This window comes from Streptomyces sp. NPDC036984 (assembly GCF_055607665.1).
Genome location: NZ_JBVJRL010000001.1, coordinates 679,417 through 790,864 on the forward strand (window position 1 = coordinate 679,417; position 111,448 = coordinate 790,864).

Annotated in this window: 106 protein-coding genes, 2 pseudogenes and 1 riboswitch (2 of these 109 running past the window's edge); of the genes and pseudogenes, 40 read left to right on the forward strand and 68 right to left on the reverse strand. The window is 71.5% G+C overall.

Translation table 11 applies throughout. From position 1 onward, the window contains the following. Positions 1–666: the 3' portion of a 2-oxoacid:ferredoxin oxidoreductase subunit beta gene (locus ACZ7DL_RS03145; protein ID WP_470770956.1), read on the forward strand. 396 nt of this gene lie to the left of the window's left edge; the window shows 666 of its 1,062 coding nt (coding positions 397–1,062); its start codon lies beyond the left edge, outside the window; it ends in the stop codon at positions 664–666. 13 nt (positions 667–679) lie between these two features. On the opposite strand, the gene ACZ7DL_RS03150 is transcribed toward ACZ7DL_RS03145, so the two are convergent. Next, positions 680–1,087, reverse strand: a complete 408-nt coding sequence (locus tag ACZ7DL_RS03150; protein WP_470770959.1) for a winged helix-turn-helix transcriptional regulator — start codon at positions 1,085–1,087, stop codon at positions 680–682. A gap of 91 nt (positions 1,088–1,178) precedes the next feature. On the opposite strand from ACZ7DL_RS03150, the gene ACZ7DL_RS03155 reads away from it, so the two are divergent. The 3 genes from ACZ7DL_RS03155 to ACZ7DL_RS03165 all read left to right on the forward strand — a co-directional run bounded on the left by ACZ7DL_RS03155 (position 1,179) and on the right by ACZ7DL_RS03165 (position 3,754). Then, the gene (locus ACZ7DL_RS03155) at positions 1,179–2,033 is read left to right on the forward strand and encodes an SDR family oxidoreductase (RefSeq protein WP_470770961.1); all 855 of its coding nucleotides are present in this window, start codon (positions 1,179–1,181) and stop codon (positions 2,031–2,033) included. A 245-nt stretch (positions 2,034–2,278) separates the two neighbouring features. Beyond that, entirely contained in the window at positions 2,279–3,235 is a 957-nt protein-coding gene (rarD, locus tag ACZ7DL_RS03160; RefSeq protein WP_470770963.1) for an EamA family transporter RarD, read from the forward strand. A 51-nt stretch (positions 3,236–3,286) separates the two neighbouring features. Next, positions 3,287–3,754, forward strand: coding sequence for a VOC family protein (locus ACZ7DL_RS03165; protein WP_470770965.1), 468 nt, complete (start codon positions 3,287–3,289; stop codon positions 3,752–3,754). A 30-nt stretch (positions 3,755–3,784) separates the two neighbouring features. Here the strand turns inward: ACZ7DL_RS03165 and ACZ7DL_RS03170 are convergent, their stop codons facing one another. Further along, on the reverse strand, positions 3,785–4,984 hold the full coding sequence (locus tag ACZ7DL_RS03170) for a hypothetical protein (protein ID WP_470770966.1): 1,200 nt from the start codon (positions 4,982–4,984) through the stop codon (positions 3,785–3,787). Between the two features lie 191 nt (positions 4,985–5,175). On the opposite strand from ACZ7DL_RS03170, the gene ACZ7DL_RS03175 reads away from it, so the two are divergent. Further along, entirely contained in the window at positions 5,176–5,787 is a 612-nt protein-coding gene (locus ACZ7DL_RS03175) for a flavodoxin family protein (protein ID WP_470770968.1), read from the forward strand. On the opposite strand, the gene ACZ7DL_RS03180 is transcribed toward ACZ7DL_RS03175, so the two are convergent. The 4 genes from ACZ7DL_RS03180 to ACZ7DL_RS03195 form a co-directional block, all read right to left on the reverse strand. Continuing rightward, positions 5,784–6,668: an ABC transporter permease gene (locus tag ACZ7DL_RS03180; RefSeq protein WP_470770970.1), complete on the reverse strand. Its 885-nt coding sequence runs from the start codon at positions 6,666–6,668 to the stop codon at positions 5,784–5,786. The genes ACZ7DL_RS03175 and ACZ7DL_RS03180 overlap by 4 nt on opposite strands. Then, positions 6,655–7,752 (reverse strand): ABC transporter ATP-binding protein, encoded by a 1,098-nt coding sequence (locus ACZ7DL_RS03185; protein ID WP_470770971.1) that lies wholly within the window; start codon positions 7,750–7,752, stop codon positions 6,655–6,657. Before ACZ7DL_RS03185 ends, ACZ7DL_RS03180 begins: the two co-directional genes overlap by 14 nt. A 70-nt stretch (positions 7,753–7,822) precedes the next feature. Continuing rightward, on the reverse strand, positions 7,823–9,022 hold the full coding sequence (locus ACZ7DL_RS03190; protein ID WP_470770973.1) for a LolA family protein: 1,200 nt from the start codon (positions 9,020–9,022) through the stop codon (positions 7,823–7,825). A 246-nt stretch (positions 9,023–9,268) separates the two neighbouring features. Then, on the reverse strand, positions 9,269–10,279 hold the full coding sequence (locus ACZ7DL_RS03195) for a polyprenyl synthetase family protein (RefSeq protein ID WP_470770975.1): 1,011 nt from the start codon (positions 10,277–10,279) through the stop codon (positions 9,269–9,271). Between the two features lie 589 nt (positions 10,280–10,868). Then, positions 10,869–11,049: riboswitch (cyclic di-AMP (ydaO/yuaA leader) on the forward strand. A 3-nt stretch (positions 11,050–11,052) separates the two neighbouring features. Between ACZ7DL_RS03195 and ACZ7DL_RS03200 the strand changes: the two genes are divergently transcribed. Beyond that, entirely contained in the window at positions 11,053–11,538 is a 486-nt protein-coding gene (locus ACZ7DL_RS03200) for a transglycosylase SLT domain-containing protein (RefSeq protein WP_470770977.1), read from the forward strand. Between the two features lie 56 nt (positions 11,539–11,594). Here ACZ7DL_RS03200 and ACZ7DL_RS03205 read toward each other — a convergent pair whose 3' ends face one another. Further along, entirely contained in the window at positions 11,595–12,407 is an 813-nt protein-coding gene (locus ACZ7DL_RS03205) for an HAD family hydrolase (RefSeq protein WP_470770978.1), read from the reverse strand. Between the two features lie 561 nt (positions 12,408–12,968). Between ACZ7DL_RS03205 and fahA the strand changes: the two genes are divergently transcribed. The 8 genes from fahA to ACZ7DL_RS03245 all read left to right on the forward strand — a co-directional run bounded on the left by fahA (position 12,969) and on the right by ACZ7DL_RS03245 (position 22,503). Beyond that, complete coding sequence (fahA, locus tag ACZ7DL_RS03210; RefSeq protein WP_470770980.1) at positions 12,969–14,186, forward strand: fumarylacetoacetase; 1,218 nt, start codon at positions 12,969–12,971, stop codon at positions 14,184–14,186. Positions 14,187–14,565: 379 nt separating this feature from the next. Beyond that, positions 14,566–15,504, forward strand: a complete 939-nt coding sequence (locus tag ACZ7DL_RS03215; protein ID WP_470770982.1) for a M56 family metallopeptidase — start codon at positions 14,566–14,568, stop codon at positions 15,502–15,504. Between the two features lie 132 nt (positions 15,505–15,636). Then, a complete protein-coding gene (locus ACZ7DL_RS03220; protein ID WP_470770984.1) occupies positions 15,637–16,425 on the forward strand; it encodes a GntR family transcriptional regulator in 789 nt (262 codons plus the stop codon). 32 nt (positions 16,426–16,457) lie between these two features. Continuing rightward, positions 16,458–16,685 (forward strand): 4Fe-4S dicluster domain-containing protein, encoded by a 228-nt coding sequence (locus tag ACZ7DL_RS03225; protein ID WP_003992261.1) that lies wholly within the window; start codon positions 16,458–16,460, stop codon positions 16,683–16,685. Between the two features lie 14 nt (positions 16,686–16,699). Further along, entirely contained in the window at positions 16,700–18,043 is a 1,344-nt protein-coding gene (locus ACZ7DL_RS03230; RefSeq protein WP_470770987.1) for an ABC transporter substrate-binding protein, read from the forward strand. Continuing rightward, entirely contained in the window at positions 18,040–18,954 is a 915-nt protein-coding gene (locus ACZ7DL_RS03235) for an ABC transporter permease (RefSeq protein ID WP_470770988.1), read from the forward strand. The genes ACZ7DL_RS03230 and ACZ7DL_RS03235 overlap by 4 nt, the downstream gene beginning before the upstream one ends. After that, the gene (locus ACZ7DL_RS03240) at positions 18,938–19,726 is read left to right on the forward strand and encodes an ABC transporter ATP-binding protein (RefSeq protein ID WP_470770989.1); all 789 of its coding nucleotides are present in this window, start codon (positions 18,938–18,940) and stop codon (positions 19,724–19,726) included. Before ACZ7DL_RS03235 ends, ACZ7DL_RS03240 begins: the two co-directional genes overlap by 17 nt. Before the next feature lie 11 nt (positions 19,727–19,737). Further along, the gene (locus ACZ7DL_RS03245; RefSeq protein WP_470770991.1) at positions 19,738–22,503 is read left to right on the forward strand and encodes a fumarate reductase/succinate dehydrogenase flavoprotein subunit; all 2,766 of its coding nucleotides are present in this window, start codon (positions 19,738–19,740) and stop codon (positions 22,501–22,503) included. A 43-nt stretch (positions 22,504–22,546) separates the two neighbouring features. Here ACZ7DL_RS03245 and recQ read toward each other — a convergent pair whose 3' ends face one another. From recQ to ACZ7DL_RS03320, 15 genes are all read right to left on the reverse strand, one after another. Continuing rightward, positions 22,547–24,547 (reverse strand): DNA helicase RecQ, encoded by a 2,001-nt coding sequence (recQ, locus tag ACZ7DL_RS03250; protein ID WP_470770992.1) that lies wholly within the window; start codon positions 24,545–24,547, stop codon positions 22,547–22,549. A 246-nt stretch (positions 24,548–24,793) separates the two neighbouring features. Continuing rightward, positions 24,794–26,443, reverse strand: a complete 1,650-nt coding sequence (nuoN, locus tag ACZ7DL_RS03255) for an NADH-quinone oxidoreductase subunit NuoN (RefSeq protein ID WP_470770993.1) — start codon at positions 26,441–26,443, stop codon at positions 24,794–24,796. Further along, a complete protein-coding gene (locus ACZ7DL_RS03260; protein ID WP_470770995.1) occupies positions 26,440–28,011 on the reverse strand; it encodes an NADH-quinone oxidoreductase subunit M in 1,572 nt (523 codons plus the stop codon). The genes nuoN and ACZ7DL_RS03260 overlap by 4 nt, the downstream gene beginning before the upstream one ends. Positions 28,012–28,016: 5 nt before the next feature. Beyond that, on the reverse strand, positions 28,017–29,963 hold the full coding sequence (gene nuoL, locus ACZ7DL_RS03265) for an NADH-quinone oxidoreductase subunit L (protein WP_470770996.1): 1,947 nt from the start codon (positions 29,961–29,963) through the stop codon (positions 28,017–28,019). Positions 29,964–29,978: 15 nt separating this feature from the next. After that, positions 29,979–30,278 (reverse strand): NADH-quinone oxidoreductase subunit NuoK, encoded by a 300-nt coding sequence (gene nuoK, locus ACZ7DL_RS03270; protein WP_023547474.1) that lies wholly within the window; start codon positions 30,276–30,278, stop codon positions 29,979–29,981. Continuing rightward, entirely contained in the window at positions 30,275–31,120 is an 846-nt protein-coding gene (locus ACZ7DL_RS03275) for an NADH-quinone oxidoreductase subunit J (protein WP_470770997.1), read from the reverse strand. The genes nuoK and ACZ7DL_RS03275 overlap by 4 nt, the downstream gene beginning before the upstream one ends. Further along, entirely contained in the window at positions 31,117–31,758 is a 642-nt protein-coding gene (gene nuoI / locus ACZ7DL_RS03280; RefSeq protein WP_470770999.1) for an NADH-quinone oxidoreductase subunit NuoI, read from the reverse strand. The genes ACZ7DL_RS03275 and nuoI overlap by 4 nt, the downstream gene beginning before the upstream one ends. Further along, positions 31,751–33,115: an NADH-quinone oxidoreductase subunit NuoH gene (gene nuoH, locus ACZ7DL_RS03285; RefSeq protein WP_470771001.1), complete on the reverse strand. Its 1,365-nt coding sequence runs from the start codon at positions 33,113–33,115 to the stop codon at positions 31,751–31,753. Before nuoH ends, nuoI begins: the two co-directional genes overlap by 8 nt. Next, complete coding sequence (locus tag ACZ7DL_RS03290; RefSeq protein WP_470771003.1) at positions 33,112–35,616, reverse strand: NADH-quinone oxidoreductase subunit G; 2,505 nt, start codon at positions 35,614–35,616, stop codon at positions 33,112–33,114. The genes nuoH and ACZ7DL_RS03290 overlap by 4 nt, the downstream gene beginning before the upstream one ends. Continuing rightward, on the reverse strand, positions 35,613–36,959 hold the full coding sequence (gene nuoF / locus ACZ7DL_RS03295) for an NADH-quinone oxidoreductase subunit NuoF (RefSeq protein WP_470771005.1): 1,347 nt from the start codon (positions 36,957–36,959) through the stop codon (positions 35,613–35,615). Before nuoF ends, ACZ7DL_RS03290 begins: the two co-directional genes overlap by 4 nt. After that, positions 36,959–37,825, reverse strand: coding sequence for an NADH-quinone oxidoreductase subunit NuoE (gene nuoE / locus ACZ7DL_RS03300; RefSeq protein WP_470771007.1), 867 nt, complete (start codon positions 37,823–37,825; stop codon positions 36,959–36,961). The genes nuoF and nuoE overlap by 1 nt, the downstream gene beginning before the upstream one ends. Beyond that, a complete protein-coding gene (locus tag ACZ7DL_RS03305; RefSeq protein ID WP_470771008.1) occupies positions 37,822–39,162 on the reverse strand; it encodes an NADH-quinone oxidoreductase subunit D in 1,341 nt (446 codons plus the stop codon). Before ACZ7DL_RS03305 ends, nuoE begins: the two co-directional genes overlap by 4 nt. Further along, on the reverse strand, positions 39,159–39,929 hold the full coding sequence (locus ACZ7DL_RS03310; protein WP_470771009.1) for an NADH-quinone oxidoreductase subunit C: 771 nt from the start codon (positions 39,927–39,929) through the stop codon (positions 39,159–39,161). The genes ACZ7DL_RS03305 and ACZ7DL_RS03310 overlap by 4 nt, the downstream gene beginning before the upstream one ends. Further along, positions 39,926–40,480 (reverse strand): NuoB/complex I 20 kDa subunit family protein, encoded by a 555-nt coding sequence (locus ACZ7DL_RS03315; RefSeq protein WP_007383964.1) that lies wholly within the window; start codon positions 40,478–40,480, stop codon positions 39,926–39,928. The genes ACZ7DL_RS03310 and ACZ7DL_RS03315 overlap by 4 nt, the downstream gene beginning before the upstream one ends. A gap of 15 nt (positions 40,481–40,495) precedes the next feature. Next, the gene (locus ACZ7DL_RS03320; protein ID WP_003992243.1) at positions 40,496–40,855 is read right to left on the reverse strand and encodes an NADH-quinone oxidoreductase subunit A; all 360 of its coding nucleotides are present in this window, start codon (positions 40,853–40,855) and stop codon (positions 40,496–40,498) included. Between the two features lie 743 nt (positions 40,856–41,598). On the opposite strand from ACZ7DL_RS03320, the gene ACZ7DL_RS03325 reads away from it, so the two are divergent. Beyond that, a complete protein-coding gene (locus tag ACZ7DL_RS03325; RefSeq protein WP_470771010.1) occupies positions 41,599–42,429 on the forward strand; it encodes a C40 family peptidase in 831 nt (276 codons plus the stop codon). Positions 42,430–42,904: 475 nt separating this feature from the next. Here ACZ7DL_RS03325 and ACZ7DL_RS03330 read toward each other — a convergent pair whose 3' ends face one another. Continuing rightward, positions 42,905–44,239, reverse strand: a complete 1,335-nt coding sequence (locus ACZ7DL_RS03330; protein WP_470771011.1) for a geranylgeranyl reductase family protein — start codon at positions 44,237–44,239, stop codon at positions 42,905–42,907. 47 nt (positions 44,240–44,286) lie between these two features. Between ACZ7DL_RS03330 and ACZ7DL_RS03335 the strand changes: the two genes are divergently transcribed. Continuing rightward, on the forward strand, positions 44,287–44,805 hold the full coding sequence (locus ACZ7DL_RS03335; protein ID WP_470771013.1) for a GNAT family N-acetyltransferase: 519 nt from the start codon (positions 44,287–44,289) through the stop codon (positions 44,803–44,805). A 109-nt stretch (positions 44,806–44,914) separates the two neighbouring features. Continuing rightward, positions 44,915–45,232, forward strand: coding sequence for a PASTA domain-containing protein (locus tag ACZ7DL_RS03340; protein WP_470771014.1), 318 nt, complete (start codon positions 44,915–44,917; stop codon positions 45,230–45,232). Here ACZ7DL_RS03340 and ACZ7DL_RS03345 read toward each other — a convergent pair. Then, on the reverse strand, positions 45,219–45,914 hold the full coding sequence (locus tag ACZ7DL_RS03345) for a demethylmenaquinone methyltransferase (RefSeq protein WP_470771015.1): 696 nt from the start codon (positions 45,912–45,914) through the stop codon (positions 45,219–45,221). The genes ACZ7DL_RS03340 and ACZ7DL_RS03345 overlap by 14 nt on opposite strands. A 23-nt stretch (positions 45,915–45,937) precedes the next feature. Next, positions 45,938–46,297 (reverse strand): annotated as a pseudogene (locus ACZ7DL_RS03350) (acyltransferase family protein); the annotation flags it as partial. 47 nt (positions 46,298–46,344) lie between these two features. On the opposite strand from ACZ7DL_RS03350, the gene ACZ7DL_RS03355 reads away from it, so the two are divergent. After that, on the forward strand, positions 46,345–47,349 hold the full coding sequence (locus ACZ7DL_RS03355) for a chitinase (protein ID WP_470771017.1): 1,005 nt from the start codon (positions 46,345–46,347) through the stop codon (positions 47,347–47,349). A 131-nt stretch (positions 47,350–47,480) separates the two neighbouring features. On the opposite strand, the gene ACZ7DL_RS03360 is transcribed toward ACZ7DL_RS03355, so the two are convergent. The 6 genes from ACZ7DL_RS03360 to ACZ7DL_RS03385 form a co-directional block, all read right to left on the reverse strand. After that, positions 47,481–48,086, reverse strand: a complete 606-nt coding sequence (locus ACZ7DL_RS03360; protein ID WP_470771019.1) for an amidohydrolase family protein — start codon at positions 48,084–48,086, stop codon at positions 47,481–47,483. A gap of 7 nt (positions 48,087–48,093) precedes the next feature. Continuing rightward, positions 48,094–49,293, reverse strand: coding sequence for a cyclic dehypoxanthinyl futalosine synthase (gene mqnC / locus ACZ7DL_RS03365; RefSeq protein ID WP_470771020.1), 1,200 nt, complete (start codon positions 49,291–49,293; stop codon positions 48,094–48,096). A gap of 78 nt (positions 49,294–49,371) precedes the next feature. After that, complete coding sequence (locus tag ACZ7DL_RS03370) at positions 49,372–50,217, reverse strand: prepilin peptidase (protein ID WP_470771203.1); 846 nt, start codon at positions 50,215–50,217, stop codon at positions 49,372–49,374. A gap of 58 nt (positions 50,218–50,275) precedes the next feature. Further along, the gene (locus tag ACZ7DL_RS03375) at positions 50,276–52,861 is read right to left on the reverse strand and encodes a protein kinase domain-containing protein (RefSeq protein WP_470771021.1); all 2,586 of its coding nucleotides are present in this window, start codon (positions 52,859–52,861) and stop codon (positions 50,276–50,278) included. Between the two features lie 137 nt (positions 52,862–52,998). Further along, on the reverse strand, positions 52,999–54,933 hold the full coding sequence (locus ACZ7DL_RS03380; protein WP_470771023.1) for a serine/threonine-protein kinase: 1,935 nt from the start codon (positions 54,931–54,933) through the stop codon (positions 52,999–53,001). Positions 54,934–54,983: 50 nt separating this feature from the next. Then, complete coding sequence (locus tag ACZ7DL_RS03385; protein WP_470771024.1) at positions 54,984–55,832, reverse strand: menaquinone biosynthetic enzyme MqnA/MqnD family protein; 849 nt, start codon at positions 55,830–55,832, stop codon at positions 54,984–54,986. Between the two features lie 286 nt (positions 55,833–56,118). Here ACZ7DL_RS03385 and ACZ7DL_RS03390 point away from each other — a divergent pair, with 286 nt between their 5' ends. Beyond that, a complete protein-coding gene (locus tag ACZ7DL_RS03390; RefSeq protein WP_003974443.1) occupies positions 56,119–56,322 on the forward strand; it encodes a cold-shock protein in 204 nt (67 codons plus the stop codon). 102 nt (positions 56,323–56,424) lie between these two features. On the opposite strand, the gene ACZ7DL_RS03395 is transcribed toward ACZ7DL_RS03390, so the two are convergent. Beyond that, positions 56,425–56,991 (reverse strand): helix-turn-helix domain-containing protein, encoded by a 567-nt coding sequence (locus ACZ7DL_RS03395; RefSeq protein ID WP_470771026.1) that lies wholly within the window; start codon positions 56,989–56,991, stop codon positions 56,425–56,427. Positions 56,992–57,059: 68 nt separating this feature from the next. Here ACZ7DL_RS03395 and ACZ7DL_RS03400 point away from each other — a divergent pair, with 68 nt between their 5' ends. From ACZ7DL_RS03400 to ACZ7DL_RS03415, 4 genes are all read left to right on the forward strand, one after another. After that, the gene (locus ACZ7DL_RS03400; RefSeq protein ID WP_470771028.1) at positions 57,060–57,767 is read left to right on the forward strand and encodes an AzlC family ABC transporter permease; all 708 of its coding nucleotides are present in this window, start codon (positions 57,060–57,062) and stop codon (positions 57,765–57,767) included. Beyond that, positions 57,764–58,078 (forward strand): AzlD domain-containing protein, encoded by a 315-nt coding sequence (locus ACZ7DL_RS03405; protein ID WP_470771030.1) that lies wholly within the window; start codon positions 57,764–57,766, stop codon positions 58,076–58,078. The genes ACZ7DL_RS03400 and ACZ7DL_RS03405 overlap by 4 nt, the downstream gene beginning before the upstream one ends. A 484-nt stretch (positions 58,079–58,562) precedes the next feature. Then, positions 58,563–59,405 carry a DUF2637 domain-containing protein gene (locus ACZ7DL_RS03410; RefSeq protein WP_470771032.1) on the forward strand — a complete coding sequence of 281 codons (843 nt, stop codon included), beginning with the start codon at positions 58,563–58,565 and terminating at the stop codon, positions 59,403–59,405. Next, positions 59,402–59,635 carry a hypothetical protein gene (locus ACZ7DL_RS03415; protein ID WP_470771033.1) on the forward strand — a complete coding sequence of 78 codons (234 nt, stop codon included), beginning with the start codon at positions 59,402–59,404 and terminating at the stop codon, positions 59,633–59,635. Before ACZ7DL_RS03410 ends, ACZ7DL_RS03415 begins: the two co-directional genes overlap by 4 nt. Positions 59,636–59,673: 38 nt before the next feature. On the opposite strand, the gene ACZ7DL_RS03420 is transcribed toward ACZ7DL_RS03415, so the two are convergent. Continuing rightward, positions 59,674–61,368, reverse strand: coding sequence for a serine/threonine-protein kinase (locus ACZ7DL_RS03420; protein ID WP_470771035.1), 1,695 nt, complete (start codon positions 61,366–61,368; stop codon positions 59,674–59,676). Positions 61,369–61,676: 308 nt separating this feature from the next. Between ACZ7DL_RS03420 and ACZ7DL_RS03425 the strand changes: the two genes are divergently transcribed. Continuing rightward, positions 61,677–62,306, forward strand: a complete 630-nt coding sequence (locus ACZ7DL_RS03425) for a class I SAM-dependent methyltransferase (RefSeq protein WP_470771037.1) — start codon at positions 61,677–61,679, stop codon at positions 62,304–62,306. Here ACZ7DL_RS03425 and ACZ7DL_RS03430 read toward each other — a convergent pair. Together ACZ7DL_RS03430 and ACZ7DL_RS03435 are read right to left on the reverse strand one after the other, a co-directional pair. Then, complete coding sequence (locus ACZ7DL_RS03430) at positions 62,265–62,519, reverse strand: DUF397 domain-containing protein (protein ID WP_470771038.1); 255 nt, start codon at positions 62,517–62,519, stop codon at positions 62,265–62,267. The genes ACZ7DL_RS03425 and ACZ7DL_RS03430 overlap by 42 nt on opposite strands. Beyond that, complete coding sequence (locus ACZ7DL_RS03435) at positions 62,516–63,370, reverse strand: helix-turn-helix domain-containing protein (protein ID WP_470771040.1); 855 nt, start codon at positions 63,368–63,370, stop codon at positions 62,516–62,518. The genes ACZ7DL_RS03430 and ACZ7DL_RS03435 overlap by 4 nt, the downstream gene beginning before the upstream one ends. Positions 63,371–63,477: 107 nt before the next feature. Between ACZ7DL_RS03435 and ACZ7DL_RS03440 the strand changes: the two genes are divergently transcribed. Then, positions 63,478–63,942, forward strand: coding sequence for an ATP-binding protein (locus ACZ7DL_RS03440; protein WP_470771042.1), 465 nt, complete (start codon positions 63,478–63,480; stop codon positions 63,940–63,942). Here ACZ7DL_RS03440 and ACZ7DL_RS03445 read toward each other — a convergent pair. From ACZ7DL_RS03445 to ACZ7DL_RS03455, 3 genes are all read right to left on the reverse strand, one after another. Further along, a complete protein-coding gene (locus tag ACZ7DL_RS03445; RefSeq protein ID WP_470771044.1) occupies positions 63,893–64,774 on the reverse strand; it encodes a LysR family transcriptional regulator in 882 nt (293 codons plus the stop codon). The genes ACZ7DL_RS03440 and ACZ7DL_RS03445 overlap by 50 nt on opposite strands. A 141-nt stretch (positions 64,775–64,915) precedes the next feature. Beyond that, positions 64,916–66,874: an AMP-dependent synthetase/ligase gene (locus ACZ7DL_RS03450; RefSeq protein ID WP_470771045.1), complete on the reverse strand. Its 1,959-nt coding sequence runs from the start codon at positions 66,872–66,874 to the stop codon at positions 64,916–64,918. 291 nt (positions 66,875–67,165) lie between these two features. Next, entirely contained in the window at positions 67,166–68,452 is a 1,287-nt protein-coding gene (locus tag ACZ7DL_RS03455) for an acetyl-CoA C-acetyltransferase (protein WP_470771047.1), read from the reverse strand. A gap of 90 nt (positions 68,453–68,542) precedes the next feature. Here ACZ7DL_RS03455 and ACZ7DL_RS03460 point away from each other — a divergent pair, with 90 nt between their 5' ends. Together ACZ7DL_RS03460 and ACZ7DL_RS03465 are read left to right on the forward strand one after the other, a co-directional pair. Further along, complete coding sequence (locus ACZ7DL_RS03460) at positions 68,543–69,844, forward strand: 3-oxoacyl-ACP reductase (protein WP_470771048.1); 1,302 nt, start codon at positions 68,543–68,545, stop codon at positions 69,842–69,844. After that, positions 69,844–70,698 carry a MaoC family dehydratase gene (locus tag ACZ7DL_RS03465; RefSeq protein ID WP_470771050.1) on the forward strand — a complete coding sequence of 285 codons (855 nt, stop codon included), beginning with the start codon at positions 69,844–69,846 and terminating at the stop codon, positions 70,696–70,698. The genes ACZ7DL_RS03460 and ACZ7DL_RS03465 overlap by 1 nt, the downstream gene beginning before the upstream one ends. A gap of 86 nt (positions 70,699–70,784) precedes the next feature. Here ACZ7DL_RS03465 and ACZ7DL_RS03470 read toward each other — a convergent pair whose 3' ends face one another. The 9 genes from ACZ7DL_RS03470 to ACZ7DL_RS03510 form a co-directional block, all read right to left on the reverse strand. Next, positions 70,785–71,435, reverse strand: coding sequence for a TetR/AcrR family transcriptional regulator (locus ACZ7DL_RS03470; RefSeq protein ID WP_470771051.1), 651 nt, complete (start codon positions 71,433–71,435; stop codon positions 70,785–70,787). A 31-nt stretch (positions 71,436–71,466) separates the two neighbouring features. Next, positions 71,467–71,775, reverse strand: coding sequence for a DUF4229 domain-containing protein (locus tag ACZ7DL_RS03475; RefSeq protein WP_470771205.1), 309 nt, complete (start codon positions 71,773–71,775; stop codon positions 71,467–71,469). Between the two features lie 75 nt (positions 71,776–71,850). After that, on the reverse strand, positions 71,851–72,375 hold the full coding sequence (locus ACZ7DL_RS03480) for a GNAT family N-acetyltransferase (RefSeq protein WP_470771052.1): 525 nt from the start codon (positions 72,373–72,375) through the stop codon (positions 71,851–71,853). A gap of 16 nt (positions 72,376–72,391) precedes the next feature. After that, positions 72,392–73,048 (reverse strand): UdgX family uracil-DNA binding protein, encoded by a 657-nt coding sequence (locus ACZ7DL_RS03485; RefSeq protein WP_470771053.1) that lies wholly within the window; start codon positions 73,046–73,048, stop codon positions 72,392–72,394. 272 nt (positions 73,049–73,320) lie between these two features. Then, complete coding sequence (gene mqnE, locus ACZ7DL_RS03490; protein ID WP_356147087.1) at positions 73,321–74,484, reverse strand: aminofutalosine synthase MqnE; 1,164 nt, start codon at positions 74,482–74,484, stop codon at positions 73,321–73,323. A 38-nt stretch (positions 74,485–74,522) separates the two neighbouring features. After that, positions 74,523–74,978, reverse strand: a complete 456-nt coding sequence (locus ACZ7DL_RS03495; protein ID WP_470771054.1) for an Lrp/AsnC family transcriptional regulator — start codon at positions 74,976–74,978, stop codon at positions 74,523–74,525. A gap of 52 nt (positions 74,979–75,030) precedes the next feature. Next, positions 75,031–75,681, reverse strand: a complete 651-nt coding sequence (locus ACZ7DL_RS03500) for a UbiX family flavin prenyltransferase (protein ID WP_470771206.1) — start codon at positions 75,679–75,681, stop codon at positions 75,031–75,033. Between the two features lie 79 nt (positions 75,682–75,760). Beyond that, complete coding sequence (gene mqnP / locus ACZ7DL_RS03505; protein ID WP_470771055.1) at positions 75,761–76,663, reverse strand: menaquinone biosynthesis prenyltransferase MqnP; 903 nt, start codon at positions 76,661–76,663, stop codon at positions 75,761–75,763. Beyond that, a complete protein-coding gene (locus tag ACZ7DL_RS03510) occupies positions 76,660–78,111 on the reverse strand; it encodes a menaquinone biosynthesis decarboxylase (protein ID WP_470771057.1) in 1,452 nt (483 codons plus the stop codon). The genes mqnP and ACZ7DL_RS03510 overlap by 4 nt, the downstream gene beginning before the upstream one ends. 153 nt (positions 78,112–78,264) lie before the next feature. On the opposite strand from ACZ7DL_RS03510, the gene ACZ7DL_RS03515 reads away from it, so the two are divergent. Further along, positions 78,265–78,642: a hypothetical protein gene (locus ACZ7DL_RS03515; protein ID WP_470771058.1), complete on the forward strand. Its 378-nt coding sequence runs from the start codon at positions 78,265–78,267 to the stop codon at positions 78,640–78,642. 75 nt (positions 78,643–78,717) lie between these two features. Here ACZ7DL_RS03515 and ACZ7DL_RS03520 read toward each other — a convergent pair whose 3' ends face one another. Continuing rightward, positions 78,718–80,607: a serine/threonine-protein kinase gene (locus tag ACZ7DL_RS03520; protein ID WP_470771059.1), complete on the reverse strand. Its 1,890-nt coding sequence runs from the start codon at positions 80,605–80,607 to the stop codon at positions 78,718–78,720. A 13-nt stretch (positions 80,608–80,620) separates the two neighbouring features. Continuing rightward, entirely contained in the window at positions 80,621–81,103 is a 483-nt protein-coding gene (locus ACZ7DL_RS03525; protein ID WP_470771060.1) for an LppU/SCO3897 family protein, read from the reverse strand. Positions 81,104–81,166: 63 nt separating this feature from the next. On the opposite strand from ACZ7DL_RS03525, the gene ACZ7DL_RS03530 reads away from it, so the two are divergent. From ACZ7DL_RS03530 to ACZ7DL_RS03545, 4 genes and pseudogenes are all read left to right on the forward strand, one after another. Further along, the gene (locus ACZ7DL_RS03530; protein ID WP_470771062.1) at positions 81,167–81,811 is read left to right on the forward strand and encodes a TetR/AcrR family transcriptional regulator; all 645 of its coding nucleotides are present in this window, start codon (positions 81,167–81,169) and stop codon (positions 81,809–81,811) included. Further along, positions 81,775–82,005: pseudogene (locus ACZ7DL_RS03535) on the forward strand (condensation domain-containing protein); the annotation flags it as partial. The gene ACZ7DL_RS03530 and the pseudogene ACZ7DL_RS03535, both read left to right, overlap by 37 nt. A 70-nt stretch (positions 82,006–82,075) precedes the next feature. Beyond that, positions 82,076–84,172, forward strand: a complete 2,097-nt coding sequence (locus ACZ7DL_RS03540; protein WP_470771064.1) for a hypothetical protein — start codon at positions 82,076–82,078, stop codon at positions 84,170–84,172. Beyond that, complete coding sequence (locus tag ACZ7DL_RS03545; RefSeq protein WP_470771066.1) at positions 84,172–85,719, forward strand: hypothetical protein; 1,548 nt, start codon at positions 84,172–84,174, stop codon at positions 85,717–85,719. Before ACZ7DL_RS03540 ends, ACZ7DL_RS03545 begins: the two co-directional genes overlap by 1 nt. On the opposite strand, the gene ACZ7DL_RS03550 is transcribed toward ACZ7DL_RS03545, so the two are convergent. From ACZ7DL_RS03550 to hemL, 8 genes are all read right to left on the reverse strand, one after another. Further along, positions 85,716–86,195 carry an SRPBCC domain-containing protein gene (locus ACZ7DL_RS03550; protein ID WP_470771067.1) on the reverse strand — a complete coding sequence of 160 codons (480 nt, stop codon included), beginning with the start codon at positions 86,193–86,195 and terminating at the stop codon, positions 85,716–85,718. The two genes, ACZ7DL_RS03545 and ACZ7DL_RS03550, sit on opposite strands and share 4 nt — an antisense overlap. Positions 86,196–86,240: 45 nt before the next feature. Next, positions 86,241–87,323, reverse strand: a complete 1,083-nt coding sequence (ccsB, locus tag ACZ7DL_RS03555) for a c-type cytochrome biogenesis protein CcsB (RefSeq protein WP_470771069.1) — start codon at positions 87,321–87,323, stop codon at positions 86,241–86,243. Next, positions 87,320–89,029, reverse strand: coding sequence for a cytochrome c biogenesis protein ResB (gene resB / locus ACZ7DL_RS03560; RefSeq protein WP_470771071.1), 1,710 nt, complete (start codon positions 89,027–89,029; stop codon positions 87,320–87,322). The genes ccsB and resB overlap by 4 nt, the downstream gene beginning before the upstream one ends. A gap of 3 nt (positions 89,030–89,032) precedes the next feature. After that, positions 89,033–89,812, reverse strand: coding sequence for a cytochrome c biogenesis CcdA family protein (locus ACZ7DL_RS03565; RefSeq protein WP_470771073.1), 780 nt, complete (start codon positions 89,810–89,812; stop codon positions 89,033–89,035). Between the two features lies 1 nt (position 89,813). Continuing rightward, positions 89,814–90,404: a TlpA family protein disulfide reductase gene (locus tag ACZ7DL_RS03570; RefSeq protein WP_470771074.1), complete on the reverse strand. Its 591-nt coding sequence runs from the start codon at positions 90,402–90,404 to the stop codon at positions 89,814–89,816. Between the two features lie 98 nt (positions 90,405–90,502). Then, entirely contained in the window at positions 90,503–91,795 is a 1,293-nt protein-coding gene (locus ACZ7DL_RS03575; RefSeq protein WP_470771076.1) for a polysaccharide deacetylase family protein, read from the reverse strand. A gap of 152 nt (positions 91,796–91,947) precedes the next feature. Then, positions 91,948–92,652, reverse strand: coding sequence for a histidine phosphatase family protein (locus ACZ7DL_RS03580; protein WP_470771078.1), 705 nt, complete (start codon positions 92,650–92,652; stop codon positions 91,948–91,950). After that, positions 92,649–93,968: a glutamate-1-semialdehyde 2,1-aminomutase gene (gene hemL / locus ACZ7DL_RS03585; protein ID WP_470771080.1), complete on the reverse strand. Its 1,320-nt coding sequence runs from the start codon at positions 93,966–93,968 to the stop codon at positions 92,649–92,651. Before hemL ends, ACZ7DL_RS03580 begins: the two co-directional genes overlap by 4 nt. A gap of 623 nt (positions 93,969–94,591) precedes the next feature. Here hemL and ACZ7DL_RS03590 point away from each other — a divergent pair. Then, positions 94,592–95,029 carry a hypothetical protein gene (locus ACZ7DL_RS03590; RefSeq protein WP_003974483.1) on the forward strand — a complete coding sequence of 146 codons (438 nt, stop codon included), beginning with the start codon at positions 94,592–94,594 and terminating at the stop codon, positions 95,027–95,029. A gap of 269 nt (positions 95,030–95,298) precedes the next feature. Here the strand turns inward: ACZ7DL_RS03590 and ACZ7DL_RS03595 are convergent, their stop codons facing one another. Then, a complete protein-coding gene (locus ACZ7DL_RS03595) occupies positions 95,299–96,669 on the reverse strand; it encodes an FAD-dependent oxidoreductase (RefSeq protein WP_470771082.1) in 1,371 nt (456 codons plus the stop codon). A 113-nt stretch (positions 96,670–96,782) separates the two neighbouring features. On the opposite strand from ACZ7DL_RS03595, the gene ACZ7DL_RS03600 reads away from it, so the two are divergent. Beyond that, the gene (locus tag ACZ7DL_RS03600) at positions 96,783–97,157 is read left to right on the forward strand and encodes an ArsR/SmtB family transcription factor (RefSeq protein WP_470771084.1); all 375 of its coding nucleotides are present in this window, start codon (positions 96,783–96,785) and stop codon (positions 97,155–97,157) included. A gap of 46 nt (positions 97,158–97,203) precedes the next feature. Here ACZ7DL_RS03600 and ACZ7DL_RS03605 read toward each other — a convergent pair whose 3' ends face one another. Both ACZ7DL_RS03605 and ACZ7DL_RS03610 read right to left on the reverse strand, forming a co-directional pair. Then, complete coding sequence (locus ACZ7DL_RS03605; protein WP_470771085.1) at positions 97,204–98,004, reverse strand: aquaporin; 801 nt, start codon at positions 98,002–98,004, stop codon at positions 97,204–97,206. A 37-nt stretch (positions 98,005–98,041) separates the two neighbouring features. After that, positions 98,042–98,356, reverse strand: a complete 315-nt coding sequence (locus ACZ7DL_RS03610) for an ArsR/SmtB family transcription factor (protein ID WP_470771087.1) — start codon at positions 98,354–98,356, stop codon at positions 98,042–98,044. A gap of 165 nt (positions 98,357–98,521) precedes the next feature. Between ACZ7DL_RS03610 and ACZ7DL_RS03615 the strand changes: the two genes are divergently transcribed. Beyond that, the gene (locus tag ACZ7DL_RS03615; protein ID WP_470771088.1) at positions 98,522–98,941 is read left to right on the forward strand and encodes an arsenate reductase ArsC; all 420 of its coding nucleotides are present in this window, start codon (positions 98,522–98,524) and stop codon (positions 98,939–98,941) included. A 144-nt stretch (positions 98,942–99,085) separates the two neighbouring features. Here the strand turns inward: ACZ7DL_RS03615 and ACZ7DL_RS03620 are convergent, their stop codons facing one another. The 5 genes from ACZ7DL_RS03620 to ACZ7DL_RS03640 all read right to left on the reverse strand — a co-directional run bounded on the left by ACZ7DL_RS03620 (position 99,086) and on the right by ACZ7DL_RS03640 (position 102,936). After that, a complete protein-coding gene (locus ACZ7DL_RS03620) occupies positions 99,086–99,433 on the reverse strand; it encodes a DUF190 domain-containing protein (RefSeq protein ID WP_470771089.1) in 348 nt (115 codons plus the stop codon). Between the two features lie 151 nt (positions 99,434–99,584). Beyond that, the gene (locus tag ACZ7DL_RS03625; RefSeq protein ID WP_470771091.1) at positions 99,585–100,190 is read right to left on the reverse strand and encodes a sigma-70 family RNA polymerase sigma factor; all 606 of its coding nucleotides are present in this window, start codon (positions 100,188–100,190) and stop codon (positions 99,585–99,587) included. 395 nt (positions 100,191–100,585) lie between these two features. Further along, positions 100,586–101,269 (reverse strand): hypothetical protein, encoded by a 684-nt coding sequence (locus ACZ7DL_RS03630; RefSeq protein ID WP_470771093.1) that lies wholly within the window; start codon positions 101,267–101,269, stop codon positions 100,586–100,588. 87 nt (positions 101,270–101,356) lie between these two features. Further along, positions 101,357–102,001: an NAD(P)-dependent oxidoreductase gene (locus tag ACZ7DL_RS03635; protein ID WP_470771094.1), complete on the reverse strand. Its 645-nt coding sequence runs from the start codon at positions 101,999–102,001 to the stop codon at positions 101,357–101,359. Between the two features lie 8 nt (positions 102,002–102,009). After that, positions 102,010–102,936 (reverse strand): EamA family transporter, encoded by a 927-nt coding sequence (locus tag ACZ7DL_RS03640; protein WP_470771095.1) that lies wholly within the window; start codon positions 102,934–102,936, stop codon positions 102,010–102,012. Between the two features lie 80 nt (positions 102,937–103,016). On the opposite strand from ACZ7DL_RS03640, the gene ACZ7DL_RS03645 reads away from it, so the two are divergent. Continuing rightward, positions 103,017–103,907: a LysR family transcriptional regulator gene (locus ACZ7DL_RS03645; RefSeq protein WP_470771096.1), complete on the forward strand. Its 891-nt coding sequence runs from the start codon at positions 103,017–103,019 to the stop codon at positions 103,905–103,907. A gap of 9 nt (positions 103,908–103,916) precedes the next feature. On the opposite strand, the gene ACZ7DL_RS03650 is transcribed toward ACZ7DL_RS03645, so the two are convergent. Beyond that, complete coding sequence (locus tag ACZ7DL_RS03650; protein ID WP_470771097.1) at positions 103,917–104,801, reverse strand: helix-turn-helix transcriptional regulator; 885 nt, start codon at positions 104,799–104,801, stop codon at positions 103,917–103,919. Positions 104,802–105,142: 341 nt separating this feature from the next. Between ACZ7DL_RS03650 and ACZ7DL_RS03655 the strand changes: the two genes are divergently transcribed. Beyond that, positions 105,143–106,555: an MFS transporter gene (locus tag ACZ7DL_RS03655; RefSeq protein WP_470771098.1), complete on the forward strand. Its 1,413-nt coding sequence runs from the start codon at positions 105,143–105,145 to the stop codon at positions 106,553–106,555. 120 nt (positions 106,556–106,675) lie between these two features. Here ACZ7DL_RS03655 and ACZ7DL_RS03660 read toward each other — a convergent pair whose 3' ends face one another. Next, complete coding sequence (locus ACZ7DL_RS03660; protein WP_470771099.1) at positions 106,676–107,422, reverse strand: MBL fold metallo-hydrolase; 747 nt, start codon at positions 107,420–107,422, stop codon at positions 106,676–106,678. An 89-nt stretch (positions 107,423–107,511) separates the two neighbouring features. Here ACZ7DL_RS03660 and ACZ7DL_RS03665 point away from each other — a divergent pair, with 89 nt between their 5' ends. The 3 genes from ACZ7DL_RS03665 to ACZ7DL_RS03675 all read left to right on the forward strand — a co-directional run bounded on the left by ACZ7DL_RS03665 (position 107,512) and on the right by ACZ7DL_RS03675 (position 110,646). Then, a complete protein-coding gene (locus tag ACZ7DL_RS03665; RefSeq protein WP_470771101.1) occupies positions 107,512–108,096 on the forward strand; it encodes a CGNR zinc finger domain-containing protein in 585 nt (194 codons plus the stop codon). Positions 108,097–108,272: 176 nt separating this feature from the next. Further along, positions 108,273–108,545: a hypothetical protein gene (locus ACZ7DL_RS03670; RefSeq protein ID WP_470771102.1), complete on the forward strand. Its 273-nt coding sequence runs from the start codon at positions 108,273–108,275 to the stop codon at positions 108,543–108,545. 280 nt (positions 108,546–108,825) lie between these two features. Further along, complete coding sequence (locus ACZ7DL_RS03675) at positions 108,826–110,646, forward strand: phosphatidylglycerol lysyltransferase domain-containing protein (protein ID WP_470771103.1); 1,821 nt, start codon at positions 108,826–108,828, stop codon at positions 110,644–110,646. Here the strand turns inward: ACZ7DL_RS03675 and ACZ7DL_RS03680 are convergent. Beyond that, a protein-coding gene (locus ACZ7DL_RS03680; RefSeq protein ID WP_470771104.1) for a wHTH domain-containing protein crosses the window boundary here: on the reverse strand, positions 110,591–111,448 show its end. It continues 3,642 nt past the right edge of the window; only the last 858 of its 4,500 coding nucleotides appear in the window; the start codon falls outside the window, past its right edge; the stop codon is at positions 110,591–110,593. The genes ACZ7DL_RS03675 and ACZ7DL_RS03680 overlap by 56 nt on opposite strands.

Genomic DNA, 111,448 nt, shown 5'->3' on the forward strand with positions numbered 1-111,448 from the left:
CTGCTGTTCAACAACCGGATCTACGGCCTGACCAAGGGCCAGTACTCCCCGACCTCCGAGGTCGGCAAGATCACCAAGTCGACGCCGATGGGTTCGCTGGACGCGCCGTTCAACCCGGTGTCGCTGGCGATCGGCGCGGAGGCGTCCTTCGTGGCCCGCACGATCGACTCCGACCGCAAGCACCTGACCGAGGTGCTGCGCGCCGCCGCCGACCACCCGGGCACGGCCCTGATCGAGATCTACCAGAACTGCAACATCTTCAACGACGGCGCCTTCGACTCCCTGAAGGACAAGCAGCAGGCTGAGGAGGCGCTGATCCGGCTGGAGCACGGGCAGCCGATCCGCTTCGGTGCCGGCGGGGCGAGAGGCGTCGTACGCGACCGGCAGACCGGTGACCTGAAGGTGGTGACGGTGACCCCGGAGAACGAGGCCGACGTGCTGGTGCACGACGCCGGTGCCGCGTCGCCCACCACCGCCTTCGCCCTGTCCCGGCTGGCCGACCCGGACACCTTGCACCACACCCCGATCGGGGTGTTCCGCTCCGTCGAGCGGCCGGTCTACGACGTCCAGATGGCCGACCAGCTCGACACGGCGGTCGTGCAGCACGGCAAGGGCGACCTGGCCGCGCTGCTGGCCGGCGGCGACACCTGGACGGTCGTCGGCTGATTCCGTTGATGATTCACGAGGCCCGGGACTGGATTTCCCGGGCCTCGTCGTATGCCCGGCGGGCCCGCTCCACCTCGTCCATGCGGTCGTGCGTCCACCGGGTGAGGACCCGGACCTGCTCCGCCGCCTCACGGCCGAGCGCGGTGAGCGAGTAGTCGACGCGGGGCGGGATGACCGGCTTGGCGTCCCGGTGGACCAGGCCGTCGCGCTCCAGCGTCTGAAGGGTCTGGGTGAGCATCTTCTCGCTGACGCCCCGGCCGCCGTAGCCGCTGATCGCCCGGCGCAGCTCGCTGAACCGGTACGGCCGCTCGAGCAGTTCCACGAGGACGAGGACGCCCCAGCGGCTGGTGACGTGTTCCAGCACGAGGCGGTAGGGGCAGAGCGCCTCGGCTTCCGCCGCCGTTTTTCCACTTACCGACATACCAGTACCTTACTTCAAAGTGGGTACTTTCGTTTGGTTAGTGCAGCTCCTAGGGTGAGTGACATACCCACCGGACAAGGAGTTGCGAACCATGAGCATCGTCGTCACCGGAGCCACCGGACACCTCGGCCGTCACGTCGTCGAGCAGCTGCTGGAGAAGATCCCGGCCGCGCAGGTCACCGCCGTCGTGCGCAACGAGGCGAGGGCCGCCGGCCTCGCCGCCTGCGGAGTGCGGCTGGCCGTCGCCGACTACAACGCGCCCGAGACCTTCGACGGCCTGTTCGCCGCCGGTGACAAGGTCCTGCTGATCTCCGGCAACGAGTTCGACAGGGGCCGGGTGCGGCAGCACAAGGTCGTCATCGACGCGGCCGAGGCGGCCGGCGTGGCCCTGCTCGCCTACACCAGCGCCCCGGCCACCCTGACGGCCGCCCTGGCCGACGACCACCGGGCCACCGAGGAGGTGCTGCTCGCCTCCGGTCTGCCGTACAGCCTGCTGCGCAACGGCTGGTACCACGAGAACTACACCGAGAACCTGGCGCCGGTGCTGGAGCACGGCGCGGTCGTCCAGGCCGCCGGTAACGGCCGGGTCTCCTCAGCCTCCCGCGCCGACTACGCGGCCGCCGCGGTCGCGGTGCTGACCGGCGAGGGGCACGAGAACACGACGTACGAGCTGGGCGGCGACGAGGCGTGGAGCTTCGCCGAGTACGCGGCCGAGCTGAGCCGGCAGACCGGTGAGGAGATCGTCTACACCCCGGTCTCGGTGGAGACGTACACCGGCATCCTGACCGGCGCCGGGCTGCCCGCGCCGCTGGCCGGGATCCTCGCCGGTACGGAGGCCTCGATCGAGAAGGGCGAGCTGGTCGTCTCCTCCGGCGACCTGTCCCGGCTGATCGGCCGCCCGGCCACGCCGCTGGCGGAGGCCGTCAGCGCCGCGCTCAAGGGCTGAAGCCCGGCCGCTCACGCCCGCGGTCGCCGAAGCGCAGCGCTTACGCCCCCGGCCGCCGCTTTACGCCCCCCGGCCGCTGAAACCCGGCGGTCAAGGGCGGAAGGCCGGGGCGGCCGGCCTCGGGATGCGGGTGCGCGCCGGGCTGTCATGACCGTATGCCGGTACGAACATGACAGCCACCGGCACCCGGCGCTACCTTCGTTCTCACGCATGCACACCGGATGCGCGGGCGAGAAGGAGGAGCCGTGGCCGGAACGTCCAGCAATGAGCACCGCATAGGTCTGCTGAACGGCTTCGCCGCCTACGGGATGTGGGGGCTGGTCCCCCTCTTCTGGCCCCTGCTCAAACCGGCCGGTGCCGTGGAGATCCTGGCCCACCGCATGGTGTGGTCCCTGGTGTTCGTCGGCGTGGCGCTGCTCTTCGTGCGCCGCTGGGCCTGGGCCGGCGAGCTGCTGCGCCAGCCGCGGCGGCTCGGCCTGGTCGCCGTGGCGGCCGGTGTCATCACCGTGAACTGGGGCGTCTACATCTGGGCGGTGAACGCCGGGCACGTCGTCGAGGCCTCGCTCGGCTACTTCATCAATCCGCTGGTCACCATCGCGATGGGCGTACTCCTCCTCAAGGAGCGGCTGCGGCGCGTGCAGTGGGCGGCGGTCGGAATCGGCCTCGCCGCCGTCGTCGTCCTGACCCTCGGCTACGGCCGCCCGCCGTGGATCTCGCTCTGCCTGGCCTTCTCCTTCGCCACCTACGGGCTGGTCAAGAAGAAGGTCGACCTCGGCGGTGTCGAGTCGCTGGCCGCCGAGACCGCGATCCAGTTCCTGCCGGCACTCGGCTATCTGGCGTGGCTGATCGCGCACGGCGACGCCAGCTTCGTGAACGACGGCACCGGTCATGCCGCCCTGCTCGCCTCCACCGGCATCGTCACCGCCCTCCCCTTGGTCTGCTTCGGCGCGGCGGCGATCCGCGTGCCCCTTTCCACGCTGGGCCTGCTCCAGTACATGGCCCCGCTCTTCCAGTTCATGCTCGGTGTCGTGTACTTCCACGAGGCCATGCCGGCCGAGCGGTGGGCCGGGTTCGCGCTGGTCTGGCTGGCGCTGCTCCTGCTCACGGGCGACGCGCTGCGCTCCGCGCGACGGCCGGAACGGCTCACCGTGCCGGCGGCCCGCGCCGTCGAGACTCCCGCCTCGGCTCCGGCGGACGCCTGACCCTCACGGAACCGCCGCGTCCGCCGACCGGCGCGGCTATAAGTGGTGGTCATGACCACACCGTCCCCCGCGCCGCTGCACTGGAAGCTCGTCATCGACGCGGCCGACCCGCACGCCCAGGCCGACTTCTGGGCCGCCGCTCTGCACTACACGGCCGAGGACAACAGCGCCCTCGTGGAACGACTGCTGTCCTTCGGCGCGCTGCCCGGGGAGGCCACCGTCGAGTACCACGGGCGGGCCGCCTTCCGTGACCTGATCGCCGTACGGCACCCCGACGACCCGTACGACCCGGACACCGGCACCGGGCTCGGGCGGCGGCTGCTGTTCCAGCGGGTGCCGGAGCCGAAGACCGGGAAGAACCGGCTCCATCTCGACCTCCATCCCGGCCCGGACCGGCGCGACGACGAGGTGACACGGCTTCAGGCGCTGGGCGCCCGGGTCCTGCGGGAGGTGGACGAACCCGCGGGACAGTGGGTGCTGATGGCGGATCCGGAGGGCAACGAGTTCTGCGTGCAGTAGGCGTGCGGCGGTCGTCGCGGCCCGGCGGTGCTACGGCTGGGCGGCGCGGGCCGCGCGGTCGGTGAGGCGGACCATGCGGGCGCGGGCGGACTCCAGCGGGCGCGGATCCTCGGCGGCGGGTCCCGGCTCGGCGGTGAGTTCCGTCCACAGCTCGATCAGGTCGCGGCCCAGGCGCAGCCCCTCCTCGGGGTCGCGCACCGCACGCCAGGCGGTCGCCGCGCTCTGTACGTTGCCGTAGGCGGCCTCCCCGTCCCGGGCCTGGCGGCGCAGCCGGGCGAGGTCCAGGGAGAGCTCGAAGGCGCGCACCGGGTCGCCCGCCAAGTAGGCGATGTAGGCGCACAGTTCGCGCAGGTGCAGCACCTCGGCGTGGCGCGGGCCGAGCACGGCGGTCGCCTCGGCGAGCGTACGGTCGGCGAGTTCCGCCGCCGCGTCGATACGGCCCGCCCGTACGGCCTCGTTGATCCGGCTCATCGGCTCGGTGAGCAGTTCCGCACCCTCGGCGGTCTCGGTCAGCGGCCCGTCACCGAGCACCTCCTCGGCGACCGCGTCGAACCCACGGGCCGGGGTATGAGTGGCACCGGGCGCCTCCGACGGTACGGCGGTGAGCGGGGCGTAGATGTCCGGAGCGTGGGTGTCCGAAGCACGGGCGTCCGGAGCGTGGGTGTCCGAAGCACGGGCGTCCGAAGCGCGGGCGTCCGCGGCCGGGCCGGCGGGGTGCTGGGTGTCCGTGGTGTGCGCGTCCTCCACGGGCGCGTCGATCGCGGGTGTGGCGCTCTCGGGCGCGTCGATCGTGGACGTGCCCGTCGTGGCCGCCCTCGCGCGCGTGTCCGTCGCCGCCACCCTCGAAGCCGCGCCCATCATGGGCGCCGGGCCGAACTGCCCGGTCGGGGCCTGCGCGGTCCCCGGCGTCGCGGCGACCGGCCACGGTGCCGGCTTGGTCACGCGTACCGCCGCCCCCGTCACCCGGCTGGAGCCGTCCGCGGAGACCTCCAGGGGAACGACGCAGCCCGCGCGGTCGTCGTGGATGGTGGCCCGTATGGGGGTGCCGACGCTGATGGCGAGGCGCTGGAGATGGTTCAGCACGGCCTGCTGGATCTCCTCGCCCGGTGCCGCCACGACCTGCGTCCCGCCCACCGACGCACCGCCCGTGCCGAACACCCGGACGGACACCGCCGCCGGATGCCCGACGGGCTGCTGCGCCCGCTTCTTCTCGAAGCTGAGTCCGGCCATCGGTGTTCCTCACTCCCCCGGCGTCGCGATCCGGTCGTACGCGTCCTGCCCACCAGTGTGTCGGCTCCCTCCGGATTCCACGTCACCGCGACGTCACAGCCTCGCACCAGCCACGCCCTGGTAAATCTTGCTTGCATGTGCATAAAATGCACGCGCCTTTATTCGCGGTACGTGACACACCTGGGGGACCCATGAGCCGCCGCTTCCTTTTCGTCCTGGGCAGCGCCCGTGACGCGGGCAACACCGAGCTGCTGGCCCGCGAGGCCGCCGCCCAGCTGCCCGCCGACGTCGAACAGCGCTGGATCCGCCTCGCCGACCACCCGCTGCCCGACTTCGCGGACCTGCGGCACGACAGCGACCACGCCCGGCCGTCCTCGGACACCCCGGCCGGCCTGCTGCTGGACGCCACGCTCGCGGCGACGGACGTCGTGATCGCCTCGCCGCTGTACTGGTACTCGGTGTCCAGCCTCACCAAGCGCTACCTGGACTACTGGTCGGCCTGGCTGCGCACCCCGGGCGTCGACTTCAAGGCGACGATGGCCGGCCGCACCCTCTGGGGCATCGCCGCGCTGGCCGACGACGAGCCGTCGGTCGCCGACCCGTACGTCGGCACGCTCAACAACTCGGCCGCCTACCTGAAGATGCGCTTCGGCGGAGTCCTGCTCGGCAACGGCAGCGCACCCGGTGACGTACGGAAGGACACCACTGCGCTGGCGCACGCCAAGACGTTCTTCGCGCAGGACGCGCCCCTCGCGCGCTTCCCGTACGAGACCGACGGCGTCCGGACCGGCGTACAGGGCTAGGCGCTGATGTCCTTCGCCGTGAACCGCGCCCAGGCCGCCGAGCCGAACACGGCCGCGTACAAGGCCTGGAGACCGAGGTTCTTCACCAGGTCGTCCCAGTAGACGGGGTCGCGCATCAGGTCGGCGAAGGACAGCCAGTAGTGCGAGAACACGTACGGCTGCACCGCGTGCAGCTGGGGTATCTGGTCGACTATCTGCACGGTGATGAGCAGGCCGACCGTGGTCGCCATCGCCGCGACACCGCTGTTGGTGAGGGTCGACACGAACAGGCCGAGGGCCGCGACGCCGACCAGTGAGGCCGCGACGACCAGGGCGATCAGCAGGGCGCGGCCGAGTCCCTCGGCGAAGCTGATCCGGGTGCCGGAGATCGTCGTCAGCTCACCCAGCGGGAAGAGCAGCGCGCCGACGATCAGCGCGGAGGTGGCGACGACCAGGGTGGCCAGCACACAGAAGGCCATCACGGTCGTGTACTTGGTGAGCAGCAGCCGGGTGCGGCCGGCCGGGGCGACCAGCAGATAGCGCAGGGTGCCCGTGCCCGCCTCCCCGGCTATCGCATCGCCCGCGACGACGCCGACGGCCATCGGCAGGAAGAACGGCAGGGTCGCGGCCAGTGCGGTGAACACCAGGAACAGACCGTTGTTGGTGATCTGGGTGATGAACGCCGGGCCCTCGCCGTTCCCCCCGCCCACCGGCGCGCCGCCCCGCGTCTCGATCTTCACCGCGATGCCGACCAGCACCGGCACCGCGGCCAGCACACCGAGCAGGGCGAGCGTGCGCCAGCGGCGGACGGTGGTGACCAGCTCGCTGCGCAGCAGCCCGAGGGCCCACAGGGGGCTGGGCCGGCGCACCGCGCCCTCGGGGAGCACGTCAGCCCGCGACATCGAAGCCCTCCCCGGTCAGCGCCACGAACGCGTCCTCCAGGGAGGCCCGTTCGAGAGTGAGTCCGCGGACGCGGACGCCCGCGGTGACCAGGGCCGCGGTCACCTCGGCGAGGTCCCTCTCGGGCGGTTCGCCGGTGACCCGGTCGCCGTCGGCGGTCACATCGCCGACGCCCAGTTCCTTCAGCACCCGGGCCGCCTCGGCCGTGTCCGGGGTGGTCACCACCAGCCGGCCGCGCGCCCCGGCCGCCAGGTCGGCCACCGCGCCCTGGGTGACGAGCCGGCCCTGCGCCATGACCGCCGCGTGCGTGCACACCTGCTCGATCTCGTCGAGCAGGTGGGAGGAGAGGAAGACGGTCGTACCGTCGGCGGCCAGCTCCCTGATCAGGGAGCGGATCTCCCGCATGCCCTGCGGGTCGAGGCCGTTGGTGGGCTCGTCCAGGACGAGCAGTCTGCGCGGCTGGAGCAGCGCGGCGGCCAGCCCCAGGCGCTGTTTCATGCCGAGCGAGTACGCCTTCGCCTTCTTGCCCGCGGCGGCCGCGAGGCCGACCCGGTCCAGGGCCGCGGCCACGCGGGCGCGCCGGGTGCGCGGGTCGGCGGTCGGGTCGGCGGCGTCGTAGCGGAGCAGGTTGTCGCGTCCCGAGAGGAAGCCGTACAGGGCGGGGCCCTCGATGAGCGCGCCGACCTGCGGAAGGACCGTACGGGCCGCCCGCGGCATGAGCCGGCCCAGCACCCGGACCGTGCCCGCGGTCGGCTCGATCAGGCCCATCAGCATGCGAATGGTGGTGGTCTTGCCGGAGCCGTTCGGACCGAGGAAGCCGAAGACGCTGCCCGCCGGGACGGTCAGGTCGAGTCCGTCCACGGCGAGCTGTCCGCCGCGGTAGCGCTTGGTGAGACCGCGCGTGGCGATCACAACGGCCCGGGCCTCCGCCGGATCGGTCTCCGGCAGGCCGGCGGCCGGCTCGCGCTCCGGCGCGTCACCGGGATCGGGCGCCGGTGCGGCCGCCGAGCCACGCCCCCGCGCGTCTCCGGGCGCACGCTCCGGCGCGTCCCCCGGACCGCGCTCCGCGGCGGACGGTTCGTCCATCGGCTCCCCCTCGGTTCGTGCCCCCGTGAAGGGTCAACGTACGGTCACGGTCCGTAGTGCCCGGAGGGGGTCACTTCCCCGCGTCGGCCGCCTTCACCAGGGTGTCCTTGGTCACCGCGCCGGCGTAGACCTTGCCGTCCTCGGTGATCAGGGCGTTGACCAGGCGGGTGGAGAAGACCGTGCCCTTGCCGAACGTGCCGGAGACCTGGTCGCCGAGCGAGCCGAGGAAGCCGCCGAGGTCACCGCCCGCGGAGCCGGTCGGCAGGCCGCCCTTGGCACCGGTGTCGAAGGCGGCGACGGACGTCCAGCCCTTGCCGAGGACGTTCAGCCCGGTCAGGCCCTCGGTGAAGTCCTCGCCGTGCTTCGGGGCGTGCTCCCGGGCCTGGGCCCCGTCCTTCTCCTCGGTGACCTTCGCGCCCTTGGGCGGGGTGAAGTCGAAGGTGGAGGCGGCCGGTTCGGCGAAGGAGACCTGGGTGAAGCCCGCGTCGAACACGGCGGCGCCGCCGCTCTTCGGGGTCAGCGTGAACTTCAGCGGCAGGCCGGTCTTCGCGTCCACGGCGATGCTGATGGCGCCGATCGTGGTGCCGGACTGCTTGGGCCGGATCAGCAGTTTGTAGGCGTCGCGTCCGGCGACCTGGGCGGTGCCGTCGACGGTGACGGACGTGGTGTCGTCCACCGACTTCAGGGCCTCGTCGGCGAAGTCCTTGGGCGTGGCGGGCGGCTCGGCCGCGCGGTCCTTGCCGGAGCCGGCCGCGGTCGAGTGGTAGACCTCGTTGCTCTTGCTGTCGTAGCCCCAGACGTCCTTGCCGTCGTGGATCATGCTGTACTCGGCGCCGCTCTCCAGCAGCGACAGCTTCTGCCGGTCGGGACCGTCCGCGGCGACGCGCAGGGTGTGCGTGCCGGTGACCAGCTCGGTGAGCTTGGCCTGCGGTTCGGCGGAGGAACCGTCACCGGAGCCCTGGCCCGCCCCCGAGGCAAGGCTGTTCTCCAAGCCGCCGAGGTCGGGCAGGCCGAGGTCGGTGCTTGTCTTCACCGTGCCGGACAGCTGCTGCACGTCCGACTTGGCGATCTTCTCGATGAGCTGCTGTGCGCTGATCTTCGGGAGGTCGGGGTCGCCGGAGTCGGCGAGCGCCGGGACCAGCCCGATCGTGGCCGCCGCCACCCCCACCACCGCGACCGGGACGGCGTACCGGGCGGCTTTGCGCCGGCCGGAGCGCGGGGCTTCGTCCCGCGCGGCGTCCACTGCGTCGTCGGATTCGTACGGTGCCATGTGTGCCTTACCTCCGTCGTCGGCGGCGGCTGTCCTCACGCTGGTCCACCTGAGCCGCCATTCTCACCCGAATCGGTGAGGAGTGGTGATTTCTGTGGTTTCCATCTGACCAAATCGGCCGTGAGGAAGCGTCAGACCTCGGAGCCAACTCCGTGTACGCCTGCGGTATGACACACGAGGGCGGCTTCTCCCCCCGACCCGTAGGGGTCGTACCGGAAGGCGCCGCCGTACGGGGGTGCGGCCGGGTCAGCCGGCGCGGTGCACCACCGCGTCGCACAGCTCAAGCAGGGCCGCCTTGGCGTCGCACTCGGGCAGCGGGGCCAGCGCGGACCGCGCCTCCTCCACGTACCGGACGGTGTCCCGGCGGGCCTGCTCCAGCGCGGGGTGGGCGCGCAGCGCGGTCAGCGCCTCGGCGTGCCGGGCGTCGTCGCTGAGGTCGGAGTCCAGCAGCTCGCACAGCGCGATGTCCTCGGCCAGCCCCAGCCGGGCGGCCCGCTCGCGCAGCCGGAGCACCGGCAGGGTCGCGATGCCCTCGCGCAGGTCGGTGCCCGGGGTCTTGCCGGACTCGTGGGAGTCGGAGGCGATGTCCAGGACGTCGTCGGCGAGCTGGAAGGCGACCCCGAGGCGTTCGCCGTACTGGGTGAGTACGTCGACGACCGTCTCGTCGGCGCCGGACATCATCGCGCCGAACCGGCACGACACCGCCACCAGGGAGCCCGTCTTGCCGCCGAGCACGTCCAGGTAGTGCTCGACCGGGTCACGCCCGTCCGAGGGACCCGCGGTCTCCAGGATCTGGCCGGTGACCAGCCGCTCGAACGCGAGGGCCTGCACCCGGACCGCCTCGGGGCCGAGGTCGGCGAGGATCTGGGAGGCGCGGGCGAAGAGGAAGTCGCCGGTGAGGACCGCGACCGAGTTGCCCCAGCGGGCGTTGGCGCTGTCCACGCCGCGCCGCACGGCGGCCTCGTCCATGACGTCGTCGTGGTACAGCGTGGCCAGGTGGGTCAGCTCCACGACCACGGCCGACGGCACGACACCCGGCGCGTAGGGGTCACCGAACTGGGCCGCCAGCATCACGAGCAGCGGACGGAACCGCTTCCCGCCGGCCCGTACGAGGTGCTGCGCGGCCTCCGTGATGAACGGGACCTCGCTCTTGGTGGCCTCGAGCAAGCCTTCCTCGACAGCCGTCAATCCGGCCTGGACATCGGCTTCCAGAGCCTGGTCCCGCACGCTCAGCCCGAACGGCCCGACGACGGTCACGAGGGGTCTCCTGTCTGCTGGTGTCTGCTGGCGATTACACGGTTTGTCGATAGGTCGCTGCCATCACTCAAGTCAGCGTATCCGGTCCTCTTTCGATCACCGATAGCGCCCACCGGTCCAGCCCGGGCGGTATCAGATCATGACCGGCATGCTTTCGATCGGATGGTAAGAACGGACATTTATCGACTTAACACTAATTCGGGCAGTATGTCCGTGCCCCGCTTTCAACCCTCTCCGTCACCCCCTCACCCTCCACCGACCCCTACGACAACGACGCGCACCGCGTCCGAGGTTCCGCACCACTCCGACTTCAGGATCGAATCCCCCTAATCCCCCATGTCTGATTTGAAGTACTTTGCTATTTCGTGAATTGGGTCACGCACCCACAGGACCCCCTCACCTGCCGGAACCCCTCCTTCCCCTTGCACCGTCGGCGAGTTGAGGGTTGGCAGTCGCAAAGGATCAAGCACCCCATACAGAGTCGATCAAGGCCAAATGGAACGTTGCGCCCATCGGGTACTTGTTCCCGACATGTGCTCTCGCATACGTTCCGGGCCGTCGGGCGGACGCCGAATCCTGCCGCCGCCCGCGTAACCCATCGACGAACTCATTCGTACGGCAGGAGCGGGGGACCCAGGTAAGCCGCCGGGCCGGACGGCACACGCCGACCGGAACGGCTAGGGGTAAAGCCGTGCCTCCTCCAGGGCGCGGCCGGGCACCTCCCCGCCCGAACCCGACAGCTCACCTCGCAGGCGCCGGAGAGGAACTTCCCCATGTCTGCTGCCGCTCAGCCCCGCCGTACCCGCAACAGCCGCCTCGTCCGCACCCTCGCCGTGGCCGGCGTCTCCGTCGCCACCCTCGCCCTGCCGCTCGTCGGCGCGACCGGCGCCTCCGCGGCCACCGGCACCACGACGGCCGCCACCACCCTCGCCGGGTACCCGAACAACCTGGACGGCTGGATCCGCGAGTCGCTCGCGATCATGGCCGAGAAGGGCATCCCGGGCACCTACAACGGCATCTACCGCAACATCATCCGCGAGTCCTCGGGCAACCCGAACGCCATCAACCTGTGGGACTCCAACGCCGCCAAGGGCATCCCGTCCAAGGGCCTGCTCCAGGTCATCGACCCGACGTTCAACGCGTACCACGTCGCCGGAACGTCGTTCAACGTCTACGACCCGGTCGCGAACATCACCGCCGCGTGCAACTACGCGGCCGCGCGGTACGGGTCGATCGACAACGTGTTCGGCGCGTACTGACAGCCGGCGGGCCGGCGCGGAGCACGCCGGCCGACCGGCGGCTACTGATGTGCCGGTCAGTCGGTCGGAAACAGTCTTTCGAGGACGACGGCGATGCCGTCGTCCTCGTTCGACAAGGAGATCTCGTCGGCCACCGCCTTGAGTTCGGGGTGGGCGTTGGCCATGGCGACACCGCGGCCGGCCCAGTCGAACATGGGGATGTCGTTGGGCATGTCACCGAAGGCGAGGGCCCGCTCGGCGGCGATCCCCAGCCGCTCGGCGGCCAGCGCCAGCCCGGTCGCCTTGGTCACCCCGCTCGGCTGGAGCTCCACGGTGCCCGGACCCGACATGGTGACCGTGGCCAGCGAGCCCACCGCCGAGCGCGCCACGGCCGCCAACGCGTCGTCGGACAGGTCGGCGTGCCGCAGCAGCACCTTGCTGATCGGCTCGCACCACAGGTCGTCCCGCCGGCCGACGCGCACCGCGGGCAGCGTCGGATGGGGCATCCGGTAGCCGGGCTCGATGAGCGTGAGCCCGTCCACGCCGTCCTGGTCGACCGCCGCGTAGACCTGCCCCACCTCCGCCTCGATCTTGCCGAGCGCGGTCTCGGCCAGCTCCCGGTCCAGCCGGACCGACCACAGCAGGCGGTCGGCTCCGGCGTCGTAGACCTGGGCGCCCTGCCCGCACACCGCGAGCCCCGTGCAGCCGAGGTCCTCGAGCAGGGGCCGTACCCGCGGGGCCGGGCGGCCCGTCACCACCAGGTGCCGGGCACCGGCCCGCGCCACCCGCGCGAGCGCGGCGAGCGACCGGTCGGAGACGGTGTCGTCGCCGCGCAGCAGCGTCCCGTCCAGGTCGGTGGCGATCAGTGCATATGCGGGGGTGGGTGCCATGATCAGAGAATACGGACACCGAGCCCCGCCGACTCACCTGTCGTTCCACGCACTTACGTGCTGCTCGCCCCCAAGTGGTGGGCACAGACGCCGTGATGGCGGCGCCCGCGGTCCCGGACGGCAGCCGCTCCCCGCAACGGCCGGTGAGCCCGGCGCCCATCCGGTGCGGCCAGGCGCCCGCCCGGTGGGGCGGGCCCGGGTGGAGCGTCTCGGCCGACCCCACCGTGATGCAGCGGGTAGTCACCGAACTTGATGATCAGCCCCGGCCCGTCATGGTCGGCCTCCACGGGCACACTGACGGCGTTTCCGGCCACGGGTCCCCCCACGTGTCCCCCCGCTGGAACGGATCCACCCCGCCCGTGTCCCAAAGGACGCTAAGCCGGAATTACCACCTCCAGCAAGACTTATCCGCGCATTACGGACTCTTCAGACACTGTGCGAGCAACCTTTCGAGCAGGTCGTGAGGCACTGCCCAAGACACGCAGGTCGGCCGTAACGTGTGGCGCGACCACATGGAACCCATCGCCATGCACGGCCCGGATGAGAGTGAGGCAGCACCACATGCCCCCCTTCGACGTCCCCGAGGGTGACCCCTTCGGTCCGCACAACCTTCCCTATGGCGTGTTCTCGCCCCCTGGCAGCACGGAGCGGAGGGTCGGCGTCCGGCTCGGGAACCACGTCCTCGACGCGGGCGCCACGGCCGCGGCGCTCGGCTCGCCCCACCACGCGCTGCTCGCCCGTCCCACCCTCAACCCGCTGCTGGCCGCCGGCCGCACCACCTGGTCGGACGTACGGGGCGCCGTCACGTCCTGGGTCACGGACCCCGCGCACCGCGCGACGGTCGAGCCGCTGTTCCACCCCCTGTCCGAGGTGACCCTGCACCTGCCCTTCGAGGTGGCGGACTACGTCGACTTCTACGCGTCGGAGAACCACGCCCGCAACGTCGGCCAGATCTTCCGCCCGGACGCCGAGGACTCCCTCACCCCCAACTGGAAACATCTTCCGATCGGTTACCACGGCCGCTCCGGCACGGTCGTCGTCTCGGGCACGGACGTCGTCCGGCCGTCCGGGCAGCGCAAGAGCCCGGCCGACCCCGCGCCCGTCTTCGGCCCGTCGATCCGGCTGGACATCGAGGCAGAGGTCGGCTTCGTCGTCGGCGTGCCGTCGGAGCTGGGCAGCCCCGTCACGCTCGGCGACTTCCGGGAGCACGTCTTCGGGCTGTGCCTGCTGAACGACTGGTCCGCGCGTGACGTCCAGGCGTGGGAGTACGTCCCCCTCGGCCCGTTCCTCGGCAAGTCGTTCGCGACGTCGGTGTCGGCGTGGATCACGCCGTTGGAGGCGCTGGAGCACGCGCGCGTGGCGCCGCCGGAGCGCACGCACCCGCTGCTGCCCTACCTGGACGACTCGGCGCCCGGCGTGGAGCCCGGCGGTTACGACCTCCGTATCTCCGTCGCCATCAACGGCCATGTGGTCTCCGAGCCGCCGTTCTCCACCATGTACTGGACCGCCGCCCAGCAGCTCGCCCACATGACGGTCAACGGCGCCTCGCTGCGCACGGGCGACCTGTACGGCTCGGGCACGGTCAGCGGCCCGGACGAGCGCCAGCGCGGCTCCCTGCTGGAGCTGACCTGGAACGGCCGCGACCCCCTCGAACTCCCGGACGGCAAGCGGACCTTCCTGGAGGACGGGGACGTGGTGACGCTGTCGGCCTGGGCGCCCGGCGCGGACGGCCGCCGGGTGGGACTGGGCGAGGTCAGCGGGCGCGTCGTGGCGGGATGAGACGCGACACCGCCCGACGGCTCGTAACAGGCGGTTGACACGGTCCACCGTGGACGTCTTCTTGTGCCCGCCGCTTGACACAAGCGGCGGGCACGGAAGCGTGCCTGTACCGGGTTGGTTCGTCATGAGTGACCGCCGGCATCCCGGCGGGCGCCGTACCGACCCCGCGGGACCGCGGCACCGTCCGCACGGCCCCCTCCGCCCCGCGCCGTGTCTCGCGCGTGCGCGGCCCGGCCGGATCGTCGCCGAGACCTGCCTCGCACCGGCCGTCTTCGTCATACTGACAGGGACACGCACCCGCGCGGCAGACAGCCGCGTGACGCGTGCCCGGCACCACCGACACCCGCACGCCTCTCCGACCAGGAACCGGAGCCCCGGCATGACCGTCTGCCTGCTCCTGCTGAGCGCCGTCGCCCTGACGGCCGCCGTCCCGGCACCGCGCGCGCTGACCCGGGCGGCCTGGCCCGAGCGGGAACCCGTGGTCGCGCTGTGGGTGTGGCAGTGCCTGGTCGCCACCGTCCTGCTGTCCTGCCTCACCGCGCTGGTCCTGGGCGCCGCGGCCGTCTTCCACACCGTCCGCGACCGCGTGTTCGCACCGGCGCCGCCCGCCGTCACCGCCGCGTACGACCTGTCCGCCGCGCCGGTGTGGGCCGCCGTGCTCACCGTGCTGCTGGCCTGCGGGGCCGCCTGGACCACGGCGATGCTGGCCCGGGAACTCGTGGAGGCCCGCCGCAGCCGGGGCCAGGCCCGGGCGCACCTGCGGGAACGCGCCCCCGATCTGCCGGCCGGGCTGCCGGCGGCACGCGGGCCGATGCTGGTCCTGGAGGACGAGTACCCGGACGCCTGGTGGATGCCCGGACACCCGCCGCAACTGGTCGTCACCACCGGGGCGCTGCACCGCCTCACCAATCCCCAGCTGGACGCCGTCCTCACCCACGAGCGCGGACACGCCCGCGCTCACCACGACTGGCTGCTGCACCTGTCGACCGCGCTGGCCACCGGCTTCCCGCGAGTGCCGCTCTTCGCCTACTTCTGCGACCAGACGCACCGCCTGGTGGAACTGGCCGCCGACGACACGGCGTCCCGCCGCTGCGGGCACCTCACCACGGCCCTCGCCCTGATCGAGCTGAACCAGCACCGGGGTGTCCTGTCCTGCGACTCCAGCCGCCGCCTCCTCGGCGAGCGCGTGGACCGCCTCCTGGAACCCCCGCCGCGACTGCTGCGCCGGCACCGGGCGCTGACGACGACCGTGGCCGCGCTGGTGCCGCTGCTGCCGCTTTTGATCACCTTCGCTCCGGGCCTCTCGGCACTGTCCTGACCGTCCCGCCGGGTGGCAGATCTTGCCGCCTAGGGACAAAACCAGCAGCTCAGAGGCTTATCCAGCGAGTCCTCACCTGGCGCAACACTCCAGCAACACGCCATTCCCTACCGGCTGGGTATGGTTCCAGCCATGCCACCCACCGACCGCCCCCGAGACCACGCCGGGCAGGGCGCCGCGACCACCGTCGCCGCCCACCGCGCGCGGCGACGGCTGCGTGCGGACCGGGCCCGGCAGCTCGCCGACCTGCTGCGCCGCCAGATCCTCACCGGCGCCTTCCAGGACGGCACCCTCCCTCACGAGTCCACCCTCGCCACCGACTACCGCGCCACCCGCAACACCGTCCGCCAGGCCTTGGACCTGCTCCGGTCCGAAAGCCTGGTGGACCGGCTGCCCGGTGTCGGCACCGTCGTCGTCGCCCGGAAATACCCCCACGGGCTCGACCGTCTGATGGGCCTCGCGGAAACCCTGCGCGAACACGGCCGCGTCACCAACGAGGTCCGCACCATGGGCCCCGCTCCCGCACCCGCCCCCGTGGCCGAACGCCTCCGTGTCCCGGCCGGCACCGACGTCTTGTACATCGAACGCCTGCGCCGCCTGAACGGCCTCCCGCTCTCCCTCGACCTCACCTACATCCCGCTCGACATCGGCACCGCCCTGCTCGGCGCCGACCTGGAGAACACCGATGTCTTCCGGCTCCTGGAAGCCATCACCGGCCGGCGTCTCGGCCACGCCGAGATCACCCTGGAGGCGGTGAACGCGGACGCCCACTCCGCGGCCGTGCTCCAGGCCCCGCGCGGCGCCGCCGTCCTGATGCTGGAGCGCCTCACGCACCTCGGCGACGGCCGCCCCGTCGACCTGGAGTTCATCCGCTTCCGCGGCGACCGCATCACCATGAGCGGTCTGCTCCACCGCTCGTAACCACCCCGCCTGGACGTTTCCTGGAGACAGCCATGCCCTTGGCGCCCCAGCGGGCCGACGTGCCCGTGACCATCGACGAGTCGAAGTGCATCGACGGCTGCACCCTCTGCGTGGACATGTGCCCGCTGGACTCCCTCGCCATCGACGAGCGCAACGGCAAGGCGTACATGCACGTCGACGAGTGCTGGTACTGCGGCCCGTGTGCGGCCCGCTGCCCCACCGGAGCCGTCACGGTCAACATGCCCTATCTGCTGCGGTGAGAGGTACAACCACCATGAAACGTACGGCAGTCGTCCTGTCCACCGCCGCACTCCTGCTGCCCCTGACCGCCTGCGGCGGCAACGCCGAGGCCGGCAGCGGCTCCACGGTCACCGTGACCGTCGGCTACCAGTCCAAGACCATCAACACCGTCACCGCGGGGACCCTGCTGCGTTCCCTCGGGTACTTCGAGAAGCAGCTCAACTCCCTGCACGACGGCCACACCTACGAGGTCGACTGGCAGGACTACGCCACCGGCGCCCCGATCACCGCCCAGATGACCGCCGGGAAGATCGACATCGGCTCGATGGGCGACTTCCCGCTGCTGCTCAACGCGGCCCGCGGCAGGCAACTGGGCCGTCCGACCCATCTCGTCTCCGTCACCGGCTACAACCTGCGTGGCGGCCTCAACACCATCGTCACCGCACCGGACTCCACACTCACGTCCCTGAAGGACCTGAAGGACAAGAAGGTTTCCACGAGCGTCGGCTCCGCCGCCGACGGCACCCTCGTTCGCGCTCTCCAGCACGCCGGCATCGACCCGAACAAAGGAATCACCAAGCTCAACCAGCAGCCCGCGGTGGGCGCTTCGGCGCTGTCCGCCGGCAGCGTGGACGCGCTGTCGCAGTTCGTCGCCTGGCCCGGCCTGCTCGCCTACCAGGGCAAGGCGAAGGCCCTGTACGACGGCGCGCAGCTGAACCTGCCCACCTTCCACGGGGTCACCGCACGCGAGGACTTCACCCGGCAGCACCCGGCCGTCCTGGAGGCCTTCATCAAGGCACAGGCCCAGGCGACGGACTACCTCAACAGCCATCCCGTCACAGCGGCCGAGAAGGTCGCCGAGGCGACCGGCCTGCCCGCCGAGGTCGTCTACCTCTACAACGGCGCCCACGGCATCGCCACCTTCAACCCGGCAGTCACACCACGGCTCGTCTCCGCACTCGAACAGGACGTGGCCGTACTGAAGGCCGCCAAGCTGACCGGTGACATAGACGTGGACTCCTTCGTCGACGACCAGTACGTGAAGAAGGCCCTCGGCGCGTCCTACGCCAAGCGGCTCGCCGCGTCACCGCCGCCGGCCGCGAGCGAGGTGTGGGCCAAGGGCAGCGAGAAGACCCTCGCCTTCACAAGCCCGAGGAAACTGCTGGCATATCTGGCCGTGCACCAGGACGACATCCGCGCCGCCTACACCCCCGACGCCACCACCGGCACCCTGTGGTTCGCCGACAAGGCGGTCTGGGTGGCCGACGGCGACCGGCTGCTGCCCTTCGTCACCCCGGCCACCGCGCAGTCCTACGCCTCCGCCCACGCCGGCGCCCGGACACTGTCCTACCGCCAGGCACTGGAGCTGGCCTCATGACCCGGCGGCCCGTGGCCCGTTATGCGTTGCGGACCGCGTCCCTGGCCGCCGCCCTCGGCCTGTGGCAACTGCTGACCGGCCTGGACGTCGATCTGTGGCTGCGCTTCTCACAGTTCCCGACCGTCACCGACGTGGCCCGCACCTTCGGTGACCGTGTGTCCCGCGGCGACTACTGGACCGACCTCACCGACAGCCTCACCCGCATCCTGACCGGCTTCGCGCTGGCGGCCGTCCTCGGTGTGGCGACCGGCGTGCTCGTGGCCCGCTCCCGCCTGGCCGAGGACCTGCTCGGCCCGGTACTGGAAGTCGTCCGCCCGATCCCGGCGATCGCCCTGGTCCCCGTCGCGATCCTGCTGTTCCCGTCGAACGAACAGGGCATCGTCTTCATCACCTGCACCGCCGCCTTCTTCCCCGCGCTGGTCTCCACCCGGCACGCGGTCCGCGCGCTGACCCCGGTCTGGGAGGAGGCGGTGCGCACCATGGGCGCCGGGCGGCTCCGGATCCTCCGCTCCGTCGTCCTGCCGGGCGCACTGCCCGGCATCTTCGGCGGGCTGTCGGTAGGCATCGGTGTGTCGTGGATCTGCGTGATCTCCGCCGAGATGATCTCGGGCCAGTACGGGGTCGGCTACCGCACCTGGCAGGACTACACGGTGGTCGACTACCCGGGTGTCTTCGTCGGCATGGTCACGATCGGCGTGCTCGGCTGGATCACCTCGACGGCCGTGGAACTCCTCGGCCGCCGGCTGACCCGCTGGCTGCCCCGCACCTCGTACGTCCCCAAAAGCCGCACCCGCGCGCCCCGGCCACTCGCCGCCCCCGCTCGCCCCCACAGCGATCCCGAGCAGCATGCCCAGTCCGAGCAGCAGGGCCAGAACGACACCGAGGAGGCCCGCGATGAGCACCTCGTCTGAGACCGTCACCGCTCCCGCCGCGCCGGCACCGGCGACCGTGCGCGGTACACGGCTCGCCTTCCGCTCAGCCGTCCTCGGCCACCCGGACGCTCCGGTCCTCGACGGCATCGACCTGGAGGTCGCACCGGGCGAGATCCTCACCATCGTCGGCGCCTCCGGCTGCGGCAAGTCCACACTGCTGCGCACGCTCGCCGGGCTGCTGCCGCCGCTGGGCGGCACGGCCGAGGTGGACGGCAGCCCGCTGACCGGGCCGTCGGCCGACCGCGCCCTCGTCTTCCAGGAGGACGCACTGCTGCCCTGGCGCACCTTGCGCGGAAACGTCGAACTTCCGCTGGCCATCAGGGGCGTACCACGCGCGGAGCGGCGTTCCCGGGCCGAGTCGTGGCTCACTCGGGTCGGGCTCAGCGCGCAGGCCGGACAGTTGCCGCACCGGGTATCCGGTGGGCAGCGCCAACGCGCCCAGTTGGCCCGTGCCTTGGCGGACAGCCCGCGCGCGGTCCTCATGGACGAGCCCTTCGGCGCCCTTGACGCGCAGACCCGCTCCGGCATGCAGGAACTGCTGGTGGAGGTGTTGCGCGGTACGGGCGCGACCGTCGTCTTCGTCACGCACGACGTGGACGAGGCCCTCTTCCTCGGCGACCGTGTGGCCCTGCTCGGTTCGGGTCGTGTGGCCGTCGTGCACGAGGTGCCACGCCCGCGTGACCGCGCGGCCTTCGACGATCCGGCCCGCGTGGCACTGCGCCGCGCCATCCTCACCTCACTCGGCTCCTGAAAGGCATCCCGGTGACCACCCCCGCGCCCGACCCCCTGGAGATTCCCGCCGTCACCGACGCCGATGAGCTGACCTGCGATGTCCTCGTCATCGGCGGCGGCACCGCCGGCACCATGGCCGCCCTGACCGCCGCCGAGCGCGGCGCGAACGTTCTGCTGCTGGAGAAGGCCCACGTCCGGCACTCCGGCGCGCTCGCCATGGGCATGGACGGCGTCAACAACGCCGTCATCCCCGGCCGCGCCGAGCCCGACGACTACGTCGCCGAGATCACCCGCGCCAACGACGGCATCGTCGACCAGTCCACCGTCCGCCAGACGGCCACGCGGGGCTTCGCTATGGTGCGGCGGCTCGAGTCGTACGGGGTCAAGTTCGAGAAGGACGAGCACGGCGAGTACGCGGTCCGCCAGGTCCACCGCTCCGGCTCGTACGTATTGCCGATGCCAGAGGGCAAGGACGTCAAAAAGGTCCTCTACCGGCAGTTGCGGCGGCGCGAGATGCGGGAGCGGATCAGGATCGAGAACCGGCTGATGCCGGTCCGGATCCTCACCGCCGAGGGACGGGCGGTGGGCGCCGCCGGGTTCCACACCCGCACCGGCGCCTTCGTCACCGTTCGCGCGGGCGCGGTGATCCTCGCGACCGGGGCCTGCGGCCGGCTCGGCCTGCCCGCTTCCGGCTACCTCTACGGCACCTACGAGAACCCCACCAACGCCGGCGACGGGTACGCCATGGCCTACCACGCGGGCGCCGAGCTGACCGGCATCGAGTGCTTCCAGATCAACCCGTTGATCAAGGACTACAACGGGCCGGCCTGCGCCTACGTCGCCAATCCGTTCGGTGGCTACCAGGTCAACCGGAACGGTGAGCGCTTCGTCGACTCCGACTACTGGTCCGGGCAGATGATGGCCGAGTTCGCCGCCGAGGTCGCCAGCGACCGGGGCCCGGTCTACCTGAAACTCAGCCACCTGCCCGAGGAGTCGATCTCCGCCCTGGAGTCGATCCTGCACTCCACCGAGCGGCCCACCCGCGGCACCTTCCACTCCGGCCGCGGGCACGACTACCGCACCCACGACGTCGAGATGCACATCTCCGAGATCGGCCTGTGCGGCGGCCACTCCGCCTCCGGCGTCCGCGTCGACGACCACGCCCGCACTACCGTCCCCCGCCTGTACGCCGCCGGCGACCTCGCCTGCGTCCCGCACAACTACATGATCGGCGCCTTCGTCTTCGGTGACCTCGCGGGAGCGGACGCCGCCCAGTACACGGCGTACGAGGGTGAGCTTCCCGCGGACCAGGTGCGCACGGCGCACGAGCTGATCTACCGTCCGCTGCGCAACCCGGACGGCCCGCCGCAGACCCAGGTCGAGTACAAGCTGCGCCGCTTCGTGAACGACTACGTGGCACCGCCGAAGTCCGGCGCGCGGCTCTCCCTCGCGCTCGACGCGTTCGAGCGGATGCGCACCGACATCGCCGCGATGGGCGCCCGCACCCCGCATGAGCTGATGCGCTGTGCCGAGGTCACCTTCATACGCGACTGCGCGGAGATGGCCGCCCGCGCATCGCTGGCTCGTACCGAGTCGCGCTGGGGTCTCTACCACGAACGTCTCGACCACCCCGGGCGTGACGACGTCTCCTGGTTCCATCATCTCGATCTGCACAAGTCCCCCTCTGGTTCGATGGAGTTCACGGCTCGCCCCGTGGCTCCCTATCTGGTCCCGGTGGCGGAGTTCACGCCGGTCGGCGGTCCCTCCCGGCCTTTGGGCGAGGTCCGTCCCGAGCACGTGGCCACGGCCGGGCCGCGCGAGGTGGCGCCGGTGGCCGCGGGGCCCACGCACGCGCGTGCCGCCGGTCGCGTGGACCGGGCCGGCGCGCGGGGCTCTGCCTCGCCGCGGCTGCTGAAGTTGCTGGAGCTGGCCGAGGCGGAGCCCGAACTCGTCGCCGTCGAGCCCTACTTGACCGACTCCGATGCCGCGGTGCGCCGTACGGCCGTCTCGGTGCTCACCGAGACCGTGCCGCCCGGCACGGGGCAGGCCCTTGTCGGCGCGCTCGCCGACCCCGACGCCGAGGTCCGCGCGACCGCGGCCGCCTCACTGCGCGAGCTCGTCGAGACGCTGCCGCCCGACCCCTCCCTGGGCGCCGCCCTCACCGGTGCGCTCGCCCAGGACGACCCCGTGGTCCGTGCCGCCGCCCTCGACCTGCTGCGGGCTCTGCGGCTCGGCGACGCCAAGGTGTTCGCGGGGGCCCTGGAGGACCCCGACATCGCCGTCCGGACGGAGGCCGTACGGGCGCTCGTCTCGGTGAACGCGGTCCGGCCTCTGGCGGGCGCCGCGGACGATCCCTCCCGGGAGGTCCGGGTCGCCGTGGCCAAGGCCCTGGCGACCGTCGGCTCGGCACCCCTCGACGGGGCCGACCGGGACCTGCTCACCGCCACGCTGGAGCGGCTCATCGAGGACGGCGACCCACTGGTGCGTGGCGCCGCGCTCGGTGCGCTGGCCGCCACCGGCTGCCCGCCGCCGCTGGCCGCCCGTGCCGTGGCCGCCCTGTCCGATCCGGCCTGGCAGGTGCGGTCCGGCGCCGCGGCCGCGCTGTCGGCCGCGGCCACCGGCACGGCCGTCCCTGCCCTCGCCAAGTCCCTCGCCGACCGGAACGCCGATGTCCGCAAGGCGGCGGTCCTGGCCCTGAGCCGGCACCGGGCCTCACCGGAGGCCCACGCGGCCCTCGCCACGGCGACGGGCGACTCCGACGCGGACGTCCGGGCCTACGCGGCGCGAGGGCTGTGAGCCCCGCACCACGCCGGCCCGCACGGGGCTGTGCCGTACCGGGCTATATCCAGTCGTCCGGCTCCGGCTCGTCCCCGAGCTCGGTCCAGTCGTCCTCGGGTGCCCCGGCGCCCTCCGGAGTCGGGCCGGCGGCCGGAGCCGGCGCGTCCAGGGAGCCCAGCACCTCGAGCACCCCTTCTCCGTACGTCACCAGCTTCTTCTCGCCGACGCCGCCCACCGTGCCCAGCTCCCGCACCGAACCGGGCCAGCGGGTGACGATTTCCCGCAGGGTGGCATCGTGGAAGATGACGTACGCCGGGACACCCTGTTCCCGGGCCTGCTCGGCGCGCCAGGCCCGCAGGGCCTCGAAGGCGGGGAGCAGCGCGTCGGGCAGCTCGGCCGCGGCGGTCTTGGCCTTGCCGGCGCCTCCGGAGGCGCCGGCGGACCGCGGCCGGGAGGCGGCCGGCTTCTTCGGCTCCTTGCGCAGCGCCACCTCGCGCTCGCTGCGCAGCACCGCGCCGCTCGCCTCGGTGAGCACCAGCGTGCCGTACTCCCCTTCGACCGCGAGCAGCCCCTGAGCCAGCAGCTGCCGGATGACGCCCCGCCACTCGCCCTCGCTGAGGTCCTGGCCGATGCCGAAGACGGACAGCTGGTCGTGGTCGAACTGGATCACCTTGCCGGTGCGCTTGCCGAGCAGGATGTCGATGATCTGCACCGCGCCGAATTTCTGGCCGCGTTCCCGCTGCAACCGCACCACCGTGGACAGCACCTTCTGCGCGGCGACCGTGCCGTCCCAGGTCTCGGGCGGGGTGAGGCAGGTGTCGCAGTTGCCGCAGCCCGTGGCGTCGGGGTCCTGGCCGAAGTAGGCGAGCAGCTGGCCGCGGCGGCATCGGGCCGTCTCGCACAACGCGAGCATGGAGTCGAGGTGGGCGGCGGCCCGGCGGCGGAACGCCTCGTCGCCCTCGCCGGACTGGATCAGCTTGCGCTGCTGTATGACGTCGTTCAGGCCGTACGCCATCCAGGCCGTGGACGGCAGGCCGTCGCGGCCCGCCCGGCCGGTCTCCTGGTAGTAGCCCTCGATGGACTTGGGCAGGTCCAGATGGGCGACGAAGCGTACGTCCGGCTTGTCGATGCCCATGCCGAAGGCGATGGTCGCCACCACGACCAGGCCGTCCTCGCGCAGGAAGCGGGACTGGTGCGCCGCGCGTGTGCCCGCGTCCAGGCCCGCGTGGTACGGCACCGCCGCGATGCCGTTGGCGGTCAGGAACTCCGCCGTACGCTCCACCGAGTTGCGCGAGAGGCAGTACACGATGCCGGCGTCGCCCGGGTGCTCCTCGCGGAGGAAGGCGAGCAGCTGCTTCTTGGGGTCGGCCTTGGGCACGATCCGGTACTGGATGTTGGGCCGGTCGAAGCTGGCGACGAAGTGGCGGGCCGTCGGCAGGTTCAGCCGCTGGGTGATCTCCTGGTGGGTGGCGTGGGTGGCCGTGGCGGTCAGGGCGATCCGCGGGACGTCCGGCCAGCGCTCGCCGAGCAGGGACAGCGCGAGATAGTCGGGGCGGAAGTCGTGGCCCCACTGGGACACACAGTGGGCCTCGTCGATGGCGAAGACGGAGATCTTGCCTCGGGAGAGCAGGTCCAGCGTGGCGTCCAGGCGCAGCCGTTCCGGCGCCAGGTAGAGCAGGTCCAGTTCGCCGGCCAGGAACTCGGCCTCGACCACGCGCCGCTCGTCGTAGTCCTGCGTGGAGTTCATGAAGCCGGCGCGGACGCCGAGGGCACGCAGGGCGTCCACCTGGTCCTGCATGAGCGCGATCAGCGGCGAGATCACCACGCCGGTGCCGGGCCGGACCAGGGCCGGGATCTGGTAGCACAGCGATTTGCCGCCGCCGGTGGGCATGAGGACGACGGCGTCGCCGCCCGCCACCACGTGCTCGATGATCGCCTGCTGCTCGCCCCGGAAGGCCTCGTATCCGAAGACCCGGCTCAGCGTGGCCAGCGTCTCGCTGTCGGCCGCGCCCGGCCCCTCGGTCACCTGTGGCATCTCACTGATCCCGCCCGTCACGCCCATCGTCCTGTCCCCCGTCGGTCCCCCGTGTGTCGTCTCTCGACCGCTGCCTCCACCATAGGGGCCCGGACCGACAGCCTCGGAGTTATCCACAGGTTTCCTCGCTCGCGGGCGTCACCGCTCGGACACGTGAAGCGACGAGCGAGACCCGGCCCCGGGAGCGCCTCGGTGTCGGTGAGCCCGGGAGACAACCGCTGCCCGGCACCCTTTGAACGTGGGTGCCGGGCAGCGGCATGTGCGAGAGGAACGTCAGCGCACGAAGACTCCCGCCTGGCTCGCCAGGTCCAGGAAGTACTGGGGCGCGACGCCGAGCACCAGCGTCACCGCCACGCCCAGGCCGATCGCGACCATGGTCAGCGGTGACGGCACGGCCACCGTCGGGCCTTCCGGCCGCGGCTCGCTGAAGAACATCAGCACGATCACGCGGATGTAGAAGAACGCGGCGATGGCCGATGAGATCACACCGACCACGACCAGCGGGGCCGCGCCGCCGTCCGCCGCCGCCTTGAACACGGCGAACTTCCCGGCGAACCCGGAGGTCAGCGGGATGCCGGCGAAGGCCAGCAGGAACACCGCGAACACGGCCGCCACCAGCGGCGAGCGGCGGCCGAGGCCCGCCCACTTCGACAGGTGGGTCGCCTCGCCGCCCGCGTCCCGCACCAGCGTGACCACGGCGAACGCGCCGATCGTCACGAAGGAGTAGCCAGCCAGGTAGAAGAGGACGGACGACACGCCGTCCTTCGAGGTGGCGATGACACCCGCGAGGATGAATCCCGCGTGTGCGATGGACGAGTAGGCCAGCAGCCGCTTGATGTCGGTCTGGGTGATGGCGACGATGGCACCGCCCAGCATGGTGATGATCGCCACGGCCCACATGACCGGCCGCCAGTCCCAGCGCAGCCCGGGCAGAACGACGTACAGCAGACGCAGCAGCGCGCCGAAGGCGGCCACCTTCGTCGCCGCCGCCATGAAGCCGGTCACCGGGGTGGGCGCGCCCTGGTAGACGTCGGGCGTCCACATGTGGAACGGCACCGCGCCCACCTTGAACAGCAGGCCCATCACGAGCATGGCGCCGCCGATCAGCAGCAGAACGTCGTTGCCCATGGTGTTGGCGAGGGCCGGGTCGACGTTGGTGGCGGTGCCTTCGACGACCTGTGCGATGCGCGCGTACGACACCGAGCCCGCGTAGCCGTACAGCAGCGCGATGCCGAACAGCGTGAACGCCGAGGCGAACGCGCCCAGGAGGAAGTACTTGACCGCGGCCTCCTGCGACATCAGCCGCTTGCGGCGGGCCAGCGCGCACAGCAGGTACAGCGGCAGGGAGAAGACCTCCAGGGCCACGAACAGGGTCAGCAGGTCACTGGCCGCGGGGAAGACCAGCATGCCGCCGACCGCGAAGAGGAGCAGCGGGAAGACCTCGGTGGTGGTGAAGCCGGCCTTCACCGCCGCCTTTTCGCTGTCGCTGCCGGGTACGGAGGCGGCCTGCGCGGCGAAGGAGTCGACCCGGTTGCCGTGCGCGGCCGGGTCCAGGCGCCGCTCGGCGAAGGTGAACAGGCCGACCAGGCCGGCCAGCAGGATGGTTCCCTGGAGGAACAGGGCCGGGCCGTCGACGGCGATCGCGCCCATGGCCGCGATGTGCGCCTTGGTGGTGCCGAAGCCGTCGGTCGCGAGCGCGACGACCGCGGCGAACGCGGCGCACAGGGCTACGGCGGAGACGAACACCTGCGCGTAGTAGCGGGACCTGCGCGGTACGAACGCCTCGATGAGCACCCCGACCAGCGCCGCACCGATCACGATCAGCGTCGGCGACAATTGTCCGTATTCGATCTTCGGCGCGTCGATCTTCGAGATCGGATCGGCCGCGGTTGTCCACAGGCTGTGGACGGCTGATGCGCTCACTTGGCCGCCTCCACCTCGGGCTTGGGGTCCTTCTTGTGAACGTCGGACATGGTCTGCTTGACCGCCGGGTTGACGATGTCCGTGACGGGCTTCGGGTAGACGCCCAGGAAGATCAGCAGCACGATCAGCGGGGCTACGACGACCAGCTCACGCGCGCGGAGGTCGGGCATCGCGGAGACCTCCGGCTTCACCGGGCCCGTCATCGTCCGCTGGTACAGGACGAGGGTGTAGAGCGCGGCGAGGACGATGCCGAAGGTGGCGATGATGCCGATCGCCGGGTAGCGCGCGAAGGTGCCGACCAGGACCAGGAACTCACTCACGAACGGCGCGAGTCCGGGGAGCGAGAGGGTGGCGAGGCTGCCGATCAGGAAGGTGCTGGCGAGCACCGGAGCGACCTTCTGCACGCCTCCGTAGTCGGCGATGAGCCGCGAGCCGCGCCGGGAGATCAGGAAGCCGGCGACCAGCATCAGCGCGGCCGTGGAGATGCCGTGATTGACCATGTAGAGGGTGGCGCCGGACTGGCCCTGACTGGTCATCGCGAAGACGCCCATGATGATGAAGCCGAAGTGCGAGATCGACGCGTAGGCCACCAGACGCTTGATGTCCCGCTGGCCGACGGCGAGCAGTGCGCCGTAGACGATGCTGATGAGTGCCAGGACGAGGATCACGGGCGTGGCCCACTTGCTGGCCTCCGGGAAGAGCTGGAGGCAGAAGCGCAGCATCGCGAAGGTGCCCACCTTGTCGACGACAGCGGTGATGAGCACGGCGACCGGGGCGGTGGACTCCTGCATGGCGTTGGGCAGCCAGGTGTGCAGCGGCCACAGCGGCGCCTTGACCGCGAAGGCGAAGAAGAAGCCCAGGAACAGCCAGCGTTCGGTGCTGGTCGCCATGTGCAGCGAACCGTTCGCGCGGGCCTCGGCGATCTCCGTGAGCGAGAAGTTCCCGGCGACCACGTAGAGGCCGATCACCGCGGCCAGCATGATCAGACCGCCGACCAGGTTGTACAGCAGGAACTTCACCGCCGCGTACGACCGCTGCGTGGCCGCCGTCTCCTCGCCGTGCTCGTGGGCACGGTCCCCGAAGCCGCCGATGAGGAAGTACATCGGGATGAGCATGGCTTCGAAGAAGATGTAGAAGAGGAAGACGTCGGTGGCCTCGAACGAGATGATCACCATCGCCTCGACGGCGAGGATCAGCGCGAAGAAGCCCTGAGTGGGACGCCAGCGGCGGCTCCCCGTTTCCAGCGGGTCGGCGTCGTGCCAGCCGGCGAGGATGATGAACGGGATCAGTACGGCGGTCAGCGCGATGAGCGCCACCGCGATGCCGTCGACGCCCAGCTCGTACCTGACCCCGAAGTCCTTGATCCAGGCGTGGGATTCGGTGAGCTGGTAGCGGGTGCCGTCGGGGTCGAAGCGGACGAGGACGGTGATCCCCAGGGCGAGTGTGGCGAGCGAGACGACCAGCGCCAGCCACTTCGCGGCGGTGCGCCGGGCGGCCGGCACGGCGGCCGTGGCGACGGCCCCGAGGGCCGGGAGCGCCGCCGTCGCTGTCAGCAGAGGAAAGGACATCGGTATCAGACCGCCCTCATCAGCAGGGTCGCGGCGATCAGGAGTGCCGCACCGCCGAACATCGAGACCGCGTAGGAGCGGGCGAAGCCGTTCTGGAGCCGGCGCAGCCGTCCGGACAGACCGCCGAAACCGGCCGCCGTGCCGTTGACGACGCCGTCGACCAGGGTGTGATCGACGTACACCAGGGAGCGCGTGAGGTGCTCGCCGCCGCGCACCAGGACGACGTGGTTGAAGTCGTCCTGGAGGAGGTCGCGGCGGGCCGCGCGGGTGAGCAGGGAGCCGCGCGGGGCGACCACCGGGACGGGCTTGCGGCCGTACTGGGCCCAGGCGATGGCGACGCCGAGGACCAGGCAGACCATGGTGGCACCGGTGACCACGGCGGCGCTGAGCGGGGAGTCGCCCTCGCTGTGGCCCGTGACCGGCTCCAGCCAGTGCAGGAAGCGGTCGCCGATGCTGAAGAAGCCACCGCCGAAGACGGAGCCGACGGCCAGCACGATCATGGGGATCGTCATGACCTTCGGGGACTCGTGCGGGTGCGGCTCGGTGTGCTCGCCGCGGGTCTCGGCGGCGGGCTCGGCGCTCGGCGCCTCCGGCGAGCGAGTGGGTTGGTTCTTCCAACGCTCCTCTCCGAAGAACGTCATCAGCATCACGCGCGTCATGTAGAAGGCGGTGATGGCCGCGCCCAGCAGGGCCGCGCCGCCGAGGATCCAGCCCTCGGTGCCGCCCTTGGCGAACGCCGCCTCGATGATCTTGTCCTTGGAGAAGAAGCCGGACAGGCCCGGGAAGCCGATGATGGCGAGATAGCCGAGGCCGAAGGTGATGAACGTGATCGGCATGTACCTGCGCAGGCCGCCGTACTTGCGCATGTCGACCTCGTCGTTCATGCCGTGCATCACGGAGCCGGCGCCGAGGAACAGTCCGGCCTTGAAGAAGCCGTGCGTCACCAGGTGCATGATCGCGAAGACGTAGCCGATGGGGCCGAGGCCCGCGGCCAGCACCATGTAGCCGATCTGCGACATGGTCGAGCCGGCCAGCGCCTTCTTGATGTCGTCCTTGGCGCAACCGACGATCGCACCGAACAGGAGCGTGACCGCGCCGACCACGGTGACGGCCAGCTGGGCGTCGGGGGCCGCGTTGAAGATGGCGCCGGAACGGACGATCAGGTAGACGCCCGCGGTCACCATCGTCGCCGCGTGGATCAGGGCCGAGACCGGGGTCGGGCCCTCCATGGCGTCCCCGAGCCAGGACTGGAGCGGCACCTGGGCGGACTTGCCGCAGGCGGCCAGCAGCAGCATCAGGCCGATCGCGGTGAGCTTGCCCTCGGAGGTGTCCCCGGTGCTGCTGAGGACCGGGCCGAAGGCGAAGCTGCCGAAGGTGGTGAACATCAGCATGATCGCGATCGACAGGCCCATGTCGCCGACGCGGTTGACCAGGAATGCCTTCTTCGCGGCCGTGGCGGCGCTGGGCTTGTGCTGCCAGAAGCCGATCAGCAGGTACGAGGCGAGACCGACGCCCTCCCAGCCGACGTACAGCAGCAGGTAGTTGTCGGCGAGGACGAGCAGCAGCATCGCCGCGAGGAACAGGTTCAGATAGCCGAAGAAGCGGCGGCGCCGCTCGTCGTGCTCCATGTACCCGACCGAGTACAGGTGGATCAGCGAGCCGACGCCCGTGATCAGCAGGACGAACGTCATCGACAGCTGATCCAGGCGGAAGGTCACGTCCGCCTGGAAACCGGCCACCGGGACCCAGCTGAACAGGTGCTGGGTCAGCGTGCGGTGTTCGGCTCCCTTGCCGAGCAGGTCGGCGAAGAGGACCAGGCCGAACACGAAGGAGGCGGCCGACAGGAGCGTGCCGATCCAGTGGCCGACGCGGTCGAGCCGCCGGCCGCCGACCAGGAGGACGGCCGCTCCGAGCAGGGGCGCCGCGATGAGCGGCGCGATCAGGTTCTCCACGATTCTTCCGACCCCTTACAGCTTCATCAGGCTGGCGTCGTCGACCGAGGCCGAGTGGCGGGTACGGAACAGCGACACGATGATCGCGAGGCCCACCACGACCTCCGCGGCGGCGACGACCATCGTGAAGAAGGCGATGATCTGGCCGTCGAGGTTGCCGTGCATCCGGGAGAAGGTGACGAACGCGAGGTTGCAGGCGTTCAGCATCAGCTCGATGCACATGAAGACCACGATGGCGTTGCGCCGGATCAGTACGCCGGTCGCGCCGATCGTGAACAGCAGGGCGGCGAGGTAGAGGTAGTTGACCGGGTTCACTTCGACGCCTCCTCGGGCCGCTTGAACGTCTCCGGCTCGATCGCCCTGCGCTCCAGGCGCTCCTCCGCGCGCTGCTCCAGCGCCCGGAGGTCGTTGAGCGCCTCGACGGACACGTCACGGATCTGGCCGCGCTCGCGCAGCGTCTTGCTGACGGTCAGCTCGGACGGGGTGCCGTCGGGCAGCAGACCCGCGATGTCCACGGCGTTGTGCCGGGCGTAGACGCCGGGGGCGGGCAGCGGCGGGATGTACGCGCCCTCGCGGACACGCTGTTCGGACAGCTCGCGCTGGGTCTTGGCGCGCTCCGTGCGCTCGCGGTGGGTGAGCACCATGGCGCCGACGGCGGCCGTGATGAGCAGGGCGCCGGTGATTTCGAAGGCGAAGACGTACTTGGTGAAGATGAAGGACGCGAGGCCCTCCACATTGCCGTTCGCGTTCGCCTGGCCGGTGCCGTTGAACTCCTTCAGGGAGGCGTTCCCGATGCCGGCGAAGAGCAGGACGCCGAAGCCGGCCCCACACGCAAGGGCCAGCCAGCGCTGGCCCTTGATGGTCTCCTTCAGGGAGTCCGCGGCCGTGACGCCGACGAGCATCACCACGAACAGGAACAGCATCATGATCGCGCCGGTGTAGACGACGATCTGCACGATCCCGAGGAAGTAGGCGCCGTTGGCGAGGTAGAACACCGCCAAGACGATCATGGTGCCGGCGAGGCAGAGCGCGCTGTGCACGGCCCGCTTCATGAGGACGGTGCCGAGGGCGCCGAGCACCGCGATCGTGCCGAGCACCCAGAACTGGAAGGCCTCACCGGTGGAGGTGGTGTAGGCGGCGAGGTGCTGCGCGTTCATCGGCCGATCACCTTCTCCGAGGCCGGCTCGTCCTCGCCGAAGGTGGAGGCCGCCTCCTGCGGGACCTCGCCCTTGGAGACGGCGACCTGCTGGACGGTGCCGGGCGCCGCCCCTGTCACCAGGCCCCGGTAGTAGTCCTGTTCGTCCGTCCCCGGGAAGATCGCGTGGGGCGTGTCGACCATGCCCTCTTCGAGGCCGGCGAGCAGCTGCTCCTTGGTGTAGATGAGGTTGGCGCGGCTGGAGTCGGCCAGTTCGAACTCGTTCGTCATCGTCAGCGCGCGCGTGGGGCACGCTTCGATGCACAGGCCGCACAGGATGCAGCGGGCGTAGTTGATCTGGTAGACGCGGCCATACCGCTCACCCGGCGAGTAACGCTCCTCGTCGGTGTTGTCGGCGCCCTCCACGTAGATGGCGTCGGCGGGGCAGGCCCAGGCGCACAGCTCACAGCCGACGCACTTCTCCAGGCCGTCCGGATGGCGGTTGAGCTGGTGCCGTCCGTGGAACCGCGGAGCCGTTGTCTTCTTCTGCTCCGGGTACTGCTCGGTCAGCCGCTTCTTGAACATGGCCTTGAAGGTCACGCCGAAGCCGGCCACCGGGTTCTGGAAACCGGGCTTGGTGTCCTTGGGTTCCTCAGCCATCGGACGCCTCCTTTCCATCCGTAGATCCGTCACTGACAGTGTCCGACCCGCCACTGACAATCAGCTCCCGCTCGCGGCGCGGGCGGCGCCTCGGCACCGGCGGCAGCTCCTGTCCGGGCAGCGGCGGCACGGGGAATCCGCCCGCCGTCGGGTCGAAGGCCGGCTGCTGGGCGGCAGGCTCTTCGGCCGTCCTCGCCTTCTCGCGGAACATGTCGGCGACGAAGGAGATCAGCAGCAGGGCCAGGACACCGCCGCCGACGTAGAGGGCGATGTCGGCGAAGTCGTAGTTCTCGTTGCGCAGGGCCCGGACGGTCGCCACCAGCATCAGCCAGGTCACGGAGACCGGGATGAGCACCTTCCAGCCGAGCTTCATCAGCTGGTCGTAGCGGACGCGGGGAAGGGTGCCGCGCAGCCAGATGAAGAAGAACAGCAGGAGCTGGACCTTGACGACGAACCAGAGCAGGGGCCACCAGCCGTGGTTCGCGCCCTCCCAGAAGCTGCTGACCGGCCAGGGGGCGCGCCAGCCGCCGAGGAACAGGGTGGTCGAGACGGCCGAGACCGTCACCATGTTGACGTACTCGGCGAGCATGAACATCGCGAACTTGATCGACGAGTACTCGGTGTTGAAGCCGCCGACCAGGTCGCCCTCGGACTCCGGCATGTCGAAGGGGGCGCGGTTGGTCTCGCCGACCATGGTGACGATGTAGAGGATGAAGGAGACCGGCAGCAGCAGGATGTACCAGCGGTCGTGCTGCTGCTCCACGATCGTGGACGTCGACATCGACCCCGAGTACAGGAACACGGAGGCGAACGCGGCGCCCATGGCGATCTCGTAGGAGATCATCTGTGCGCAGGAGCGCAGGCCGCCCAGGAGCGGATAGGTGGATCCGGAACTCCAACCCGCGAGCACGATGCCGTAGATGCCGACGGAGGCGACCGCGAGGATGTAGAGCATCGCGATCGGCAGGTCGGTGAGCTGCATCGTGGTGCGGTGGCCGAAGATCGAGATCTCGTTGCCGGCCGGCCCGAAGGGGATCACCGCGATCGCCATGAAGGCCGGGATGGCCGCGACGATCGGGGCGAGGACATAGACGACCTTGTCCGCGCGTTTGACGATGATGTCTTCCTTGAGCATCAGCTTCACGCCGTCGGCGAGCGACTGGAGCATGCCCCAGGGGCCGTGCCGGTTGGGGCCGATGCGCAGCTGCATCCAGGCGACGACCTTGCGCTCCCAGACGATGGAGAACAACACGGTCACCATCAGGAAGGCGAAGCAGAACACCGCCTTGACGACGACCAGCCACCAGGGGTCACGGCCGAACATCGAGAGGTCTTCAGCGGCGAGGTACGCGCTCATGCCTCCACCTCCTTGGGGGCCTCGTCGGCGACTGCCGCCGGGCCGATGCGGACGAGGGAGCCGGGCCGTGCCCCGGTGTCGGAGGCGACGCCGGTGCCGACGGAGTTCAGCGGGAGCCAGACCACCCGGTCGGGCATCTCGGTGATCTGAAGAGGCAGTTCGACCGTGCCGGCGGTGCCGGAGACGGCCAGGATGTCGCCGTCCTCGACGCCCACCTCGGCGGCCGTGGCGGCGGACACGCGCGCGCGTGCGGCGTGCCGGGTTCCGGCGAGCGCCTCGTCGCCCTCCTGGAGGACGCCCTGGTCGAGCAGCAGCCGGTGGCCGGCGAGTACGGCCTCGCCGACGGCCGGGCGGGGCAGCACGCCCGCGGACTCCCTGGGCTCGGAGGCGCAAGATCCGCCCCAGGAACCGAGCCGGTCGATCTCCGCGCGCGTCGTGCGCAGATCCGGCAGGCCCAGGTGGACGTCCATGGCGTCGGCGAGCATGTGCAGCACGCGCGTGTCGGCAGGTGCGAGCCTGCGGGTCATCTGGTCGGGCTTGAGCGCGGCTTCGAAGAAGCGCACCCTGCCCTCCCAGTTGAGGAAGGTGCCCGCCTTCTCGGCGACCGCGGCGACCGGCAGTACGACGTCGGCATGCTCGGTGACCTCGCTGGGCCGCAGCTCCAGCGACACCAGGAAGCCGATGCGTTCCAGCGCTTCACGCGCGCGTGCCGGGTCGGGCAGGTCGGCGACCTCCACACCGGCGACGACGAGCGCGGACAGTTCGCCGCCCGCGGCGGCCTCGATGATCTGGTGGGTGTCGCGGCCGTAGCGCAGGGGGAGTTCGCCGAGGCCCCAGGTGGCGGCGACCTCCTCCCTCGCACGCGGGTCGGTCGCCGGGCGGCCGCCCGGCAGCAGCGAGGGCAGCGCGCCCACCTCGACGGCGCCGCGTTCGCCGGCCCGCCGCGGGATCCACACCAGCTCGGCGCCGGTCGCGGTGGCGGCCCGCAGGGCGGCCGTCAGGCCGCCTGCGACGCCGGCCAGCCGCTCGCCCACGACGATGACGGCGCCCTCGGTGCGCAGGGCCTCGGCGGCTCGCGCACCGGGGCCCTCCAGGCCGACGCCGCTCGCGAGGGCGTCCAGCCACTCCGTCTCGGTGCCCGGAGCGGCCGGCAGCAGCGTGCCGCCCGCCTTCTCCAGGCCCCGGGTGGCGTGCGTGGCCAGCGCGAACACCTGCTGCTTGCGCTTGCGCCAGGCCTTGCGCAGCCGCAGGAAGACGCCGGGTGCCTCCTCCTCCGACTCGAAGCCGGCCAGCAGCACAGCGGGCGCCTTCTCCAGGGAGGTGTACGTGACGCCCGTACCGTCCAGGTCGCGGCCTCGGCCGGCCACCCGGGCCGCCAGGAAGTCGGCCTCCTCGCCGCTGTGCACGCGCGCGCGGAAGTCGATGTCGTTGGTGTCGAGCGCCACGCGCGCGAACTTGCTGTACGCGTACGCGTCCTCGACGGTCAGCCGGCCGCCGATGAGGACACCGGCCCGGGAGCGGGCGGCGGTCAGGCCCTGTGCGGCCGCCTCCAGCGCCTCGGGCCAGGAGGCGGGCTCCAGGACGCCCTCGGAGTTGCGTACCAGGGGGGTGGCGAGACGGTCCTTCTGCTGCGCGTACCGGAACGCGAAGCGTCCCTTGTCGCAGATCCACTCCTCGTTGACCTCGGGGTCGTTGGCGGCGAGCCGCCGCATGACCTTGCCGCGCCGGTGGTCGGTGCGGGTGGCACAGCCGCCGGCGCAGTGCTCGCACACCGACGGCGAGGAGACGAGGTCGAAGGGGCGGGAGCGGAACCGATAGGCCGCCGACGTCAGGGCGCCGACCGGGCAGATCTGGATGGTGTTGCCGGAGAAGTACGAATCGAACGGGTCGCCCTCGCCGGTGCCGACCTGCTGGAGCGCGCCCCGCTCGACCAGCTCGATCATCGGGTCGCCGGCGATCTGGTTGGAGAAACGGGTGCAGCGGGCGCACAGCACGCACCGCTCGCGGTCGAGCAGGATCTGCGTGGAGATCGGTACGGGCTTCTCGTAGGTCCGCTTCTTGCCGTCGAAGCGGGACTCGGCGTTGCCGTGGGACATCGCCTGGTTCTGGAGCGGGCACTCGCCGCCCTTGTCGCAGACCGGGCAGTCCAGCGGGTGGTTGATGAGCAGCAGCTCCATCACACCGTGCTGGGCCTTCTCGGCGACCGGCGAGGTCAGGTGGGTCTTCACCACCATCCCGTCCGTGCACGTGATCGTGCAGGACGCCATCGGCTTGCGCTGGCCCTCGACCTCGACGATGCACTGGCGGCAGGCGCCGGCCGGGTCCAGGAGGGGGTGGTCGCAGAACCGCGGGATCTCGATGCCGAGCTGCTCGGCGGCCCGGATGACCAGGGTGCCCTTGGGCACGCTGATCTCGACGCCGTCGATCGTCAGCGTGACGAGGTCCTCCGGCGGGACCGCCGCCTGGCCCCCTCCGGTGGGGGCGCTGGTGGTCACGGTCATGCGTTCACCTCCGGGCGGTCCGCCCAGGCCGTCGACTTGGCCGGGTCGAAGGGGCAGCCCCGGCCCGTGATGTGCTGCTCGTACTCCTCGCGGAAGTACTTCAGCGAGGAGAAGATCGGGGATGCGGCGCCGTCGCCGAGGGCGCAGAAGGACTTGCCGTTGATGTTGTCGGCGATGTCGTTCAGCTTGTCGAGGTCTGACATCAGGCCCTTGCCGGCCTCGATGTCCCGCAGCAACTGCACCAGCCAGTACGTCCCTTCACGGCAGGGCGTGCACTTGCCGCAGGACTCGTGGGCGTAGAACTCGGTCCAGCGGGTCACGGCCCGCACCACGCAGGTCGTCTCGTCGAAGCACTGGAGCGCCTTGGTGCCGAGCATGGAGCCGGCGGCGCCCACTCCCTCGTAGTCGAGCGGGACGTCGAGGTGCTCGTCGGTGAACATCGGCGTCGAGGAGCCGCCCGGCGTCCAGAACTTCAGACGGTGGCCGGGCCGCATGCCGCCGCTCATGTCGAGGAGCTGGCGCAGGGTGATGCCGAGCGGCGCCTCGTACTGGCCGGGGCTCGCGACGTGGCCGCTGAGCGAGTAGAGCGTGAAGCCCGGGGACTTCTCGCTGCCCATCGACCTGAACCAGTCTTTGCCGTTTTTCAGAATGGCGGGAACCGACGCGATCGACTCGACGTTATTCACCACAGTCGGACAGGCGTAGAGGCCTTCCACCGCAGGGAAGGGGGGACGGAGCCGCGGTTGCCCACGGCGGCCTTCGAGCGAGTCGAGCAGTGCGGTCTCCTCACCGCAGATGTACGCGCCCGCACCCGCGTGCACGGTGAGCTGGAGGTCGAGCCCGCTGCCCAGGATGTTCTCGCCGAGGTAGCCCGCCGCGTAGGCCTCGCGCACGGCTTCGTGCAACCGCCGCAGAACGGGGACGACTTCGCCACGCAGATAGATGAAGGCATGCGACGACCTGATGGCATAACACGCGATCACAATGCCCTCGATGAGGCTGTGCGGGTTCGCGAAGAGGAGCGGGATGTCCTTGCAGGTGCCCGGCTCCGACTCGTCGGCGTTGACAACTAGATAGTGCGGTTTTCCATCACCCTGAGGAATGAACTGCCACTTCATTCCGGTCGGGAACCCCGCGCCGCCGCGGCCGCGCAGCCCGGAGTCCTTGACGTACGCGATCAGCTCGTCCGGCGACATGGCGAGCGCCTTGCGGAGCCCCTCGTACCCCTCGTGCCTTCGGTAGACGTCCAGAGTCCAGGACCGGTCCTCGTCCCAGAAGGCCGACAGCACGGGTGCGAGCAGCTTCTCCGGGCTCGTGTCCTTCACCTCGGGTACCACGGTCATCACTCCCCCTCCTCGGCGGTAGGCCCTGCCGGGTGGGCTGGGTCGGAGGCCGATGTCTCCTGCGGCGCGTCATGGGAACTGAGGTGCTCGGCCGGCGACGGCTCGTGCATCCTGTCCTGCGGTTCCTCATGCGGACCTCCGCGCGGATGGACCACGCGCGCGGGTGCGGCCTCTCCCTTTGCCAGGCGGAGGCCCACCAGCGACGCGGGTCCCGCACTGCCGCTCTCCTCGACGGCCCCGGGCCGCTCGTCGGGGAAGCCGGCCAGGATCCGGGCGGTCTCCTTGAAGGTGCACAGCCGGGCCCCGCGCGTGGGCTGTACGGGCCGTCCCGCCCGCAGGTCGTCGACCAGGCGCTGGGCGCTCGCCGGCGTCTGGTTGTCGAAGAACTCCCAGTTGACCATCACGACCGGGGCGAAGTCGCAGGCCGCGTTGCACTCGATGTGCTCCAGGGTGACCTTGCCGTCGTCGGTGGTCTCGCCGTTGCCGAGGCCCAAGTGGTCCTGGAGGGTCTCGAAGATCGCGTCGCCGCCCATCACCGCGCACAGCGTGTTGGTGCACACGCCGACCTGGTAGTCACCGGACGGCTTGCGCCGGTACATGGTGTAGAAGGTGGCGACGGCGGTGACCTCGGCCGTGGTCAGGTCCAGCATGTCCGCGCAGAACTGCATTCCAGTGCGCGTGACGTGGCCCTCCTCCGCCTGCACGAGGTGGAGCAGCGGCAGGAGGGCGGACCGGGAGTCCGGGTAGCGCGCGATCACCTCGCGCGCGTCGGCCTCCAGCCGCGCCCGGACGTCGTCCGGGTACGCGGGGGCGGGCAGTGCGGGCATGCCCAGGCTGACGCCCCGCTCCGAAGAAGAGGTGGTCACCGGTCGACGCCTCCCATCACGGGGTCGATGGACGCTACGGCGACGATGACGTCGGCGACCTGGCCGCCTTCGCACATCGCCGCCATGGCCTGAAGGTTGGTGAAGGACGGGTCGCGGAAGTGGACCCGGTAGGGGCGGGTGCCGCCGTCGGAGACGGCGTGCACCCCGAGTTCGCCCTTGGGTGACTCGACGGCCGCGTACACCTGTCCCGGCGGGACGCGGAAGCCCTCGGTGACCAGCTTGAAGTGGTGGATCAGGGCCTCCATGGAGGTGCCCATGATCTTCTTGATGTGGTCGAGGGAGTTGCCGAGTCCGTCCGGTCCCAGGGCGAGCTGGGCGGGCCAGGCGATCTTCTTGTCGGCGACCATGACCGGGCCGGGCTGGAGCCGGTCCAGGCACTGCTCGACGATCCTGAGGGACTGGCGCATCTCCTCCAGGCGGACGAGGAAGCGGCCGTAGGCGTCGCAGGTGTCGGCGGTGGGGACGTCGAAGTCGTACGTCTCGTAGCCGCAGTACGGCTGGGCCTTGCGCAGGTCGTGCGGCAGGCCGGTGGATCGCAGGATCGGGCCGGTCGCGCCGAGGGCCATGCAGCCGGCCAGGTCGAGGTAGCCGATGTTCTGCATGCGGGCCTTGAAGATGGGGTTCCCGGTGGCGAGCTTGTCGTACTCCGGGAGGTTTTTCTGCATCTTCTTCACGAACTCGCGGATCTGGTCCACGGCGCCCGGGGGCAGGTCCTGGGCGAGTCCGCCGGGCCGGATGTACGCGTGGTTCATGCGCAGGCCCGTGATGAGCTCGTAGAGGTCGAGAATCATTTCACGATCACGGAATCCGTAGATCATGATCGTGGTGGCGCCCAGCTCCATGCCGCCGGTGGCGATGCACACCAGGTGGGAGGACAGCCGGTTCAGCTCCATCAGGAGCACTCGGATGATCGTGGCGCGCTCGGTGATCTGGTCCTCGATGCCGAGGAGTTTCTCGACGGCGAGGCAGTAGGCGGTCTCGTTGAAGAAGGACGTCAGGTAGTCCATGCGCGTGACGAAGGTGGTGCCCTGCGTCCACGTGCGGTACTCGAGGTTCTTCTCGATGCCGGTGTGCAGGTAGCCGATGCCGCAGCGGGCCTCGGTGACCGTCTCGCCCTCGATCTCCAGGATCAGGCGGAGCACTCCATGGGTGGACGGGTGCTGGGGACCCATGTTGACGACGATGCGTTCGTCGTCGGCACGGGAAGCGGACTGGACGACCTCGTCCCAGTCGCCACCGGTGACCGTATATACGGTGCCCTCGGTGGTCTCGCGCGCGGACGCGGCCGACGCGGCGGATGCTGACTGCGTGCTCACGAGTACGACCTCCGCTGGTCCGGAGCCGGGATCTGGGCGCCCTTGTACTCGACGGGGATGCCGCCGAGGGGGTAGTCCTTGCGCTGCGGGTGGCCCTGCCAGTCGTCCGGCATCATGATCCGCGTCAGGGCCGGGTGACCGTCGAAGACGATTCCGAAGAAGTCGTAGGTCTCGCGCTCGTGCCAGTCGTTGGTCGGGTAGACGGAGACCAGTGACGGGATGCTCGGGTCGGTGTCGGGGGCGCTGGCTTCGAGGCGGATCAGCCGGTTGTGGGTGATCGACCGCAGATGGTAGACGGCGTGCAGCTCGCGGCCCTTGTCGTTCGGGTAGTGGACGCCGCTGACGCCGGTGCACAGCTCGAAACGCAGGGCCGGGTCGTCGCGCAGGGTGCGGGCGACGCGGACCAGGTGCTCGCGTTCGATGTGGAAGGTCAGCTCGCCGCGGTCGACGACCGTCTTCTCGATGGCGTTCTCGGGGAGGAGTCCCTGTTCCTCCAGGGCGCCTTCCAGTTCGTCGGCGACCTCGTCGAACCAGCCGCCATAGGGACGGGTCGCCGGTCCCGGGAGTCGGACCGAGCGGACCAGGCCGCCGTAGCCGGAGGTGTCGCCGCCGTTCTCGGCGCCGAACATGCCGCGCTGGACGCGGATCTCCTCGCCGCCCTGGCCGCGCTGGCCGGGGAGGTTGGAGGCGGAGAGGTCCTTCTCGGGGTTCACCCCGTTCGCGGACCCGTTGACGCCGCCCGCGCCGTTGCCGTTCGCGTCGCTCACCGCAGCAGCCCCTTCATCTCGATCGTGGGCAGGGCCTTGAGCGCCGCCTCCTCCGCCTCGCGGGCCGCCTCCTCGGCGTTGACGCCGAGCTTGGAGGACTGGATCTTCTGGTGGAGCTTGAGGATCGCGTCCATCAGCATCTCGGGGCGGGGCGGGCAGCCGGGCAGGTAGATGTCGACCGGGACGATGTGGTCGACGCCCTGGACGATCGCGTAGTTGTTGAACATGCCGCCCGAGGAGGCGCAGACGCCCATGGAGATCACCCATTTCGGGTTGGGCATCTGGTCGTAGACCTGCCTCAGGACCGGCGCCATCTTCTGGCTGACCCGGCCGGCGACGATCATCAGGTCGGCCTGGCGCGGCGAGCCGCGGAAGACCTCCATGCCGAAGCGGGCGAGGTCGTAGCGGCCGGCCCCGGTGGTCATCATCTCGATGGCGCAGCAGGCCAGGCCGAAGGTGGCCGGGAAGACGGACGCCTTGCGCACCCAGCCCGCGGCCTGCTCGACGGTGGTCAGCAGGAATCCGCTCGGCAGCTTTTCTTCGAGTCCCATGTCGTTAAAAGCCCCTCAGTCCCATTCCAGGCCGCCGCGCCGCCATACGTACGCGTACGCGACGAAGACGGTGAGCACGAAGAGCAGCATCTCCACGAGCCCGAAAATCCCCAGGGCGTCGAAGGTGACGGCCCAGGGGTAGAGGAAGACGATCTCGATGTCGAAGACGATGAAGAGCATCGCCGTCAGGTAGTACTTGATGGGGAAGCGCCCGCCGCCGGCCGGCGTGGGGGTCGGCTCGATACCGCACTCGTAGGCCTCGAGCTTGGCGCGGTTGTACCGCTTCGGACCGATCAGCGTGGCCATGACCACGGAGAAGATCGCAAAGCCTGCCCCGAGGGCTCCCAGTACGAGGATGGGCGCATACGCGTTCACCGCTCCTCGCTCCTCTCAGTCGGCACTGACTGCTGGCGGTTGCATGGGCTCACACGCGCCTCACCGGTCCCACTAGCCCCGCTCGTCCCGGGCGAAGATCGAGAACATGTGAAGCAGGTCACAAGCCCAACTGCCTCGCATCTTATGCCCGCCACTCTGTGATCTGCGACACGGGGTATTCCACAAGCTTTGTGATCTCCACCACCTGACGAAGGATCATGAAGTCGGATGATGGGTGATCTTCACACCCGAAGCGTTCAGTTGGTCACCAGAAGTGACATTCACGCTTGTCATCGCAGGCCGGAGCGGGCGTCTCCATATCAAGAGAGTTCCGCTGCATGCAAATTGGCCCTGGATGCACAGACCTGATAGTGGGCCGCATTCACACATCAGAGGGAGGTGCGGGGTGGATGTGGACGAGGGGCGGGGCGCGTGCACGCGTTCACGAGCTCCGCATCCGCGGGACGCCGTGGTTCGGGTAACCGTTCCGTGACCTCCACCACACTCATGGGTGATCCATGAGAACCGGGCTTGGCCAACGATCCCAACCAATGGTAGGTGGGGGGCAATTCGGACGTAATGATCAAAGACCGTGATCAAGGGCATGATCGCGAGCGTCCGCAATGTCCGTTACGGCGTCAATAAAGAGCGACACGCCCGGGATTCTGAGTCTCGATTGAGCAACTGTGGCGCAGCACACGTTTCTTGAAGATATGAAGGAGCCCCTGGTACCGGTTGTTCCCATGTCCCACACCGCTCACATACGCAGCCACCGGAAGCCCCGCCGCAGCGCGTCGACCCTCGCGATGCGGGCCGGAGTTGCCGGTGGCGTTCTCGGCACCCTGGCAGTCGCCGGGGCGTCCGGCTCGGCGAACGCGGCCGAGCCGGTGACGCAGACCCTCGAACTGCCCACCCTGACGGCCGACCTGGCCGCTCAGGCGGCCCAGTCCGCGGACGCCACCCAGCAGGCCGCCGCGAACTACCAGCTGCAGGCCGAGCGTGACGCGGCTGCCGCAAAGGCCGCGAAGCAGGCCAAGGCGGACCTCGCCGAGGCCAAGAAGAAGGCGGCGGAGGCCAAGAAGAAGGCTGAGGAGGCTGCCCGCAAGGAGGCCGCCGCCCGCGCCTCGCGCAACGCGGAGCGGACCACGCTCTCCACCAAGGCGAGCACCGACACCAGCACCACCTCCACCTCCACCTCCACGAGCACGTCCACGGCCACCGGCTCGGCCGCCGCCGTGGTCAGCTTCGTCAAGGCACAGGTCGGCAAGGCGTACGTCTCCGGCGCCACCGGCCCCTCCGCCTACGACTGCTCCGGCCTGGTGCAGACGGCCTTCAAGCAGGTCGGCATCAGCCTGCCGCGCGTCTCTCAGGACCAGTCGACCGCCGGCACCCAGGTCTCGCTGAGCAACCTTCAGCCGGGCGACATCCTGTACTGGGGCAGCGCGGGCAGCGCGTACCACGTCGCGGTGTACGTCGGCGACGGCATGTTCGTCGGCGCGCAGAACCCCTCCAGCGGCGTCGTGGAGCGCCCGCTGTCGTACGACCCGCCCACCGGAGCCGTGCGGGTGCTCTGAGGCGCCTCCCGCACCTCTCACGCGCGTAGGGCCGCAGCCGCTCGGGGGCAGCGGCCCTTGCGTCATCCCTGAAGCACGCTCAGCGCGCTCCCACACGGGCGCCCGGTGCCTCGTTCAGGCATGCCCGGCGCCTTGGCCCCATGCGTGCCCGGCGCCTGGGCTCCACGCGTACCCAGCACCTGACTGCACGCGCCCTCAGCGCCTTCCCGTGCGGCACGGCGGGGTCGCCCCACCCTCTTTCGCGCCCAACTGCCCCGATAGCGAAGGAATCCGGCATGTCGGACACGTCGTTGATCCAGGGACGTCGTTGATCCAGGGACGTCGCTGATCCAGGGACACCAACCCTCCGGTCGTCGAGGCGCGCGCCGGCTCGCCCACGAGACCGGCCACAGCGGCGGACCGGCGGGACGCGGTGTACGCCCGCCGGGCCGCCGAGGAAGCCGCTCTCAGCGCCCGGTCACGCCCCGGCGCCCGGTCACGCCTTCGGGGCCACCTTGCTCAGGCCGTTGATGATGCGGTCCATCGCGTCGCCGCCGGTGGGATCGGTGAGGTTCGCCAGCAGCTTCAGGGTGAACTTCATCAGCATCGGGTGCGTGAGACCCCGCTGGGCGGCGATCTGCATGACCTTCGGGTTGCCGATGAGCTTCACGAAGGCGCGACCGAGGGTGTAGTAGCCGCCGTAGGTGTCCTTCAGGATGCGCGGGTAGCGCTGGAGGGCGATCTCGCGCTGTGCGGGCGTCGCGCGCGCGTGGGCCTGCACGATGACGTCGGCGGCGATCTGGCCGGACTCCATGGCGTAGGCGATGCCCTCGCCGTTGAAGGGGTTCACCAGGCCGCCGGCGTCGCCGACGAGCAGCAGCCCGCGCGTGTAGTGCGGCTGGCGGTTGAAGGCCATGGGGAGGGCGGCGCCGCGGATGGGGCCGGTCATGTTCTCCGGGGTGTAGCCCCAGTCCTCCGGCATGGAGGCGCACCACGCCTTGAGGACCTCGCGCCAGTCCAGCTCCTTGAAGGAGGCGGAGGTGTTGAGGACACCGAGTCCGACGTTCGACGTGCCGTCGCCCATGCCGAAGATCCAGCCGTAGCCGGGCAGCAGGCGGTCCTGGGCGCCGCGGCGGTCCCACAGTTCCAGCCAGGACTCCAGGTAGTCGTCCTCGTGGCGGGGGCTCTCGAAGTACGTCCGGACGGCGACGCCCATCGGGCGGTCCTCGCGGCGGTGCAGGCCCATCGCGAGGGAGAGGCGGGTGGAGTTGCCGTCGGCGGCGACGACGAGCGGCGCCTGGAAGGTGACCTCGCGCTTCTCCTCGCCGAGCTTGGCGGTGACGCCGGTGATGCGGCCGGTGCGGTCGTCGATGACGGGGCCCGAGACGCTGCAGCGCTCGAAGAGGCGGGCGCCGGCCTTCTGGGCGTTGCGGGCGAGCTGTTCGTCGAAGTCGTCGCGCTTGCGGACCAGGCCGTAGTCGGGGAAGGAGGCGAGATCCGGCCAGTCGAGCTGGAGGCGGACGCCGCCGCCGATGATGCGCAGGCCCTTGTTGCGCAGCCAGCCGGCCTCCTCGGAGATGTCGATCCCCATGGCGACGAGCTGCTTGACCGCGCGCGGGGTGAGCCCGTCGCCGCAGACCTTCTCGCGCGGGAACTCGGTCTTCTCCAGGAGGAGGACGTCGAGGCCGGCCTTGGCGAGGTGGTACGCGGTCGTGGAGCCGGCTGGCCCAGCGCCCACGACGATCACATCGGCGGTGTTGTCGGAGAGGGGCTCGGTCACGGCGGGATCTCCCCAAGGTTCGAAATCTGCGTGCCGACCGGCACTGGACATGGGCAGTCTATTCAGCAGAATTGATCACCCGGCTGAAGGGCTGCCCTGTGAACCGACCTCTCCCCGCGGTACGGCTGCGCGTCCCCACTCACGAGGACGCGGTCGCCTGGCACCGGGTGTTCGCCGACCCGGAGGTCATGGAGTTCCACGGCGGCAGGCCGGCGGAGTTGTCGGTCTACGAGGAACTCACCGCGCGGCAGCGGCTGCATGACGCGGAGCGCGGTTTCTGCCTGTGGACCCTGCTGGACGAGGCCGGCGAGGTCATCGGCTTCACCGGCGCGCAGCCGTGGCGGCCGGACTGGGGTCCGGTCGGCGAGACGGAGATCGGCTGGCGGCTCGGCCGGGCGTACTGGGGCAAGGGATACGTCACCGCGGCGGCGCGGGAGACCCTCAGACGGGTACGGGCGGCCGGGGTGCCGGGTGTGGTGGCGATGGTCCGGCCGGGCGACGAGCGGTCGATCGCGGTGGCCCGGCGGCTCGGCATGGAGCCGGCCGAGTCCTACACGCATCCCAGGCTGAACGAACCGGCGCTCTGCTTCCGACTGGACCTGAGTAACGCTCAGTAGTCGTCTGTCACAGAAAGACACCGGCGGCTTCCGGGTGGGCCGGGCGGGAGTTACCCTGCCAGTACCGCTGGGGGTGACATCTGTGCGTCTGACACCCAAAACACCCGAAGTGCGCGTCCCGCGTCTGGTCGGTCTGATGGCTGGGGACGCGCGCGAAACGGCCCGGTCGCGGGGCCTGTTGCTCAACGCGCCGGACCGTCCGGACTTCCACCTCACCGTCGTCGACTACGTCGTACGCCAGTATCCGCTGCCCGGTGCCGAGGTACCGCGGGACTCGATGGTGTACGTGTGGTTCGACTTCGGGGAGGGCGAGGGCGGCGGCGGTGTGCGGGAGCCGCGCATTCCGGGACCGCCCAGGGGTGGAGCGCAGCGGGAACTTGACCAACCCGGCGACCCGTACGCGGTGGCCGGATTCAGCTCTCCTTGAAGCCCCGGTGCAGCGCCACCACACCACCGGTGAGGTTGCGCCACGCCACCCGCGACCAGCCTGCCCTGCGCAGCCGTTCGGCGAGAGCGGGCTGGTCGGGCCAGGCACGGATGGACTCGGCGAGGTAGACGTACGCGTCCGGATTCGAGGACACCGCGCGCGCGACCGGCGGCAGGGCCCGCATCAGGTACTCGGTGTAGACGGTGCGGAACGGCGCCCAGGTCGGGTGAGAGAACTCGCAGATCACCACGCGCCCGCCGGGCCGGGTGACCCGGTACATCTCCCGCAGGGCCGCGTCCGTGTCCTGGACGTTGCGCAGTCCGAAGGAGATCGTCACCGCGTCGAAGGTGTCGTCCTTGAAGGGCAGCTTCGTGGCGTCGCCCGCCGTGAACGGCAGCCAGGTGTGCTTGCGCTTGCCGACCTGGAGCATCCCCAGGGAGAAGTCGCAGGGGACGACGTACGCGCCGGTCCGCGCGAAGGGCAGCGAGGAGGTGGCCGTGCCGGCGGCGAGATCGAGGACCTTCTGCGCAGGGCGCGCGTCGACCGCCGTCGCCACCTCCTTGCGCCAGCGCCGGTCCTGGCCGAGCGACAGCACGTCGTTGGTCAGGTCGTACCGTTCCGCCACGTCGTCGAACATCGAGGCGACTTCGTGCGGCTGCTTGTTCAGGGAAGCGCGGGTCACCCGCCCATTCTTGCAGCCCGGTCTCACGGCAGGAGCCTCGGCTTCCTGCGTGCCGCGACATCCTCCACCCAGCCGCACAGCAGGACGAAGCCGGCGATCAGCACCCAGCCGACGCCGAACATCAACCACTGGCTGTCCAGCGGCAGGTGCGTCCCGAAGGCCGGCACGTTCCGGCACAGGTCGTTCAACGGGACGGCCGGGATCAGGGCGATCTCGCGCCAGGAGTAGACCGTGACCGCGCGCGCGTTGAAGACCGCGACCGTGCGGTCCAGCCGCCGCAACCGGGTGAGCCACGCGAAGTCGATCCGGAAGTACGCCCCGGCCCACATCAGGAGCATCACGAAGCCGGCCGACCAGAAGGCCTGCGCGAGGGGGGTGTCGTCCACGCTCCCGTGTGAGAGGTTCGCTTCCGTGTGAGAGGTTTCCTCCCATGAGGAGTCGACTGAGCCCCGCTGCCGGGTTCACCTGCGCGTTTGCTCTCGCGGTGACCGGTTGCGCCACGGAAGCCGAGAGCACGCCCCACTCGGCGAGCCGCTCCCCCGCCCACGCCCCTGCCTACACGCCTGCATACGCCCCTTACGTCAGCGCCACCGATGCCGCCGTCACCGACGCCGCCGGCTCCCCGTCGACGTACAACCTCGCCTTCGTGATCTCCGACGGCAGCGGCTGCACCCCGAAATGGGACGGCACCGAGGCGGTCGCCGACTCCGCCGTGACGTCCCGGATCTCCGCGCTGAAGAAGAACGGCGCCACCGTCCGGGTCTCCTTCGGCGGAGCCTCCGGCAAGGAGCTGGCCGCCACCTGTGACAGCGCCCCGGACCTCGCCGCCGCCTATGCCGAGGCGCTGGACGCGGCCGGCTCCAGCGAGGCCGACTTCGACATCGAGGGCGACGAACTGACCGACTCCGCCTCCGTCGCCCTGCGCTCGCGGGCCATAGCCGGATTGCAGAAGGAACGCCCGGGCCTGGAGGTCTCGTTCACCCTGCCGGTGATGCCCTCGGGGCTGGACGCCGACGGGCTCGCGCTGCTGGAGTCCGCGAACACGTACGACGTGCAGGTCGCCACGGTCAATCTCATGACCATGAATTACAGCGAGTCGTACGACGGGGACATGGGGGACTACGCCGTGACGTCCGCGAAGGCCGCGCACGGCCAGCTGAAGAAGGTGTTCGCGTTGTCGGACGCCGGTGCGTGGCGGGGGATGGCGCTCACGTCGATGATCGGGGTCAACGACGTGGACGGTGAGACCTTCACGCTCTCCGACGCCTCGCAGGTACAGAGGTTCGCCGCGGAGAAGGAGATGGCCTGGGTGTCGATGTGGTCCGCGTTCCGGGACCGGCAGTGTACGGACGAGGCCGGGCAGGATGACGCCGCCACCGATTGCAGCGGGGTGAGGCAGAGTTCGGGGGCGTTCGGGGAAGCATTCGCGGGGTGACGGACGCGTGTGAACCGCGGGCCCGTCCGTGGCTGGTCGCGCCCGCACGGCGGAGCCGCACATCAGACACAGCGCCGCACATCAGAAACAGCGCCGCATTCAGGCACAGCCCCGCGCCTCCGACGGGGCGCTCAGCGGCGCCGGAACACCAACCGCCCCGCCACCACCGTCGCCACGCACGTCCCCGCCCCCCGCTCGACCAGTTCCGCCTCGTCTCGCACGTCGAAGACGGCGAAGCAGGCGGGGGAGCCGGGCTCGCGGGCGGGTGGGGTCTCGGGGGGCAGGCCGGAGGCGAGAGGGTCGAGGGAGGGGACTCCGGCGGGACGGCCGAGCCGGCCCACGACGGCGAGGCCGGTGCGCTGCACGGCGTCCCGTACCGCGCGGTTGCGCAGCGGCTCGCAGGCCGCCGCGACCGTGCCGTGGGCGAGCATGCGCTGCACCCCGCGCCGGGCGCTCGCGCCCCAGCGGGCGTCGTCCAGCCGTAGTGCCGAAAGCGCGTCCCCGGTCAGCGGCTCGGTGCCGAGGTCGTCGGCCTCCCGGGGATCCGGGTGGTAGGCCTCCTCCAGCAGCTCGGTGCCGTGGAGGTTGACGAAACCGGGGGCGAGGATGCCGGGCCACTGCCGCACGCGCGCGCGTGGATGCGCGGCGGCCAGCTCCTCCAGGGGACCGACCGCCTCGATCCGCTCGCCCTTGACGACGAAGGCGTGGCCGCGCGAGTCGGCGTGAATCGTCAGCAAGGCAGCCCTAGTTCGACGCGAGCAGCTTCAGCTCGGGGTGGGCGGTGCCGCCCTCGATGGCCGTGGAGGAGATGTGCGAGACCACGCGGTCGTCGACCGGGTCGTTCGCCGGGTCGTCGTGGACGACGAGGTGCTCGTACGTGGTCGAGCGCTGGGCCGGCACCCGCCCGGCCTTCCGGATCAGGTCGATGATCTCCAGGCGGTTGGAGCGGTGCTTGGCGCCGGCCGAGGAGACCACGTTCTCCTCCAGCATGATCGAGCCGAGGTCGTCCGCGCCGTAGTGCAGGGACAGCTGGCCGACCTCCTTGCCGGTGGTGAGCCAGGAGCCCTGGATGTGCTGGACGTTGTCCAGGAAGAGGCGGGCGATCGCGATCATCCGCAGGTACTCGAAGAGGGTCGCCTGGGTGCGGCCCTTCAGGTGGTTGTTCTCGGGCTGGTAGGTGTACGGGATGAAGGCGCGGAAGCCGCCCGTACGGTCCTGTACGTCCCGGATCATCCGCAGGTGCTCGATCCGCTCGGCGTTCGTCTCGCCCGTGCCCATCAGCATGGTGGAGGTGGACTCGACGCCCAGCCTGTGGGCGGTCTCCATGATCTCCAGCCAGCGCTCGCCGCTCTCCTTCAGCGGGGCGATGGCCTTGCGCGGCCGCTCGGGCAGCAACTCGGCACCCGCTCCCGCGAAGGAGTCCAGGCCCGCCTCGTGGATACGGGTGACGGCCTCTTCCACCGACACCCCGCTGATCCGGGCCATGTGCTCGACCTCGGAGGCGCCCAGCGAGTGGATCACCAGCTGCGGGAAGGCGTCCTTGATGGCCTTGAAGTGCTTCTCGTAGTACTCGACGCCGTAGTCCGGGTGGTGGCCACCCTGGAACATGATCTGGGTGCCGCCCAGCTCGACGGTCTCCGCGCAGCGGCGCAGGATGTCGTCGAGGTCGCGGGTCCAGCCCTTCTCCTTGTCCTTGGGGGCCGCGTAGAAGGCGCAGAACTTGCACGCCGTGACGCACACGTTCGTGTAGTTGATGTTCCGCTCGATGATGTACGTGGCGATGTGCTCGGTGCCGGCGTACTTGCGGCGGCGCACGGCGTCGGCGGCGGCGCCCAGGGCGTGCAGGGGCGCGTCACGGTAGAGGTCGAGCGCCTCTTCGGGGGTGATCCGCCCACCGGCGGCGGCTCGGTCGAGGACGGACTGGAGGTCGGCCTTCTCGGTCACCGGCGTCCCTTTCGCAAGGTTCGTAAGGGTTGTGGACGGACCACGCCAGCCTACGCCAGCCGGTTTCGCGTACTGACCTCAGGCCGCGTACGCGCCGATCAGGAGGCCGGTGAGGGCGCCGGCCAAGAGGAACGGGCCGAAGGGGACGGCCGTCTTCCGGCTCGCCCGCCGGGCGAGGACGAGCACGCCGCCGTAGAGCGCGCCGAGCAGGAATCCGGCGAAGGTGCCGAGCAGCACGGTGGGCCAGCCGTACCAGCCGAGTACGGCACCCGCCCCCACGGCCAGTTTCACGTCTCCCAAGCCCATGCCGCCCGGATTGATGCGGTACAGGACGTAGTAGCCGGCGCCGAGGGCGAGGGCGCCGTAGAGCGCGGTCGGCCAGTGGCCGGCGTGTTCAGGGAGCAGGGCGGCGACGCCGAGCAGGGCGAGGGCGGTGGCGGCGAGCGGCAGGGTCAGCGGGTCGGGCAGCCGGTGCACCCGGAAGTCCACGGCGGCGAGCAGCACGCCGACGGGTGCGAGCAGCAGCCAGACCGCCAACTCGGGTCGGGTGCCGGTGGCGGCGGCGAGGACGGCGCAGACGAGCGCGGTGGCGGTGGCGAGGAGGGGAGCGGAGGGGATGTAGGGGGTGTAGGCGTCGTGGGGCGAGGTGGGCGACGGGGATGACGGGTATGACGGGGATGACGGGGACAGGGCGCTCGGCCGAGGGTCCGCGCCGGCGTGCACCCCTTCACGGCCCTCACCGCCCCGGCCGCACTCCCCGCATCTCGCCCCGCCCAGCCACCCCCGGACCGGGTGGCCGCCGGGGCACCGGCTCCGCCAGGGTTCGCCGGACGGGACGGCGAAGCGGTAGGCGGCGCGGGGCAGCAGCGTGCCCGCGAGCGCGCCCCACACCCCGGCGACGAGCGCCAGCACTCCCGTGGTCACCTCGCCCACGATTCCCACTCCCGTCACCCCGGTCCGCCTCCCCGAGTCCCTACCCGGTTCAGACGGCCGGCATCGCGTAGGCGTCCTCGCCGTCGGCCATCAGCAGCCGGTTGCCCCACAGGGCGATCTGCCACTGGTCCCCGGCGGCCTTGTTGTCGGTCCAGCTCCAGCGCTTGCGGCCGGTCCTGGCGTCCAGCGCGATGATGCCGCCGCCGACGGCCTGGGCGCCGCAGTACAGCGTGGTACCGGACTTGAGGAAGACCTCGGGCGCGCCGCGGTCGTTGTCCTCGCAGAGCCAGATCCGCTTGCCGGTGCGGGCGTCGACGGCCCAGATGCCCCGGTCGTGGTCGCCGGCGTAGAGGACGCCGTCGATGACGGTGGGGTTGTAGAAGCCGCGGCGGCCGCTCGGGGACAGGGTCCAGCGGGTGGCGCCGGTCTTCGCGTCGAGCGCGGTCAGCTTCTCGCCGGGCAGGAAGACCAGGCCGTCGGCGATGGTGGGCCGCCAGGTCCAGTCGTCGCCGACCTTCTTCGTCCACAGCTGGGCGCCGGTGGCGGTGTCGCGGACGGTGAGGTTGTACTTGGAGTCGGCGTAGACCAGGTACTTCCCGGAGACGGAGCCCTGGACGTCGTAGTCGTCGGTCCCCCAGTCGCGCTTCTGGATCCACACCGTCTTACGGGTGGCGAGGCTGACGGCGGCGACCGCCGTGCGGTACTCGGTGGCGCTCTTGGACTCGCTGAAGTCGCTCGCCGCGACGTAGACGTACTCGTCGTCGATGGCGACGGTGTCCTCGATGTCGATGTGCTTGCCGAGCCGGCTGCGCCACACCTCCTCGCCGGTGGCCGCGTCGCGGGCGATGAGGACGCCGTCGTACTCGGCGTCGGGCAGGTACAGCCTGCCGTCGCGGTAGAGCAGTTGGGAGCCGGGGACCACGAGGTCCGGCTTGGACCAGCGGGGCTTGCCGGTCTTCACGTCGTACGCCACCAGCGGGTCGCCGCTGATCAGGAGCAGGCCGTCGTGGACGAGCAGCGGTACGGCGGTGCTGGTGCTGTCGTCGCTCAGCGCCCGGTGCCACAGCGGTTGGGGGGCCACTCCGGCGGGCGGGGTGGTGAAGTGCTCGGCGGCGGGCTCGCCGGAAGCGCCGCCCTTGCCTGCGGTGGTGGTGCCGTCGGCCTCGGTGTCCCGGCCCAGCCACCAGGCGGTGCCCCCGCCGACGGCCGCGACGGCGACGGCACCGCCGAGCGCGAGGGAGAGGGCCCGGCGGCGGGTGGGCCCGGAGGAGCCCTCGGGTCCGCCGAGTTGCACCGTGCCGGGCATGGGGGCGGGGGTCCCGCCCGGGGGTGTGCCGTAGCCCGGCGCGGGCTGCGGGGTGCCGCCGGGAGGCGTGCCGTAGCCCGGCGCGGGCTGCGGGGTGCCGCCGGGAGGCGTGCCGTAGCCCGGCGCGGGCTGCGGGGTCCGGCCGGGAGGCGTGCCGTAGCCCGGCGCGGGCTGCGGGGTGCCGCCGGGAGGCGTGCCGTAGCCCGGCGCAGGCGCGGACGGATACCCGTACCCCGCCGCCGCACCACTGTCCGGCACCGCACCTCCCACCGGCGTGCCCCCCGGCACCGCACCGGCCCCCACCGGACCACTGCCCGGCACCGCGCTCCGCGCCGCACCGGCCCCCACCGATCCCGTCGGCCCCGCCGCACCCTCCGGCATCGCCGGTGCCGGGCCGAAGCCCGCCGCAGCCGCGGCCGGTGGCTGACGGTCCGGGGCCTCCAGGTCCAGGATTCCGGCCGCGTGCGTGGCGATCGTCGAGGCGACGGCCGAGGGCAGCCAGTCGCGGAGGAGGCCCTCGACGCCCTGCGGGGCCAGCGCGGCGACGATCTCGCCGGGCGCGGGCCGGTCGGCGGGCTCCTTCAGCAGGCAGGCCCGGACCAGACCGAGGAGCGAGCGCGGTATGCCCGTCAGGTCGGGTTCGCCGTGCACGACCTGGTAGAGCAGCGCCGCGTGCGAGGCGGTCCCGTCGCCGAAGGCGCTGCGCCCCGTGGCCGCGAAGGCGAGGACCGCGCCGAGGGAGAAGACGTCGCCCGCCGGGCCGACGTCCTTGCCCATCGCCTGCTCCGGGGGCATGTAGCCGGGCGAGCCGACCACGACCCCGGTCTGGGTCATCCGCGTGCCGTCCACCGCCCGCGCGATGCCGAAGTCGATGACGCGGGGGCCGTCGGCGGCGAGCAGGACGTTCGAGGGCTTGAGGTCACGGTGGATGAGCCCGGCCGCGTGGATCTCCTGGAGCGCGGCGGCGAGCCCGGCGCCGAGCGCGCGCACGGTGTGCTCGGGCAGCGGGCCGTGCGTGGCGACGACCTCGGTCAGGTCGGGGCCGAGGACGTACGAGGTGGCGAGCCACGGCAGGGGCGCCTCGGGGTCGGCGTCCACGACCGCGGCGGTGTACTGGCCGGAGACCGCCTGGGCGATCTCGGCCTCGTGCCGGAAGCGCTCGCGGAAGCCGGAGTCGGCGGCGAGATCGGGGCGTACGACCTTGACGGCCACGGTCCGGCCGCCGGGCGAACGGGCGAGGTACACCCGGCCCATGCCGCCGGCGCCGAGTCGGCGCAGCATCCGGTAGCTGCCCAACTCCTGTGGATCGTCCGGATGCAGTGTCTCCATGGCGGGTTCGTCCCGTCCTTCCCCGTTGCCCTTGCGTACCGCTGAGCGTGTCCGATGCGTGTGGGCTGGCGTTCGCCAACGCGGACACAGTAGTGACGGCAGGGGCGGGCGGAGCCACGGGGGCGGGGCGGAACGGGTCAGCGAACCCTTGACATTCGCGAAACCGGGTTGCCTTCTTCCGAACTGTCCGACGTGTACCGCAGGTCGTCGCCGACCGGGGTCAACTCGACCTGGTGCGGGGTCGGGTTGCAGCCGGCGTGGTTGTCGGGGGCGCCCGCCGAGGTCGCGAGGATCTGTGTCTTGGTCACCTTCTTGAGGGTGAGGATGTCGGTGCATACGGCGCCGATCTGGTCGGTCTGCCGGAGTCGCCCCAACTCCTCGCCCACGGCGGCCTGATGGACGGTGACGCGGAAGGTGCCCATGGACAGGCTGCCGCCGAGGCCGGTGGCCTGGCCCTCCCAGGTGCCGAGGTAGCGGGCCGGGATCACCCCGGGCCGGCCGCCGCCCGCGCTGGGGCTGCCGGCACCCTCACCGGCGCTGGGGCTGGGACCGCTGGTGGTGGCATCGCTGGGGCTGGGACCGCGGGTGGCGGCGTCGCCGGCGCCGGGGCTGTCGCTGCTCGCGCTCGCCGACGGGGAGTGGGGGGCGCTGCCGCTCGCATCGGTGTGCCCGCCCGCACCGAACCAGGGCCGTGCCAGGGCACCGAGCCCCACGGACACCGCGGCAAGCGCACCGGCGACGGCCAGGACGACCGTGCAGCTCACCCGGCGCCCGCGGCCGCCCTCCGCCGGCGCGGAGGCCGCCGCCATGCTGACGGAGACCCGCCCGGGCGGCGGCACGTCCCGCGGCGCGGGCACGACGGTCGACACCCCCGCGGGAACCCCGTCCACACCGGTCACGGAACCGAACGACCCCTCGGCCCCATCGGTCACGGAACCGAAGGAGCCCCCGGCCCCACCACTCGGCGGACCGAACGGCCCCCCAGCCCCACCACCGGCGGCCGAACCGAACGACCCCCCGGCCGGCGCCTCACCCGTCACCGCACCCCCGTTCATCACAGGCGGCGGCCCGAACTGCCCGCTCCCGGCCCCGGAGTGCGGTTCGGGGACCGGGACCGCCGCCCCCTCCACCGCGACGCTGCTGAAAGCGACCGGTCCGGAGTGGGCCGCCTGCTCCCCCGTGTCCAGGTTGAGGATGCGTACGGCGCTGCGGCTGACCTGTTCCACCACGGTGCCCGGCAGCCAGCCGCCCGCGATCAGGCGGGCGGCGCCTTCGGGGGCGAGACGTCGGCTGACGTCGGCGGGGGCGGGCCGGGCCGTCGGGTCCTTGGCCAGGCAGCCCGCCACGACATCGCGCACGTCACCGGTGAGGGCGCCGAGTTCGGGCTCCTCGTGGACGACCTTGTAGAGCAGCGCGGCGGAGGAGTCGCCGCGGAAGGGCGGCTCACCGGTGGCCGCGTGGGCGAGGACGGCGCCGAGGGAGAAGACGTCGGCGGCACCCGTGACGCCCTTGCCGAGGATCTGCTCGGGTGACATGTAGCCCGGGGAGCCGATCGACACGCCGGTGGAGGTCAGGGAGGCCGTGCCGTCCATGGCCCGGGCGATGCCGAAGTCGATGAGCAACGGCCCGTCCAGAGTCAGCAGCACGTTGGACGGCTTCACGTCCCGGTGCACGAGACCCAGTTCGTGTACGGCCGTGAGCGCCTCGGCGAGGCCCGCGCCCAGGGCCCGTACGGTGTGCGCGGGCAGCGGGCCGCCGTCGGTGACGGCCGCCGCGAGGGACGGGCCGGCCGCGTAGGCGGTGGCGATCCAGGGCACCGGGGCGTCGGGGTCCGCGTCCAGGACGGGGGCGGTCCAGGCGCCACCGACCCGGCGGGCCGCCTCCGCCTCGCGCCGGAAGCGGGCGCGGAACTCCTCGTCCAGTGCGAAGTGCGGGTGCACGATCTTCACGGCGACCGTACGGCCGCCCGCGCTGCGGCCGAGATAGACCCGGCCCATGCCGCCGGAGCCGAGCCGGCCGAGCAGCCGGTAGGGCCCGACGACGGCCGGCTCATCCACTTCCAGCGGCTGCATGGCGCACGCTCCCCCCAACGCCTGATGTGCCAAAGCGTAGTGACCAGGGGCTACGGTCGCAGCAGTTCCACCCTCACGTCGGCCGGGAAGCCGGTCGTCGGGCCGACCCGGCGGGCGAACTCGGCGACGGCCGCCAGCTGCGGGGCGCCGAAGCTGAAGTCGAGAGTGGTGAAGTACTGCTCCAGGGTGGCCTCGTCGAAGACCTCCCAGCGGGCGGCCTGTTCGGCCACCTTGCCGACCTCGTCCAGGGAGACGTTGCGGGAGGCGAGGAACGCCTCGTGGACCCGGCGGGTGATGACCGGCTCGCGTTCCAGGTAGTCGCGGCGGGCCGCCCACACCGCGAAGACGAACGGCAGGCCGGTCCACTCCTTCCAGAGCGCGCCGAGGTCGTGCACCTGGAGGCCGTAGCGGGGGCCGTCGTGGAGGTTGGCACGCAGGGCGGCGTCGCCGATGAGGACGGCGGCATCCGCCTCCTGCATCATCAGGCTGAGGTCGGGCGGGCAGGTGTAGTAGTCCGGCCGGACGCCGAAGCGGTCGGCGAGCAGGAGCTGGGCGAGCCGGACCGAGGTGCGCGAAGTCGAGCCGAGGGCGACCCGGGCGCCGTCCAGCCGGTCGAGGGGCACCTGGGAGACGATCACGCAGGACATCACCGGGCCGTCGCAGCCGACGGCGATGTCCGGGAAGGCGACAAGGTCGTCGGCGTTGCGCAGGAACTCGACGAGCGTGACGGGGCCGATGTCGAGGTCGCCGCGCACGAGCTGCTCGCTGAGCTTCTCCGGGGTGTCCTTGGTCAGCTCGAAGTCGAGGAGCGTGCCGGTTCTCGCGAGCCCCCAGTAGAGGGGCAGGCAGTTCAGGAACTGGATGTGGCCGACGCGCGGCCGGGTGCGAGAATTGTCCACATCGCGAGACTAGACCCCGTGCGCCACGGTGCGGGGACCGGCCCCAGCGCCGAACGGGCTAACGGATGTTCAAACATCCGGGTGAAGTGATCTTGACCTCTATTGCTTTCGGCTGCCCGGATGCTAGGCTTGCCGCAAGTTGCAGTTTGGTTTCCCTTGCAGTACAGAGCCTGCGGAGCATGTAACCGCAGGCTCTCGTCGTTTTCAGACGAATGCAGTTGTGCAGCACCGTTTCGCACGTGCAGGTTCTGGAGCAGGGCAACCCTTTTGAGCCCAGGGAGGGCTTATGGCTACCGGAACCGTGAAGTGGTTCAACGCCGAAAAGGGCTTTGGCTTCATCGCCCAGGAGGGCGGCGGCCCCGACGTCTTCGTCCACTACTCCGCGATCAACGCGCAGGGTTTCCGTTCCCTCGAGGAGAACCAGCAGGTCTCCTTCGACGTGACCCAGGGCCCGAAGGGTCCGCAGGCGGAGAACGTCACCCCCGTCTGATCACTCCCTGATCGCAGAACCTGAGTGCAGTATCCAAGGAGCCCCGCGCCTTCCGGCGACGGGGCTCCTGCCTTTCCCCGTTCATATTCCGTTCACGAACGCTCACACGTGCTGCATGATCAGGACGAACTTGGTCCCGGCCGCGAGCGCCTCGTACGAGTGAGGCACGTCCCCCCGGTACGACATGTAGTCCCCGGGTCGCAGCTCGACGGCCTCCCCGCGTGGCCCGGCTTTCACGGCGCCCTCACTGACCACGATGTGCTCCACCGTCCCCGGGATGTGGGGTTCGGAATCCCGGACGGTCCCGGGCTCCAGCCAGACGTAGTAAAGGTCCCGGCGCGCCCCCGGCGGGCTCGCCGACAGCAGCGAGGCCACGTAGCTGGACCGCTCCGAGCCGACCGCGGGCCCCTCGCCGGCCCGGACGACCTGCACGCTGGGCGCCGGTGACTCCACCAGCGCGCTGAACGGTACGCCGAGCGCCACCGCGAGCGCCCAGATGGTCTCCATGCTCGGGTTCCCGCTCGCCGCCTCCAGCTGGGACAGCGTGGACTTGGCGATTCCGGCGCGTTTGGCCAGCTCGGACAGGGACAGACCGGCGCGGCCGCGCTCCCGCTTCAGGGAGGCGGCGATCCATTCCATCGGGAGCCGGGCGGGGGTGGCCTCGGACATGTCGTTCGCTCCATCGGTACGATCGTTCGCCTTGACGGACAGGGCGCTCACTGTCCATCGTAGAGAACATGCGTTCGCCACACCGAACACCACCCGAGACCGGCAACACCGACCGCTCCCTCCTGCGCGACAGCTCGCTCGTCTGGCTGGCGAGCGGCGTCGTCGGCGTCTCCTTCGGCGCCGTGTCGGTGGCCGGCGGGCTGCCGGTGTGGGTGCCGGTGCTGATGTCGCTGGTGGTGTACGCGGGATCGGCCCAGTTCAGCGCGGTGGGCGTGCTGCTCGCCGGTGGCGGCCCGGTCGCCGCCGTGGCCACCGGGCTGTTGCTGAACACCCGGACGGCGGCCTTCAGTCTGGCCGTGGCCGAAATCATCGGCACCGGCCGCGCGACCCGCTTCCTCGGCGCCCACCTGGTCACGGACGAGACGGTCGCCTTCGCGCTCGCCCAGGCGGATCCGGTACGGCAGCGGCGGGCGTTCTGGATATCCGGGCTCGGCCTGTTCGCCGTGTGGAACGTGGGCGTCCTGGCCGGCGCACTCGCGGGCAGCGCCCTGGGCGACACCGCCCGCTACGGCCTGGACGCCGCCTTCCCGGCCGTCCTGGTCGCCCTGGTCCTGCCCGTCCTCCGCGCGGACGCGGCGGTACGGCGGTGTGCCCTGCTCGGCGCCGCGCTCGCCCTGGCGGTCACGCCCGCCGTCCCGGCCGGGGTCCCGGTCCTGCTCGCCCTCGCGGGTCTGTCCCTGCACCGTCGCCCGAGCCCCCGGGGAGCCGCCGCGTGACCGCCACCCTCGCCGTGATCCTCGCCCTGGCGGTCGGTACGTACGCCTTCCGGCTGGTCGGCCCGGCCCTGCACGGCCGGGTCACGGTCCCGCCCCGCGTCCAGGAGCTGGCCTCGGCGGGCGCCGTGGTGCTCCTGGTCGCCCTGCTGGCCACGGGCGCCCTGACCGAGTCCGGCGGCTTCGCGGGCTGGGCCCGCCCCGCCGGGGTCCTGGCCGGCGCCGCACTGGCCTGGCGCCGGGCGCCGTTCGCCGTGGTGGTCCTGGCCGCGGCCGTGACGACGGCGCTGCTGCGGCTGGCGGGGGCGAGCTAGCGCTTCCTGCCACCGTCCCGGCCCACCAGCTGATTTTCATCTACCTGTTTCTTCGGCCCGGTTCATCGCCGCTTATCATTACTACTACAGCTGCATATAAGCCCTACCGATACGTGAACAAGGCGCTTGTCCGGCTAATCCTTCACCCGATCGCCACGCACCTATCCTCGAATGGCGGCGTTATTCGCAACATGACGAAGCAAACGAGGGGGCGGGCGGTTGAATCTCTCTCAGAGCGGTCCCGTTCGACTGCGCGGCGGCCCATGCGGCTGGGCTCTCACACATACCTGCCCGCACCGAACAGTGCCGGCCTCGGCAAGGGGGCCCTGGCGAAGGGCGGCCTCCTCGTCACACTGGAGGTGTCCGAGGAGATCCTCCAGGAATTCATGGACGCGATGAGCTCCCTGGAGAAACAGATCTCGCAACGCTGGGCGAGTTCGGAAACGTGGTTCTGTGGCTCATCGGCGGAATGAGTAGACCGGTCATGCACCCTGAGTACATGGGATATTACCCGGATCCCCCCGTCGAGTATTCAGGCGGCTACCGGAGTGGCGAGGGGCGTCATCGCGCGCCCACCGAGGACTTCTATCCGCCCCTCATCCCTCCGGACTCGGCCTGGGACCCCGCGGAAGAGCTGGCCTACATGCTGCGGGACGCCATCGAGCAGCAGCCGAGGATCCCGGCCGCGCGCACCGAGGACGAGCCGGCAAGTCCGGGCGGGAAGAGCCATCGTGACGCCCTGGTGGAACTCACGGCGGAGTTGCCCCCGGTGCAGGCTCCTCCTCGGGGTCATCGCAGGGTCCGGACACGTCAGCGCGTGAGCGGTATGCGTGTCGCCAGCTACTTGGCCGCAGCGCTGGTCACCACCATCGCCGCCGCTGTCAGCATTTTCGGTGGCCTGGTCGCTTATGACCCGCTGCGATTCGTGGCAGAATCGCGTATCCACAGCAGCACGGTCGCCTGGTGGCCTGTTCTGGTGTTCGGGCCCTGGCTGGTGGCATCGCTCTCCATTCTCCGGGCATCGTTGCATCAGCGGCGGTCCTTCCATTCCTGGTCCGTACTTCTGATCTTCTCGGCGATTGCCATGGCACTGTGTGTCGCGCAAGCGCCCAGGAATATCGTCGGCATCGCGGCCGGAGCCCTGCCGAGTTTCGCCTCTCTGGTCTGTTTCCAGCAGGTGGTGCGCCAGATCACCCTCACCAGGCCGCCCCGGCGGTCGCTACCCCGGCACCGAATGCAGCCTGCCGAGACGCCCACCGGAGAAACGGTGGACGGGCTGCCACAGGGCGGGGGCCCGGCGGCATTTCGTGATGGGAACGGCAAATGAAAAGTTCTGTCACGGTGCACCTGGCCCTCCCCGACATCGACCGACTCCGGCCCCGCCAGCAGATGGCCATGGAGTGCGCCCTGTGCGCCCGCCCGCTCGGCGTGAACGGGCGGGTGCTGGGTGAGGTGCGTCACCGGGGGCTGCTGTTCCGGCTCTGGGTCTGCGTCCTCGGCTGCCAGGCGGCCACGTCGGCCATCGCGACCACGTGGGACGAGGAAGCCGCACCATGACGCGCGGCTCGTACGTCGAACCCCGCCGTGAGGGAGCACTACCGGGCGGCGTTCCGCCAGACGGTCAGGTCGCCCGTGAGGAAGGCGATGTCCGGCATCGCGGTGGACTTGGTCTGGATCACGTACAGGCCGATGTTGCCCTCGTCGTCCTTCATGCAGAACTCGGTGCCGGCCGCCGCCGCGGCCAGCGTCCAGCTGTGCTGCTTGGCGCTCCGGAGCATGAGTCGGCACTCGTCGAGGGTGGTGCCGTGCGCACCGAACATCTGCATGAACACCACGCTGTCGCTCTTCAGTTCGCAGCCGGCCGTCCGACAGTCGAAGCGGATGTCACCCTTGGTGTTCTTCCGCCGGGGGTCCTTGTCCTTGAGGCTCAGCGAGTTCTTCGCGTCCAGCCACACCTGCGGGAACCCCTCCGGCCGGGGAGCGCGGGACGAGGCCGAGGGTGACTGAGCCGCGCCGGGCACGGCCGCACCGGCCTCCGAGTCCCCGGAGTCCGACGAGCCCTTCGGCGTCGACACCGACGAGGACGCCGACGACCGGGCGGCCGGTTTCGTGGCGGACGTCTGGGAGCCCGCCCGGCCCTGGTCACCGAGCCGGTCCCTGGCGTCCATCACCGACCACACCAGGGCAGCCACCAGCAGCGCACCGCCCGCCACACCGGCGACCGAGATCAGCGCGGCGCGCCGGCGGCGGGCCTTGCGCTCCTCGGGCGTCGGCTGCGGCCACCCGTACTGCGGCTGCGGGTACGCCGGGGTGGGCGCGGGCGGCTGCGGGTTGACCGAGCCGGCCGTGGGCACCGGCGGCTGCGGGTAGGCCGGGGTCGGTTCGGGCACCGGCGCCGGGACCACGACTTCCGGCCCGGCGATCTCCCGCCACACACCCGGTCCCCCGCCCGCGTCGGCGTCCGCGCCCAGCCGCTGCCGGCACCACTCCACGATCTCCGCCGGGGTGGCCCGCTCCACCGGATCGGCGGCCAGGCACCGGGCGAGCAGCGGCCGCAGCGGCTCGGGCAGCAGATCCAGGTCGGGTTCGTTGTGCACGATCCGGTACAGCACGTTCACGGCCGGGCCCTCGCCGTACAGCGGCCTGCCCAGCGCTGCGAACGCGGCGGTCTGGCCGAGCGCGAAGACGTCGGTCGCCGCCGTCACCTCGCCCCCGGCCGCCTGCTCGGGAGCCATGAACGAGGGCGTGCCGATCGTGCCCCCGGTGGCCGTGTACGACGTGCCGTCGGCGGCCAGCGCGATACCGAAGTCGATCACCCGGGGTCCGTCGGTGGCCAGCAGCACGTTCGACGGCTTCAGATCCCGGTGCACGATCCCCTCGGAGTGGATCGCCTGCAGCGCCTCGGCCACCCCCGCCATCAGCCACAGCACCGCCGGCACCGGCAGCGACCCGCGCCGGGACACGGCCTCCGTCAGGGACGGCCCGGGCACGTACAGCGTGGCCAGCCACGGCGGTACGGCGTCCGCGTCGGCGTCGATCAGCTCGGCGGTGTAGGCACCCCGGACCCGCCGGGCCGCGCTGATCTCCCGGCCGAACCGCCGCCGGAAGTCCGGATCGTCCGCCAGCTCCGGCCGCACGACCTTGATCGCCACGGGCCGGCCACCCTGGGTGTGCGACAGATAGACCCGGCCCATGCCACCGGCCCCGAGCCGCGCGGCGAGCCGATAGCCCGCCACCACGGGCGGGTCGCCCGCCTGGAGTGGCTGGAAGACGTCCGTCGCCTGGTCCATCGGCCGATACCCCCCGCTGTGATGCTTTAGCCAAGGGCAGCAGCCTAAATTAGACGTCGTCTCATTGAGCCGGTCGGCAGTCTGGGCGTGCTGATAGGCGCCGGGTTTCTCGGTTCCGGTGCCCTGGCGGGTCAAGCGGCGGCACAGTCCGGACTGGTACTGGAGAACGTCGCCAACCCCGGGTAACGCGCCGGGTGAACGGGCACGTTCCTTCGAAGGCCGACGCCCACCGGGCCCTGGTGGATCGGGAGCTCCATCAGCCGAAAGCCCCAAGGGGCACTGTCAGTGCGGCCCGCTACGGTCCCTCCATGACCGACACCCGCACCTTCTACGACACCATCGCCGAGGACTACGCGGCCCACTTCCGGAACCCGCTCGCCGACAGGCCGCTGGAGCGGGCGCTGCTCGCCGCGTACGCCGAGCAGGTCGGCCCGAGTGGCCAGGTCGCCGACCTCGGCTGTGGGCCGGGCGCGGTCACCGCCCACCTCGCCGGGCTTGGCTTGTCCGTCTACGGCCTCGACCTCTCCGAGTCCATGGTCGCCATCGCCCGCCGCGAATACGCTGCGCTGCGTTTCGAGCAGGGTTCCATGCGGGAGTTGTCCCTGGCCGACGGTTCGCTGGCCGGGGTCGTGTCCTGGTACTCCAGCGTCCACACGCCGGTGGAGGAACTACCCGAGCTGTTCGCGGAGTTCCATCGCGTGCTGGCCCCCGGCGGCCGGCTCCTGCTCGCCTTCCAGGCGGGCGACGTGCCGCTCCGCATCGACCGCCCGTGGGGTCTCCCGGTGGTTCTCGACTTCCACCGGCGCCGCCCCGAGCAGATGGCCCGGCTGCTGTCCGACGCCGGTTTCACCCTCCGCTCCAGCACCGTGCGCGAGTGCGAGGAGGCGCTGGGGGAATCAACCCCGCAGGCGTTCCTTCTCGCCCAGAAGGAAGGCTGACCAGGCGGTCGGGGTGACGGTGAGGTGGGCGGCGGCGGGTTGCTTCGAGTCCCGGATGTGGATGGCGGTGGGGTGGGTGGCGACCTCTACGCATTGGCCGCCCTCGCCGTCGCTGTAGCTGGACTTGCGCCAGCTGTACGCGAGTTCGACGCAATCACCGCCTTCACCGCTGCTATGGCTGGACTTGAACCAAGCCAGGTTCTCGTTGCTCATAGCTCCTCCAGCTTCTTCGCAATCAGAGACCGGGACTCCATGGGGCTGAGTGCCATTGCGCGCATGATCCCATAGCGGTCGGCGATCGTCCGGACCTCCTCCCGGTCAGTGATGAGCCGGGGGAAGCCTTGCGCCTCGGTGTACGCCACCTGCGTCTGCCCCTTGGGCACCAGGAGATTGAACGCGCTGTCCAGGTTCGGGTGTTCCTGCAACCGCATCGGCATCACCTGAATCTCGACGTTCTTCATGCTGCTGACCTCCAGCAGATGGCGCAGCTGGTCGGCGTGGACGCGCGGCCCTCCGATCGGCCGATCGAGCACGACCTCTTCGAGGATGTAACTGACGATAGGCGGGGGCCACCTCTCGAAGACCTGTTGGCGCGAAAGGCGGTCGGCCACTCGCTTCTCGATGGTCTCCTCGCTGAGGAACGGCCGTCGCTTGGCGAACACCACCCGCGCATGCGCCTCGGTCTGCAACAACCCTTGCACGGCATGGTTGGAATAGTGGTGCAGCTCCACAGCCTCCGCCTCCATCGCCGCGTAGCTCCGGTACCACTCGGGGTGCCGAGTCCGCGCCCTGGTCATCGCCTCCTCCACCTGCGGGATGACCTCCGTGAACAGCCCCTCCGCCTTGAGGATCTCGTCCGCCCTCTGCAAGAAGTCCGGCCTCGGCGTACGTACCCCTCGTTCCATCGCCGAGATCTGATCCGGGCCGTAGCCCACCAGGTTGCCGAACTCCCGCTGGTTCAGCCCCGCCTTCTCCCGCAGCAGCTTCAGCTGTTTGCCCAGGACGACGAAGACCGCCGCCGACCCGTTCACCTCCGCCGGTGTCTCCGGCCTCCGGTCTTCCATACGCCACCTCCGACACCCGTACACCGGACGCATCGCACCCGTACGACTACTTAGAGTCGCCGGGTCTCCCCTGGTCAGCGTAGGGAGAAGTCACCACGCTCGGTGATGTGAACGTAGAAATCTCCACCCCCCGAACCGAACTCGTCCAACGGTTGAGTGCCACGCCCCGCGGAGCCCGGCTGGCCCGTCGGCTCACCGGAAGCGCGCTGGCCACCTGGGGATACCCGCAGGACGGCGACCTGAGCCACACCGCCCAGCTGATCGTGGCCGAACTCGCCGCGAACGCCGTCACCCACGGTCGCGTACCCGGGCGGGACTTCGAGCTGCGGCTCGTCCTGCTGCGCGAGCGGGACACCTTGCGGATCGAGGTGAGCGATGCCCGCAGTGACCGGGAACTGCGGTTCCTCGACGGCGGGCTGGAGGACGAGCACGGCAGGGGGCTCGTCATCGTGCAGGTGCTGGCGAAACTGTGGGGCGTCGCGGAGCGGGACGTCGGCAAGACCGTGTGGGTGGAGCTGGGGCTCAGCGCAAAGCGGCGACCGTGTCGGCGAAGGCCCTGGCCGGCGGGCTGAGCGCGTCCCAGCGGCGGACCGCCCAGCCGACGGGGAGGGGGCGCAGGCCCGGCAGTGGGAGCAGGCGCAGCGAGCCGTCGCCGGGGACGGGCAGGCCGGGTACGGCGGGTACGACCGCCCTGCCGGCCCCCAGCTCGGCCAGGAGCAGCGCCGTGTCCCAGTCGGCCACGCTCGGCTCGTAGCCGAAGCGCAGACCCCGCTCGGCGCAGGCCGCTTCGAGGTGGGCGGCGGAGGTGGAGTTCGGGGGCAGCCGGATGATCCGGACGCCGGACAGTTCCTCGGGGTCCAGGTGGGGTCGGTCGGCGAGGGGGTCGTCCGCGTGGACGGCGAGGAGCCAGGGCAGTTCGACGACCGTGCGCTGCTCGATGCCTCTGACCGGCGGGCCGATGGTGATCCAGGCCAGGTCCAGGGTGCCGTCGGCCAGGGCGTCGAAGCTGCCGCGGCCCGAACTGACCGTGCGGAATTCGAGGTTGACCTTGGGGTGGCGGCGGCGGAACGTGACGACCGCGTCGGACATGAAGTGCCGGACGGTGGTCGCGCCGGTGGCCAGGCGGACGTAGCCGCTGTGGCCGTCGAGGAGGTCGCGCAGCTGCCGTACGGCGAGGTCCAGGCCGTGGATGCCCTCGGCCGCGGCGGCCTCCAGTATCCGCCCGGCCTGGGTCGGGACGACTCCGCGCGGCTGGCGTTCCAGCAGGGCCACCCCGGTCTCCCGCTCCAGCCGTTTGACGTGCTGGCTGACCGCGGACTGGGTGCAGCCGAGGTCGCGGGCGACCGAACTCAGGCTGCCCGCGCGGCAGACGGCAACGAAGACACGGAGGTCGTCCAGGGTCACAAGACCCAAGCTAGCACTTGGGGTTGACGAGGAAACCCAAGGATTGACTGGCAACTGGCGCCGTACGAGGATCGTGCGCGGGCCGCAACCGACCCAGGCGGCAACCCGCTCCACGCCCCGCCGAGTCCGGACGACGCGGGATCAGCGAGGAGCGGGTGCCGACCGCTCGTACAGCGCCTCCACCTGGGGTGCGAAGTCCCGCATGATCTGGGCGCGGCGCAGTTTCATGGAGGGGGTGAGGTGGCCGGCCTGTTCGGTGAAGTCGGTCGGCAGGACGGTGAAGCGGCGGATGGATTCGGGGCGGGAGACCATGCGGTTCGCCTCGTCCACCGCCCGCTGGAGGACCTGGGTCAACTCCGGGTTCCCCATGAGGAGTTCCGGTGGTACCGGGTGTTTGCCGATCATCTGGCGCCAGTGGGTGATGCCGTCGGGGTCGAGGGTGATGAGGGCTGCCACGAAGGGGCGGGCGTCGCCCACCAGCATCACCTGGGAGATCAGCGGGTGCTGGCGCAGCCAGTTCTCCAGCGGGGCCGGGGCCACCGACTTGCCGCCCGCCGTGATCAGCAGTTCCTTCTTGCGGCCGGTGATGGTCAGGTAGCCCTCGTCGTCCAGCTCGCCGAGGTCGCCGGTGGGCAGCCAGCCGTCCAGGGCCGCGGGGGCCACTCCGCCCGCCTGCGGGTCCCAGTAGCCGCGCAGCACATGGTCGCCGGCGATGAGGATCTCGCCGTCCGCCGCGATCCTGACCCGCGTGCCGGGCAGCGGCCAGCCGACCGTGCCCAGGCGGGGCTTCAGCGGCGGGGTGACCGTCGAGGCGCCGGCGGTCTCCGTGAGGCCGTAGCCCTCGAAGATCTCGATGCCGGCGCCCGCGTAGAACGCGGCGAGGCGCCGGCCGAGCGGGGAGCCGCCGCAGATCGCGTACCGGACGCGACCGCCCATGGCGGCGCGGATCCGGCGGTAGACGAGGGGGTCGTAGAGGGTGCGCTGCGTCTTCAGGGCGCGGCTCGGGCCGTTGCCGCTGCCGGTCTGGCGGGCCTCCAGCGCCTCGCCGTAGCGCCGGGCCACGGCCGCCGCCCGGTCGAAGACCGCCACCCGGCCGCCCGCCTCCGACTTGGCCCGCGCGGAGTTGTAGATCTTCTCCAGCATGTAGGGGATGGTCAGCAGGCAGGTCGGCCGGAAGGCCGCCAGGTCCGGGAGGAGGTCGTCCGGAGCCAGGCTGGGGGCGTGGCCGAGGCGGACCCGGGCGCGGACACAGGCGATGGCCACCATCCGGCCGAACACATGGGACATGGGCAGGAAGAGAAGCACCGACGGCTCGTCGTCCTCGGCCTTGAAGACCGGGTAGAGGAGTTCGATCGCGTTGTCGACCTCGGCGAAGAAGTTGCCGTGCGAGAGGGCGCAGCCCTTGGGTCGGCCGGTGGTGCCCGAGGTGTAGATCAGCGTGGCGAGCGTGTCGGGTCCCAGCATGCCCCGCCGTACGCCCACCTCCCCGTCCGGCACCGGCGCGCCCGCCTCGGCGAGCCGGGCCACATGGTCCTTGTCCATCACCCACAGGTGGCGGACGTCGGGCAGGTGCGCGAGTTCGGCGCCGATCGCGGCGGCCTGGGCGCTGGTCTCCGTGACCAGGGCGACCGCGCCGGAGTCGTGCAGGATCCAGCGGGTCTGGAAGACCGAGGAGGTCGGATAGACCGGGACCGTGACCAGGCCGGCCGCCCAGGCCGCGAAGTCGAGCAGGGTCCATTCGTAGGTCGTCCGGGCCATCACCGCGATCCGGTCGCCGGGCATCAGACCCTCGGCGATCAGGCCCTTGGCGACCGCCTGTACCTGGGCGGCGAAGGCGGCCGCCGTCACGTCCGTCCAGCGGCCGCCGGGCAGCTTGCGGCTGAGGACGACCGCGTCGGGGTCCGTCTCCGCGTTCTCGTACGGCAGGTCGGCGAGGGAGCCGTGGGTGACCGGGGGCGCGAACGGCGGGACCGAGACCTCCCGGACCGCGCCGTCGAGCCGCTTCACCTCCGGTGCCACCAGGACCGGGCGGCCGTCGTAGTCGGTGGCGGAGACCGGGGTGCCGGAGGAGACGGGGGCGTTCGGGTACGGCGTGGACACGGGCGGCTCCTCTGGCGTGCGTGCACCGGCGGTGCGCCCCCGAAGAGGGGGGTTACCGCCGGTTAGGCAGGTGATCGTACGGCTCCGCTGTGAGGGGGGTGTGCGGGTTCGGGGATGGTCCGGGGCCGGGGATGTGCAACGTTGCGGGTTATGTGACGGAGGCTCACCTTTTCTGGCCTGGGTCGATTCCGGTGCGGTGCGGTACGGGCTTCGGTGCGGAGTGGTACGGGTTCCGGCGTGGAGTGGTCCGGGCTCCGGTGCCGAGTGGTACGGGTTGCGGTGCCGCGTGGTTCAGGGGCGTTCCAGGATCGCCGTCACGCCCACGCCGCCCGCCGCGCAGACCGAAACGAGGCCCCGGGACGGGCCCTGCCGTTCCGCCAGCAGCTTGGCCAGGGTCGCCACGATGCGGGCGCCCGTCGCGGCGAAGGGGTGGCCCGTGGCCAGGGAGGAGCCGTTCACATTCAGGCGGGAGCGGTCCAGCGGGGGCAGGCCGCGCTTCTCCCAGGCCGCCAGCGTGGCCAGCACCTGGGAGGCGAACGCCTCGTGGATCTCGACCAGGTCGAAGTCGCCCAGGTCCAGGCCGGTGCGCTCCAGCAGGCGCGGGACCGCGTACGCCGGCGCCATCAGCAGGCCGTCCGCGCCGTCCGTGATGTCTCCGTGGACGAAGTCGACGGCCGCCGTCTCGTAGGCGGTCAGGTAGGCCAGCGGCTCCAGGCCGCGCGCCTCGGCCCACTCCTCGCTCGCCAGCAGGACCAGCGCGGCGCCGTCCGTGAGCGGAGTCGAATTGCCCGCGGTCATGGTCGGGTCGGGGTACCGGAGGCCGAACACCGGCTTCAGGCCGGCCAGTTTCTCCGGGGTGGAGTCCGGGCGCAGGTTCTGGTCCCGCTCCAGGCCGCGGAAGGGGATCACCAGATCCGCGAAGAAGCCCCGGTCGTAGGCGGCGGCCAGGTTCCGGTGGCTGGCGGCCGCCAGGGCGTCCTGCGCCTCGCGGGAGATGCCCCAGGCGCGGGCGGTGACCGCCGCATGTTCGCCCATCGACAGGCCGGTGCGCGGCTCGGCGTTGCGCGGGATGTCGGGGATCAGGTGGGCGGGGCGGATCTTGGCGAGGGCCTTCAGGCGGGCGCCCGCCGACTTCGCCCGGCGGGCCTCCAGCAGGATGCGGCGCAGGTCGTCGTTGACGCCGAGGGGCGCGTCGCTCGCGGTGTCGACGCCGCCCGCGATCGCCGACTCGGTCTGCCCGAGGGCGATCTTGTTGGCGGCGGTGATGACGGCCTGGAGGCCGGTGCCGCACGCCTGCTGGATGTCGTAGGCAGGGGTGCGCGGGTGCAGGGTCGAGCCGAGGAGGGTCTCGCGGGCCAGGTTGAAGTCCCGGCTGTGCTTGAGGACCGCGCCGGCGACGAACTCGCCGACCGCGCCCGGCCCCTGGAGCGTGTAGCGGTCGGCCAGGCCGTTCAGGGCGGCGGTGAGCATCTCCTGGTTGGAGGCGGTGGCGTAGGGGCCGTCGGCGCGGGCGAAGGGGGTACGGGTGCCGCCGAGCACCGCGACCCGGCGTGCGCGAGGTGGCTCAAGGGGACTCATCTCGACCTGCTCCTCATCCGTGACATAGGCTTACCCCCGGTAACATTACTCCAGAGTAAGCACTTCGACCGAGTCGCGCGGGAGTTGCACATGGCCGACCGCTACCTCAGCTTCACCGGCACGGCACCCGGCCGTTTCCTCACCCGGCGCCTGGGCCTGCCCCAGCCGGCCGAGCTGATCCGGTGGTCGCCCGAACGGCCGGCGCTGCCCGGTCCGCTGCTGCACCTCACCGCCGGGACCTCCGCCCTCGACCTCGCGCCCGTCCTCGCCCGCACCGGCCTCGCCCCGGGCGAGGCGGAGCCCGCCGTCGTCGTCCTGGACGCCACCGGGGTACGGGACGTGGAGACGCTCGCCGAGGTGCACGCGGCCCTCCACCCCGTCGTACGGTCCGTCGCCCCGAGCGGCCGGGTGCTGGTGCTGGGCGCCCCGCTCGACCCCGCCGACCACCACCAGTCGGCCGCCCAGCAGGCTCTGGAGGGCTTCACCCGTTCGCTCGGCAAGGAGATCGGGCGGGGCAGGACCGTCAACCTGCTGCGGCTGACGGACGCGGCCGCCGCCGAGTCCACCCTGCGGTTCCTCCTCTCCCCCAAGTCCGCCTATGTCAGCGGCCAGGTGATCGAGGTGGGCGGCGGGACGGTCACGCCCCCGGCGGACTGGGACCGGCCGCTGGCCGGGCGGACCGCGCTGGTCACCGGGGCCGCGCGCGGGATCGGCGAGGCCGTCGCCGGGACCCTCGCCCGGGACGGCGCCCAAGTCGTCGTCCTCGACGTGCCCGCCGCCGGGGCGGACGCCCGCCGGGTCGCCGAACGGCTCGGCGGCACCGCCCTCGCCCTCGACATCACCGCCGCCGACGCGGGCGAGCGCATCGCCGCCGCGCTCCCCGACGGCCTGGACGTACTCGTCCACAACGCGGGCATCACCCGGGACCGGCGACTGGCCAACATGCCCGCCGACCGGTGGGCTTCCGTGCTGGACGTCAACCTCGCGAGCGTGCTGCGCGCCACCGACGCCCTGCTGGCCAAGGGCGCCCTGCGCGCCGGCGGGCGGATCGTGGCCACCGCGTCCATCGCCGGGCTCGCCGGCAACGCGGGCCAGACCAACTACGGCGCGAGCAAGGCGGGCGTGGCCGGGCTCGTGCGCTCCCTCGCGCCGCGCGCGCTCGCCGAGCACGGGGTGACCGTGAACGCGGTGGCGCCCGGGTTCATCGAGACGAAGATGACCGCCGCGGTCCCGTTGTTCATCCGGGAGGCGGGCCGCCGTATGAACTCCCTCGCGCAGGGCGGGCTGCCGGCCGACGTCGCCGAGACCGCCGCATGGCTCGCCCACCCGGCCTCCGGCACGGTCAACGGCCAGGTCGTCCGCGTCTGCGGCCAGAGCCTGCTGGGGGCCTGATGAACGCGGTCACCCTCACCGCCGCCCCCGCGCTGGCCCCGCTGCTGGCCCGGGGTGCCCTGCGCTCGCCCTTCAAGCGGCCCGCCCCCGACGCGGCCTTCCCGCGCACCCGCCTGGTGCTGCCCGGCCTGCGCGTGGACCTGACGAAGCTGGCCGCGTACGAACGGGTCTGCGGCTTCCCGACCGGCGAGCCCGACCTGCCGGTCACCTATCCCCATGTCCTCGGCTTCCCGCTGGCCATGCGGCTGATGAGCGGGCGGGACTTCCCGCTGCCACTGCTGGGACTGGTGCACACGTCGATCGAGATCGAGCGGGGCGCCGCGCTGGCGACCGACCGGTCGTACGAACTCGGTGTGCGGATCGCCGGGCTGGCCGCGCACCGGCGGGGGACGGAGGCGACGGTGGTGACGGAAATGCGGTCGGGCGGGGGCGTGGTGTGGGCGTCCCGGAGCACGTATCTGGCCCGGCACCGCACCGGCCCCGGCACGTCACCCGCGCCGCGAAAGGACGCGGACACCGCGCTGCCCGTCGTCGCCGAGTGGAGCCTCGCCGGGGACGTGGGGCGGCGGTACGGTGCCGCGTCCGGCGACCGCAACCCCATCCATCTGTATCCGTTCACCGCCCGGCTCTTCGGCTTCCCCCGGGCCATCGCCCACGGCATGTGGACCCTGACCCGCTGCCTGGCCGCCCACGGCACGAGCGGCTCCGCCGGGGTGCGGGCCGAGTTCCGGGCGCCGGTGCTGCTGCCGGGGACCGTGACGTACGGCGCGGACGGGAGGGGGCGGTTCGAGTTGCGGGGCGAGGGGGGACGGGTGCATGTGAGTGGGGAGGTGCGGGGCGGGGGAGCGCCGTAGGGTGCCTCGCCGTTGCCGGGTGCGGGTGCTTCGTGGCTTGTCGCGCCCACGCGGCGGAGCCGCATATCAGACACGGCCCCGCGCCCCTAGGTCGGCTCAGCCGGCGGGGTCCACACGTGGCCCCGCATCAGGCTGCCCAGTCCCGACCACGCGAAGTTCATCAGGGTGGCCGCCGCCTGGCGGGCGGTGACGTCCGGGGTGGCGTTGGCCCAGGCGGCGAGGGACTCCGCCGCGCCGACCAGGGCCTCGGCCAGACCGGCCACCTCATGCTCGGGCAGGTCGGGATCCCGGTGGGCCTCCCGGGCCGCCACCGCGACCAGCCGGGTCACGAAGGCGACGATCTCCGTGCGCATCGCGGCGACCTCGGTCGCGAAGGGCTCGCCGTGCGTACGGGCCTGGAGATGCAGAACCGACCAGCCGTCGGGATGCTCGGCGGTGTGCGCGAAGAACGCCCGCAGACCGTCCCAGAGTTGCCGGTCGACGGGCAGCTCCGGCCGGACGGCCGCGCGGACGGCCTCCGTCAGCGCGGCCGCCTCACGGCGGATGCAGGCGGTGAAGAGGTCTTCCTTCGAGTTCAGGTACAGGTAGACCAACGGCTTGGACACGCCCGCGAGTTCGGCGATCTCGTCCATCGAGGCGGCCATGTACCCGCGCTGCCCGAAGATCCGTACGGCAGCATCGAGCATCTGCTGCTCCCGGACCGCCCTCGGCATCCGTTTGGTCTTGACGGCACCCATGGGGGCAAGACTAGTTGGGCCGGAGCCCGGACTAGTTGGACGTGGCAGCCTCGCCCTGTGCCCTCGACGTGTCGTCGTCCAGGTCCTCCTGGCTGCGGTTGGCGTCCAGGTTGGCCTTCATCCGGTCGACCTTGTGCACGATCTGCACCGACGCCCGGTCCCGCTCCTTGCGCAGCACCACCCAGCTGATCGGCGCCGACAGGACCAGGGCGAGCAGCAGGACCCACAGGCCGTTGGAGTCGCCGAAGCCGCGCGGGAAGATGCCCGAGTAGACGGCACCCCAGACGATCACGAGGCAGCCCGCGAAGATACCGAGGCGCATCAGCGTGTAGCGGAGCATCTCAATCCACTCGTCCGATTCCAAAAGGGGTCATCGTCCAGTGAAGCACGGCCGGCAGGCGATCACGCAGGGGGGTCAGCCGAGCGGCAGCAGCATGACGATCTCGTCGCGGTCGTCGCCGGGCGCGGCCCGGATGGCGTCCGGGACCCGGCCGACCTCCTTGTAGCCGCAGGAGGCGTAGAACCGCTCCAGGCCGAGCCCGCCCCGGCAGGTCAGCCGGATCGCCTCGACGCCCTCGATCCCGCGGGCCGCGTCCGCGGCGGCGGCCAGCAGGTCACGGCCGTAGCCCCGGCCCTGGTGCCGGGGGTGGACCATCACCGTGTACAGCCACACCCAGTGGGGCATCAGCCGGTGGGTGTTCCGGGTGAGGAAGGCGGTCGCGGCCACCGCGCCGGCCTCGTCGTGCCCGACCAGCAGCCGGGTGCGCCCCTCGGCCATCTGCACGAAGTGCCGCACCAGCTCCGGCCGTATCTCCGCACGGGTCACCGGCGGGACGAAGCCGACGGCTCCGCCCGCGTTCGAGACATCCGTCCACAGGTCGAGGATGCCGTCGCGAAGGGCCGGGGTGACCGCGGGGTCCAGCGTGAAGGTAAGAGGCACGCGCCGAGTGTATCTATTACGCGAGGGCGCGGGCAGCCACCTGCAGATCGGCCACCAGCCCCTGGTAGGCCACCCTGCGGTCCTCGTCCTGCGCCCGCAGCACGGAGGACGGGTGCACCGTCGGCACCAGCCGCTCCGGCCGGCCGTGGATCTCCCGCTCCAGCACGGTCCCGCGCACCTCGCCCACCCGGAACGACGACCCCAGCAGCGCCTTCCCGGCCGTGGCGCCGAGCACCACGATCAGCTCCGGCTCCACCAGCGCAAGCTCCGCCGCCAGCCAGGGGCCGCAGGCCGTCATCTCCCGCAGGCTCGGTGCCTTGTGGATCCGGCGCTTGCGGGGCTCGGCCTGGGTGAACTTGAAGTGCTTGACCGCGTTGGTCACATAGGCGTCCGCCGGGTCCAGGCCGGCTTCCTCCAGCGCTCGGTCGAGGAGTTTTCCGGCTGGGCCGACGAAGGGTCTGCCCTGGCGGTCCTCCTGATCGCCGGGCTGCTCGCCCACGAGCATGAGCCGGGCGTCGGTGTTTCCCGCACCGAAGACCGTCTGCGTGGCGGGGATGTGCAGGGGGCAGCCACGACAGCCTGCGGCGGCTCGGCGGAGCGCTCGGAGGTCGGCGCCCTCCGGAACGAAGGGGTCGGCCGTGTAGGCGTCCTCGGGGGCCTTCGTTGCCGGCATGCCGGGCGAGTACCCCTCGTTTCGGCGGGGAATCGAGGGGTCGGTCCGGCCGTCGCCCGGCTGCCGGGGCGTTGTGGCTGGTCGCGCGGTTCCCCGCGCCCCTGGGTGGGACCAGGCGCCGTCGGGGATCGGGCCGAGGTGCACGGCGGTCGGCGGACCGTGCCGACCGCGTCTCCCGCGCAGGACGGCCGGGACATGGCTCCGGCCTGCGCCTGGGCTTGTTCGCTCAGCCGTCCCGCCGGCCGAGTCGGGCGGGTGGGCGGGTGGGCGGGTCAGACGCGCATCGGCTGGGGGGACTCGCGGCGCGCCGGGTCAGGGCCCTCGTACTCGCGGATGATCTCGTAGCGCGTGTTCCGCTCCACCGGGCGGAAGCCGGCGTCGCGGATCAGTTCCAGGAGGTCCTCGCGGGTCAGCTTGTTCGGCGTGCCGTAGTTGTCCGCGTCATGGGTGATCTTGTACTCGACCACCGAGCCGTCCATGTCGTCCGCACCGTGCTGGAGGGCCAGCTGGGCGGTCTGCACGCCGTGCATCACCCAGAAGACCTTGACGTGCGGGACGTTGTCGAACAGCAGCCGCGACACCGCGAAGGTCTTCAGGGCCTCCGCGCCGGTCGCCATCTGGGTGCGGGCCTGAAGGCGATTGCGGATCTTGCCGTCCTTCATGTCCACGAAGTCGTGCTGGTAGCGCAGCGGGATGAAGACCTGGAAGCCGTTCGTCTCGTCCTGGAGCTCGCGCAGGCGCAGGACGTGGTCGACGCGGTGGCGGGGCTCCTCGATGTGGCCGTACAGCATGGTGCACGGGGTCTTGAGACCCTTCTCGTGCGCCAGGCGGTGGATACGCGACCAGTCCTCCCAGTGGGTCCGGTGGTCCACGATGTGCTGCCGGACCTCCCAGTCGAAGATCTCGGCGCCGCCACCGGTCAGGGACTCCAGACCGGCGTCGATCAGCTCGTCGAGGATCTCGGACGCCGACAGGCCGGAGATCGTCTCGAAGTGGTGGATCTCCGTCGCCGTGAACGCCTTCAGCGAGACGTTCGGAAGGGCCGCCTTCAGCTCCCGCAGCGAACGCGGGTAGTACCGCCACGGCAGGTTCGGGTGCAGGCCGTTGACGATGTGCAGCTCGGTGAGGTTCTCCGACTCCATCGCCTTGGCGAGCTTGACGGCCTCCTCGATGCGCATCGTGTACGCGTCCTTCTCGCCCGGCTTGCGCTGGAACGAGCAGTAGGCGCAGGAGGCCGTGCACACGTTGGTCATGTTCAGGTGCCGGTTGACGTTGAAGTGAACGACGTCACCGTTCTTGCGGGTCCGCACCTCGTGGGCGAGCCCGCCCAGCCAGGCCAGGTCGTCCGACTCGTACAGCGCGATGCCGTCCTCGCGGGTCAGCCGCTCACCGGAACGGACCTTCTCCTCCAGCTCGCGCTTGAGCCCGACGTCCATGGCAACACCTTTCTACGACAGCCCGACCAACCGTATCCCTAGACCTCTTCGGGCAGCTCCCCGACCCGGTTCTCCCACTTCGTGGAGAGCACGATCGTGGTACGGGTCCGGGAGACGCCCTTCGTACCGCTGAGCCGCCGGATGATCCGCTCCAGGCCGTCCACGTCCGCCGCCCGCACCTTGAGCATGAAGGAGTCGTCGCCGGCGATGAACCAGCAGTCCTCGATCTCCGGCAGGTCCCGCAGCCGCTGCGCGACGTCCTCGTGGTCGGCCGCGTCGGACAGCGAGATGCCGATCAGCGCGGTGACACCGAGGCCGAGCGAGGCCGCGTTCACCGTCGCGCGGTAGCCGGTGATGACACCGGCCGCCTCGAGCCGGTTGATGCGGTCGGTGACGCTGGGGCCCGACAGGCCGACAAGGCGTCCCAGCTCCGCGTACGAGGCCCGGCCGTTCTCCCTCAGGGCCTGGATGAGCTGCCTGTCCACCGCGTCCATGCGATCGAAGCCTTCCGGTGAAAATTCCTGGAGTGATGAGAGGTAGGTACCGCTACTTGCCCGCTGTGCCGCCGCCCAGCTCGCCCCGCCAGCGCCGGTAGAGGCCGTGCTCGACGCCCGCCGCGTCCAGCACCCGGCCGGCGACGAAGTCCACCAGGTCCTGGATGTGGGTGGCGCCCGCGTAGAAGGCCGGCGAGGCCGGCACCACCGAGGCGCCCGCGTCGTCCAGCGCGACGAGGTGCCGCAGCGTCTGCCCGTTCAGCGGGGTCTCCCGCACGGACACGACCAGCGTCCGGCGCTCCTTCAGCGTGACGCTCGCCACGCGCTGGAGCAGGTCCTTGGACAGGCCGAGCGCCACACCGGCCACACAGGCGGTGGAGGCGGGCACGATGAGCATCCCCTTCGCCGGATACGACCCCGAGGACGGGCCGGCGGCGAGATCGCCCGCGCTCCAGTACCGCAGCCCGCTGACGTCCACCTCGAAGGTGCCGGGCTTGCCGTCGGCGCCGCGGGCCAGCCATTCCCGCAGGTCGTCCTGCCAGTGGGCGTCCCGGAACGAGATTCCCGTCTCGTCCAGCAGCGTCAGCCGCGAGGCCCGGCTGACCACCAGGTCCACCGCTTCCCCCGCCCCCAGCAGCGCTCGCAGCACGGCAGCCGCGTACGGCGTCCCGGAAGCTCCGGACACCCCCACGATCCAAGGCACGCGCTGCGTTTCTCCTGCGTTCACACCTTGAGCGTACCGGCGGGTCCGGCGGTGTTCAGGCCGGGTGGGGCCCGGCTCCTCAGACAGTCAGACCGCGTACGACGAGATCAAGCAGCGCGCACACGAACAGGGCAATGCCGATGAACCCGTTGACGCTGAAGAACGCCCTGTTCACACGGGACAGATCATGGGGGCGGACGATGCGGTGCTCGTAGAGGAAGGCGCCCGCGACGATCAGCAGGCCCAGCCAGAAGAACGCGCCGGCGTGGGTGGCCAGGGCGTACCAGACGAACAGGCCCGTCGTGATCGCATGGCAGACCCGTGCGCCCCAGATCGCGGCCGGGATGCCGAAGCGGGCCGGGACGGACATGACGCCGATCTCGCGGTCGGTCTCGACGTCCTGGCAGGCGTAGATCAGGTCGAAGCCGCCGATCCAGATGCCCACGGCCAGCCCCAGGATCACCGCCGTCCAGGACCACTCACCGCTGACCGCCAGCCAGCCGCCGATCGGTCCCATGGACTGGGCGAGACCCAGGATGGCCTGCGGGAAGTTGGTGAACCGCTTCCCGTAGGGATAGACCACCATCGGGATCACGGCGACCGGGGCCAGGGCCAGGCACAGCGGGTTGAGGAGGGCCGCGGCACCGAGGAAGATCACCAGGGCGATCAGCGCACCCGTCCAGGCGTGCCGTACCGACATCGCGCCGGTCACCAGCTCACGGTGGGCCGTGCGCGGGTTCCGGGCGTCGATCTCGCGGTCGATGATCCGGTTGACCGCCATCGCGAACGTGCGCAGGCCCACCATGCAGACGGTGACCAGCAGCAGGCGGACCCAGTGGATGTTCCGGTCCCACTCGTACATCGCCGTGAGGGTGGCGATGTAGGCGAAGGGGAGCGCGAAGACCGAGTGCTCGATCATCACCAGGCGCAGGAACGCCTTGGTGCGTCCCGGCTGGGCGAGGGCGGCGGACGCTGAACTCACAGGCCGTACTCCTTCCAGCGGCGGTCGACCAGGGCCGCCGTATCGGGGTCGGACAGGACCATGTCCGGCCAGCCTCCGTCCCTCGTGTACCCCTCCTCCGGCCACTTCTTCGTGGCGTCGATACCCGCCTTGCCGCCCCAGAACTGCTGGTAGGAGGCGTGGTCGAGGTGGTCGACGGGGCCTTCGACGACCGTGAGGTCGCGGGCGTAGTCGGTGTTGCCGAGCGCCCGCCAGGCGACCTCGTGCAGATCGTGGACGTCACAGTCGGAGTCCACGACGACGATCAGCTTGGTGAGGGACATCATGTGCGCCCCCCAGATCGCGTGCATCACCTTCTGCGCGTGCTTCGGGTACTTCTTGTCGATCGAGACGATCGCGCAGTTGTGGAAGCCGCCGGCCTCGGGCAGGTGGTAGTCCACGATGTCCGGGACGATGATCTTCAGCAGGGGGAGGAAGAAGCGTTCCGTGGCGCGGCCGAGCGGGCCGTCCTCCGTCGGGGGGCGGCCGACCACGATCGACTGGAGCAGCGGGCGCCGGCGCATGGTCACGCAGTCGATCTTCAGGGCCGGGAAGGGCTCCTGCGGGGTGTAGAAGCCGGTGTGGTCGCCGAAGGGGCCCTCGGGCAGCATCTCGCCGGGCTCCAGCCAGCCCTCCAGGACGACCTCGGCGTTCGCGGGCACCTGGAGCGGGACGGTCTTGCAGTCGACCATCTCGATCCGCTTGCCGGCGAGGAACCCGGCGAAGAGGTACTCGTCGATGTCGCCGGGCAGCGGGGCCGTGGAGGCGTAGGTGACGGCCGGGGGGCAGCCGAAGGCGATGGCGACGGGCAGCCGCTCGCCGCGCCGGGCGGCGACCTGGTAGTGGTTCCGGCTGTCCTTGTGGATCTGCCAGTGCATGCCGATCGTTCGCCGGTCGTGGCGCTGGAGGCGGTACAGGCCCAGGTTCCGGACACCGCTCTCGGGGTCCTTGGTGTGGGTCAGGCCCAGGTTGAAGAAGGAGCCGCCGTCCTGGGGCCAGGTGAACAGCGCCGGGAGCCGGTCGAGGTCGACCTCGTCCCCGTGCAGGACCACCTCGTGCACCGGCGCGTCCTTGACCTTCCTCGGCGGGACGTGGGCCATCGCACCCAGCTTGCCGAACGCCTCGCGCACGCCGACGAAGCCGTGCGGCAGCTCGGGCCGCAGCAGACCGCCGATCTTCTCGGAGATCTCGCCGTACGACTTCAGGCCCAGCGCCTTCAGCAGGCGGCGGTCGGTGCCGTACACGTTCATGGCGAGGGGCATGTCCGAGCCGCGCACCTTCTCGAAGAGCAGCGCCGGGCCGCCGGACTTCTGCACCCGGTCGACGATCTCCCCGACCTCCAGATACGGGTCGACCTCGGCCTTGATGCGCTTGAGGTCTCCCTCGCGCTCCAGCGCCCTCAGCAGGGAGCGAAGATCGTCGTAAGCCATGGGGCCAAGTATCGCCGACGTACCGCTTTGTCCATGCGCCGACCCCCGTCCTGCCGGGCTCCGGGGGGTGGGCGGTCAGCGGAAGACGGCCACCGGGTACTGGAGCACGACCTCCCGGGCCCCGGGGTCCCAGCTGGTCACCTTGCCCAGGCAGTGCGCCGGGAACCGGCCCTCGGGCAGTTCCTCAACAGCTACTACTACGGCGACAACGTCAACATGTACGGCGGCCAGGGCAACCAGGGCATCGTCAAGACCCAGGTGGGCGCCGGCGCGGCCGGGCAGAGCCCGGAACTGGTCGCGGCCCTCGCCGAACTGCACCGGCTGATCGGCGAGTTGCGCGCCCAGGTGCCGGCCGCCAGCGCCCAGCTGCTCGACGAGTCCCTGCCCGCGCTCAGCGCCGACACCGCCGTCCCGGCGCAGGAGCGGCATCGCGCGCTGATGGCGATCGCCGGGATCGCCACCACCGTCGGCACGGTCGGCCAGCCGGTGGCCCAGGCGATCCAGGCGATCATCGGGCTGCTGGGCGGCTAGGTCCCGGCTCACGGCCGGATTCTCAGCCACCGACCCTGAGCCGCCGGCTCTCGGCCGGCTCTCGGCCGCCGGCTCTCAGACCCTGGCCCAGCTCTGCGCGGCGGTCCCCGGCTCGCAGGCCTGCTCCCCCACGTTCCCGCCGAAGGTGAGGGCGAGGCAGCCGCCGTCGTAGACCGTGGCCAGGGTGTTCCCGGAGCCGGTCCGCCACAGGCGGGGGCTGCCGGCCTGCGCGCAGTCGCCGACGAAGACGGCCTGGCCCTGGCCGTTGGCGCTCAGGCAGGAGCCGGTCGAGACGTTGACGACCTTGACGGCGCCGCCCGAGGCGCTGCGGAAGGTCCAGTGGGCGGCCTCGTCGGAGCAGTCGCCGAGGCCCGTGGAGCCGTAGACCTGGATCAGGCACTTGCCGTTCTCGCCGTTCTTCAGGCGGAAGGAGGCGGGAGTGGTGGAGGTCCCACCGGTCCCGTCGGAGCTGCCGCCGGCGGAGCTGTCCGAACCGCCCGGACTGCCCGAGCCGCCCGAACTGCCGGTGTCATCGGTACCGCCCGTGGTGCCGGAACCGCCCGAGCCGCCGGAAGCGGAGCCGGAGCCGCTGCCCGTGGTGCCCGCGCCGCCCGTGCCGCTCCCGCCGCCGTCGCCCTTTCCGTCGGCCCCCGAGGCCGTCTTGCCCCGCTTCTCGGCGTCCGCCGGGGAGGCCGAGCCCTTCTTGGGCGGCTTCGGTGTGCCGGAGCGCCCGGTGGTGGACGCGCCGGGCACGGGGGCGGCCGGCGCGGAGGCGGACGCGCCCGGGGTGCCGGCGGCACCGTCCCGGCGGGCGTCGGTGGTGTACGGCGCGAGCTGGAAGGCCAGGGTCGCCACCCCGGCTCCGACCACGACCGGGACGACGGCAAGCACCACCCGGGTACGGCGCCGCTTCCGCTCCCGCTCCCGGGGTTCGGCGGCGGGCCGGACGACGACCTGGGGCTCCGAAGCCCCGGGCTCCGCCTCCGTGCCCGTCGGAGTCTCCGGGACCTCGGGAGCCACCGACGCCTCGGGGACCTGAGTGACTTCGGGCACCTGGGCCGCGAACTCCGCGCGGGCGGTGAGGAGTTCGGTGAGGGCGGAGGGCCACAGCGGGCCGGGTCCGGACGGGATCTTGCCCTCGGCCAGTTCGAGCAGCTCGGCCGCGGTGGGCCGGCCCTCGGGGTCCTTGTCCAGGCAGGACGCGACGACACAGGCCAGCTCCGGGTCGGCCGTGCGCAGCTCCGCCAGGTCGGGCTGCTCGTGCACGATCCGGTAGAGCACCCCGTGCCCGGACTCGTCGCCGAAGGGCGGCCGCCCGGATCCCGCGTAGGCCACCACGGAACCGAGGGCGAAGACGTCCACCGCGCCGGTCAGCCGCCGGGCGCCCGACGCCTGTTCGGGAGACATGTAGGCCGGGGTGCCGACCACCATCCCGGTCCGGGTCAGCTGGCTCTGCTCGGCGGCCCGGGCCACGCCGAAGTCGATGAGGGTCAGCCCGTCGAGGGTCAGCATGACGTTGGACGGCTTGACGTCCCGGTGCACCATGTCCAGCCCGTGCACCGCGGCCAGCCCGGCCGCGGCCTCCCGCAGCAGCAGCCACAGCGACTCGGCCGGCAGCGGTCCGCCGTGCGCCTCGACGGCCTCGCGCAGGGTCAGCCCGGGCACGTACGCGGTGGCGAACCACGGCGGCCGGGCGTCACGGTCACCGGCGAGCAGTGGTGCGGTCGCGCCGGCGGGCAGCCGGGCGAGGTTGTCCAGTTCGTGCCCGAAGCGCCGTACGAAGTCCTTGTCCTCGCCGACGACGGACGGCAGCACCTGTTTGACGGCGGCGTACCGCCCCTCGTGCACACCGAGGTAGACCCGGCCCATGCCGCCGGCCCCCAGCCGGCCGACGAGCGGGATCGGCCCGATCCGCCGCGGATCGTCGTCCGTCAGCGGCTCGACGCCGTGGTGTTCCCCGTTCAACTCTCTCCCCCTGTCAGCGTGCGTACGACCCGAGACCCACCAGGCAGTACACGTACTCGTTCACGGTCGCACCATTGATCGTGTAGCGCGAGGAGAAGGCGTACTGAGTGCGGGGGTCGGCGTTGCACCGGCTCATGTCCGTGGTGAACGGGATGGTCTCGATGACCTTGTAGTGCGCGTCGGACGCGGAGCAGGAGACCTCGTCCACTCCGCTGACGGACTGCGCGGTGGTGGAGGTGGGCAGGCTGCCGTTCAGGCAGGTGCCGGAGGTGTAGGGGCTCGGTGCGGGGCTCTCGCTCTCGTACGGATCGCTGCTCTCGTACGGATCGCTGGTGTACGACGGCGTGTACGACGGCGACGCGCCCGCCCGGTCGTCGAGGCCGTCGGACGAACCGCCCCCGTCGCTCCGGTTGATCAGCCACACCGATAACACGATCAGCGCGATGACCGCGAGTACGCCGAAGCAGCCGACTCCTTGCTTCTTCTCGGGATTCACGGTGCACCATTGTGAGCCAACAGCCCACCGATCTAAAATATCTTTCTAGAAAAGTACTTCAGAATGAGTCCCAAGCAGCAACGTGGCGAGGCCACCGTCGAACAGCTCCTGGACGCCGCCCTGCGCGTGTACGCGGAGTCGGGCGAGCAGGGGCTGACGGTCGCCGCCGTGACCCGCGCCAGCGGCGTCAGCCTCGGCAGCCTGTACCACCACTTCGGCAGCGTCGACGGGCTGCTGGGCGCCCTGCTGACCCGCTGGCTCGGCCGGCTGCTGGACGAGCTGCTCGACGCCTTGAAGCACACCCGCACGGCCCACACCGGCATCCGCGCCCTGGTCCGGGCCTACCTGGCCTTCATCCAGGAGCACCGGCAAGCCGCCCTGCTGCTGCACTCCTCCTACGCCGACCGGCAGGGCATGGCCGACGGCAAGCGACTCCGGGACGCCCAGGAGGCCCGGCTCTCGCCGCTCGCCCAGTGGGCCCGGCGCTACGTCGACTCCGGGGAACTGGCCCCCCTGCCGGCCCCCCTGATCGAGTCGCTGATCCTCGGCCCGGTCATCGGGGTCGCCCGGCGCTGGCTGTCCGGCATCGACGACGTCGACCTCGACGAGGCGGCCCTCGTCCTGCCCGACCGGATCTGGCGCGCGGTGGCGGCGGACGCCGGCGACGAACCCGGGGTGTCCCGGGCGCCGAGCGGTGGGCGGAGCTGAAGGCCCACGGGCTGCTCCGGGTGTCGTACGGGGACCAGGTCTGCATGTGGGTGAACCGGCTGCCCGAGGGGCTGTGGCTGGCGAGCCGGTATCCGGACACGGACATCGCGGCGAAGAACATGCGGCTGTACGTGGAGCGGCTACGCGACCGGATCGCCTCGGTGGCCCACGGCAGTCTCCCGGCGGTTTCGTAACCCAACGGACACCACGGACCCTGGTGGGAGCAACTCCCCCTTTCTACACTGCTGTTGAGGGGGAGATGCTGTGCACAGACGGTTGCACGGACGCGGGGCGCTGTTCGACGTCGATCCGGCCGGCCTCGCGCCGCGGCTCGTGGGCCTGCGCCCGCACCAGCACCGCGCACATCCGTACGAGCATCCGGACGAACCGCCGTTCGTGGTGCTCACCGGGGGGCGCGGGCTCGGTAAGAGCGCAGTCCTGGCGGAGCTGCGGGACGCCTATCGGGGACACACCCCGGTCGCGCTGATCGACTGCGCGGAGGACCAGTTCAGGGCACCGCCCGCGGACCGGCCCGCCGCCTCCTGGTCACCGCTCGCACAGGCGCTGCTGGTGATCGCCGAGCAGCTCGCGGCGCCGGTGACGGGCGCCGGGCGGATCACGTTCCCACGGCTGATGCCGGGCCTGGTCGCGGTGGCCGCGGGCGGCTGGGGCGACGCCGACTCGGAGCGGATCCGCCGGGAGGTCGAGCGGATCCTGCTGCTGAACGAGGGCGGTTCCTGGATCAGCGGGCTGGCCGGGCGCTGGGCCGGGAAGGTCGCGGCCAAGGTGGTCGCGGCGGCCACCGGCACCGGGCCGCTGGTGTCGGGCGCCATCGAGGCGACCCTGGAGTCCGTCGCCGAGGGGTTCAGCAGCCGCCGGCAGCAGAAGGCGTCGGTGTGGTACCGGACGTATCCGAACGCGGGCGGCAACGCCCAGCGCGGCCTGATCCTGCTGTCCCAGCACTTCCGGGACGGCGGCAGCTCGCGGGAGCACGCCGAGCGGTATCTGGTGCGGGCCCTGCTGGCCGACCTGACGGAGGCGTACGCGGGGGTGCTGCCGCGGATGCAGCGGCTGGGCCGGCCGCTGGTGCTGCTGGACAACGCGCAGTCGGCGCCGGGCCCCGGACTGGTGGCGGCCGTGCTGCGGGACCGCACCGAGGGCATCGCGGACCGGGTGGCGTTCTTCGCGGCCCGGCGCGGCGAGGGCCGCGAGGAGCTGCCGGGCGCGGTGCGGCGGGAGCTGCCGGAGGTGGCCCGCCGCTGCGACTGGGCTCCGGACGCGGCCCCCTCGTCGCGGGCGCTGCTGCTCGCGCTGCCGCCGCTGAGCCCGGACGACACCCTGCACATCGTCGGCGCGGTCTGCGAGGAGACCGCGGTCCCGCCGCAGCTGCCGGCCGCCGCACACCGGCTGACCGGCGGGAACCCGTTGGGCATCGGGCTGCTCGCCGAGTCGGCCGCGCAGGCCCTGCCCCAGGCGGGATCGCTCGGCGAACTCCTCACGGCCGGTTTACGGCCCGCCGAGGACCGGCCTGCCGTGCCCGTCCACGAGGCGCTGCTGGACCGGCTGGTGCCGGCCGAGCACCTGGAGGAGCTGACCGTGCTGGCCGCCGCCCACGACCACGACTCGGCCTGTGCGCTGGCCGCGGCGCTGCTGCCGGACACCTTCGGCCCGGCGAGCGTCCGGGCGCTCCAGACGCTGCTCGCCGAGGAGGGGCTGCCCGCGGTCCCGGGCCGGTTCGTCGGCGACCCGTTCGTGCGGACCCTGCTGCTGCTCCGGCTGCATCTGCGGGACGCCGACCACGCGTCCTGGCGTACCGCGCACGAGACGCTGATCGCCCACTATCCCGACGCCGGGCACGCCCGGTACCGGCTGTACCACGAACTCGCCCTCGGGGACCCGGAGGCGGCGGTCGCCCATCTGCGCGACACCTTCCTCAGCGCGCAGCCCCGGGCCTGGCTGCGCACCCTGCGCTTCATCGCGTCCGCGCCCTACTTCCACGCGCACGACGCCGAGGGCCGCGACTTCACCGGCCGCGGCGACCGGCGGGCCGCGGTCGCGCTCGGCCGCACGGACGCCGAGCACGACCCGCCGGAGGGCGTGGACGCCGTACTGCATCTGCGGGTGCGGCGGCTGCTGCACGCCGTGTGGCTGCTCGCCGATCCCCTGGTGCTGCCCGACCCGCAGGTGTGCGACCGGCTCCGCTTCGAGCTGGAGCAGCTGTCCAACCTGCGGCCGGCGGCCAACGCGCTGCTGTGGCGGACCTCCCGGGACTGGCCGGCGGCGGCGCTGGCCGGGCGCCCGATGGACGGCCCGGAGGACGACGACGGGGCCGGCGGGCCGGACGACGACGGGGAGGCGTGATGGCACGCAGAGGCGTGGGCACCTGGCTGCGCGAGGACGTGTGGGAGATCCCGCTGCGCCGCTACCTCGGCCTGCTGGTGGTGGCGGCCGTGGTGGCCGGGGCGGTGTTCGCGGGACGGGCCCTCACGCACGACGACCGCTCGTGCGCGCCCGGGGTGAGCCGGCCGGAGGGCACCGACGAATGCGTGGGCGTGGCGAGCGGATCGTACGACTTCGGGCAGCCCCGGCTGCGGGACGTCGTCCAGGCCATCGGGCGGGAGAACGACCGGCTGAAACCCGGCGGTTATGTGACGGTGGCCGTGATGCTGCCGTACACCTCCGCGTCGCCGACCAATCTGAACGACATCCGCCACCAGCTCCAGGGCGCCTATCTGGCGCAGTACCGGGCCAACCACGAGTCCAACGGGGAGCGCCCGCAGATCCGGCTGGTCCTCGCCAACCCGGGGGCGACCGGCGCGCACTGGCGGCAGACGGTCGGGCAGCTGGCGGCGATGACGTCGAGCGCGGACCGGCTGCGGGCGGTCGCCGGTATCGGGCAGAGCACCGACGCCAACAAGCAGGCGGTCAAGGAGCTGACCCGGCAGGGCGTCCCGGTGATCGGCTCCTCGATCACCGCCGACGACCTCGCCAACGGGCAGCGGGGCAAGGACCCCTACCCCGGGCTGGCCCGGGTGGCGCCGACCAACACCGACGAGGCCCGCGCGCTGGCCTCCTTCGCCAAGGTGAGCGCGGGCAAGGCACTGCTGGTGTACGACAAGCCGGGCGACCCGTACACGCGGACGCTCCAGCAGTCCTTCGCGGCGCTGATCAAGGGCTCGCCGTACGAGCCGCAGCCGTTCACCCCGCCCGCCGATCGCAGCGAGGAGGGGACCACCGCGAACACCTTCCGGCAGATCACCCACCTGGTGTGCGACACCTCCCGGGAGACGGACACGATCCTGTTCGCGGGCCGGCACACCCAGCTGCGCCAGTTCATCAACGCGCTGGGCGGGCGCGGCTGCCAGGACCGGAGGTTCACGGTGCTGACCGGCGACGAGGCGTCGTACCTGACCCACGAGAAGGACCTGGACCGCGGCGCGCTGCGGCACAACCTCTCCGTCCGCTACACCTCGCTCGCCCACCCGGACGCCTGGACGAAGGACCCGGCGCGCACGGGCGGCTCGGCGGCCGACTTCACGGCGCTGCGCGACCTGCTGACGACCGCCGCCCGCAAGCCGGTGGGCCCGATCGGCTCGGCCGCCCTGGACGACGGCCAGCTGATCATCGGCTACGACGCCCTGCGGCTCGCGGTGCACGGCATCCGCGAGGCGGTGCCGGCCGGCCGGACCGTTCCGGCGCTCGCGGACGTCGGTCTCCAGTGGCCGCAGGTCAAGGGTTCGCTGCGGGTGGACGGGGCGAGCGGCTGGGTCTGCCTGGACGTGCACGGCAACCCGTACGACAAGGCGGTACCGGTCGTGGAACTGACCCCCGAGGGCGGCTCGCGCTTCGTACGGATCGCCTGGCCGGAAGGGAAGCCGCCGGCGAAGCAGTGCCTGCCGCCGTCCTAGGTGAGCTGACCGGGAAGGGGCTCGGATGGCTCGGAAGGCGCCGCGGGGGGCGCGGCCTGCGGTCCCGGGCGGCCCTGCGCGGACTCCAGGATCTCGATCAGTCGTTCGAATCGAGTCCGCCAGCGCTGCTCCGACTCCTCCTCGCCCTGGAACTCGTGCGTGAAGCGGAGCGCGCTGCCGTGCTCGCCCTCCCGCTCCAGGTGGAACCGGATCCGGCCGCCGCCCTCCACGGTGTACTCCGCGACTCGGTCCACGTCCCACGCGGTGACCTGCCCACTGCCCAGGTCGCGCAGGGTGACGGCGCCGCCGAGCCGGGGTTCGAGCACGTCGGCGGGGGTGAACCAGGCCGCCAGCCCCTCGGGGGTGGCCACCGCGGGCCAGACGTCCTCCATGCGCTGCGCGAGCTGCACCACGAAGTGCAGGATGTGCGTGTTCCCGTGGGTCTGACTGGTGCCCTGTGCGATGGAACCACTCATGACACCAGCCTGCCCCCGGGCCGGAGGATACGCACGCGACGGTGGCTACACGCCCGCGTAGGAGTGCTTGCCGCTGACGAAGATGTTGACGCCGTAGTAGTTGAACAGCCAGCAACCGAAGGCGATCAGCGCCAGGTAGGCGGCCTTGCGGCCCTTCCAGCCCGCCGTGGCCCGCGCGTGCAGGTAGCAGGCGTAGGCGATCCAGGTGATGAAGGACCAGGTCTCCTTGGGGTCCCAGTTCCAGTACCGGCCCCAGGCGTCGCCCGCCCAGATGGCGCCCGCGATGATCGTGAACGTCCACAGCGGGAAGACGGCCGCGTTGACCCGGTAGGAGAACTTGTCCAGGGAGGCGGCGGCGGGCAGCCGCTCCAGCACCGAGGTCGCGAACGAGCCGGGCCTGCCGCCCGACTGGAGCTTGGTCTCGTACGCGTCCTTGAACAGGTACAGGATCGTGGCGACCGCGCCGACGTAGAACACCGCGCCGCAGAAGATCGCGGTGGAGACGTGGATGTACAGCCAGTACGAGTGCAGGGCCGGCACCAGCTGGTCGCTGGCCGTGTACAGGACGGTGACCGCGAGGCCCAGGTCCAGCAGGACCGTCGTGGTGAGGAACAGGCCGAGCCAGCGCACGTTCTTCCGCAGCGCCAGCAAGCCCAGGTAGACGCCGACGGCCACCGTGGAGAAGGTGATGTTGAACTCGTACATGTTGCCCCACGGCGCCCGTCCCACGGAGGCCGCGCGGGCGACGACGCCGCCCAGCTCCACCAGGAACGCGAGCACGGTGAGGGAGATGGCGATCCGGCCGTAGAGGTCGCCCTGCTCGTCGCCGCCGTGCGCGCCGGGCCCGTCCGGCACGTCCCGCGCGCCGGACGCCGAGCGGACGACGACCTTGGGCCGCTCCAGCACGGTGGTGCCGCCGCCGGCCTGCTGCACGGTGACGGCGGGAGCCTCGGCGGCCCGGGCGTCCGCCGTGAGCGCGGCGGCCGTACGCGCCACCTTGCTGCGGCTGCCGAACAGCCACTCGGCGATGTAGGCGAAGAAGGCCAGGGTGTAGACAGCCATCGACGAGTAGATCAGCGTGTTGCTGATGCTCGCGAGATGTTCATTGGTGGCGGCGGCGAGAGTCACTTCTCAGCCCCTTCGGCAGGTACGGCTAGGGGGTCGGGGGTTGCTGCGGAGTCGTCGTCGGGGTCGGGAGCCCCCGGCGCCTGGTCGTAGAGGGTTCCGGCGAGGTCGCCCAGCTCCTCGGGCACCTTCGCGGATTCGCTGCGGCCGAGCCCGGCCATCTCGACCACCGTGACACCGTCGGCACCGCGCACCGCCCGCACCCACACGCGGCGGCGCTGGATGAACAGGGATCCGGCCAGGCCGAAGATCGCGGCGAGGGCACCGCCGAGCGCCCAGCCGCTGCCCGGCTCCTGGACGATCTCGAAGCCGGCCCACTCCTTGATGTCCTTCTCGAAGGTGATCGAGCCGGCGCCGTTCGGCAGCGTCAGCGTGTCGCCCGGCTTGAGCAGCTTCTTCAGCAGCTGGCCCTTGGCGTCCTTGAACGCCTTCATGTGGGTCTTGTCCAGCTGGTACACGCTCTGCGGGATGCCCGAGTCCACACCCAGGTCGCCGTGGTAGGCGTTCACCGCGAGCAGCGGGTTCACCAGCGCCGGGTACTGCGACAGCATCGTGCCGCTCCGCGCGTCGAAGGTGGGCACGAAGAACGCCTGGAAGCCGAGCTGCTCCTTCTGGCCCCGGGCGTCGCGGTAGCCGTCCATCACCTTCACCACGCCGTTGGAGGTGACGTTGCCGTCGAGCGGCAGCAGCGGTACGGCGTCGTGGTAGACGACCTTGCCCTTGCCGTCCCGGACGGTGACGACGGGCGCGTAGCCGTGACTGACCAGGTAGACCTTGGCGTCGTCGATCTTGAGCGGCTCGTTGACCTTGACGGTGGCCGGCTTCTCCTTGCCGTACGCGCCCTCGCTGTAGCGGATCTTCGCCTCGAAGGTGCGCGGGGTGCCCTTGTTCGGACCGCTGACCTCGTAGGTGGCCCGGAAGTCCTTCAGGTCGAAGCTGAACGGGACCAGGTCGTCGTTCTGGAACAGGCTGCCGGACTTGAAGTCGTCGTACATGGGCAGCGCGTTGGCGAAGCCGTCGCCCTCCACCATCAGCTTGGTGCCGTCCGACTTGAACAGCTGGCCCGAGGCGAAGGCGACCAGCAGCACGATCAGCGCGATGTGGAACAGCAGGTTGCCCAGCTCGCGCAGATAGCCCTTCTCGGCGGCGACGGCGTCACCGGCGAGGTGGGCGCGGAAGCGGCGCTTCTTCAGCAGCGCGAGCGCGGCCTCGTGGACCTGCTCCGGATCGGCCTGCGTCCGCCATGTCGTGTACGCGGGCAGCCGGGTCAGCCGCTTGGGCGCGGCCGGCGGACGGCCGCGCAGCTGGCCGACGAACTGCCAGGTGCGCGGCACGATGCAGCCGATGAGGGAGACGAACAGCAGGATGTAGATGGCGGAGAACCACACCGAGCTGTAGACGTGGAACAGGCCGAGCCTGTCGTAGAGGGGCGCGAGCGCGGTGTGCGCCTTGCGGAAGTCCTCGACCTTGGTGGCGTCGGCCCCGGTCTGCGGGATCAGCGAGCCGGGGATCGCGCCGAGCGAGAGCAGCAGGAGCAGCAGCAGCGCGACCCGCATGGAGGTCAGCTGCCGCCAGAACCAGCGCACCCAGCCGATGACGCCGAGGCCCGGCAGACTCGTCTGCTCCTCCTGCGGCGCGGTGGACAGCTGGGAACCGGCCGCCCCCAGGTCCTCCTGGTCCCGGCTCGTTTCGGTGTCGGTCTTGCTCATCGGTCAGATCCCCACATTGAAGCCGTCGGACCAGGTCTGCATCTGCTGGATCAGACCGCTCCACGCGCCGGTCAGCAGCAGCACACCGGTGAGGATCATCATCGAGCCACCGATGCGCATCACCCAGACATAGTGGCGCTTGATCCAGGCGAAGGCGCCGAGCGCCTTGCGGAAGGCGATCGCGGTGATGACGAACGGGAGGCCGAGGCCGAGGCAGTAGACGACCATCAGCAGCGAACCGCGCGCGGCGCTCGACTCCTGGAAGGAGAGGAAGTTCACCGAGGAGAGGGTCGGGCCCATGCAGGGCGTCCAGCCGACGCCGAAGAGGGCGCCGAGGACGGGCGCGCCGAGCAGGCCGCCCGTCGGCCGCTTGTGGAAGCGGAACTCGCGCATGGTGAACCAGGGCAGCAGCCCCATGAAGAACACACCCATGACGATCATGAGCGCGCCGAGCACCTTGGACAGGGTGTCCTGGTAGTCGATCAGGGTGGAGCCGAAGTAGCCGAAGAGTGCCCCGCTGGAGACGAACACGGCGCTGAAGCCGAGGACGAACAGGGAGGCGCCGGCGATCATCCGCCCCCGCTTGGCCTCGGCCAGGTCGGTGCCCGCGACGCCCGTCACATAGGAGAGGTAGCCGGGGACCAGCGGCAGCACGCAGGGCGAGAAGAAGGAGACGAGCCCGGCGAGCAGGGCGACCGGCAGGGCGACCAGCAGGGCGCCGTGCAGGACCGTCTGGTTCTGCCCCGGGCCCGCCGTCGCGGCCAGCGTCAGCAGTGCGCTCACGTCACTTCTCCGCGAGGACCGGCTTGAGCATCTTCAGCAGGGTCGTGTCGTCGAGCGCCTCCAGGGCCCGCGCGGCGACCTTCCCGTGCTTGTCGATGACGAGCGTGGAGGGGATGAGCTGCGGGTTGAGGGTGCCCTTCCGGAAGCGGAGCATCAGCTTGCCCGTGGGGTCGTACAGGCTCGGGAACCCGACGCCGTGCTCCTTCTCGAAGGCGACCGCCGGGGTGGTGCTGCTGTCCCGGGTGTTGACGCCGACGAACTGCACACCCTTGTCCGCGTAAGCCTTCGACACCTTCGCGAAGTACTGCGCCTCCTCCCGGCACGGCCCGCACCAGGAGCCCCAGAAGTTGAGGACGACGACCTTGCCCCGGTAGTCGGCGACGTCGAGGGTCTTGCCGTCGATCGTCGGGCCCGACAGGTCCGGGGCGGTGGCACGCTTGCCGGCCGGCACCGTGTCGATGCCGAGGTTGCCGGTGACGAAGTTGGTGTCGCCTCCGCCACCGGAGGTGCCGCCCTTACCGCACGCGGACAGGGTCAGGGCCGCGACGGCGGCCACAGCGGTGAGCAGGACGGCGCGGCTACGGGTACTCATGTGAAAAGTTTCGCATGCCTGTTCCGAGGATCTCGCACACCCCCCTGCCGGGCGGAAAACCGCATTTCAGGGCGTTTTTACACGGAACATTCCGGACATCAGGCCGCGTTGCCCGAGGCGGACTTCGCGTCCCGCAGGAACTCCCTCCAGCCCCCGGCGGGCCGCTGCCCGACCTCCAGCGTCCGCAGCTTGGCGAGCACCTCGGGCTTCTGTACGTCCATCCAGTCCACGAACTGCCGGAAGGAGACCAGCCGCACGTCGGCGCCCTTCTCCTTCTCCCGCGCGATGTGCTTGAACGCCTCCTCGACGGCGTCCATGTAGATGCCGCCGTTCCACTGCTCGAAGTGGTTCCCGACGAAGAACGGCGCCCGGTTTGTCTCGTATGCCCGCTTGAATCCCTGGATGTACGCCTGCGCGGACTGCTTGCGCCACCCCGGGTAGTTGTAGGAGGGCGCCTTGGTGGAGTTCACGGACTGGTTGGCGAGCATGTTGTAGTCCATGGACAGGACCTCGAAGGAACGTCCGGGGAAAGGTATCTGCTGCAACGGCAGGTCCCATATCCCCGACTTCTTCACCGGCCACGTCTGCCGGCCGCCCGGCGAGGAGGCGTCGTAGCGCCAGCCCAGCTCGCGGGCGGTGGGCAGCAGGTTGTTCTGGCCGAGCAGGCAGGGCGTACGGCCGCCGACCAGCTCCTTGTCGTAATCGAACGGCAGTGACGGCAGATCGGTCCAGCCGGTGTTGGTCCGCCACTCCTTCACGAACGCCTTGGCCTGCCGGATCTCGCTCTGCCACTGCTGGGGGGTCCAGTTGGCGACCGTGCCCGAGCCGGCGCAGAAGTGCCCGTTGAAGTGGGTGCCGATCTCGTGGCCCTCCAGCCAGGCCCGGCGGACGTTCTTCAGCGTGGCCTTGATGTGCTCGTCGGTGAGGTACCCGATGTCGGAGGCGCCGCGCGGGTTGTTCGGGGGCTCGTACAGCCGCTTCTTCGACTCCGGCAGCAGATACAGCCCCGAGAGGAAGAAGGTCATGCTCGCGCCGTGCTCCTTGGCCAGGTCCAGAAAGCGCGGGAAGAGGCCGTTGCCGACCTCGCCGGCACCGTCCCAGGAGAAGATCACGAACTGCGGCGGGGTCTGCCCCGGCTCCAGCGGCTCGGGCTTGGCCGGCTGGTGCGACTGCTTGCCGGTGAAGGAGGTGGAGCCGTCACCGATCGGCCGCGCCGGACGCTCACCGCTCCCGCCCGCACGCCCGGACCCGCCCTGGCCGGAACCGTTCGAGTGCCCCTTGCCGTCCGAGGACGTGAGACTCCCGCAGCCGGCGAGCGAGGCGGCGGCCGCCGCGCCCGCGCCGAGGCCGAGTACTCCCCTCCGGGAGAGGGTGCGGGAGAAGGTGCGCATGGAAATCCCCGATCGTCGCTGCCTGCTGGTCACCCAGTGAGAGGACGGGACGATCGGGGAGGTTCCGATGATTCTTATGTTTTTCGCAATGTTCCCGGCAAAAACACCCTAAGTCACGCCAAACGGACTGTCTGGTACGGGTGTTGAGCAGGTCAGGCCCCGAACGCCTTCCCCTGGGCCGTGCCCTTGCCCTTCTGCGGCTTGGCACCGGCGCGCAGATGGACCGGGACCAGGTCGATCGCGGGCTCGCTGTAACCCACGGACACGATCTTGTCGCCCTGGTAGGTGAACGTCGTCAGGGAGGCGAGCGTGCACTGCCGTTTGCGCGGGTCGTGCCACAGCCGCCGCCGCTCGACGTACGACCGCACGATCCAGATCGGCAGCTGATGACTGACCAGCACCGCCTCGTGCCCGCGCGCCCGGTCCTTGGCCGCGTTCAGCGCACCCATCATCCGCACGACCTGGTCGACGTACGGCTCGCCCCAGGACGGCCGGAACGGGTTGCCGAGGTGCTTCCAGTTCTCCGGCTTGCGCAGCGCGCCGTCCCCCACGCCGAAGGTCTTGCCCTGGAAGACGTTGTCGGCCTCGATCAGCCGCTCGTCGGTGTCCAGGTCCAGCCCGTGCGCCTTGGCGATCGGCGTGGCCGTCTCCTGCGCCCGCTCCAGCGGCGAGGCGCAGACATGGGTCACATCCCGCGAGGCGAGGTGCTCGGCGACCCGGTCGGCCATCTGCCGGCCCAGCTCGGACAGGTGGTAGCCGGGCAACCGCCCGTACAGGATCCCGTCCGGGTTCTCGACCTCACCGTGCCGCATGAGATGGACGACGGTGACGTCCTTGTTGTCGCGGGAGATGGTCATTCCGCCGTGGCCTCCGCAGCCGCCCGGGCCGCCGCCGGAAGGGCGTCGGCGATCTTCTGAATGGCCCGCTCGTCGTGGGCCGTGGACACGAACCAGGACTCGAAGGACGACGGCGGCAGATAGACGCCGTTCGCCAGCAGCGAGTGGAAGAACGCGGTGAAGCGGTACGACTCCTGCCGCTTGGCGTCCTCGTAGTCGCGCACCTGCCGGTCCGTGAAGAACACGGAGAACATGTTGGAGGCCGTCTGGAGCCGGTGCGCCACGCCCTCCTTGCTCAGCGCCTCGGTGACGAGGGCCTGGATCTGCGCGGAAACGGCGTCGACGGTGTCGTACGCGGCGTCGTCGAGCAGCCGCAGCTGGGCGAGGCCGGCGGCGGTGGCGACGGGGTTGCCGGAGAGAGTACCGGCCTGGTAGACGGGCCCGGCGGGGGCGAGGTGGGCCATGACATCGGCGCGCCCGCCGAAGGCCGCGGCCGGGAAGCCGCCGCCCATGACCTTCCCGAAGGTCATGAGGTCGGGCTTGACGCCCTCCACGCCGTACCAGCCGGCGCGGCTGGTGCGGAACCCGGTCATCACCTCGTCGGAGATGAAGAGGGCGCCGTTCTTCCGGCAGGCGTCCTTCAGACCCTGGTTGAACCCGGGGGCGGGCGGCACGACGCCCATGTTCCCCGGGGAAGCCTCCGTGATCACACACGCGATCTCGCCCGGGTGCCGGTGGAACGCCTCCTGCACGGCCTCCAGGTCGTTGTACGGCAGCACGATCGTGTCGCCGGCCTGCGCGCCGGTGACGCCCGGGGTGTCGGGCAGCGCGAAGGTGGCGACCCCGGACCCGGCCGCGGCGAGCAGCGAGTCGACGTGCCCGTGGTAGCACCCGGCGAACTTGATCACCTTCGTCCGCCGGGTGAAGCCCCGGGCGAGCCGGATAGCGGACATGGTCGCCTCGGTGCCGCTGCTGACGAGCCGCACCTGCTCGACGGGCTCGACGCGGGCGACGATCTCCTCGGCGAGCGCGACCTCGCCCTCACCGGGCGTCCCGAAGGACGTACCGCGGGCCACGGCCTCCTGCACGGCGGCGATGACCTCGGGGTGCGCGTGCCCGAGAATCATGGGCCCCCAGGAGCAGACGAGGTCGACGTACTCACGGCCGTCGGCGTCGGTGAGGTAGGGCCCCTTGCCCGACACCATGAAGCGTGGGGTGCCGCCGACGGCGCGGAAGGCGCGCACCGGGGAGTTCACTCCGCCCGGGGTGACGACGGAGGCACGGTCGAAGAGCGCCTGTGAGACGGGCGCGTCGTAGGGATAGGGCGTTTCGCTCATGGCACTCATGACGTGCGACTTCTCCGGCTTCTCGGACTCCGGTTGCGGGGTGACCCCCTCAGGGTAGGCCGCGCCCCGGCCGAACCGCGGTCGGCCTCGAGATCGAAGCGCCGTCTTCCGTCCGGCATCTGCGAGACTGAGCCCTGATACACAAAGCCCCTACGCACGTACTCATCAGGACCGGATGATCAGGGACCGGATGATCCCCGTGGACTGTTGTTCCACCGCACGTTTCGGCGGGCGGCCGTGGGGGAGGTCACTGACACGATGATCGGGTTGCGCGGCGGGGGCCACGCGTCCTAGAAAAGCAGTCGGGTGGAGATATGCATCGCGGTGGCGGACTGGGCGAGGGGACTGATGACCTGGGTCCTCGACGTGCCCGGCGGGGAAGGCACCGGCGCGACGCGGAGGAAACGACAGAAGCACGTCAGGAAACACGTCAGTCTGACGCCCGTCAGACTCAGGGTGTACCGAGTGAGCCCGAGCGGTACGACCGGCAGATCGACCGGGAGCTCGAACGCGAGCTCGACCAGCGGCAGGGCCGCAGACTGGACCGGCCGACCGACCGCCGGCTCGACCACCGGGCCGACCGCCTCCGGGCGGGGAGCAGGAATGGTGGTCGAGTGGGGGTGACGTACAAATACTTCGGCGCGCCGGACGGCGCGACCGCGGCCCGTGTCCCCATCTCGATGCGTCCCGAGGAACTCGGCGGCGACGAGCTGGGCATGAACGGCATGTTCACCAAGATCAAGCCGGAGACGATGGCCGCGATGGTCCTGACCGGCATCGAGGGCGTCCCCCTGCACAAGGTGCCGCCTCTGGAACTGGTCGTCCTGCACCCCGACTACGCGGTCGTCAAACTCCCCATGACGGTCGTCGACCCCCTCCGCGGCATCGGCGAGGAGGCGGTGGGCGCGGCAGCCTTCATCTGGTCCACGGTCCCGGACCGCGGGGGCCCGCGGGACGCGTTCAATGTGTACCAGTTGCTGCACGAGTGGCAGGACTTCAGCCACCGGTTGCATGAGGCGGGGCATCAGCCTTATTGCCTGGTGTGGCCCTGAGCTGACGTCCCTTCGGGCGGAGTTTCCGCCCTTTTCGTGTGATGAGGCCTGGGCTACGGGGTGGGGCGTTCCGTGAAGGCATCGGCGGGCACCTTGTGAGGCTCGGGGTCGAGTGGCCGAGGTCTTCTTGGAGGACCGGATCACCGTCCCCTGCCGACGGCGGTTTCCCGGTGTCGCTCGTCGGTGGGAGACAGCGGAAGGACGGCGGGCCGGGACCGGTCCGCCGTGCCGGTCGCGGCCCGACGGGTGTGAAGGGCCGGCGTCTGTGGTCAGCAGGTGGTGGCGGGGGCCGGGGTTCCGGTGGTGATCCGGAGGGTGGGCGGGGTGGCGCAGCAGCCGCCGGACCGGGGGGTGTCGGGCTCGTCGTAGAGGCCGGCTCCGCCGCACACGCCGGTCTCCGGCAGGGTCAGCTCGACGCGTTCGGCGGCCTCGCGGTCGCCGGCGAGGGAGGCGGTGACGGAGCGGACCTGCTCGTAGCCGGTCATCGCCAGGAACGTGGGCGCACGGCCGTAGGACTTCATGCCGACCAGGTAGACGTCCTCCTCCGGGTGGGACAGCTCGTTCACGCCGTGCGGGTAGACCGTGCCGCAGGAGTGCACGTTGGGGTCGATGAGCGGAGCGAGTGCGGTGGGCGCCTGGAGGCGCTCGTCGAGGCCGAGGCGGACCTCGGACAGGAAGGACAGGTCGGGGCGGAAGCCGGTCAGCACGATCACCTCGTCGACCGGGTCCAGGTGGCGGCCGTCCTCGGCGACGAGTACGAGCTGATCGCCGTCGCGTTCCACTGCCTGGGTACGGAAGCCGGTGACCGCACTCGCGTGGCCTTCTCCGACGGCGGCCTTGGCCCGCAGGCCCAGGGCGCCTCGGGCGGGCAGTTGGTCGGCCTCGCCGCCGCCGAAGGTGGAGCCGGTGATGCCGCGGCGCACGATCCACACCACGTGCGTGCCTTCCTCCTCCCCGGCCAGGTCGGCGAGGTGGGCCAGCGCGGTGAACGCGGAGGCGCCGGAGCCGATGACGGCGGTGCGCTTGCCCGCGTATCGGGCGCGTACGCCCGGGTCGTTCAGGTCGGGTACGCGATAGGAGACGCGGTCGGCCGCCGCCCGTTCCCCGAGGGCGGGCAGGCCGTCGGCGCCCATGGGGCCGGGGGTGGACCACGTGCCGGAGGCGTCGATGACGGCGCGGGCGGTGATGCGTTCCTCGTGGCCGTCCGCAGTGGTGATGTGGACGGTGAAGGGCTGTTCGGCGCGGCCGGAGTCGACGATCCGGTCCCGGCCGGCACGGGCCACGCCGGTCACGGTGGCGCCGTAGCGGACCTTGTCGCCGAGGACGTCGGCCAGTGGCTTCAGGTACTGCTCGGCCCAGTCGCCGCCGGTCGGGTAGGTGGCGCCGTCCGGGCGGGTCCAGCCGGTGGGGGCGAGGAGCTTCTCGGCGGCGGGGTCGGTGACCTCGGCCCAGGGGGAGAACAGACGCACGTGCGCCCAGTCGCGTACGGCCGTGCCGGCGGAGGGGCCGGCTTCCAGGACCAGCGGTTCGATGCCGCGCTCGATGAGATGGGCGGCGGCGGCCAGGCCGATGGGGCCGGCTCCGATGACCACGACCGGCAACTGGTCGGTGCTGGGCACGCCGGTGAGGGTTACGGCCATGGGACTCCCCTTTGTTTCGACGTTTGTCGATGACTTACGCGGCCAGCATGGCGGCTGATTCGACATACGTCAACATAGACGTTCATCGAATCGATGTGTGTCAACATAGATGCATGTCGAACACCAAGGTGCTGCCGCTGCTCGCCCCCGGGTCGGATGCCGTGGCGCCGTGCTGCCCGCCGCTCACCGAGCGACCGTTCACCGCGGAGGAGGCCGAGACGGCCGCGCGGATGTTCAAGGCGCTGGGCGATCCGGTGCGGCTGCGGCTGTTCTCCGCGGTCGCCTCGCACGAGGGCGGCGAGGCGTGCGTGTGTGACATCTCCGACGTCGGCGTTTCCCAGCCGACCGTCTCCCATCACCTGAAGAAGCTGAAGGAGGCCGGGCTGCTGACCTCCGAGCGGCGCGGCACGTGGGTGTACTACCGGGTCGAGCCGTCGGTGCTGGCGGCGATGGGCCAGCTCCTGACCAACGTGTCGACCGCCCCCTGACCTCCGAACCGGCCGCCGCCGATCACCGCGGCCTGGGACGCCTACGTCATGCGGCAGGCTGCTCGTCCGTCGCGCGACCCGCCATGAAGATGAGCGCCACCAGCGCCAGCCCGACGACAGCGCCGACGAGCTGCATGGCGACGAAGGCGGCGACCGAGCCGGGGGCGATGCCCGCGAAGGTGTCGGTGAAGGCGCGGCCGATGGTCACCGCCGGGTTGGCGAAGGACGTGGAGGAGGTGAACCAGTAGGCGGCGCCGATGTAGGAGGCGACCGCGACGGGTGCGAAGCGCAGGCGGTCGGTGCGGGCCAGGCCGAAGATCAGCAGGATCAGTCCGGCGGTGGCCACGACCTCGCCGAGCAGCAGGTGCCCCGCCGAGCGGTCGTGGGTGGACCACTTCACCAGCGGCTCGCCGAACATCGCATCGGCCAGCACCGCGCCCGCGATGGCACCCACGATCTGGGCCGGGACGTACACGGCGGCCTCGCGCAGGCTCACCCCCGCGCCACCACGGCGGGCGGTGAACCACTCGGCCAGGGTGACGGCCGGGTTGAAGTGCGCCCCCGAGACCGGACCGAGCAGGATGATCAGGACGCCGAGACCGAAGACCGTGGCCGTGGAGTTGGCCAGCAGCTGCAAGCCGACGTCCTTGGTCAGCTCGGTGGCCTGGATGCCGGAGCCGACCACGACCGCGACGAGCGCCGCCGTGCCGACCAGTTCGGCCGCGGCTTTGGCGATCAGCGGAGGAGTCCGGGGCGGCGTGGCACCGGGGGCGGGCCGCGGCTCAGCGGCGGGGGCCATGGCGGACCGGTCGGCTCTGTCGTGCTCGGTGGCCTCGGTGGCGGTCAACAGGACTCCTCGGTGTGGGGCGCCGTGCGGGCGGGGATCAGGGGCAGGACCGCTTGATGTTGTTCTCGGTGGTTGCGCGCGCGGTCTTTGCGAGGTCGGCGAACCGACCGGCAAGCGAGGCGATGACGTCGGGCTTGAGCCGGTAGTAGGTGAACCGGCCGCACGGCTCCGTCTCCACGACCCCCGCCTCGCGCAGCACCTTCAGATGGTTGGAGAGGTTGGTCTGCCTGGCCCCCGTCTCCTCGATCAGGTGCGTCGTGCAGAGCGTCTCCTTGGCCAGCAGGGTGACGATCTGGAGGCGGAGCGGGTCCGCGAGAACCCGCAACAGATCAGTGTCGACTGACGTCAGCATGGGCTGATACTGTCACATCACTCCAAGCTGATACCAGCACGGGCTGATATCACTGGGGCTGACACCAGCCTGGCTGACCTTGAGGCCCGTATCCCCGCTCCCGTGAGGCCCTCCGCACTCGCGATCCCGCACCACCTGCCTGATGCACTGACGAAGGAACAACCGATGCCCTCCAGCCCGCTCGCCTCCGTGCTGTTCGTCTGCGTCCACAACGCCGGCCGTTCGCAGATGGCCGCCGGGTTCCTCAGCCACCTCGCGGGCGACCGGATCGAGGTCCGCTCCGCCGGCTCCGTCCCGGGCGACCGGGTCAACCCGGCCGCGGTCGAGGCCATGCAGGAGGTCGGCATCGACGTCTCCGCGGCCAGGCCGAAGATCCTGACCGCCGAGGCCGTCCAGGCGTCCGACTACGTCATCACCATGGGCTGCGGCGACGCCTGTCCGGTCTTCCCGGGCAAGAAGTACCTCGACTGGGCCCTGGAGGACCCGGCCGGCAAGGGCGTCGCGGCCGTCCGCCCGATCCGCGACCAGATCAAGACCCGCATCGAGGCCCTGATCGCCGAGATCGACGCCGCGCAGGAGGCGTGACCCCCGGGACGGACGGCGCAAACGCGAGGCCATCGCTCGTTGCCGACGGCGGATACGCGAGGTCGTCGCTCGATACGGACGGCGGATACGCGAGGTCGTCGCTCGATACGGCCCCTCGTGCGGACGGCGCATACGCGAGCCGGTTCACGCCTCCTTCTCCCTGCCGACGTACCGGATGACTTCGCAGCCGTCGAGGATGACCAGCCCCTCCGCCACGAGTTCGTCCAGCTGGGGCAGGAAGTCCCGCACCCGCTCCTCGGTGTCCACGATCACGATCGCCACCGGCAGGTCCTCGCTCAGGGACAGGATCCGGGAGGTATGGACCAAGGAGGAGGCGCCGAAGCCCTCCACGCCACGGAACACGGACGCTCCGGCCAGCCCGGCCTTGTGCGCCCGGTGCACGATCTCGCTGTACAGGGGCTTGTGGCGCCAGACGTCGTGCTCACCGATGAAGATCGTCACTCGCAGGGCACTGCCCGTCAGCCTCGTCACCGCTGCCTCCACCCCGAGCCGGGGATGACCGTCATCCACCAGCTTCCGTATATCCACCGGTGTCCGCCAGGACTGCGCCGCCGAGCGGGACACGCAGATGCGCCCGGGGTGACGGGCGGGGCTTCGGGCCCCGCCCGGCTCGTGTGGGTGGTCAGGCTGCCGTGGGCGTTCGGGTGGTGTGGTCCGCCTCGGCCAGCCATGTGATCAGGGAGGTGCGGGCGCGGGCCACACGGGAGCGGACCGTGCCGATCGGGCAGTCGCTGACGAGGGCCGCCTCGGCGTAGGGAAGCCCCACCAGCTGGGTGAGGACGAACGCCTCGCGGCGCTCGGCGGGGAGCGTGTCCAGCAGCTCGGTCAGGGCGATGCCGTCGTCGAAGCCGGGCAGGCCGCGCGGCTGGGCGCGTTCGGCGGCCGACTGCCAGTCGTCCGTGTCCGAAAGCCGCGGCCTGCACGAGCTGTTGCGCATGCTGTCGATCACCGCCCGGCGGGCGATGGAGAGCAGCCAGGTGCGGGCCGATGAGTCGCCCGCGAACCGGTGCAGGCTGCCCAGCGCCCGCAGAAAGGTGTCCTGGGTCAGGTCGTCGGCGCTCTGCGGGTCGGCGCCGAGATAGGTCACGTAGCGGCGGACGTCTCGGTGCAGGGCGCGGACGAAGAGGTCGACGGCGTCGGGGTCGCCACCGCGGGCGGCGAGCGCCCAGGCAGTGATCGACTCTTCCTTCGTACGTTCGCGCGCTGGAGGCAGGGCAGCAGTGATCACCTGGGGTCTGTCCTTCTCGGGAAGCAGGTATCCGGTGCCCGCCGGGCCGCGCCTCAGGGCGGCGGGCAGCACGGCGGAACCGGTGAAGGGAGGAGGTGGCCGGGCGCGGGAGCGCACGGCCGTTGCCCGAGGCGGGAAACGGCGGCGTCGAGCCGGCTCGTCGGCTCGACGGTCATCGGATCGACCACTCGTCGGCTCGGCGGCTCGGCGGACCGGCGGACCGGCGGACCGGCGGCTCAACCGTCGCCGGCTCGGCGGACCGGCGGCTCAACCGTCGCCGGCTCGGCGGACCGGCGGACCGGCGGCTCAACCGTCGTCGGATCGCCGACTCGGCGGCTCGGCGGCTCGGCGACTCGGCGACCGTGTCGGGTACGGCCTCGGGAAACCGGCTGTCGTCAGGCGACAGCGGTTCCGGCGGGCGGGCCCCGAGAGGTGATCGCGTGGGTGAGGAGCAGGCGGCGCGGCGCCCGGTCCGACTCCGCTCGGCGGGGCCGGACGCGCGGCCGGTGCGGCGGCTCGGGCAGCCGGAGCAGCAGGCGCAGTGGCGCGAAGAGCCGGCCGGCCAGGGCCCGCATGATGCGGAACGCGGCGCGTTCGCCGTAGGCGAGCCACAGGCCGCACAGCAGCGCGGCCAGCAGGTGAGCGAGGAGCATGCCCGCCGACGACATGCCGGTCACCGAGTCCATCGCGTCGATCGAGTCCATCGGACCCGTCGACCTCATGGAACCCATCGAGCCCATGGAACCCATCGAGCCCATGTGGTGCATCGGGTGCACGGCGCTCATGTCGTGACCCATGGCGTTCATGGGCCACGACGCGGGGCGTACGGACTGGGCGAGGGAGAACGACGTGTGGAGTACCGCCTGGGTGGCCACCGCGAGGGAGACGACGAGAAGCGGTCCGCGTTCCCGGTCGGCCAGCCACCAGGCCGTGCCGCCGGTCGCCACCGCGCCCGCGGTCAGGGCCCACCAGGGCACCGCGGTCTCCGACATCAGGACGTGGCCCAGGGCGGCGAGCAGCACACAGACGGCCGCGAACACCGCGGCCCGTACCGTGCGAGAACACCACCCGACTGTCATGGCGGCCTCATCCTCGCATCCGTGCTCTCCCTGTCAGCCGACGGTACGGAATTCCGGCTGCCGCCTTCTCAGCGCGGGAGGCGTGATTCAGCTCATGCCGTGAACGACCGTGATGTGCCGGTCGGTGCCCGGGGTTTCCAGTTCGTCCAGCACGGCCACGGCCAGGTCCTCCGCGCTGATCCACGAGCGTCCGCCGGCCCCGGTGAGCAGGGTGTCCGTGCCGCGCCGGTAACGGGCGGTCCGGGGGCCCGGTTCGAGCAGGGCCGGGGGGCTCAGGTACACCCAGTCGGGGTGCGGATGGGACTGGCAGGTGCGCAGTTGGGCGACCCCCGCCGCCGCGACCGGCCGCAGCTGCGCCGGGACGTAGGCGGGGTCGTCGGCCACCAGCAGGCCGGGATCGTCCGGGCTGCGCAGTGCACCGGCGCCGCCGACCACCAGGACACGGCTGCCCAGCCGGGCGGCCGCGTCGAGCACCGTCCGGGTGACGCCGACAAGGAAGTCCTCGTCCACCGGGAACGTGCGTACGGCCAGCACGACGGCGTCCGCGTCCGACTCCGTCAGCGCCTTGTGCACGGCGGTGACGTCGTACGCGTCGACCGGGACCGGCGTCACGTGCGGGTCTCCGCTCGCCGGGGTCCGGGACAGGGCGAGCACCCGGTGTCCGCGCGCACCGGCCTCGGTGGTCACCCGGCTGCCGACCATTCCGGTGGCACCGATCACCGCGATCGTCATACCCGTACTCATCGGACGGTTTTCCCTTCTCGATGGCTCTTCGGCGGATCGAGCTGTGCGGCCAGCATCGCGGCCAGTGCCAGGATGAAGCCGAACGTCTGCGGCCGGCTCAGGGACTCGCCCCTGGCCGTGCCGATGACCGTGGCGACCAGGGGCGACAGGAGGACCAGGGGGGCGGACGCGCCGACCGGGAGGGCGGCTATGCCGCGGAACCACAGCGTGTACGCGATCAGACCGCCCATGCTGCCGAGCCACAGGTAGCCGGCGGCCGCGCCGGCGTCGATCCGCGGTACCCCCTCGACCGCGAGGGTGAGCGGGAGCAACAGCAGGCCGCCGGCCGTCAGTTGCCAGCCGGCCAGGGTGAGGGGGCCTGCTCCCGCGGGGCGGCCCCAGCGCTTGGTGAGGACGACACCGGCGGCCATGGCGGCCGTACCGCCGAGGCCGGCGAGGACGCCGACGGTGTCCAGGCGGGCGTCCGGGCCGAGGACGACGAGTCCGACGCCGGCGAGGCCGAGCACGCCCCAGGTCCAGCGCCAGGCCGTCGGCCGGTCCCCGAGTACGGCGATGGCCAGCGCGGCGACCAGCAGCGGCTGGGCGGCACCGAGGGTGGCGGCGACACCGCCGGGGAGCCGTTCGGCCGCCAGGAACAGCAGCGGGAACAGGGCGCCGATGTTGAGCGCGCCGAGGACGGCGGCCTTCCACCACCAGTCGCCGCGCGGGAGGACCCGCGTGAGCGCCAGGCCGAGCAGCCCGGCGGGCAGGGCGCGCATGAGGCCTGCGAACAACGGGTGTCCGGGCGGCAGGAGTTCGGTGGTGACGACGTAGGTCGTACCCCAGGCGGCGGGGGCTAGGGCGGTCAGGGCGACGGTGGCCGCCCGGGCCGGGGGCAGGGCCCGTGGCGGGGCCTGCGCCTGTGGGATCGAGGGGGGAGGCATGGGAGGAAGTCTCGTTCGGAACGGTCATGAAACCAACGCATGGTTGTCATCGCAGCCATGAATGAAGACGATTGTCGATCGTGGATCTTCAGCAGATGCGGTACGTCGTCGCCGTCGCCGAAACCCGTAACTTCACCCGCGCCGCCGAGCGCTGTCTCGTGGTGCAGTCGTCGCTCAGCCACCGGATCGCGGGGCTGGAACGGGAGTTGGGGGTGCGGCTGTTCGCGCGGTCCAGCCGACGCGTCGAACTGACCAGCGCCGGGGAGGCGTTCGTGGCGCGGGCGCGGGAGTGTCTGGCCGCCGCCGACCGCGCGATGGCCGACGCCGCCGCCGCGACCGGCGTGGTCCGGGGCCGGCTCGCCGTCGGCGTGATCGTGACCACGGCCGCCGTGGACGTACCGGAGGTGCTCCAGCGGTACCGGGACCGGCACCCGGAGGTCCGCGTCATGCTCCGGTCCGGGCGCAGTGACGAGCTGGCGGCCGCGATCCGCGACGGTGACCTGGACATCGCCTTCCTCGGGCTGCCGGAGGGGGAGCGGCCCGTCGGGGTGGAGAGCGTGGTGCTCGATCACGACGAGCATGTGCTGGTCGTGGCGGCCGGGCACCGGCTGGCCGGGGCCTCCCGGGTCACGCTGCGGGAGATCGCGGACGAGACGTTCGTGGACTTCGTGACGGGGACCCCCGCCCGGGCCCAGTCGGACCAGGCGTTCGCCGCGGCCGGTCTGGTCCGCGATGTCGCGTACGAGGCCGGTGTCGTGGAGCTGATCACCCGGCTGATCGCGCGCGGGCTCGGCATCGCTCTGCTGCCCTCGGCGTTCATCGGGCCGCTGGCCGCCGCGGACCCGGGGCTTGCGCTGGTCCCGGTGGTCGACGGGCCGCACCGGGTCGAGTGTCTGGCCTGGAGCAGCTTCCATCCCAGCCCGGCCACCCGGGCCATGCTCGAGGTGCTGGGGGTGCGGCAGCGGGAGTAGTCGCCGTGATCAGTGCGCGTCCAGCACCTGCAGCTCCGGCTCGGCGGGGGCCGTCGTACTGGCGAGGAGGCGCAGGGCCGCGTCGGACGGGGTGCCGGGTTCGGCCGTGTAGGTGATGAGGCGCTGGCCCGCGGAGCCCGGGAGGCACAGGTTCTCGAAGCTCAACTCCAGCGTGCCGACCGCCGGATGGTGCAGGGACTTGCGCCCCGAGGTGCAGGTGCGGACCGGGTGCCGGGCCCACAGCGCGCTGAACTCGTCGCTCTGGATGGTGAGCCGGCCGATCAGCTCGGCCAGTGCGCGGTCGTCGGGGTGCCGGCCGGCGACCAGGCGCAGGGAGGCGACGGCGAGGTGGGCCTCTCCTCTCCAGTCGGTGTACCGCTCCCGGTACCGCTCGTCCAGGAACAGCATCCGGACCAGGTTGGGCCGGTCCGCGGGCCGGTCCGGGGCCGTCCGGGGCAGGTGGGCGGCGAGCAGCGCATGACCGAGCCGGTTCCAGGCCAGGACGTCGGCGCGCCGGTCCAGGAGGAGCGCGGGTACGTCCGTCATGGCCGCGAGCAGCTGGCGGGCCGACGGGGTCGCCTCGGCGGCGCGGGGCGCGGCGGGACGGCGCCGGACGGCGGGCCGGGCCAGGTCCTTGAGATGGGCGGTCTCGTCCTCGGTGAGCCGCAGGGTGCGGGCGACGGCGTCCAGCACGGAGTCGGAGACACCGGCCGCGCGGCCCTGTTCGAGGCGGGTGTAGTGGGTGATGCTGACGCCCGCGAGCAGGGCCAGTTCCTCGCGGCGCAGTCCGGCGACCCGGCGCCGCTCCGGCGCGGTCGCGAGGCCCACGTCCTCCGGCCGCACCGCGGCACGGCGGGACTTGAGGAAGTCTCCCAGCTCGGACGGGGCGTCCATCGATACCTCCGGGATGTCGGGCGGTCGTCCTCCATCCTGCCCGCCGGACCGGGCGAAGGGGATGCCCGAGGGTGGTCACGCCATGACCACCCTCGCGCCGGCCGGTCGCACGGGGGTACTGGCTGGGGCGGCCCGGGGCGGACGAGCCTCTTACCCGGCAACCGCGCCGCATATCGGTGCCTTCGCCGTACGTCCCTGCCTCCGCCGCGCGTCGGCGACCGGGCCGTAGGTCCGTGACTCGCCGCCCGTCGGCGACCCGGCCGTACGTCCGGTACGTCGCGGTACGTCGGCGGATCCGGTGCCGCGCGGCGACTTTCGTGCACAGAGAGGATCACCTCGTCATGTCCGTCGTGGCCACAGAACCGGCCGGCGCCTCCGCCGTGCTGACTCCCCGGCTCCGCCTGGTGCTGGTGCTGCTGCTCGCGGCCCAGTTCATGCTGGCCGTGGACTTCTCCATCCTGAACGTGGCCCTGCCGGTGATCGGCGCCGGCCTGGGCTTCTCGCTCGCTCATCTCCAGTGGGTCGGCACGGCGTTCGCGCTGTGCGCGGCCGGGTTCACCCTGTTGTTCGGGCGGGTCGCCGATCTCTTCGGCCGCCGCCGGCTGTTCCTGGGCGGTCTCGTCGTCCTCGGCGCGGCCTCCCTGGCGGGCGGGCTGGCCCAGAGCCCGGAGGTGCTCATCGCGGCCCGGGTGTTCCAGGGTCTGGCCACCGCCGCGGTGACCCCGGCCGGTCTCTCGCTGCTGACGACGTCCTTCCCGGAGGGCCCGCTGCGGGAGAAGGCGCTCGGCCTCAACGGTGCGCTGATGTCGGCCGGGTTCACCACGGGCGCGATCCTCGGCGGCCTGCTGACCGACCTGCTGTCCTGGCGCTGGGCCTTCTTCGTCAACGTCCCCGTGGCCCTCGCCGTACTGCTCGTCGCGCCCGCGGTCATCGCCGAGTCCCGGCCGAAGGAGCGCCCGAAGCTGGACGTGCCGGGTGCGGTCACGGTCACGCTCGGCCTGCTGGCGGTCGTCCTCGGTCTGACGCAGGCCGGCGAGCGCGGCTGGGACACGCCGGCCACACTGCTGCCGCTCGCGGCCGGGGTGGTGCTGCTGCTCGCGTTCGGGGCCGTGGAGCGCCGGGTGTCCGCCCCGCTGGTGCCGCCCCACGTGCTGGGCAAGCGGTCGGTGGCGTGGGGCAATGTCACCGGTCTGATCGCGTTCCTCACCGAGACGTCCCTGGTCTTCCTGCTGACCCTCTATCTCCAGGAGGTGCTCGGCTTCTCCCCGCTGGCGGCCGGGCTGTCGTTCGGCGTGCTGGGCGCGGGGACCGTCGTCGGCGGCGCCGCCGCCCCGCGGCTGATCGGCCGGCTCGGCGCCACCCGCGCCCTCCTGGCCGGCGGTCTCGTCCAGGCGCTGTGCACGGCGGCCCTGCTCGGGCTCGGCACCGGCCGTACCTCGCTCTGGCTGCTGCTCGCCGCGACCTTCGCGGGTGGGGTGGGCAACATGCTGGTCATCGTCGGCTTCATGGTGACCGCCACCTCCGGTCTCGCCGACCATGAACAGGGTCTGGCCACCGGTCTGGCGACGATGACGCAGCAGATCGGCATCACCATGGGCACGCCCGTCATGAGCGCCGTCGCCACCGCCGCCCTGGCCGGTACGGGCTCTCCGGCCGTCCTCGGCGCCCTGAAGACGGCCATCGCGCTGAACGCGGCCCTCGCCCTCCTCGGCGTCCTCGCCGGCGCGGTGTTCCTGCGGGACAGGGCGCGGTGACGGCCGGCGCGTTGCTCCGGCGGGAGAGCGCGCGGTGACGGCCGGCGCGTTGCTCCGGCGGGAGAGCGCGCGGTGACGGCCGGTGCACCGTCTTCCGGGACGGGACGCGGTGACGGCCGGTCAGTCCAGCTGGAGGCGGTCCGCCAGGCCCGCCTCCTCGAACGCCCGCACCACGTCGTCCCGGGTCTCGGTGAAGTGGGCCCAGCTGTCGCAGTGCGCCGGGACCACCCGGCGGGCGTCGAGGAGGCGGGCGGCGGTCGCCGTGCCGGTGCCGTCGAGGACGAGGAGGGCGTCGTCCAGAACGGCCAGGCGGGGGGCGCCGGCGAAGAGGACGGCGGTGTCCACGGGGGCGTACCGGGCGGCGATCTCCTTGACCAGGTCCAGGGAGGCGTTGTCGCCGCTGACGTAGACGCTGGGCAGGTCGGGGGAGGTCAGCACGAAGCCGGTGACCGCGCCGACGAGCGGTTCGGAGCCCTCGGGGCCGTGCAGGGCGGGCGCGGCGGTCACGGTGACCGTGCCGCCGTCGGGGCGGGGCAGGTCCACGGACTGCCAGGGGGTGAGGGGCTCGGTGGTGCCGCCGAGCCGGCCGGCCGCCGCGGGGGTGGTGAAGGTGCGGGGCACGTCGGCGAGCAGGGCGCGGCCGGCGTGGTCGAGGTTGTCGGCGTGCTGGTCGTGGGAGAGCAGGACGACGTCGACGGGGCCGACGTCGGCGAGGGGGACGCGGGGCGGGGCGGTCTTGGTCAGGACGCGGCCGCTGGGCGCGGGGTAGTCGCCGGGGTCGTCGAAGGTCGGGTCGGTGAGGAAGCGGAGGCCGCCGTACTCGATGAGGACCGTGGGGCCGCCGAGGACCTGGACGGGGATCTGCATGCCGACTCACCTCATGGATAGGAACGATGTCATCCGTGATAGACGCTAGCCGCTTCTCACGGATAGGCGCAAGCCCTACCATGAGAGACATGGAGTCGCCCCTGCCGCCCGCGCCCGGCGCCGAGCAGCACCCCGCCCTCGACCTGGCCAACACCGCGCTCACCCTGCCCGGCGGCCAGTCGCCGGACCTCCTCGGCACGCCCGCCGCCGCTGGGGCCTGGCTGGTGGACCGCGGCCTTGCTCCGGCCGGTGCCGATCTGCACGAGACCTGCGCGGGCCGGCTGCGCGCACTGCGGGAGCAGATCCGCCTGCTGCTCGCCGGCCGGATCACCGGCGCACCCGCCCCGGCGGGCGCGCTCACCGCCCTCAACGACGCGCTCACCCTCGCTCCGGCCGCCTCCCTGCTGCACTGGTCCCCCGACCGGGGCCTGTACCGGGCCGCCGCCCACCCCACCACGCAGATCGTCGAGCACGCGCTGGCCGCCCTGGCCGCCGACGCCGCCGATCTGCTCACCGGGCCGGACGCCGAGCGCCTCACCGCCTGCGGTTCCGCCCCGTGCAGCCGCTACCTGCTCCGTCACGGCCGCCGCCACTGGTGCTCCACGCGCTGCGGCGACCGCGCCCGCGCGGCCCGCGCCTACGCCCGCCGCAGCCGGCGGGACAGCGCGAAGTAGCCCCGACCCACACCGAGGTGGCCTGCTGCGGCTGAGCACGCCGCGCGCGTCGGCCCGGGAGTGACAGCCGACGCACGTGGATCCGGACGGCGTCGACTCCGGCCGACCCTACGTATTGTAGGTTCCCAACGGCCGACTGCCACGGGGCCGTTCACACGTCTGTCAACGGGGGACCCATGCAGGACACCACGGAATCGGAGCCCGGCACGGAGGTGTGTGCGCGCAGTCTCGTGCCCACGCTGACCGTGCTGATCGTCAGTCTGGTCATCGCTGCCGTCGGCGTGTACGAGCTGTGCGGCTTCGGTCTGCACAGCCTGGCCCGGCGCCCGCACCTGTTCAGCGACGGCCTCGCCACCGGCGGCGTGATCGCCGCCGCGGTGGCCGCCGGGGCGGCGGTGGGCAACCTGGCCTGGACACTGACGGCGGCGAAGCGGGGCGGCGGCGACTGACGGCGCGCCGCACGGCACGGGGCGGGTGGGCCGGCGTAGGCCCCGGCCGGGCTGCGGCGACCGACGGCGGCGCGGCGAGGCTGCGGCCGCTCACGGCGCCCCGGCGAGGCTGCGGCCGCTCGCGGCGGTCCGCGGGGCTGCGCGCGAGGCGGCGCGGCTGCGTGCGCTCGCCGATGATGAGAAGCTGTGCGGCGGTTGTGCGGATCCCTGACAGGGCGCCACCCTACAAGCTGTAGGGTCTGCGATGCCCCGTCCCCGTCCCCAAGGGTGACTCGTCATCATGCCCGCACCACAGACGACCCTCAGCCCGCCCCGGGTTCCCGCTCCCCGCGGCCGCTTCCTGCCGCCCCGCCTCCTTCCGCCCCGCGTCCGCGCCCTGGGCGGTGACGACAAGCTGCGCACCCGCGCCGCCACGGCCACCGTCTGGTACCTGCGCCTGCTGGCCGTGCTGAACATCGCGGCGGTCGTGTCCCTCCCCTTCCGCGAGGAGGTGCACGAGCACAACGCGGGCCAGTACTTCACCCCGTACCTGGCCACCGCCGGCCTTGTCTCGGCGGCCCTCGCCCTGTTCCTCGCGGTGGTGATGCGCCGCCGCAAACGCGCCGCCTGGCTCTTCAACCTCCTCCTCGCCGGCCCCCTGTTCGGCCTCTACGCCGTCGCCCTCACCCGCGCGCCCTACCGCGAGCACGCCTTCAACTGGGTCTCCACCGCCCTCACCGGCCTGTTCGTCGCCGCCCTGCTGCTCGGCCGGCGGGAGTTCGACGCCATCGGTGACCGCTCCAACCCGCGGCTGGCCCTGGCCGTCGGCCTGGGCGGCACCCTGGCAGGCGGCGGCCTCGGCACACTCCTGGTGCACGCGACGAACAAGGTCGCCGGCGCCACCCTCACACAGGAGATCGCCTACACCCTGCTGCGCGGCATCAGCGTCGGCCCGCTCGCCGACCGCATCGACGCCGTGCAGGCCCCCCGTTGGGCGGACATGGTCGTCAACACCCTGATGGCCGCCACCTTCCTGCTGGTCCTCTACGCCTGCTTCCGCGCCCCGCGCGGCGCCTGTCTGCTGGCGCGGGAGGACGAGGCCAGACTGCGCGCCCTGCTCGACCGGCACGGCGAGCGCGACTCCCTCGGCTACTTCGCCCTGCGCCGCGACAAGGCCGTCCTCTTCTCCCCCAGCGGCAAGGCGGCCATCGCCTACCGTGTCGTCGGCGGGGTCAGCCTCGCCTCCGGCGACCCGATCGGCGACCCCGAGGCCTGGCCCGGCGCCATCGACGCCTGGCTGGCTCAGGCCCGCCGGCACGCCTGGACCCCGGCCGTCATGGGCGCGAGCGAGGAAGCCGGCACGATCTACGCCCGGCACGGCCTGGACGCGCTCGAACTCGGCGACGAGGCGATCGTGGACATCGCCGACTTCACCCTCGAAGGCCGCGCCATGCGCGTGGTCCGCCAGGCCCACAACCGGGTCCGCCGGGCCGGTTACACGGTCCGCATCCGCCGCCACGAGGACATTCCCGCCGAGGAGATGGCCGTCCTCGTGGACCGTGCCGACCACTGGCGCGACGGTGCCACCGAGCGCGGCTTCTCCATGGCCCTGGGCCGTCTCGGCGACCCGGCGGACGGCCGCTGCGTGATGCTGGAGTGCCGGGACGCGGCCGGCGAACCGCGGGCCCTGCTCAGCTTCGTCCCCTGGGGGGAGCACGGCCTCTCGCTGGACCTGATGCGCCGTGACCGCGGCTGCGAGAACGGCCTGATGGAGTACATGGTGGTCGAACTCCTGCTGCGCGCCGGGGAACTGGGCGTACGGCGGGTCTCGCTGAACTTCGCGATGTTCCGCTCGGTCTTCGAACGCGGCGCCCGCCTCGGCGCGGGCCCCGTCCTCCGCCTCTGGCGCTCCACCCTCACCTTCTTCTCGCGCTGGTGGCAGATCGAGTCCCTCTACCGGGCGAACGCCAAGTACCGCCCCGTGTGGGAGCCCCGCTTCCTCCTCTTCGCCAAGAGCAGCGACATCCCGAGAATCGGCCTGGCGAGCGCCCGCGCGGAGGGCTTCCTCACCTTCCCGGCGCCGGGGAGCCGCTCACCGGGGGCGGGTCCTCGGCTGCCATGACGAGCCCGGGAACCTGCGGAAGTGCGGCACGCACGGCGTCCGCCACCCGGAGGAGGTCCACTCCGAGGCGGGTGAGGCGCGGCAGGAGGTCTTCGGCGGGGAGGCCGGAGACGTAGACGATGGTCAGGAAGTGGAGGAGCGGTTTCGCGAGGCTCAGCGGAAGGTGCCTGTCCATGATCGAGTAGCGCTCGAGACACAGGTTGCGGTCGGTCGCGTCAAGGAACGGCACGTCCGGGTCGTCGATCCGCAGACCGTACGCACCCAGCCGCTCGACGGCCGTGTCACGCCCCGTGAGGAGGGTGTGGTTCACGATGACCAGGTGATACGGCGGTACCGGCGCGTTCCGGTCCAGCCAGGCTCCGGACGTGCCCGCCCTGAGCAGTTTCATGTCGTTGCCGGACGCCGTGTCCGGCGCCGTGTTCCGCTCCGACCGCAGGCCGTAGCAGGCGAGACGGTCGATGACCGCCTGGGGTGGCATGCGCTCGCCGTCGGCGACTCGGGCCAGAACGCTCAAGGGAACCGGCAGTTGCTGCTCGGCAAGCCGCAGCAGCTCCGCGTCGTGCCTCTCGGTGTGTTCGGGATACTCGGCCTCCGGCACCTCCAGGCCGTAGGTCCTCAGCCGTTCCGCCACCACTGCGGGCGGCAGACCCAGCTCATGCGCCCACCGGGCCACCGAGTGGAGGGCGACCGTGCGGCGATCGGGAGACTCGGTGCGGAACACGTCCTCGTTCTCGGAGAACCGAAGGCTCCGCGGGTCGGCGCGCAGGACCAGCGGATCCGTCGTCTCGACTCCTTCGGGTGA

Bases quoted from the DNA above. Each gene is read 5' to 3' on its own strand.
- ACZ7DL_RS03595 (WP_470771082.1), bottom strand. From the start codon at position 96,669: ATGGCCGTAACCCTCACCGGCGTGCCCAGCACCGACCAGTTGCCGGTC.
- hemL (WP_470771080.1), bottom strand. From the start codon at position 93,968: ATGAGCGAAACGCCCTATCCCTACGACGCGCCCGTCTCACAGGCGCTC.
- recQ (WP_470770992.1), bottom strand. From the start codon at position 24,547: ATGGGCGTGACGGGCGGGATCAGTGAGATGCCACAGGTGACCGAGGGG.
- ACZ7DL_RS03170 (WP_470770966.1), bottom strand. From the start codon at position 4,984: ATGGCCGGACTCAGCTTCGAGAAGAAGCGGGCGCAGCAGCCCGTCGGG.
- mqnE (WP_356147087.1), bottom strand. From the start codon at position 74,484: ATGGACGTCGGGCTCAAGCGCGAGCTGGAGGAGAAGGTCCGTTCCGGT.
- ACZ7DL_RS03570 (WP_470771074.1), bottom strand. From the start codon at position 90,404: ATGAGTACCCGTAGCCGCGCCGTCCTGCTCACCGCTGTGGCCGCCGTC.
- ACZ7DL_RS03380 (WP_470771023.1), bottom strand. From the start codon at position 54,933: ATGCAGCCGCTGGAAGTGGATGAGCCGGCCGTCGTCGGGCCCTACCGG.
- ACZ7DL_RS03355 (WP_470771017.1), top strand. From the start codon at position 46,345: ATGAGGAGTCGACTGAGCCCCGCTGCCGGGTTCACCTGCGCGTTTGCT.
- ACZ7DL_RS03165 (WP_470770965.1), top strand. From the start codon at position 3,287: ATGACCACACCGTCCCCCGCGCCGCTGCACTGGAAGCTCGTCATCGAC.
- ACZ7DL_RS03495 (WP_470771054.1), bottom strand. From the start codon at position 74,978: ATGGACGCGGTGGACAGGCAGCTCATCCAGGCCCTGAGGGAGAACGGC.
- ACZ7DL_RS03325 (WP_470771010.1), top strand. From the start codon at position 41,599: ATGTCCCACACCGCTCACATACGCAGCCACCGGAAGCCCCGCCGCAGC.
- ACZ7DL_RS03190 (WP_470770973.1), bottom strand. From the start codon at position 9,022: ATGGCACCGTACGAATCCGACGACGCAGTGGACGCCGCGCGGGACGAA.
- ACZ7DL_RS03650 (WP_470771097.1), bottom strand. From the start codon at position 104,801: ATGGACGCCCCGTCCGAGCTGGGAGACTTCCTCAAGTCCCGCCGTGCC.
- ACZ7DL_RS03390 (WP_003974443.1), top strand. From the start codon at position 56,119: ATGGCTACCGGAACCGTGAAGTGGTTCAACGCCGAAAAGGGCTTTGGC.
- ACZ7DL_RS03155 (WP_470770961.1), top strand. From the start codon at position 1,179: ATGAGCATCGTCGTCACCGGAGCCACCGGACACCTCGGCCGTCACGTC.
- ACZ7DL_RS03550 (WP_470771067.1), bottom strand. From the start codon at position 86,195: ATGAGTGGTTCCATCGCACAGGGCACCAGTCAGACCCACGGGAACACG.
- ACZ7DL_RS03375 (WP_470771021.1), bottom strand. From the start codon at position 52,861: ATGGAGACACTGCATCCGGACGATCCACAGGAGTTGGGCAGCTACCGG.
- ACZ7DL_RS03235 (WP_470770988.1), top strand. From the start codon at position 18,040: ATGACCCGGCGGCCCGTGGCCCGTTATGCGTTGCGGACCGCGTCCCTG.
- ACZ7DL_RS03420 (WP_470771035.1), bottom strand. From the start codon at position 61,368: ATGGACCAGGCGACGGACGTCTTCCAGCCACTCCAGGCGGGCGACCCG.
- ACZ7DL_RS03425 (WP_470771037.1), top strand. From the start codon at position 61,677: ATGACCGACACCCGCACCTTCTACGACACCATCGCCGAGGACTACGCG.
- ACZ7DL_RS03600 (WP_470771084.1), top strand. From the start codon at position 96,783: ATGTCGAACACCAAGGTGCTGCCGCTGCTCGCCCCCGGGTCGGATGCC.
- ACZ7DL_RS03220 (WP_470770984.1), top strand. From the start codon at position 15,637: ATGCCACCCACCGACCGCCCCCGAGACCACGCCGGGCAGGGCGCCGCG.
- ACZ7DL_RS03260 (WP_470770995.1), bottom strand. From the start codon at position 28,011: ATGTCCTTTCCTCTGCTGACAGCGACGGCGGCGCTCCCGGCCCTCGGG.
- ACZ7DL_RS03430 (WP_470771038.1), bottom strand. From the start codon at position 62,519: ATGAGCAACGAGAACCTGGCTTGGTTCAAGTCCAGCCATAGCAGCGGT.
- ACZ7DL_RS03470 (WP_470771051.1), bottom strand. From the start codon at position 71,435: ATGGGTGCCGTCAAGACCAAACGGATGCCGAGGGCGGTCCGGGAGCAG.
- ACZ7DL_RS03330 (WP_470771011.1), bottom strand. From the start codon at position 44,239: ATGTCCAGTGCCGGTCGGCACGCAGATTTCGAACCTTGGGGAGATCCC.
- ACZ7DL_RS03395 (WP_470771026.1), bottom strand. From the start codon at position 56,991: ATGTCCGAGGCCACCCCCGCCCGGCTCCCGATGGAATGGATCGCCGCC.
- ACZ7DL_RS03640 (WP_470771095.1), bottom strand. From the start codon at position 102,936: ATGCCTCCCCCCTCGATCCCACAGGCGCAGGCCCCGCCACGGGCCCTG.
- ACZ7DL_RS03225 (WP_003992261.1), top strand. From the start codon at position 16,458: ATGCCCTTGGCGCCCCAGCGGGCCGACGTGCCCGTGACCATCGACGAG.
- ACZ7DL_RS03455 (WP_470771047.1), bottom strand. From the start codon at position 68,452: ATGAGTCCCCTTGAGCCACCTCGCGCACGCCGGGTCGCGGTGCTCGGC.
- ACZ7DL_RS03575 (WP_470771076.1), bottom strand. From the start codon at position 91,795: ATGCGCACCTTCTCCCGCACCCTCTCCCGGAGGGGAGTACTCGGCCTC.
- ACZ7DL_RS03510 (WP_470771057.1), bottom strand. From the start codon at position 78,111: ATGGCTTACGACGATCTTCGCTCCCTGCTGAGGGCGCTGGAGCGCGAG.
- ACZ7DL_RS03660 (WP_470771099.1), bottom strand. From the start codon at position 107,422: ATGCAGATCCCCGTCCAGGTCCTCGGCGGCCCCACGGTCCTCATCGAG.
- ACZ7DL_RS03150 (WP_470770959.1), bottom strand. From the start codon at position 1,087: ATGTCGGTAAGTGGAAAAACGGCGGCGGAAGCCGAGGCGCTCTGCCCC.
- nuoI (WP_470770999.1), bottom strand. From the start codon at position 31,758: ATGGCTGAGGAACCCAAGGACACCAAGCCCGGTTTCCAGAACCCGGTG.
- ACZ7DL_RS03290 (WP_470771003.1), bottom strand. From the start codon at position 35,616: ATGACCGTGACCACCAGCGCCCCCACCGGAGGGGGCCAGGCGGCGGTC.
- ACZ7DL_RS03545 (WP_470771066.1), top strand. From the start codon at position 84,172: ATGGCACGCAGAGGCGTGGGCACCTGGCTGCGCGAGGACGTGTGGGAG.
- ACZ7DL_RS03475 (WP_470771205.1), bottom strand. From the start codon at position 71,775: ATGCTCCGCTACACGCTGATGCGCCTCGGTATCTTCGCGGGCTGCCTC.
- ACZ7DL_RS03485 (WP_470771053.1), bottom strand. From the start codon at position 73,048: ATGCCGGCAACGAAGGCCCCCGAGGACGCCTACACGGCCGACCCCTTC.
- ACZ7DL_RS03275 (WP_470770997.1), bottom strand. From the start codon at position 31,120: ATGAACGCGCAGCACCTCGCCGCCTACACCACCTCCACCGGTGAGGCC.
- ACZ7DL_RS03465 (WP_470771050.1), top strand. From the start codon at position 69,844: ATGAACGCGGTCACCCTCACCGCCGCCCCCGCGCTGGCCCCGCTGCTG.
- nuoF (WP_470771005.1), bottom strand. From the start codon at position 36,959: ATGACCGTGGTACCCGAGGTGAAGGACACGAGCCCGGAGAAGCTGCTC.
- ACZ7DL_RS03665 (WP_470771101.1), top strand. From the start codon at position 107,512: ATGGAGTCGCCCCTGCCGCCCGCGCCCGGCGCCGAGCAGCACCCCGCC.
- resB (WP_470771071.1), bottom strand. From the start codon at position 89,029: ATGAGCAAGACCGACACCGAAACGAGCCGGGACCAGGAGGACCTGGGG.
- ACZ7DL_RS03180 (WP_470770970.1), bottom strand. From the start codon at position 6,668: ATGTCGCGGGCTGACGTGCTCCCCGAGGGCGCGGTGCGCCGGCCCAGC.
- ACZ7DL_RS03655 (WP_470771098.1), top strand. From the start codon at position 105,143: ATGTCCGTCGTGGCCACAGAACCGGCCGGCGCCTCCGCCGTGCTGACT.
- ACZ7DL_RS03205 (WP_470770978.1), bottom strand. From the start codon at position 12,407: ATGGCACCCACCCCCGCATATGCACTGATCGCCACCGACCTGGACGGG.
- ACZ7DL_RS03230 (WP_470770987.1), top strand. From the start codon at position 16,700: ATGAAACGTACGGCAGTCGTCCTGTCCACCGCCGCACTCCTGCTGCCC.
- ACZ7DL_RS03670 (WP_470771102.1), top strand. From the start codon at position 108,273: ATGCAGGACACCACGGAATCGGAGCCCGGCACGGAGGTGTGTGCGCGC.
- fahA (WP_470770980.1), top strand. From the start codon at position 12,969: ATGCCCCCCTTCGACGTCCCCGAGGGTGACCCCTTCGGTCCGCACAAC.
- ACZ7DL_RS03400 (WP_470771028.1), top strand. From the start codon at position 57,060: ATGCGTTCGCCACACCGAACACCACCCGAGACCGGCAACACCGACCGC.
- ACZ7DL_RS03315 (WP_007383964.1), bottom strand. From the start codon at position 40,480: ATGGGACTCGAAGAAAAGCTGCCGAGCGGATTCCTGCTGACCACCGTC.
- ACZ7DL_RS03435 (WP_470771040.1), bottom strand. From the start codon at position 63,370: ATGGAAGACCGGAGGCCGGAGACACCGGCGGAGGTGAACGGGTCGGCG.
- ACZ7DL_RS03415 (WP_470771033.1), top strand. From the start codon at position 59,402: ATGAAAAGTTCTGTCACGGTGCACCTGGCCCTCCCCGACATCGACCGA.
- nuoH (WP_470771001.1), bottom strand. From the start codon at position 33,115: ATGAGCGCGTACCTCGCCGCTGAAGACCTCTCGATGTTCGGCCGTGAC.
- ACZ7DL_RS03615 (WP_470771088.1), top strand. From the start codon at position 98,522: ATGCCCTCCAGCCCGCTCGCCTCCGTGCTGTTCGTCTGCGTCCACAAC.
- ACZ7DL_RS03200 (WP_470770977.1), top strand. From the start codon at position 11,053: ATGTCTGCTGCCGCTCAGCCCCGCCGTACCCGCAACAGCCGCCTCGTC.
- ACZ7DL_RS03580 (WP_470771078.1), bottom strand. From the start codon at position 92,652: ATGACCATCTCCCGCGACAACAAGGACGTCACCGTCGTCCATCTCATG.
- ACZ7DL_RS03460 (WP_470771048.1), top strand. From the start codon at position 68,543: ATGGCCGACCGCTACCTCAGCTTCACCGGCACGGCACCCGGCCGTTTC.
- ACZ7DL_RS03530 (WP_470771062.1), top strand. From the start codon at position 81,167: ATGAGTCCCAAGCAGCAACGTGGCGAGGCCACCGTCGAACAGCTCCTG.
- ACZ7DL_RS03185 (WP_470770971.1), bottom strand. From the start codon at position 7,752: ATGGACGAACCGTCCGCCGCGGAGCGCGGTCCGGGGGACGCGCCGGAG.
- ACZ7DL_RS03240 (WP_470770989.1), top strand. From the start codon at position 18,938: ATGAGCACCTCGTCTGAGACCGTCACCGCTCCCGCCGCGCCGGCACCG.
- ACZ7DL_RS03635 (WP_470771094.1), bottom strand. From the start codon at position 102,001: ATGACGATCGCGGTGATCGGTGCCACCGGAATGGTCGGCAGCCGGGTG.
- ACZ7DL_RS03410 (WP_470771032.1), top strand. From the start codon at position 58,563: ATGCACCCTGAGTACATGGGATATTACCCGGATCCCCCCGTCGAGTAT.
- ACZ7DL_RS03610 (WP_470771087.1), bottom strand. From the start codon at position 98,356: ATGCTGACGTCAGTCGACACTGATCTGTTGCGGGTTCTCGCGGACCCG.
- ACZ7DL_RS03175 (WP_470770968.1), top strand. From the start codon at position 5,176: ATGAGCCGCCGCTTCCTTTTCGTCCTGGGCAGCGCCCGTGACGCGGGC.
- ACZ7DL_RS03215 (WP_470770982.1), top strand. From the start codon at position 14,566: ATGACCGTCTGCCTGCTCCTGCTGAGCGCCGTCGCCCTGACGGCCGCC.
- ACZ7DL_RS03675 (WP_470771103.1), top strand. From the start codon at position 108,826: ATGCCCGCACCACAGACGACCCTCAGCCCGCCCCGGGTTCCCGCTCCC.
- ACZ7DL_RS03630 (WP_470771093.1), bottom strand. From the start codon at position 101,269: ATGACAGTCGGGTGGTGTTCTCGCACGGTACGGGCCGCGGTGTTCGCG.